The sequence below is a fragment of the Novosphingobium sp. BL-S-19 genome (assembly GCF_055521675.1).
The window spans coordinates 2,945,615-3,058,385 of the sequence record NZ_CM145498.1 but is presented as its reverse complement, the minus strand read 5'-3'; the positions used below and the strand labels follow the sequence as shown (position 1 = coordinate 3,058,385).

104 protein-coding genes, 1 tRNA gene and 1 pseudogene (2 of these 106 cut by a window edge) are annotated in these 112,771 nt (G+C 65.0%); 54 read left to right on the top strand and 52 right to left on the bottom strand.

All coding sequences use genetic code 11. From position 1 onward, the window contains the following. The 3 genes from ACZ1JV_RS22665 to ACZ1JV_RS22655 form a co-directional block, all read left to right on the top strand. On the top strand, positions 1–1,813 hold the 3' portion of the coding sequence (locus tag ACZ1JV_RS22665; protein ID WP_465150626.1) for a prolyl oligopeptidase family serine peptidase. 353 nt of this gene lie to the left of the window's left edge; the window shows 1,813 of its 2,166 coding nt (coding positions 354–2,166); its start codon lies off the left edge, out of view; its stop codon occupies positions 1,811–1,813. Between the two features lie 126 nt (positions 1,814–1,939). Beyond that, positions 1,940–2,359, top strand: coding sequence for a hypothetical protein (locus ACZ1JV_RS22660; RefSeq protein ID WP_465135924.1), 420 nt, complete (start codon positions 1,940–1,942; stop codon positions 2,357–2,359). A gap of 114 nt (positions 2,360–2,473) precedes the next feature. After that, a complete protein-coding gene (locus ACZ1JV_RS22655) occupies positions 2,474–2,869 on the top strand; it encodes a hypothetical protein (protein WP_465135923.1) in 396 nt (131 codons plus the stop codon). Here the strand turns inward: ACZ1JV_RS22655 and ACZ1JV_RS22650 are convergent, their stop codons facing one another. Both ACZ1JV_RS22650 and ACZ1JV_RS22645 read right to left on the bottom strand, forming a co-directional pair. Further along, on the bottom strand, positions 2,870–3,511 hold the full coding sequence (locus tag ACZ1JV_RS22650; RefSeq protein ID WP_465150625.1) for a trimeric intracellular cation channel family protein: 642 nt from the start codon (positions 3,509–3,511) through the stop codon (positions 2,870–2,872). A 7-nt stretch (positions 3,512–3,518) separates the two neighbouring features. Then, a complete protein-coding gene (locus ACZ1JV_RS22645; protein ID WP_465150624.1) occupies positions 3,519–3,968 on the bottom strand; it encodes a hypothetical protein in 450 nt (149 codons plus the stop codon). Between the two features lie 425 nt (positions 3,969–4,393). On the opposite strand from ACZ1JV_RS22645, the gene ACZ1JV_RS22640 reads away from it, so the two are divergent. Both ACZ1JV_RS22640 and ACZ1JV_RS22635 read left to right on the top strand, forming a co-directional pair. Then, entirely contained in the window at positions 4,394–5,719 is a 1,326-nt protein-coding gene (locus ACZ1JV_RS22640; RefSeq protein WP_465150623.1) for a cytochrome P450, read from the top strand. 119 nt (positions 5,720–5,838) lie between these two features. Beyond that, positions 5,839–6,243 (top strand): hypothetical protein, encoded by a 405-nt coding sequence (locus ACZ1JV_RS22635; RefSeq protein WP_465150622.1) that lies wholly within the window; start codon positions 5,839–5,841, stop codon positions 6,241–6,243. Positions 6,244–6,381: 138 nt separating this feature from the next. Here ACZ1JV_RS22635 and ACZ1JV_RS22630 read toward each other — a convergent pair whose 3' ends face one another. Then, positions 6,382–7,248 (bottom strand): DUF3617 domain-containing protein, encoded by an 867-nt coding sequence (locus ACZ1JV_RS22630; RefSeq protein ID WP_465150621.1) that lies wholly within the window; start codon positions 7,246–7,248, stop codon positions 6,382–6,384. Between the two features lie 161 nt (positions 7,249–7,409). On the opposite strand from ACZ1JV_RS22630, the gene ACZ1JV_RS22625 reads away from it, so the two are divergent. After that, complete coding sequence (locus ACZ1JV_RS22625) at positions 7,410–9,077, top strand: dipeptidyl-peptidase 3 family protein (RefSeq protein WP_465150620.1); 1,668 nt, start codon at positions 7,410–7,412, stop codon at positions 9,075–9,077. 12 nt (positions 9,078–9,089) lie between these two features. On the opposite strand, the gene ACZ1JV_RS22620 is transcribed toward ACZ1JV_RS22625, so the two are convergent. From ACZ1JV_RS22620 to ACZ1JV_RS22595, 6 genes are all read right to left on the bottom strand, one after another. After that, on the bottom strand, positions 9,090–10,022 hold the full coding sequence (locus tag ACZ1JV_RS22620; protein ID WP_465150619.1) for a quinone oxidoreductase family protein: 933 nt from the start codon (positions 10,020–10,022) through the stop codon (positions 9,090–9,092). Between the two features lie 118 nt (positions 10,023–10,140). Continuing rightward, entirely contained in the window at positions 10,141–11,643 is a 1,503-nt protein-coding gene (locus ACZ1JV_RS22615) for a DUF4403 family protein (protein ID WP_465150618.1), read from the bottom strand. A 251-nt stretch (positions 11,644–11,894) separates the two neighbouring features. Beyond that, positions 11,895–12,326 (bottom strand): VOC family protein, encoded by a 432-nt coding sequence (locus tag ACZ1JV_RS22610; RefSeq protein WP_465150617.1) that lies wholly within the window; start codon positions 12,324–12,326, stop codon positions 11,895–11,897. Between the two features lie 236 nt (positions 12,327–12,562). Beyond that, positions 12,563–12,931, bottom strand: a complete 369-nt coding sequence (locus ACZ1JV_RS22605) for a hypothetical protein (RefSeq protein ID WP_465150616.1) — start codon at positions 12,929–12,931, stop codon at positions 12,563–12,565. 176 nt (positions 12,932–13,107) lie between these two features. After that, a complete protein-coding gene (locus ACZ1JV_RS22600) occupies positions 13,108–13,542 on the bottom strand; it encodes a UrcA family protein (RefSeq protein ID WP_465150615.1) in 435 nt (144 codons plus the stop codon). A gap of 466 nt (positions 13,543–14,008) precedes the next feature. Beyond that, positions 14,009–14,407 (bottom strand): UrcA family protein, encoded by a 399-nt coding sequence (locus tag ACZ1JV_RS22595; protein WP_465135912.1) that lies wholly within the window; start codon positions 14,405–14,407, stop codon positions 14,009–14,011. Positions 14,408–14,920: 513 nt separating this feature from the next. Here ACZ1JV_RS22595 and uvrA point away from each other — a divergent pair. From uvrA to ACZ1JV_RS22570, 5 genes are all read left to right on the top strand, one after another. Next, entirely contained in the window at positions 14,921–17,818 is a 2,898-nt protein-coding gene (uvrA, locus tag ACZ1JV_RS22590; RefSeq protein WP_465150614.1) for an excinuclease ABC subunit UvrA, read from the top strand. Positions 17,819–17,997: 179 nt separating this feature from the next. Further along, positions 17,998–18,378, top strand: a complete 381-nt coding sequence (locus tag ACZ1JV_RS22585) for a hypothetical protein (RefSeq protein WP_465150613.1) — start codon at positions 17,998–18,000, stop codon at positions 18,376–18,378. A 53-nt stretch (positions 18,379–18,431) separates the two neighbouring features. Further along, complete coding sequence (locus ACZ1JV_RS22580) at positions 18,432–18,557, top strand: hypothetical protein (protein WP_465150612.1); 126 nt, start codon at positions 18,432–18,434, stop codon at positions 18,555–18,557. Between the two features lie 316 nt (positions 18,558–18,873). Beyond that, complete coding sequence (locus ACZ1JV_RS22575; RefSeq protein ID WP_465150611.1) at positions 18,874–19,833, top strand: hypothetical protein; 960 nt, start codon at positions 18,874–18,876, stop codon at positions 19,831–19,833. A gap of 1,169 nt (positions 19,834–21,002) precedes the next feature. Continuing rightward, positions 21,003–21,869, top strand: a complete 867-nt coding sequence (locus tag ACZ1JV_RS22570) for a hypothetical protein (protein ID WP_465150610.1) — start codon at positions 21,003–21,005, stop codon at positions 21,867–21,869. 29 nt (positions 21,870–21,898) lie between these two features. Here ACZ1JV_RS22570 and ACZ1JV_RS22565 read toward each other — a convergent pair whose 3' ends face one another. The 4 genes from ACZ1JV_RS22565 to ACZ1JV_RS22550 form a co-directional block, all read right to left on the bottom strand. After that, positions 21,899–22,453, bottom strand: coding sequence for a septal ring lytic transglycosylase RlpA family protein (locus ACZ1JV_RS22565; protein ID WP_465135906.1), 555 nt, complete (start codon positions 22,451–22,453; stop codon positions 21,899–21,901). A 128-nt stretch (positions 22,454–22,581) separates the two neighbouring features. After that, positions 22,582–23,802, bottom strand: a complete 1,221-nt coding sequence (locus tag ACZ1JV_RS22560) for an argininosuccinate synthase (RefSeq protein WP_465150609.1) — start codon at positions 23,800–23,802, stop codon at positions 22,582–22,584. Positions 23,803–23,891: 89 nt separating this feature from the next. Next, positions 23,892–25,136, bottom strand: coding sequence for a class I SAM-dependent methyltransferase (locus ACZ1JV_RS22555; RefSeq protein ID WP_465152630.1), 1,245 nt, complete (start codon positions 25,134–25,136; stop codon positions 23,892–23,894). 97 nt (positions 25,137–25,233) lie between these two features. Further along, positions 25,234–25,971 (bottom strand): SDR family oxidoreductase, encoded by a 738-nt coding sequence (locus ACZ1JV_RS22550; RefSeq protein WP_465152629.1) that lies wholly within the window; start codon positions 25,969–25,971, stop codon positions 25,234–25,236. Positions 25,972–26,227: 256 nt separating this feature from the next. Between ACZ1JV_RS22550 and ACZ1JV_RS22545 the strand changes: the two genes are divergently transcribed. Then, entirely contained in the window at positions 26,228–26,713 is a 486-nt protein-coding gene (locus ACZ1JV_RS22545; protein ID WP_465150608.1) for a nuclear transport factor 2 family protein, read from the top strand. Positions 26,714–26,744: 31 nt separating this feature from the next. Here the strand turns inward: ACZ1JV_RS22545 and ACZ1JV_RS22540 are convergent, their stop codons facing one another. Beyond that, entirely contained in the window at positions 26,745–27,503 is a 759-nt protein-coding gene (locus ACZ1JV_RS22540; RefSeq protein WP_465150607.1) for a sulfotransferase family 2 domain-containing protein, read from the bottom strand. Positions 27,504–27,682: 179 nt separating this feature from the next. Beyond that, on the bottom strand, positions 27,683–28,021 hold the full coding sequence (locus ACZ1JV_RS22535) for a glycine zipper 2TM domain-containing protein (RefSeq protein WP_465135902.1): 339 nt from the start codon (positions 28,019–28,021) through the stop codon (positions 27,683–27,685). Positions 28,022–28,257: 236 nt separating this feature from the next. Between ACZ1JV_RS22535 and ACZ1JV_RS22530 the strand changes: the two genes are divergently transcribed. Then, complete coding sequence (locus ACZ1JV_RS22530; RefSeq protein ID WP_465150606.1) at positions 28,258–28,638, top strand: VOC family protein; 381 nt, start codon at positions 28,258–28,260, stop codon at positions 28,636–28,638. A gap of 129 nt (positions 28,639–28,767) precedes the next feature. Continuing rightward, positions 28,768–29,235, top strand: coding sequence for a lyase (locus tag ACZ1JV_RS22525; protein ID WP_465150605.1), 468 nt, complete (start codon positions 28,768–28,770; stop codon positions 29,233–29,235). Positions 29,236–29,328: 93 nt separating this feature from the next. Here ACZ1JV_RS22525 and ACZ1JV_RS22520 read toward each other — a convergent pair whose 3' ends face one another. Then, complete coding sequence (locus tag ACZ1JV_RS22520; RefSeq protein ID WP_465150604.1) at positions 29,329–30,816, bottom strand: methyl-accepting chemotaxis protein; 1,488 nt, start codon at positions 30,814–30,816, stop codon at positions 29,329–29,331. Between the two features lie 189 nt (positions 30,817–31,005). Further along, entirely contained in the window at positions 31,006–31,413 is a 408-nt protein-coding gene (locus ACZ1JV_RS22515) for a glycine zipper 2TM domain-containing protein (protein WP_465150603.1), read from the bottom strand. A 159-nt stretch (positions 31,414–31,572) separates the two neighbouring features. Here ACZ1JV_RS22515 and ACZ1JV_RS22510 point away from each other — a divergent pair, with 159 nt between their 5' ends. Beyond that, entirely contained in the window at positions 31,573–32,412 is an 840-nt protein-coding gene (locus ACZ1JV_RS22510; protein WP_465152628.1) for a PhzF family phenazine biosynthesis protein, read from the top strand. Here the strand turns inward: ACZ1JV_RS22510 and ACZ1JV_RS22505 are convergent. Beyond that, positions 32,409–33,587, bottom strand: a complete 1,179-nt coding sequence (locus ACZ1JV_RS22505; RefSeq protein WP_465150602.1) for an FAS1-like dehydratase domain-containing protein — start codon at positions 33,585–33,587, stop codon at positions 32,409–32,411. The genes ACZ1JV_RS22510 and ACZ1JV_RS22505 overlap by 4 nt on opposite strands. 55 nt (positions 33,588–33,642) lie before the next feature. Continuing rightward, positions 33,643–34,158 carry a nitroreductase/quinone reductase family protein gene (locus tag ACZ1JV_RS22500; RefSeq protein ID WP_465150601.1) on the bottom strand — a complete coding sequence of 172 codons (516 nt, stop codon included), beginning with the start codon at positions 34,156–34,158 and terminating at the stop codon, positions 33,643–33,645. A 216-nt stretch (positions 34,159–34,374) separates the two neighbouring features. On the opposite strand from ACZ1JV_RS22500, the gene ACZ1JV_RS22495 reads away from it, so the two are divergent. Continuing rightward, positions 34,375–35,049, top strand: coding sequence for a 2'-5' RNA ligase family protein (locus ACZ1JV_RS22495; RefSeq protein ID WP_465150600.1), 675 nt, complete (start codon positions 34,375–34,377; stop codon positions 35,047–35,049). A gap of 48 nt (positions 35,050–35,097) precedes the next feature. Here the strand turns inward: ACZ1JV_RS22495 and ACZ1JV_RS22490 are convergent, their stop codons facing one another. The 6 genes from ACZ1JV_RS22490 to ACZ1JV_RS22465 form a co-directional block, all read right to left on the bottom strand. Beyond that, on the bottom strand, positions 35,098–36,861 hold the full coding sequence (locus tag ACZ1JV_RS22490; RefSeq protein ID WP_465150599.1) for a putative bifunctional diguanylate cyclase/phosphodiesterase: 1,764 nt from the start codon (positions 36,859–36,861) through the stop codon (positions 35,098–35,100). Positions 36,862–36,950: 89 nt separating this feature from the next. Further along, entirely contained in the window at positions 36,951–37,406 is a 456-nt protein-coding gene (locus ACZ1JV_RS22485; RefSeq protein ID WP_465150598.1) for a response regulator, read from the bottom strand. After that, positions 37,399–38,862 carry a sensor histidine kinase gene (locus ACZ1JV_RS22480; protein WP_465150597.1) on the bottom strand — a complete coding sequence of 488 codons (1,464 nt, stop codon included), beginning with the start codon at positions 38,860–38,862 and terminating at the stop codon, positions 37,399–37,401. Before ACZ1JV_RS22480 ends, ACZ1JV_RS22485 begins: the two co-directional genes overlap by 8 nt. 272 nt (positions 38,863–39,134) lie before the next feature. Continuing rightward, positions 39,135–39,632: an asparaginase domain-containing protein gene (locus ACZ1JV_RS22475; protein WP_465135892.1), complete on the bottom strand. Its 498-nt coding sequence runs from the start codon at positions 39,630–39,632 to the stop codon at positions 39,135–39,137. A gap of 261 nt (positions 39,633–39,893) precedes the next feature. After that, positions 39,894–43,289, bottom strand: a complete 3,396-nt coding sequence (locus ACZ1JV_RS22470; RefSeq protein ID WP_465150596.1) for an acyl-[ACP]--phospholipid O-acyltransferase — start codon at positions 43,287–43,289, stop codon at positions 39,894–39,896. A gap of 184 nt (positions 43,290–43,473) precedes the next feature. Next, on the bottom strand, positions 43,474–44,028 hold the full coding sequence (locus tag ACZ1JV_RS22465) for a TetR/AcrR family transcriptional regulator (protein ID WP_465150595.1): 555 nt from the start codon (positions 44,026–44,028) through the stop codon (positions 43,474–43,476). Between the two features lie 126 nt (positions 44,029–44,154). Between ACZ1JV_RS22465 and ACZ1JV_RS22460 the strand changes: the two genes are divergently transcribed. Genes ACZ1JV_RS22460 through ACZ1JV_RS22450 form a run of 3 tightly spaced genes read left to right on the top strand, consistent with a single transcriptional unit; the run spans position 44,155 to position 48,318 of the window. Then, positions 44,155–45,624 carry an efflux transporter outer membrane subunit gene (locus tag ACZ1JV_RS22460; protein ID WP_465150594.1) on the top strand — a complete coding sequence of 490 codons (1,470 nt, stop codon included), beginning with the start codon at positions 44,155–44,157 and terminating at the stop codon, positions 45,622–45,624. Beyond that, on the top strand, positions 45,617–46,768 hold the full coding sequence (locus ACZ1JV_RS22455; RefSeq protein WP_465135888.1) for an EmrA/EmrK family multidrug efflux transporter periplasmic adaptor subunit: 1,152 nt from the start codon (positions 45,617–45,619) through the stop codon (positions 46,766–46,768). The genes ACZ1JV_RS22460 and ACZ1JV_RS22455 overlap by 8 nt, the downstream gene beginning before the upstream one ends. Continuing rightward, entirely contained in the window at positions 46,768–48,318 is a 1,551-nt protein-coding gene (locus tag ACZ1JV_RS22450) for a DHA2 family efflux MFS transporter permease subunit (protein WP_465150593.1), read from the top strand. Before ACZ1JV_RS22455 ends, ACZ1JV_RS22450 begins: the two co-directional genes overlap by 1 nt. A gap of 304 nt (positions 48,319–48,622) precedes the next feature. Here the strand turns inward: ACZ1JV_RS22450 and ACZ1JV_RS22445 are convergent, their stop codons facing one another. Further along, positions 48,623–49,666 carry a chemotaxis protein CheB gene (locus tag ACZ1JV_RS22445; RefSeq protein WP_465150592.1) on the bottom strand — a complete coding sequence of 348 codons (1,044 nt, stop codon included), beginning with the start codon at positions 49,664–49,666 and terminating at the stop codon, positions 48,623–48,625. Between the two features lie 198 nt (positions 49,667–49,864). Here ACZ1JV_RS22445 and ACZ1JV_RS22440 point away from each other — a divergent pair, with 198 nt between their 5' ends. The 9 genes from ACZ1JV_RS22440 to ACZ1JV_RS22400 are packed head-to-tail and all read left to right on the top strand — an operon-like array spanning position 49,865 to position 56,619. Then, a complete protein-coding gene (locus ACZ1JV_RS22440; RefSeq protein ID WP_465150591.1) occupies positions 49,865–50,125 on the top strand; it encodes an STAS domain-containing protein in 261 nt (86 codons plus the stop codon). Next, complete coding sequence (locus ACZ1JV_RS22435) at positions 50,122–52,287, top strand: chemotaxis protein CheA (RefSeq protein ID WP_465150590.1); 2,166 nt, start codon at positions 50,122–50,124, stop codon at positions 52,285–52,287. The genes ACZ1JV_RS22440 and ACZ1JV_RS22435 overlap by 4 nt, the downstream gene beginning before the upstream one ends. Further along, entirely contained in the window at positions 52,284–53,153 is an 870-nt protein-coding gene (locus ACZ1JV_RS22430) for a CheR family methyltransferase (RefSeq protein ID WP_465150589.1), read from the top strand. The genes ACZ1JV_RS22435 and ACZ1JV_RS22430 overlap by 4 nt, the downstream gene beginning before the upstream one ends. Next, positions 53,150–54,175 carry a chemotaxis-specific protein-glutamate methyltransferase CheB gene (gene cheB / locus ACZ1JV_RS22425; RefSeq protein ID WP_465150588.1) on the top strand — a complete coding sequence of 342 codons (1,026 nt, stop codon included), beginning with the start codon at positions 53,150–53,152 and terminating at the stop codon, positions 54,173–54,175. Before ACZ1JV_RS22430 ends, cheB begins: the two co-directional genes overlap by 4 nt. Positions 54,176–54,179: 4 nt before the next feature. After that, the gene (locus tag ACZ1JV_RS22420; protein WP_465150587.1) at positions 54,180–54,764 is read left to right on the top strand and encodes a chemotaxis protein CheD; all 585 of its coding nucleotides are present in this window, start codon (positions 54,180–54,182) and stop codon (positions 54,762–54,764) included. 17 nt (positions 54,765–54,781) lie between these two features. Next, entirely contained in the window at positions 54,782–55,153 is a 372-nt protein-coding gene (locus tag ACZ1JV_RS22415; RefSeq protein WP_132386747.1) for a response regulator, read from the top strand. 14 nt (positions 55,154–55,167) lie between these two features. Beyond that, positions 55,168–55,623, top strand: coding sequence for a chemotaxis protein CheW (locus ACZ1JV_RS22410; protein WP_465135880.1), 456 nt, complete (start codon positions 55,168–55,170; stop codon positions 55,621–55,623). A gap of 4 nt (positions 55,624–55,627) precedes the next feature. Next, positions 55,628–55,975 (top strand): hypothetical protein, encoded by a 348-nt coding sequence (locus ACZ1JV_RS22405; RefSeq protein WP_465150586.1) that lies wholly within the window; start codon positions 55,628–55,630, stop codon positions 55,973–55,975. Positions 55,976–56,016: 41 nt separating this feature from the next. Then, entirely contained in the window at positions 56,017–56,619 is a 603-nt protein-coding gene (locus ACZ1JV_RS22400) for a DUF938 domain-containing protein (RefSeq protein WP_465150585.1), read from the top strand. Here the strand turns inward: ACZ1JV_RS22400 and ACZ1JV_RS22395 are convergent. Next, the gene (locus ACZ1JV_RS22395; RefSeq protein WP_465150584.1) at positions 56,606–57,943 is read right to left on the bottom strand and encodes an MATE family efflux transporter; all 1,338 of its coding nucleotides are present in this window, start codon (positions 57,941–57,943) and stop codon (positions 56,606–56,608) included. The genes ACZ1JV_RS22400 and ACZ1JV_RS22395 overlap by 14 nt on opposite strands. A 33-nt stretch (positions 57,944–57,976) precedes the next feature. Then, a complete protein-coding gene (locus ACZ1JV_RS22390) occupies positions 57,977–59,617 on the bottom strand; it encodes an FAD-dependent oxidoreductase (RefSeq protein ID WP_465150583.1) in 1,641 nt (546 codons plus the stop codon). On the opposite strand from ACZ1JV_RS22390, the gene ACZ1JV_RS22385 reads away from it, so the two are divergent. Further along, entirely contained in the window at positions 59,616–60,026 is a 411-nt protein-coding gene (locus ACZ1JV_RS22385) for a hypothetical protein (protein WP_465150582.1), read from the top strand. The two genes, ACZ1JV_RS22390 and ACZ1JV_RS22385, sit on opposite strands and share 2 nt — an antisense overlap. Before the next feature lie 584 nt (positions 60,027–60,610). Here the strand turns inward: ACZ1JV_RS22385 and ACZ1JV_RS22380 are convergent. Both ACZ1JV_RS22380 and ACZ1JV_RS22375 read right to left on the bottom strand, forming a co-directional pair. Next, complete coding sequence (locus tag ACZ1JV_RS22380) at positions 60,611–61,870, bottom strand: cytochrome P450 (RefSeq protein WP_465150581.1); 1,260 nt, start codon at positions 61,868–61,870, stop codon at positions 60,611–60,613. Between the two features lie 14 nt (positions 61,871–61,884). Then, on the bottom strand, positions 61,885–62,211 hold the full coding sequence (locus ACZ1JV_RS22375) for a 2Fe-2S iron-sulfur cluster-binding protein (protein WP_465135874.1): 327 nt from the start codon (positions 62,209–62,211) through the stop codon (positions 61,885–61,887). A 152-nt stretch (positions 62,212–62,363) separates the two neighbouring features. Between ACZ1JV_RS22375 and ACZ1JV_RS22370 the strand changes: the two genes are divergently transcribed. Further along, positions 62,364–63,023: a TetR/AcrR family transcriptional regulator gene (locus tag ACZ1JV_RS22370; protein ID WP_465150580.1), complete on the top strand. Its 660-nt coding sequence runs from the start codon at positions 62,364–62,366 to the stop codon at positions 63,021–63,023. Positions 63,024–63,157: 134 nt separating this feature from the next. Here ACZ1JV_RS22370 and ACZ1JV_RS22365 read toward each other — a convergent pair whose 3' ends face one another. The 5 genes from ACZ1JV_RS22365 to ACZ1JV_RS22345 form a co-directional block, all read right to left on the bottom strand. Further along, complete coding sequence (locus ACZ1JV_RS22365; RefSeq protein ID WP_465135872.1) at positions 63,158–63,580, bottom strand: acyl-CoA thioesterase; 423 nt, start codon at positions 63,578–63,580, stop codon at positions 63,158–63,160. Positions 63,581–63,646: 66 nt separating this feature from the next. Beyond that, positions 63,647–64,576: a 1-phosphofructokinase family hexose kinase gene (locus tag ACZ1JV_RS22360; RefSeq protein WP_465150579.1), complete on the bottom strand. Its 930-nt coding sequence runs from the start codon at positions 64,574–64,576 to the stop codon at positions 63,647–63,649. A gap of 155 nt (positions 64,577–64,731) precedes the next feature. Then, positions 64,732–66,855, bottom strand: a complete 2,124-nt coding sequence (locus ACZ1JV_RS22355; protein WP_465150578.1) for a putative bifunctional diguanylate cyclase/phosphodiesterase — start codon at positions 66,853–66,855, stop codon at positions 64,732–64,734. Positions 66,856–67,158: 303 nt separating this feature from the next. Continuing rightward, entirely contained in the window at positions 67,159–67,329 is a 171-nt protein-coding gene (locus tag ACZ1JV_RS22350) for a hypothetical protein (RefSeq protein WP_465150577.1), read from the bottom strand. Between the two features lie 73 nt (positions 67,330–67,402). Continuing rightward, a complete protein-coding gene (locus ACZ1JV_RS22345; RefSeq protein WP_465150576.1) occupies positions 67,403–68,995 on the bottom strand; it encodes an isocitrate lyase in 1,593 nt (530 codons plus the stop codon). A 164-nt stretch (positions 68,996–69,159) separates the two neighbouring features. Between ACZ1JV_RS22345 and ACZ1JV_RS22340 the strand changes: the two genes are divergently transcribed. From ACZ1JV_RS22340 to ACZ1JV_RS22325, 4 genes are all read left to right on the top strand, one after another. Next, a complete protein-coding gene (locus tag ACZ1JV_RS22340; protein WP_465150575.1) occupies positions 69,160–70,548 on the top strand; it encodes a helix-turn-helix domain-containing protein in 1,389 nt (462 codons plus the stop codon). 130 nt (positions 70,549–70,678) lie between these two features. Then, entirely contained in the window at positions 70,679–72,223 is a 1,545-nt protein-coding gene (locus ACZ1JV_RS22335; protein ID WP_465150574.1) for a class I adenylate-forming enzyme family protein, read from the top strand. A gap of 234 nt (positions 72,224–72,457) precedes the next feature. After that, entirely contained in the window at positions 72,458–73,297 is an 840-nt protein-coding gene (locus tag ACZ1JV_RS22330; RefSeq protein ID WP_465150573.1) for an IclR family transcriptional regulator, read from the top strand. A 129-nt stretch (positions 73,298–73,426) separates the two neighbouring features. Then, positions 73,427–74,473 carry a phosphotransferase family protein gene (locus ACZ1JV_RS22325; RefSeq protein WP_465150572.1) on the top strand — a complete coding sequence of 349 codons (1,047 nt, stop codon included), beginning with the start codon at positions 73,427–73,429 and terminating at the stop codon, positions 74,471–74,473. A 214-nt stretch (positions 74,474–74,687) separates the two neighbouring features. On the opposite strand, the gene ACZ1JV_RS22320 is transcribed toward ACZ1JV_RS22325, so the two are convergent. From ACZ1JV_RS22320 to ACZ1JV_RS22305, 4 genes are all read right to left on the bottom strand, one after another. After that, positions 74,688–75,887, bottom strand: coding sequence for an amidohydrolase family protein (locus ACZ1JV_RS22320; protein ID WP_465150571.1), 1,200 nt, complete (start codon positions 75,885–75,887; stop codon positions 74,688–74,690). An 85-nt stretch (positions 75,888–75,972) separates the two neighbouring features. Continuing rightward, entirely contained in the window at positions 75,973–77,157 is a 1,185-nt protein-coding gene (locus ACZ1JV_RS22315) for a thiolase family protein (RefSeq protein ID WP_465150570.1), read from the bottom strand. After that, positions 77,154–77,573 (bottom strand): Zn-ribbon domain-containing OB-fold protein, encoded by a 420-nt coding sequence (locus tag ACZ1JV_RS22310; RefSeq protein ID WP_465150569.1) that lies wholly within the window; start codon positions 77,571–77,573, stop codon positions 77,154–77,156. The genes ACZ1JV_RS22315 and ACZ1JV_RS22310 overlap by 4 nt, the downstream gene beginning before the upstream one ends. Further along, positions 77,573–78,784 carry a CaiB/BaiF CoA transferase family protein gene (locus ACZ1JV_RS22305; protein WP_465150568.1) on the bottom strand — a complete coding sequence of 404 codons (1,212 nt, stop codon included), beginning with the start codon at positions 78,782–78,784 and terminating at the stop codon, positions 77,573–77,575. Before ACZ1JV_RS22305 ends, ACZ1JV_RS22310 begins: the two co-directional genes overlap by 1 nt. Before the next feature lie 120 nt (positions 78,785–78,904). On the opposite strand from ACZ1JV_RS22305, the gene ACZ1JV_RS22300 reads away from it, so the two are divergent. After that, entirely contained in the window at positions 78,905–79,966 is a 1,062-nt protein-coding gene (locus ACZ1JV_RS22300) for a phosphotransferase (protein WP_465150567.1), read from the top strand. A gap of 157 nt (positions 79,967–80,123) precedes the next feature. Here ACZ1JV_RS22300 and ACZ1JV_RS22295 read toward each other — a convergent pair whose 3' ends face one another. Continuing rightward, entirely contained in the window at positions 80,124–82,856 is a 2,733-nt protein-coding gene (locus tag ACZ1JV_RS22295; RefSeq protein WP_465150566.1) for a TonB-dependent receptor, read from the bottom strand. A gap of 436 nt (positions 82,857–83,292) precedes the next feature. Beyond that, on the bottom strand, positions 83,293–84,009 hold the full coding sequence (locus ACZ1JV_RS22290) for a dienelactone hydrolase family protein (protein WP_465150565.1): 717 nt from the start codon (positions 84,007–84,009) through the stop codon (positions 83,293–83,295). A 201-nt stretch (positions 84,010–84,210) separates the two neighbouring features. Between ACZ1JV_RS22290 and ACZ1JV_RS22285 the strand changes: the two genes are divergently transcribed. The 5 genes from ACZ1JV_RS22285 (at position 84,211) to ACZ1JV_RS22265 (ending at position 88,784) form a co-directional block, all read left to right on the top strand. Continuing rightward, a complete protein-coding gene (locus tag ACZ1JV_RS22285; RefSeq protein WP_465150564.1) occupies positions 84,211–84,984 on the top strand; it encodes a TonB family protein in 774 nt (257 codons plus the stop codon). A 91-nt stretch (positions 84,985–85,075) separates the two neighbouring features. Continuing rightward, positions 85,076–86,122, top strand: a complete 1,047-nt coding sequence (locus tag ACZ1JV_RS22280; RefSeq protein WP_465152627.1) for a mannose-1-phosphate guanylyltransferase — start codon at positions 85,076–85,078, stop codon at positions 86,120–86,122. Between the two features lie 25 nt (positions 86,123–86,147). Beyond that, entirely contained in the window at positions 86,148–86,963 is an 816-nt protein-coding gene (locus ACZ1JV_RS22275) for a class I mannose-6-phosphate isomerase (RefSeq protein ID WP_465150563.1), read from the top strand. Positions 86,964–86,966: 3 nt separating this feature from the next. Continuing rightward, a complete protein-coding gene (locus ACZ1JV_RS22270; RefSeq protein WP_465135855.1) occupies positions 86,967–87,428 on the top strand; it encodes a DUF2721 domain-containing protein in 462 nt (153 codons plus the stop codon). A 72-nt stretch (positions 87,429–87,500) separates the two neighbouring features. Further along, positions 87,501–88,784 carry an MFS transporter gene (locus ACZ1JV_RS22265; RefSeq protein WP_465150562.1) on the top strand — a complete coding sequence of 428 codons (1,284 nt, stop codon included), beginning with the start codon at positions 87,501–87,503 and terminating at the stop codon, positions 88,782–88,784. 272 nt (positions 88,785–89,056) lie between these two features. Here the strand turns inward: ACZ1JV_RS22265 and ACZ1JV_RS22260 are convergent, their stop codons facing one another. Then, positions 89,057–90,817 carry a fatty acyl-AMP ligase gene (locus tag ACZ1JV_RS22260; RefSeq protein WP_465150561.1) on the bottom strand — a complete coding sequence of 587 codons (1,761 nt, stop codon included), beginning with the start codon at positions 90,815–90,817 and terminating at the stop codon, positions 89,057–89,059. Positions 90,818–90,980: 163 nt separating this feature from the next. Between ACZ1JV_RS22260 and ACZ1JV_RS22255 the strand changes: the two genes are divergently transcribed. The 4 genes and pseudogenes from ACZ1JV_RS22255 to ACZ1JV_RS22240 all read left to right on the top strand — a co-directional run. Beyond that, the gene (locus tag ACZ1JV_RS22255; RefSeq protein WP_465150560.1) at positions 90,981–91,535 is read left to right on the top strand and encodes a regulatory protein RecX; all 555 of its coding nucleotides are present in this window, start codon (positions 90,981–90,983) and stop codon (positions 91,533–91,535) included. A gap of 3 nt (positions 91,536–91,538) precedes the next feature. Next, positions 91,539–92,039 (top strand): DUF192 domain-containing protein, encoded by a 501-nt coding sequence (locus tag ACZ1JV_RS22250; protein ID WP_465150559.1) that lies wholly within the window; start codon positions 91,539–91,541, stop codon positions 92,037–92,039. A gap of 190 nt (positions 92,040–92,229) precedes the next feature. Then, positions 92,230–92,637 carry an NADH:ubiquinone oxidoreductase subunit NDUFA12 gene (locus tag ACZ1JV_RS22245; RefSeq protein ID WP_465135850.1) on the top strand — a complete coding sequence of 136 codons (408 nt, stop codon included), beginning with the start codon at positions 92,230–92,232 and terminating at the stop codon, positions 92,635–92,637. Positions 92,638–92,774: 137 nt separating this feature from the next. Then, positions 92,775–93,074, top strand: a pseudogene (locus ACZ1JV_RS22240) (DUF2155 domain-containing protein); the annotation flags it as partial. A gap of 35 nt (positions 93,075–93,109) precedes the next feature. Here the strand turns inward: ACZ1JV_RS22240 and aat are convergent. Then, positions 93,110–93,937, bottom strand: coding sequence for a leucyl/phenylalanyl-tRNA--protein transferase (gene aat / locus ACZ1JV_RS22235; RefSeq protein WP_465135849.1), 828 nt, complete (start codon positions 93,935–93,937; stop codon positions 93,110–93,112). 215 nt (positions 93,938–94,152) lie between these two features. On the opposite strand from aat, the gene ACZ1JV_RS22230 reads away from it, so the two are divergent. The 4 genes from ACZ1JV_RS22230 to nusG all read left to right on the top strand — a co-directional run bounded on the left by ACZ1JV_RS22230 (position 94,153) and on the right by nusG (position 97,007). Next, positions 94,153–94,228, top strand: a tRNA-Trp gene (locus ACZ1JV_RS22230). Between the two features lie 313 nt (positions 94,229–94,541). Continuing rightward, positions 94,542–96,104 carry a hypothetical protein gene (locus ACZ1JV_RS22225; RefSeq protein WP_465150558.1) on the top strand — a complete coding sequence of 521 codons (1,563 nt, stop codon included), beginning with the start codon at positions 94,542–94,544 and terminating at the stop codon, positions 96,102–96,104. A gap of 145 nt (positions 96,105–96,249) precedes the next feature. Next, entirely contained in the window at positions 96,250–96,447 is a 198-nt protein-coding gene (gene secE, locus ACZ1JV_RS22220) for a preprotein translocase subunit SecE (protein ID WP_395331480.1), read from the top strand. A gap of 23 nt (positions 96,448–96,470) precedes the next feature. After that, complete coding sequence (gene nusG / locus ACZ1JV_RS22215; RefSeq protein WP_465135847.1) at positions 96,471–97,007, top strand: transcription termination/antitermination protein NusG; 537 nt, start codon at positions 96,471–96,473, stop codon at positions 97,005–97,007. Positions 97,008–97,077: 70 nt separating this feature from the next. Here nusG and ACZ1JV_RS22210 read toward each other — a convergent pair whose 3' ends face one another. Next, complete coding sequence (locus tag ACZ1JV_RS22210; protein WP_465150557.1) at positions 97,078–97,803, bottom strand: GNAT family N-acetyltransferase; 726 nt, start codon at positions 97,801–97,803, stop codon at positions 97,078–97,080. A 113-nt stretch (positions 97,804–97,916) separates the two neighbouring features. On the opposite strand from ACZ1JV_RS22210, the gene ACZ1JV_RS22205 reads away from it, so the two are divergent. The 5 genes from ACZ1JV_RS22205 to ACZ1JV_RS22185 all read left to right on the top strand — a co-directional run bounded on the left by ACZ1JV_RS22205 (position 97,917) and on the right by ACZ1JV_RS22185 (position 102,368). After that, positions 97,917–98,960 (top strand): acyltransferase family protein, encoded by a 1,044-nt coding sequence (locus tag ACZ1JV_RS22205; RefSeq protein WP_465150556.1) that lies wholly within the window; start codon positions 97,917–97,919, stop codon positions 98,958–98,960. A 171-nt stretch (positions 98,961–99,131) separates the two neighbouring features. Beyond that, positions 99,132–99,563: a 50S ribosomal protein L11 gene (rplK, locus tag ACZ1JV_RS22200; RefSeq protein ID WP_395331488.1), complete on the top strand. Its 432-nt coding sequence runs from the start codon at positions 99,132–99,134 to the stop codon at positions 99,561–99,563. 4 nt (positions 99,564–99,567) lie between these two features. Continuing rightward, positions 99,568–100,269: a 50S ribosomal protein L1 gene (rplA, locus tag ACZ1JV_RS22195; protein WP_465150555.1), complete on the top strand. Its 702-nt coding sequence runs from the start codon at positions 99,568–99,570 to the stop codon at positions 100,267–100,269. A gap of 182 nt (positions 100,270–100,451) precedes the next feature. Next, positions 100,452–101,225, top strand: coding sequence for an SDR family NAD(P)-dependent oxidoreductase (locus ACZ1JV_RS22190; RefSeq protein ID WP_465150554.1), 774 nt, complete (start codon positions 100,452–100,454; stop codon positions 101,223–101,225). A 294-nt stretch (positions 101,226–101,519) separates the two neighbouring features. After that, complete coding sequence (locus tag ACZ1JV_RS22185) at positions 101,520–102,368, top strand: TauD/TfdA dioxygenase family protein (protein ID WP_465150553.1); 849 nt, start codon at positions 101,520–101,522, stop codon at positions 102,366–102,368. 1 nt (position 102,369) lies between these two features. Here ACZ1JV_RS22185 and ACZ1JV_RS22180 read toward each other — a convergent pair whose 3' ends face one another. The 4 genes from ACZ1JV_RS22180 to rimO form a co-directional block, all read right to left on the bottom strand. Then, positions 102,370–102,909 carry a chorismate--pyruvate lyase family protein gene (locus tag ACZ1JV_RS22180; protein ID WP_465150552.1) on the bottom strand — a complete coding sequence of 180 codons (540 nt, stop codon included), beginning with the start codon at positions 102,907–102,909 and terminating at the stop codon, positions 102,370–102,372. After that, positions 102,899–103,660 (bottom strand): competence/damage-inducible protein A, encoded by a 762-nt coding sequence (locus tag ACZ1JV_RS22175; protein WP_465150551.1) that lies wholly within the window; start codon positions 103,658–103,660, stop codon positions 102,899–102,901. The genes ACZ1JV_RS22180 and ACZ1JV_RS22175 overlap by 11 nt, the downstream gene beginning before the upstream one ends. A 49-nt stretch (positions 103,661–103,709) precedes the next feature. After that, positions 103,710–105,164 (bottom strand): serine hydrolase domain-containing protein, encoded by a 1,455-nt coding sequence (locus ACZ1JV_RS22170; RefSeq protein WP_465150550.1) that lies wholly within the window; start codon positions 105,162–105,164, stop codon positions 103,710–103,712. A 1,101-nt stretch (positions 105,165–106,265) separates the two neighbouring features. Then, a complete protein-coding gene (gene rimO / locus ACZ1JV_RS22165; RefSeq protein WP_465150549.1) occupies positions 106,266–107,645 on the bottom strand; it encodes a 30S ribosomal protein S12 methylthiotransferase RimO in 1,380 nt (459 codons plus the stop codon). A gap of 346 nt (positions 107,646–107,991) precedes the next feature. Between rimO and ACZ1JV_RS22160 the strand changes: the two genes are divergently transcribed. After that, on the top strand, positions 107,992–108,384 hold the full coding sequence (locus tag ACZ1JV_RS22160; protein WP_465135837.1) for a DUF1761 domain-containing protein: 393 nt from the start codon (positions 107,992–107,994) through the stop codon (positions 108,382–108,384). Between the two features lie 20 nt (positions 108,385–108,404). On the opposite strand, the gene ACZ1JV_RS22155 is transcribed toward ACZ1JV_RS22160, so the two are convergent. The 4 genes from ACZ1JV_RS22155 to serS form a co-directional block, all read right to left on the bottom strand. Continuing rightward, complete coding sequence (locus tag ACZ1JV_RS22155) at positions 108,405–109,457, bottom strand: potassium channel family protein (protein WP_465150548.1); 1,053 nt, start codon at positions 109,455–109,457, stop codon at positions 108,405–108,407. Positions 109,458–109,468: 11 nt separating this feature from the next. Beyond that, positions 109,469–110,542 carry a LysM peptidoglycan-binding domain-containing protein gene (locus ACZ1JV_RS22150; protein WP_465150547.1) on the bottom strand — a complete coding sequence of 358 codons (1,074 nt, stop codon included), beginning with the start codon at positions 110,540–110,542 and terminating at the stop codon, positions 109,469–109,471. After that, positions 110,539–111,303 carry a 5'/3'-nucleotidase SurE gene (gene surE / locus ACZ1JV_RS22145; protein WP_465150546.1) on the bottom strand — a complete coding sequence of 255 codons (765 nt, stop codon included), beginning with the start codon at positions 111,301–111,303 and terminating at the stop codon, positions 110,539–110,541. Before surE ends, ACZ1JV_RS22150 begins: the two co-directional genes overlap by 4 nt. 189 nt (positions 111,304–111,492) lie before the next feature. Further along, positions 111,493–112,771: the 3' portion of a serine--tRNA ligase gene (gene serS / locus ACZ1JV_RS22140; RefSeq protein ID WP_465150545.1), read on the bottom strand. 2 nt of this gene lie beyond the right edge of the window; only the last 1,279 of its 1,281 coding nucleotides appear in the window; only part of the start codon is in view: it crosses the right edge, with 1 base visible at position 112,771; it ends in the stop codon at positions 111,493–111,495.

Here is a 112,771-nt window from a genome sequence, read left to right as displayed (position 1 = left end):
CACGCGCAACTCCGGCCTGCAGAACCAGTCGCAGCTCTTCGTGCGCGACGGCCTTACCGGCACGCCGCGCCTGCTGCTCGATCCCAATGCCTGGGCCAAGGACGGCGCGACTGCGCTGGATAGCTGGGAGCCTTCGGACAAAGGCCGCTACCTGCTCTACAGCGTGCAGGACGGTGGCAGCGATTGGCGCGTGCTGCATGTGCTGGACGTCGATACCGGCAAGGTCATGGCCGACGAACTGCGCTGGGTGAAGTTCTCCGCGCTGTCGTGGATCGGTGAGGACGGCTTCCTCTATTCGCGCTTCCCGGCGCCGAAGGAAGGCGAGACGTTCCAGAGCCGTAACTACAACCAGGGCATCTACTATCACCGCCTGGGCACGCCGCAGTCGGCCGACGAGCTGGTCTATGCCACGCCGGACCATCCGGACTACGGCCATACCGCGCAAGTCACGCAAGACGGCCGCCTGGTGGTAATCGCCTCCACCATCGGCACCGATGCGCGCAACGACATCCATGTGATCGACCTGGCCGCGCGCAAGACGAAGGGCTGGCAGGCCACATCGATCGTCTCCGGCTTTGCCGACGACTGGAGCCTGGTCGAAGGGGCGGGGCAGAAGCTGTGGTTCGTCACCAACCAGAACGCGCCGCGCTATCGCCTTGTCAGCATCGACCTGGCGCAGGCGGCGCCCAGCTTTACCGAGATCGTGCCGCAGCGTGACGATATTCTCGAACGCGCGGGCGTGATCGGCAGCAACCTCGTGCTCAACTACATGCGCGATGCCTCCAGCCATGCGGAGATCCTGTCGCTGGACGGCAAGAGCCCGCGTTCGCTGGCGCTCAGCGGGATCGGCACGGCTTCGGGCTTCCACGGCAAGCCGGGCGATCCGGAGACGTTCTATTCGTTCTCCAGCTTCAACCGGCCGGCCTCGATCTTCCGGCTCGACATGCGTACCGGCAAGTCCGAGATCTTCGCCGAACCGAAGATGCAATTCGATCCCAACCAGATCGTGGTGGAGCAGCGCTTCTACACTTCGAAGGACGGCACCCGCGTGCCGATGTTCCTGGTGCGCCGCAAGGACGTGGCGGCCTCGGGCAAGGCGGTGCCGACGCTGCTTTACGGCTATGGCGGTTTCGATATCGCGCTGACGCCGGGCTATTCGCCGAAGACGATGGCCTGGGTGCAGGCCGGCGGCGCCTATGCCATGGCGAACCTGCGGGGCGGCGGCGAGTACGGGCGTGACTGGCATGACGCGGGCCGCCGCGCCAACAAGCAGAACGTCTTCGACGACTTCATTGCCGCCGGCGAGTACCTGAAGGCGCAGGGCATCGCTGCCAAGGACGGTCTGGCCATTCAGGGCGGCTCCAACGGCGGCTTGCTGATAGGCGCGGTGACCAACCAGCGGCCGGACCTGTTCGCTGCTGCCGTGCCGCAAGTGGGCGTGATGGACATGCTGCGCTTCGACCGGTTCACGGCGGGCCGCTACTGGGTGGACGATTACGGCTATCCGGACCGGGAGGCGGACTTCAAGGTGCTGCGCGCCTATTCGCCCTACCACAACATCCACGACGGCACGCCTTATCCGGCGATCCTCGTCACCACGGCGGATACTGACGACCGTGTGGTGCCGGGCCATTCGTTCAAATACGCCGCCGCGCTCCAGCACGCTTCGTTGGGCGACAAGCCGCATCTGATCCGCATCGATACGCGCGCGGGCCATGGCTCGGGCAAGCCGACCGACAAGCAGATCGAGGAAAATGCCGACGTTCTGGCCTTCATGGCGCAATGGACGGGCCTGAAGCCGGCGGCGCAGTAATCCATTAATGAAATGAGTGATAATCCTGAACCGTGGCTGTCGTCACGGTTCAGGATGTTCACAAGCTCAGGCACTTAGTGTCGATCCCCTGACCGGGCATAGGGCCCGGATTGGGAAGTGCGACACATGGCTATCTTCAACGAAACTTCGACCCGGCTCTGCACGGCGCTGCTGGCATCGGGCCTTGCGGTGGCCGTGGCGGCGCCTGCTTCGGCGCAGGGCTGGTCGCGCGATCCGGCGGGGCAGTGCAGCGCGGCGGCGGAGCGTACGGCCAGTCGCTACAGCTATGGCGGGCGGGCGCGGGTAACCGATATCCGCAGCGTTGACCGCAAGGACTATGGCTTCAAGGTCAAGGGCCGCATCGCCGTTAACGCCATGGGCCGCGACTGGCGCGGCGGCGATCCCGATTACGGCCGGGGTTGGGGCCGCGACTATCGCGGGTGGAATGCGAACATGCGCGGTTGGGATTCGGGCACGTTCGAATGCAAGGTCGACCGGCGCGGGCGCGTCTACAACGTCGATTTCAAGGGCATCCGGGGCCTGTGAGGGGCACGGCGTTCTGACAGCGGGTTGAATTTCGGGAAAATTGCAGGGATCATGGTCGGAGGGCAGGCAAGCGCCTCGCCATGATCGTTGCCCGAACCCGAAGGAGCCCGATCCATGAACGCCAGACTCCTCACCGTAGCCATCCTTGCGATTTCGTTGCCCGGTTCCGCTTATGCGCAAGCCGACAGATTGGCGAGCGATCCCCGTTTGAGCAACCAACGCGATGCTTTCGGCGTCAGTTCAAGGCAGGCTGCCCATATGTGCTTTGCGGCTGCCGAAAAGGCCCTGAAGGGCGCAGGCTACGAAGGCGTGCAGGTGGTCGGGCTGAAGGAAGTGGAGGCCAAGGCCGAAGGCTATGAGCTTGAAGCCTGGGTCAGCGTCTCCGGCGGCGGCCCCGCCTGGCGCGGCACGGATGGCGACAAGGGCGGCCCCTTGCGCGGCACGGTCGATTGCGAAGTCAAGCAAGGCAACATCGTCGATCTCGACTTCGACGATATTCCCGGCGTGTAGTTACTTCTCGTCGTCCGCGCCGATGTGCGCTGGCAGGCCGAGCGACCAATGGATCGCCGCGCCGCGCAGTGCGAAGCCGGCAGCGGCAGCAAGGGCCCAACTGAGCCCCGCAGAAAGTCCCAGCGCGATCCCGGCCGCTGCGAGCGAAGCGGCCAGCGCGGCCGCCGTCACGTAAAGCTCCGGCCGCATCAGGATCGAAGGGCGTCCGGCCAGCACGTCGCGGATGATGCCGCCTACGCAACCTGTCACCACGCCCATCAGGATCGCCGGCACGGCGGGCACGCCCCAGGCCAGCGCCTTGATCGTGCCGAACACCGCATAGACCGCCAGCCCCAACGCATCCGCCCATTCCAGCAGGCGTCCCTCCCACCAGCGCACCGGCGTGAACCACGCCAGCAGCGCGACGGCGAGGCATACCGGGGCAACGGTGTGATCGCGCACCCAGAAAACCGGCGCGCCGATCAGCAGATCGCGCAAGGTGCCGCCGCCCACGCCGGTCATCAGCGCAAAGAATGCCGCCGTCACGAACGTCTGGCGCATCTGCACCGCCGACAGCGCGCCGGACAGCGCGAAGACGGCGATCCCGAACAAGTCGATCGCCGGGGGCAGGGCAGGGGCTAAGGGTGGGACGATCGTCGGCATCTCAGTATCATAGACCCGTTGCGAGGCGTTCGGGAAGCGGGGCGAGATCGGGGGCGATCCAGCCCGCGCGCGCTTCCGGGCTCATCAGCAGGCCCTCGCTCCAATAGGTCAGCAGCCAGCCCGAACCGCCAAGCGGAGAACCCATGATCGCCGCCAATACGCGTGAGAGCGGCGCGTCCGGCCCATGGCGCGCCAGTTCCAGCGCGGCAATGCGCATGGAGGCTTCGGTGATCGTCGCGTGAAAGCCGCGTGTCGGGCTTTCCGGCACGCCCACCGCGCGGTTGTAGCGGCGGATCACGCTCTCGATCCCGCCATGCTCCACCAGCACGGCAGGATGGCGCAGCAGCCAGAGCGCGGCAGCGAAGTGGGCGGCGTGGCTCCACTCGGCATAGGGCCAAGTCGTGTCCAGCACGCCGTGCGCAATGCGTTCGATCGTTTCGTCATTATGGGAAGTCATCGTCGGTATCCTGTGTCTGGAGACCGGCTCCGACGGCAAGCGCGCATGTATCCGGCCGGCCGAAGGGGCCGGGCGTGTCGCGGGTGGAGGGAAGGGAGGCCTTAGAGTTCGTTTGGAAAATGCCCTCTAGGGCATTTTCGTTACGGCACCAGCCCTCTCCCCCACCCGACCACCCATGAGTGTATCCTGCTGGGTGGTCGGGTGGGGGAGAGGGCTGGTGCCGCGAAATTCGCGTACCGCGAATTTCCAAACAGCCGCTTACCTGCCGCGCGCGCACGACCCGACGCTATCGCCTTGTTGGCGATTGCGGGGGGCAGTGAGGGCGGCGGTGCTGGCCATGCCGGGGCGATATCACAGCAGCCGGCCTTTGACCATCTCTGCATATGTGATACACATAGGATCATAAATGCGGGAGATGTCGCGCCGTGCTCAATCCAGTGCCCAAAACCACGCCTTACGAAACCGCCGATTGGTACACTGACGTTTCGCTGGTGGACGATCCCCACGCCTACTTCGATTTCCTGCGCGGGCAGGGGCCGGTCGTGCGCCTGCCCTATCGCAATGCCGTGGCGGTGACGGGGTTTGAGGAGACCATTCAGGTCATGCTCGATACCGAGCACTTCTCCTCGATCAACGGCGTCACCGGCCCGCTGGCCGAACTGCCGTTCACGCCGCAGGGCGATGACATTACCGAAACGCTGGAGGCGCATCGCAAGCAGATCCCGTTTGCCGATCAGGTCGTTACCGAAAGCGGCAGCCGCCATGCCGACTTGCGCTCGATCCTCGCGCGGCTGTTCACGCCAAGCCGGTTGAAGGAACTGCAGCCCAAGCTGCTCGCCACGGCAGAGGGGCTGATCGACGAGTTCCACCGCGACGGCAAGGTCGATCTCGTGCGCCAGTACGGCGGCCCTTACGGCGCGCTTGTGATTTCAGACCTGCTCGGCCTGTCCGAAAATACCCGCGCCAAGTTCCGCGGGCTGCTGGAAGGGGCGATCCCGGTGCCGATGGACGCCAGCGAGGAGGATATGCTCAAGAACCCGCTGGTGGGCGTGGGCAAGGACCTGTTCAAGCTGATCGCCCAGCGCCGCCTTGCGCTACACCCGCTGATGCGCCCCTTGCGCGGCATGCTGGCCCCGCAGGACATTCTCTCCGAACTGGCGGAGGCGCGCTATCCGGACGGTCGCAAGCCGACCTTGGTGGACCTGACCAGTCTGGCCGCCTTCCTGTTCGGCGCCGGGCAGGACACCACCAACCGCCTGCTAGCCAACGCCTTCAAGGTCATCGCCACGCGGCCGGATATCCAGCAGGAACTGCGCGACAATCCGGTGCGGATTCCGAACTTCATCGAGGAAGTGCTGCGCTTCGACGGATCGGTGAAGAGCGGCGGCCGCATGTGCCAGAAGACGACCGTGCTGGGCGGCGTGGAGATCAAGGCGGGCACGGCGGTGCTGATGTCGCACATGGCCGCCAACCGCGATCCTTCGCGCTTTCCTGATCCCGGCGTGTTCGACATGGACCGGCCGAAGCTCAAGGAACACCTCGCCTTCGGACGCGGCGCGCATACTTGCATCGGCGCACCGCTCGCCCGTCGGGAAGTCGTCACCAGCATCGAGCGCCTGCTCGCGCGGATGGGCAATATCCGCCTGTCCGAAGCGCATCACGGGCGCGAAGGGGCGTGGCATTTCGACTACGAACCGACTTACGTGCTGCGCGCGCTGGCGAGCCTGCATCTGGAGTTCGATCCGCTCTAAAGCCTGCGGAGTACGCCTTATTTTTCGAGCGTCAATCAGGCGCGGGAAGGACTGCGGTTGTTGCACCCGGTCCTTCCCGCTGCCATCTGTGATGAATGGCAAGATTCCTGTCAGTAATCATGGCTTTGTTCATCACGGGATGTATCGAGCAACCCTCGAAGGAGGAACAAGCCAGATATATCGCAGATGCCGAACGAAGGGTCGTGTTGCCTAAAGGGGCGGGAAGACTTGCCTGCTATGAACGGAATTATGCCGTAGTCCGAGAAGGCGGCGTGCTGTTCGGGAAGAAAATACTGGTTGGCGTCTATAATCTGGCGGTGCCGTACCAGGGGGCGAAGCCATCTGTGAAGCCGGGCATTTACTGGCGTAACTCCGATCTTCGAATGCGGTGGTATGACCAAGGGTGCGCCACATTCGGTTTTCGCCACGAGATTGGCGCGCCCGCTTCGGCAATAGAGACAAGTTGTGCACCGACATTGGACGGAGCCGCGCCGGTCTCGATGAACCCGGCAGTCGTGTGCTGAGTTGTGGGATGTGAGGATTTTTCCGGGGCGCGGATGGTAGAGGCATCGCACTGCCCGCCAGAGATCGGGCACGTGCTGCGCGTGCTGGCGAGCCTGCTTCTTTAGTGGGGCAAGTCAATCGGAGGCGGCGTGCACCGGCTAGCGGCCTGTGCACGCGCCGATCCGTCGGGCGCTCAGTTCGGATTGGGTCACGGCGAAGAAGGGCCCCGTCGACGTTTTCATGACGAACCGTTCTTGCTTGGTTATCTCGACACGGTCTGCGTCGATGCGGCCGGTGAGTTTGCCCTGATTGATGGCGCCGCCTTGCAGGAAGCAGCTTAAGGATCCGGAGATGTCTTTGCCCTTGATCCGGATCTTCCAGCTTCGGCATCCTGGCGGCGCGCTTAGGCTCACGAAAGTGTCTGGCGCTCGCAGCGCGTTTGCAAAGACATGGAGGTCGTCGTCGGTCATGCACGCCTGCCATTGACGCGCCGATGGCGCCATGACCCGATTTCGACTGGTGGAGTAGGTGCTGTATTCGACGAAGCGCCACAGTCCGGGCGGAATGGGGTGGCGTGATCCGGTAACCGTGATCTCGCCGGGATTGTCCGGAGGGGGTGGGGCATCGCTTTGCGCAGCGGCGAGGGCTTCTTTGATCTCCGCGTCGAATGACGCTTCGGCGGTGGCTATCGGCACGTCCTGCTCTGCGAACTGTCGAATGCGTTCGTCCAGGCAGGCCTTGGCGCGGACCTCTCCCGAGTGGCCTTCCAGCAGACATTGTTGCAGCATCTTGCAAAGGATGCGATCGGCGGCGGGCGATCCCACCGATGGGTTCGGCGCGCAGGCCTGAAGATAGGGGCCACGCACGGTATATTCGATTTTCGTCACGCGCATCTTGCGGGCGGTGACCACGATCGGATCGCCGATGGTTTCATGCGTATCCGCCAGCCCGGCAAAGCCGCCCGCTGTCGCGAGGAGGCAGGCCGAGGCCGCCAAAAATCGGCGCGCAAGGGATGACCGCTCCATTACTTCTCCCGGCATACCGCCATGCTTTTCATTGATATCCTAGCAAAGAAAGCGGCGTCGGTCTTCGGAGAGCCAAACCGTAACGGCTGCGCTCGCGGCTTTTCTCTCGCCATGCTTGGGTCTAGGGTTCGCGCCGAAAACAGACCTGAAAGGCCCCCCAAATGCGCTCCGCCACCCCTCTTGCCCTCGTTCCGCTGTTGCTCGCCGCCAGCGCCTTGCAGGTCGCACCCGCCATGGCGCAGGCCGCGGAGCCGGTTTACGATCTTGCCGCGCAGAAGGCGAAGCTGGCGACGGTGCCGATGCAGGTCGATACCAAGTTCCTCACTGCCGAGGAGCGCGATGTCGTCAATATGCTGATCAAGGTGTCGGACTTGTTCAGCGAAGTCTATCTGCGCCAGCGCTATGTCGAGAACCCGCAGGTCAAGCGTGCGATCTCCATGAACCGCCGCGCGGACCGCGACTTGTTGGTCGAGATGTTCGATCGCAACTTCGGCCCGTGGGACGAACTGGCCGATCTCCACCCGTTCTGGGGCGACAAGCCGATGCCGGAAGGTGCGGGCTTCTATCCCGAAGACCTGACGCGGCAGGAGTTCGAGGCTTACCTGACCGCGCATCCCGACCAGAAGGCCGCGCTCACCAGTGCCTATACCGTGGTGCGCCGCAATGGGGACAAGCTGGTCGCGGTGCCATACTCGCAGGCGTACAAGGAATGGCTGGAGCCTGCGGCCAAGCTGCTCGACCAGGCGGCGGCGCGCACCAGCAATGCCAGCCTGAAGAAGTTCCTCAGCCTGCGCGCCAAGGCGCTGCGCACGGATGATTACTTCGAAAGCGAACTGGCGTGGATGGATATCGAGGGGACGCCGATCGAACCGGCGATCGGGCCTTACGAGGTCTATACCGACCGTCTGATGGGCGCGAAGGCCTCTTTCGAAAGCTTCGTGACGCTGAAGGATCCCGAGGAATCGGCCAAGCTCGCCAAGTACAAGGCGTTCCTGCGCGACATGGAAGCGAACCTGCCGATCCCGGACGAGTACAAGAACTTCCAGCGCGGCTTCGCCAGCCCCATCGCCGTGGCCGAACAGGTGCGCGGCGGCGGCGACAATGTGCCGGGGCCGCAGACCATCGCCTTCAACCTGCCCAACGACGAGCGCGTGCGGGAGGCGAAGGGCGCGAAGAAGGTGATCCTCTCCAACGTGCTGGGCGCCAAGTTCGACCTGATCCTGAAGCCGATGGCCGCGCTGGTGCTGGTGCCCGCGCAGGCCGGGCTGGTCGACCGCAAGTACATGCAGCTGGAAACGCTGTTCCACGAACTGTCGCACAGCCTCGGGCCGGGCTCGATCGTGGTGAATGGTGAGAAGACCACCGTGGACAAGGCGCTGAAGGAGCAGAACTCCGCCATCGAGGAGGCCAAGGCGGACGTCGCCGGCGTGTGGGACTTGCTGCTGATGATGCAGAAGGGCGAATTGCCGGTGGCGGAGAAGCCGCAGCTGTTCGCCACCTATATGGTCGGCGTGTTCCGCGCGGTGCGTTTCGGCGCGGTGGAGGCGCATGGCAAGGGCGCGGCGCTGCAGTACGGCTATCTGCGCGCCAAGGGCGCCTTCACGTACGATCCCGCCACCAAGCGCTTCACCGTGGACGATGCGAAGATGGAAGCGGGCCTGCGCGATCTGCTGCATGACATGCTGATGCTGCAGGCACGCGGCGACTATGCCGGCACGATCGCCTTCATGGACCGCTGGGCCAGGCTCGATCCCGATGCGGAAGGCGTTATCAAGGCGATGGGCACGCTGCCGGTGGACATCCGCCCGATCTATCCGGACAGCGTCTGACCTCGATTGGCTCTACGGCCGCAGCACCACGCGGCCGTAGACGCCCCCGCGCATCATGAAGGCCCAGGCCTCGTCCGCCTCGCATAGCGCGAATTCGTACTCCACCGGGATTGCCAGCGCGCCGTCCGCGACGCGCTGCAGGGCGCTACAGACCAGCGCGTAGATCTCGGGATCGTCCATGGCCCCGGCGGGGGCGATGGGCAGCAGGTCGAACCGCTCGGTGGCGAAGTGATCGGCGTGGAAGCTGGCATAGCGTCCGCCCGATACGACCAGGCGCGATAGCATGGGGTAGTCGGCGCCCATGCCGGTATCGACCACCATATCGAACCCGCGCCCCTGCGTCTCTTCCACACAGGCGGCAAGGATATCCTCATCCCACTTGTCGATCAGGCGGGAGAGGCCGAAATCGCCGAGGTTTGAGCGGTAGGACGTGTCCGCCGCGATGCCGACCACGCGCGCGCCGGCTTGCGCGGCCATCTGCAGGATGACGACGCCGGTGCCGCTGGTGACGCCGTTGATCAGCAGCGTTTGCCCCTTCCGCAGCCATCCGCGCGTGAAAAGCGTGGCATGGGCGGAGGCGACGACATACGGGGCGGCAGCCGCGAAGGCGGGATCGATGCCCTGGGGCATGTGCCAGACCGTCGCTTCCGGCACGGCGAAATATTCGGCAAACGCCCCGCCCAGATGATGGCCGACCACGCGGTCCCCCACCGCGAAACGGGTAACGGCGGGTCCGATCGCCGCGACGGTGCCTGCAGCCTGACAACCCGGGATCAGCTTGGGTACCGGCGCCGGCAGCGTGACCAGCTTGTGGATGTCCACGCATTCCAGCGAAGCGAGCTCCACCTGAATGAGTACGGTGTCGGTGCCAAGCGATGGCTTTGTAGCCGGTGCGTAGCGCAGGTCGATCTGGCCATCGCCGCCATGCTGGAATACCGCGTACAACTTGTGTTCTGCTTTGTGTTCTTATGAAATCATCGAGCGAAATATTGTATACGTAGTTCGACGGGGGTGCAACGGACTCCGCCTTTCGTATGAGAGCGCGGCGATGGCCGGTGAAGGACTATTCGGCAAGTGTGATTGTCGCAACGCCGCTGCCGTGTACCGGAAGGTACAGGCCCTGTCCCGCCGCGCGGATGGTGCCGGTGCGCGCGTCCTTGATCTCGGCGCGGATGACCAACTTGCCAGCACGCTTTTCGGCGATGGCGCGATGGATCTTGCCGAGCAGGTCCTGATAGTCGTGTTCGAAGTTCTGCCCCAGCGCGCCAGACAGCGTGGCCGAAAGCTCCGGCGTGTTGGCGAAGCTGAGCAGCAGCTTGCTGCCCACCATGTCGGTGCCGCCGCTGACATGCAGATCGGTGAACTCCACCATACGGGAATCCGGCGCATTGGCGGGCTTGGCCGTCAGCCACACGGTTCCGCTGGACTTGTGGAGATAACCCTTGTCGCCCCACACGGACAGTTCGATGCCCACCGCGATGCGCCCGCCGGTGGTGCCATAGATGGTCGCCTTGCGGAACTCGGCATGGACGGCACCGATATCGGATACCACGAAAGGCCGCTGCTGCCGCTTGACCAGCGCCTTCAACAGAACCGGCTCCAGTTCGCGGTAGTCGGCGATCACCGGGATGAAGAACGCCACCTTGCCGGTATCGCCTTTCAGCGGACGCAGCGGGGGCAGGGCGGTGGGGGCGGGATCTTCCGGCCGATCACCCACGAACGTCTCGGTCAGCGCCTTCAGGCCGAGCCGCAACTGCAGATGATGCCCGGAAACGGTATAGCCGCCGTACTGCGCTTCCTGCGGGGTGATCCGCATCCACACCGGCGGATTGCGGCGGTTGAGTTCCAGCGAGGTGAAGGCGGAGGTCCAGGCCCGCTCGATCGGTGGCCGCACCGCGACTTTCGCCAGTTCGGCAGCCAGTTGCCGCTCCAACCCGGCGACGATCGGCGCCAGCTTCTTGTCGGCCGCTTCGGAAAGATCGATCCGCCGCCCCAGGAAATCGAGATGCGGGCTGTCGATCCAGCGATAGCTGATCGCCACTTTCCCGCGCAGCCGCCAGTCGGGCGAAATGTCCAGGTTCACGCGCGCCGTGGCTTCGGCACGCGCCGTTGCGGTTTCATGTTTCAGCACGCCGCCGATGTCGCGCGCCTGCGCTTGCGCGGTGATCGGCATGGTGAACACCAGATCGCGCCCCTTGCCGGCGAAGCGCAAGGGGCCGCGCCGCGCGTCGCCGACGATGTCGCACTTGATCTTGGGGGTCTTCAGCTTGACGAAGGCGACCTTGACCTTTTTCGACGGAACGCATTCCAGCCCGACCTTGTCGATCGACCACAGGGTGCGCGGAACCTGCCGCTCCAGGGCAGGGCCCAGCGCGGAAATGTCGGCATCGATCGGCACTGTCAGCACCGAAGCCTGCGGTTCGATGACGATGGCGTCGTTGGCGCGCGGGGGCGGACCTTCCTCGGGCGTGCGATCGCAAGCGGCGAGGCCCAGCAGGAGCGACGAGGTCAGCGGTGCCAGCAAGGCTGCCGGCGGCACGAAGTGGGGGACGCGTCTTGCCTTCATCTCACCTCGGATCCGCCTGCGCCGTCGATGGGCGACACGATCGACAGGTGACAAATACGCGAGAGAGCCCGCCTGTTCCAGCGGCGCGGCATCGGGTGTTTCCGCCGTGAAGGGCGGGAACGCACCGGAATTCGTGCGGGAATCTCCCTTTCCGGGTTCGGGGCCGGTCAGAGACCGTTTGGAAAATGCGCATGGGGGGGATTTTCAGAGCGCCGCGAAATTCGCTCTTCCGCGAATTTCCAAACAGACTCTCAGGTCGCGAAAAGCTGGTCCAGATCGGCGAAAGCCTTCATCTCGATGGCATTGCCAGAGGGGTCGCGAAAGAACATCGTGGCTTGCTCGCCTGCCTGCCCGGCAAAGCGGATGTAAGGTTCTATGCCGAAGGCGACGCCGGCCTCACGCAGGCGCAGCGCCAGGGCCTGCCAGTCTTCCATGGCCAATACGATGCCGAAATGGGGTACCGGCACGCCGTGGCCGTCCACCGGATTGGTTGCGCTATCGCGCTCTTTCCTGGCGAGAAGGTCCGGCACCAGATGGGCGACGATCTGGTGGCCGTAGAAATCGAAATCGACCCAGGCGTCGCTACTGCGCCCTTCGCGGCAACCGATCAGGCCGCCCCAGAACGCGCGCGCGGCGTCAAGATCGTGGACGGGGAAGGCGAGGTGAAAGGGGCGCAGGCTCATCAGGGCTGACTACCGCCTATCGCACGCGCGCGCCACGGGAAACGCCTGGGAAACGGCGGAGGGGCGAACGGCGGAGGGGCGCTGTGGGGCTTCGACAGGCTCAGCCCGAGCGGATGGGGGCGCTTGCATGGGAAGGTAGGGAAGGGGGGGCTATAGCAAGCCGCCCCCTCAACTCCGCTCAGGCTGAGCGTGTCGAAGCCCAGCCTCAGCCCCAGCGATTGCCTCAACTATTGCCTTCAGCGGCAGCGCGAATAGTTACCCGCGCGGCAGGCGGCCACGTCGCGGCGCCATTTGGCAAGGTCGGCTTCGTACTGGCGTCGTGCCTGCGCATAGTCCTGCGCATCGTCGTTCGCGTAGCCTTCATCGCCGCGCTGGCCTTTGTAGGACTTCCAGCCATCCGCATATTGCGCATCACGCTTGCGCACATAGGCCAGCTGGTCCTGATTGAGCTTGCGGATGATCGCGCGATCGCGGGCAATGGCGTCGGGCGTCATCGTCGGATCACGCGGATCGTCGGCCAGGGCCGGGCTGGCAATGGCCACCATTGCCCCACACGCCAGAATCGGCGCGCCAAGCGCCAGAAGGATACGCGACCCCCTCATCATTTTCTCCATCCCTGAGGTATTTGCGCCAAGCTCTGCCGTCACGGGAAACGCCGTGCAAAGCCTATGCGACGAACGGTGGCGGCGGGAGATGGAGTGTGCTGCGCCTGCGGCGAGAAGAGAGGATCGTCGGGAACCGGGATCGCCGCCCACGGGGGCAGGGCGGCGATCCCGTCCCGTCAGCGCGCGGAACGCCCGGCGGTCGAACCGCGGGCAACCGCCAGGACGGCTACCTGCCCGCCGTGATCGCGAGCGGCGAGCACGGTGTCGCGCGCCGCGAAGGCTTGCTGTGTGCTCTGGGTGCGGCAGGCGCGCATGTCGGCATAGGCCGGCAGATCGCGCAGGTCTGCAGTGCCGCAAACATGATCGACGGCCGTTGAAATGCGCGTATCCAGTTGCGCACGGCCCTGCGGCGTACCCAAATCGAGGTCGGCGTAGTGCACTTCCTCAGTCGGAAGGGATCCTTCGGCAGTGGTTGCCGGGGTGGATCCCTCGCGCGCGATGGCAGGCGTGGCTACCGCCAGCGCCGCGCACAGTAGCGAGACGCCTGCGATGGCCCCGGTGTGGGGCGCGCGGATGAAAGCGGGAACTTTGCGAATATTCGATTGCATCATGCTCGTATCTCCGGTCGGTCCGGGGAAATGCCCCGGCGCGGTGGTGGACTGCGAGCGACCCTCATTGCGTTGCCGATATTCGAACGTTCAGTTGTTCTGAATTGCCTTGGAACTGCTGGACATTTCCCAGCGATGGTTGACGCGCCGTTTGGCCGCATTGCCGTCGGACCAATCCGCATGAATGGCGGCCGCGCGGGATCTTGCCGCACCCTGGTGCGACACGATTTGTCGTCCGGATCATGCAATGCAGTCTGCTTGATCCAGTCTATTTCGGGCTATTGAAATATAACTTACCCTCGTGGAAGATCAGTTCCGAAGATGGGAAAGTCATTCCCACAGGAAGTAGTCTCTGGTGTGTGCATGTTTGCGGTCGCTACGGCCGGGTTGCCGAAAGTTTCAGCAATCCGATCCATTCGTGCGACCTTCCGGCCCGGTTGTCGTCCGGGCCGGAGGTGCGCCGCCGTCGTTACCGCATGGCAACAACGGCAAGTGTCGGCGTGCTGGCCGCGGCAAGGTTTTGTCCCTGCGCACGCGCGGCCATGTGCTGAGCGAAGAGTTCGTCGCGGGCTGCATAGGCCCGCGTAGTGGACTCGTCCCTGCAGTCCATCATGTGGCTCAATTCGTCCAGATTGCGCACGTCGGCGGTGCCGCAGACGGTGCGAACGGCGGAATCAAGCCGTGTTGTCAGTCGATCTCGGCCGGCCTCGCTGTCGAGGTTGAGGTCGTTGTAAGTCACGAAAACGTGCGGCACGTTCGGATCGATGACGCGGTTCTTCACGACGACGTCCTCCGCAGCGGCGGGCATGGCAAGGCCAAGCGCGGCCCCGAAAAGGACGGCGGAAGCGATCATGGAATTCCTGGACATTTTGGGTTCTCCTCCTTCAAGGGCACAGTCGCATGTCCCCGGAACATCGGTTCCACGGCGCATGTGCTGCGACGACCCTGTGCGATCTGAAAAAATCCCTCTCACACAGACGCTTGGCGCACCTGTGCTCGATAAACCCCACACTCTCAATTCGATGCAAATTTCTGCTATCGGCCCACCACGATCGCCTTGGCTCTCCCTGATGCCCGACATCTACTTATTTCAAGTAGATCGGCATTTAAGCAAGAAGCGAGTCGTTATTCTTTTCGGGCAGTGTTTTTATTGCGCATATGCATGACGCTTTCAAGTCCGCGGGCCGTCGGATCGGTGAACGGCATCTGACGACCGATGGACGACATTCCGCCGCCGACGAACGGCATCGGGTGCGACATGACCTGCGTACATGGCTCTGTTGCAATCGGGACCGTCGTTCCCACATGGCGTCGCGAACCCGCGGCGTGCCATTAGCCCGTGCCTTGCGTATCGCGAACAAATCTGGAACATACCTCCCCCATGAGTCTCTCCCACATCACCGTCCGCGGCGCCCGTGAGCACAATCTCAAGGGTTTCGACATCGAACTCCCGCGTGAGAAGCTGATCGTCATCACCGGCCTGTCGGGCTCGGGGAAATCCAGCCTTGCGTTCGACACGATCTATGCGGAAGGGCAGCGCCGCTATGTGGAGAGCCTCTCCGCCTATGCGCGCCAGTTCCTGGAGATGATGCAGAAGCCGGACGTCGAGCATATCGACGGCCTCAGCCCCGCGATCTCGATCGAGCAGAAGACTACGAGCCGCAACCCGCGCTCCACGGTGGCAACGGTGACCGAGATCTGGGACTACATGCGCCTGCTCTGGGCGCGCGTGGGCATTCCCTATTCGCCCGCCACCGGCCTGCCGATCGAGGCGCAGACCGTGTCCAACATGGTCGACCGGGTGATGGAACTGCCCGAAGGCACGCGCGCCTATCTGCTCGCGCCGGTCGTGCGCGGCCGCAAGGGCGAATACCGCAAGGAACTGGCCGAGTGGCAGAAGGCGGGCTACACCCGCGTGCGCATCGACGGCGAACTCTACGCCATCGAGGACGCCCCCGCGCTCGACAAGAAGTACAAGCACGACATCGAAGTCGTGGTGGACCGCATCGCGGTGAAGGACGGTATCCAGACCCGCCTTGCCGACAGCTTCGAACAGGCGCTGAAGCTGGCCGAGGGGCTGGCCTATATCGACCTTGCGGATGGCGTCGTGCCGGGGCGCGAGGAAGAGGGTAAGGGCAAGAAGAACCTCAAGGGCGCCGGCCTGCCGCCGAACCGCATCGTCTTCTCCGAAAAGTTCGCCTGCCCGGTCAGCGGCTTTACCATCGAGGAGATCGAGCCACGCCTGTTCTCGTTCAACGCCCCGCAAGGCGCCTGCCCGGCCTGCGACGGCTTGGGTGAGAAGTTGCTGTTCGATCCGCAGCTGGTTGTCCCGAACGAGCATCTCAGCCTCAAGCAGGGCGCCATCGTGCCCTGGGCCAAGTCGAACCCGCCTTCGCCTTATTACATGCAGGTGCTCTCCAGCCTGGCCGAGCATTTCGGTTTCGACCTCACCACGCCGTGGGATGCGCTGCAGACCGAGCTGAAGATCGTCATCCTCTACGGCACCGGCGGCAAGGCCGTGCCGCTGACGTTCAAGGACGGCAAGAAGGAATACACGGTCAACAAGCCGTTCGAGGGCGTGATCGGCAACCTCAACCGCCGCATGATACAGACCGACAGCGCCTGGATGCGCGAGGAACTGTCCAAGTTCCAGACCGCGCAGCCCTGCGAAACGTGCGAGGGCAAGCGCCTCAAGCCCGAAGCGCTTTCGGTGAAGATCGCCGGCAGCGACATTGCCGATGCCGCGCGCCTTTCGGTGGCGGACGGCTTCGCGTGGTTCGGCGCGCTGGAGGAGAAGCTCACCAGCCAGCAGCAGCAGATCGCCAAGGCCATCCTCAAGGAAATCAACGAGCGCCTCGGCTTCCTCAACAACGTCGGGCTCGATTACCTCAATCTCGACCGTACCAGCGGCACGCTGTCAGGCGGCGAAAGCCAGCGCATCCGCCTTGCCAGCCAGATCGGCTCGGGCCTGTCGGGCGTGCTCTACGTGCTCGACGAACCCTCGATCGGCCTCCACCAGCGCGACAACGACATGCTGCTGGAAACGCTCAAGCGCCTGCGCGATCTGGGCAACACCGTGATCGTCGTCGAACATGACGAGGACGCGATCCGCACGGCCGACCATATTGTTGACCTTGGCCCCGGCGCCGGCGTCCACGGCGGCGAAGTCGTGGCCGAAGGCACGCTGAAGCAAGTCCTCAAGAGCAAGAACAGCCTCACCGCCGCCTACCTCAACGGCACGCGCAAGATCGAGGTGCCGACCACGCGCCGCAAGGGCAACGGCAAGAAGATCGTGGTCGAAAACGCCCGCGCCAACAACCTGAAGAACGTGACGGCGGAATTCCCGCTCGGCACCTTCTGCTGCGTCACCGGCGTCTCCGGATCGGGCAAAAGCTCGCTCACTATCGACACTTTGCAGGCCGGCGCCGCGCGCCAGCTCAACGGGGCGCGCGTCGTCGCCGGGGCGCATGACCGGATCACCGGGCTCGAACACTGCGACAAGGTGATCGAGATCGACCAGTCCCCCATCGGCCGCACCCCGCGCTCCAACCCCGCCACCTACACCGGCGCCTTCACCCAGATCCGCGACTGGTTCGCCGGGCTGCCGGAATCGGAAGCCCGCGGCTACAAGGCCGGGCGCTTCAGCTTCAACGTCAAGGGCGGCCGGTGCGAGGCGTGCCAGGGCGACGGCCTGATCAAGATCGAGATGCACTTCCTGCCCGACGTCTACGTCACGTGCGAGGAATGCCACGGCAAGCGCTACAACCGCGAAACGCTGGAAGTGAAGTTCAAGGGCCACTCCATCGCCGACGTGCTCGACATGACGATCGAGGACGCGGAGGAGTTCTTCAAGGCCGTGCCGCCGATCCGCGACAAGATGCACATGCTGAACGAGGTGGGCCTGGGCTACGTCAAGGTTGGCCAGCAGGCGACCACGCTGTCCGGCGGCGAGGCGCAGCGCGTCAAGCTCGCCAAGGAACTGGCCCGCCGCTCCACCGGCCAGACGCTCTATGTGCTGGACGAGCCGACCACCGGCCTCCACTTCGAGGATGTGCGCAAGCTGCTCGAAGTGCTCCACCGCCTTGTCGAGCAGGGCAATTCGGTGGTGGTGATCGAGCACAACCTCGATGTCATCAAGACGGCCGACTGGATCATCGACATGGGCCCGGAAGGCGGCGTGCGCGGCGGCGAAGTGATCGCGGCCGGAACGCCGGAGGATATCGTGAAGGTGAAGAAGTCCTTCACCGGGCACTATCTGAAGCCGCTGCTGGCCAAGTGATCGATCCGCCGCGCCGGGAATACGCCTCGGCGCGGCGGATCGCGGTATAGAGGGACGTGTGAGCGGCATCACGCTCTTTGCCGCTACGGAAGCGTAGGGGCACGCTCAGTCCTTCGCAGGGCCGGCCGCGCCGTTTGGGCGCGAGACCCGCGAAGTGGCGCTTGTTTCGGGAGGGAGACATGCGCGCGAACAGCAGAGCCAATACCGTGACCATTGCCGTCCTGACGACGGCGTTTGCGATCCTGCCGCAAACCCTCGCCGGCGCGAGCACCGCGCCGCGTTCGGCAGTCGGCGCCGTGGCGGACAAAGCCGGATCGCTCGGACTGTTGCCGGTGGCAGCGCCGGCGTCTCCATCGATCGCAGTCTCACGCCGCGCGCAAGCGGCGGCTCCTGTGCGCTGCGACGAAGGGCGCGGCGAGCAGGCTGGCAAGGACTTGCATCGTTCCGGCGTCCACGTCTTGTTGCGGAGCAATGGCCGCACTTGGCGGCTCGATTTCAAGCCGTCCGATGTGCGGCAGGGTTACGCTACCTGGAGCAAGTCACCTTACGCGATGATGTGAAGGCTTGGTGGGGCGTTGTGGGCTGTATCAAGTCCGTCGGCTGGATCATCGGCATGGACCCGGGAGGCTGCGCGCACGGCGGCGAGGTGATCGCGGCCGGTACGCCGGAGGATATCGTGAAGGTGAAGAAGTCCTTCACCGGGCACTATTTGAAGTTGCTGCTTGATGTGAGGAAGTAAGGCTGTGGCCTGTTGGCGACTTCATGGCCCGTCGTCTGCTGTCAACTGGGCGCTGGCGGACCGTTCCAACCTTATGGTTTAACCCTACGCATACCCTCCCAAAATAGAGAGAATCGCCCGCTGGCGTTGCGTATGTGATCAAGAGTGGGCTTTGTGGTGGGGTGGAGAGGCGCAAAAAAGTTACTTGCTTGCGTTCTGTTTTTGTTCTATTTGTTCCAGTTGTGTAACTTGCTGGTGGAAAAGCATGCCTGTTGCACTTTGTCTCTCTATTGGTGCGGACTACCGTGAGCTTCATCATTTAAGCGGGAGATGAAGAGTGGCGGTTTCGTCAAAGTATCGGTGGGTTGCTATTGGAAGCTTGCTTGTTCGGAATCGCTCGAATTCGCCTGAGAATGCCCCTGACTTTAATGCTGCTGATTTGTATCACGCGCTTGCAGATCGATCCGGTTCTGATCGACAATACAGGGAGTATGCGCGTGAATCACGGTTGATGTGGTGCGAGAATTGCGATGACCAAGGTGATTTTTATACATTCTTGATCCAAGTCGGCGATAAAAATGTATCGGGTGTCTCGTTCTTTCATTTCGAACATAAAATGTCGCGAGATGTGGAAAAGGACGATGAAGAAGGTGGGCATTACAGCGCACATGTTCTGATTAAAAAAATTCCTGAAGCAAATGGTCGATATTTGGTGCTGGTGGAGAAGGTTCCAGGCATTCATTTGTCGTCATTAAAGGATCATTTTGCATGGGCGTGCAACGACCCTGCCTACGAGAAGGCGGTGCCCGGGCCGGATGGCTGGCCCAAAGCATATCGCGCGATTTTCGAGCTTGATAATTTTCAATCGCGGACAATTCGTGAGGCGCTAAGGACTGGAGTGCTGAAGGATATAGAGTTCATTTCCTTTGAGGCTGAAGGTGCGGTTGGGCATGACGAAGAGGCGCTCATCGAAGAGGTCGTTCGCGAAGCGCATTGGAAAATCGGCAAACGTGTTACGGATCAGCAGGCTCAGGGCCTGTTCCAGCGCGCTAGAAATTACTTAAACGAGCTCGCTGCAGACGTAGATGATTCGCATCTGCTTGTACGCATTAAAACTGATGGTGGTCAGATTAAGACCACTGAGCTTAATCTTAATGAAGAAGAAGTTTTGGAACAGGCATTCGGGCAGAACGAAGTAATTAGTGGGTTTTCTCACTCTTTGCCATCACGTTATGACGATTTTCACCCAGAAGTGGTTTCTAAAATATTAGAAATAGGTGGCGGTTTGAATGATTAAGGCCATAGTCCGATTTTTGCTGGTTTTCTTGGCAAACCTGAAGGTTTTTATTACGCCATTCAGTTTTTTGCGCCTGCGAAATCGGAATTTGAAGGTCTTTCAATGGATCGTGCCCACTTTGGGGTCCGCAATTGTATTTATTTTTATTATGAATCCTCGAAGATCATACTTTGATTTCTCATATAAAGAATTTTTTCAATCGATTAACGGTCTGCTTGGCGTGTTAATCGGATTCTATATCGCGGCCCTGACTGCGACAGCCACATTTCCTAATCCTATACTTGATAACAATCTGTCGGGAGACCCAACGACCATTAGGGTTAGAAGAGGTAAGAGTGTCTCTGACGAGATTGTTAGCCGTAGAAGATATATGACCATTGTCTTTGGATACTGTTCATTTTTGTCAATATTGATATTTCTATTTGGCCTTGGTCAATCTAGTTTAACCGTGAAGAATTTGAATCATTTTTTTTATCACGTTAATTCGGTGTTGTTTGAAATTTCGTGGTATATTTATATATGGATGCTGCTAAGTTTGCTTAGTGCAACACTCGTTGGCTTGCATTACCTGATTGATAGGATGCATCGCGATTGATTGATGGTCGTTCGCTGATCTTTCCTACACCTCCCCACATGCGATAAATGATCCGGTTCACCCCGGCGCGGCTGCGCCGGGGCTTTGGCTCCAGTCTCGCGGGTGAACCATGTCCGACCATTCAAACTCTTCGTATCCCACCGCTGCCGGGCGGGGGTGGATTCCGGGCTCTCGGGATATCGGGTTGCCGGGGGAGTCCTTTCCGCGTGGGCGGGGTGGTGAGCGAGGTGGGCGCTTGGTTGAGGGCGATCCCAGCTTTCGCTGGGATGACGGGGAGGAGCTGGGGTGCGGTATGGGGCCGGGGGACGGTATGGCGCCGGGGGGCGGCATGGCGCCGGGCTTCGGTGACGGGCTTGATGACGGCGCGGGGCAGGGCGCTTTGGGGGCGTCGGGCGCGAGGGCAAGGGTTGGGGAGCGCGAGGGCGATGGCCCTCGCATTTTGACTTGTTCTTGTACGGCTGGCGGTGGCGCTGTGGCTCTCCCCCTCCACCATCCCTTGGATGGTCCCCCTCCCCCGGTGGGGGAGGATCTTTCACCTCACAATTCTTGGACGGCGGAGCGGAAGGTTCGGTTTTTGCACCGGCTGGCCGACAAGGGGGACGTGCGGGCGGCGAGTGCGGCGGTGGGGTTGTCGCGGCAGTCGGCCTACATGCTGCGGCGGCGGGACGCTCTCTTTGCGCAGGGGTGGGATGCGGCGCTGGTGCTGGCGCGGCGGCATGTAGAGGAAGTGCTGGCGACGCGGGCGCTCGATGGGGTGGAGGAGGCCGTGTTCTACCACGGCGAGCAGGTGGCGGTGCGGCGGCGGTTCGATGCGCGGCTGTTGCTGGCGTATCTGGCGCGGCTCGACCGGGCGGCGGAGGAGACCGAGGCGGGCGCTCATGCTCAGCGGTTCGACGAGGTGCTGGCGCTGGTGGCGGGCGAGGTGCCGGAAGAGGTGGCTCTGCTGGAGGGCGAGGATGACGAGGCCGGGCTACCGGCGGACCGGGCGCGCTATGTGGCGGAGCTGGGTGCGGCGCTGGCCGGGGCCGAGCGGGAGGCGTGGCTCGATGCGGCGGATGCGGGGGAGGAGGTCGGCGATGCGCCGGCGCTCGATCTGGAGGCGTGTCGGGCGCTGGCGGCGGGCGACTGGGATGCGTGGCGGGCCCGTGCCGTCGCGCGCGTGGATGGCCTGTTGGCGGGGGACGAGCCGCCGGTGGAGTTCAAGTCGCTGCGAGGCGGGGCCAGAGGCGGGCTCGATGGCGGGCCAAATGCCGAATTGGCGGCGCTGGAGAAAGGGCTGGGTGGTTTTGCGCTGGACCGTGTCAACTGTGTCAACCGCGCGGCGCGGCGGGCGCGCAAAAAAATCGTCCGGGCCGGGAACTCTATGCCGCTGGCGATGTTTGTATCTGTGAAGGCCGGCGCGGTGCTTCCCCCACCCCCCTCCGATACCGCGTCGGCCTAACCTTCTTCCAGATCAGGCCAAACGAGAAATCAATCGTCGTCGCGGACGGCGATATCGACTTTGCCGGAGCCGGCGCGCGAGATGCCGATCTTGTCGGCGGCGGCCTTGCTCAGGTCGATCAGGCGGTTCGAATGGAACGGGCCGCGGTCGTTGACGGTGACGATCACCGACTGGCCGTTGGCCGGATTGGTGACGCGAACCTGCGAGCCGAGCGGCAGGGTGCGGTGCGCGGCGGTGAGGGCAGTCGGGTCGAAACGGTCGCCGCTGGCGGTGCGATTGCCGGCGAGTTCGCGGCCGTAGAAGCTGGCCATGCCGGAACCGATGGTCTCGAATTCTTGCTCTTCGGGCTGGACGGCCTCGATAAGCGGGGTGGCGGGAAGGGCGGCCGGAGCCGGCGTCAGCGCGGCGGGCGGCACCATGGCTACCGGCGCTTCAGCGGCAACGGGCTCGGAGCCCGGCAGTTTGGCCAGTCGCCCCTCGGCAATCGCCGAAGAGGCAGGAGCTGCGATAAGCGCGGCGGTCGCCAGAACGAAGCCGATGCGCTTTGCGCGAGCTTTAGGCGGTTGGTTTTGCTTCCCCGTCATGGGGATGGACTCCTACAGGCAGTTCATCGCCTTGAGGACCCATGCAAAAGCGGCCCGTCGCACTTTGGCAACGGGCCGCCCGATGTTGTTAACGCATTGAAAGGATTCGGATGGCCGAATCCGGGCCGTTACTTGGCGTCGCGCTGGGCCAGCAGGCGGAGTCGCAGGGCGTTCAGCTTGATGAAACCGGCCGCGTCCTTCTGGTCGTATGCGCCGGCATCGTCCTCGAACGTGACGTGGCGTTCGGAGTAGAGCGAGTCCGCCGACTTGCGGCCGACGACCGAGGCATTGCCCTTGTAGAGCTTCAGGCGGACGGTGCCGTTGACGCGCTGCTGGCTGTGGTCGATGGCGGCCTGCAGCATCTCACGCTCCGGCGCGAACCAGAAGCCGTTGTAGATGAGCTCCGCATACTTCGGCATCAGTTCGTCCTTCAGGTGCGCGGCGCCACGGTCGAGCGTGATCTGCTCGATGCCGCGGTGGGCGCGGGCGTAAATTTCACCGCCCGGCGTCTCGTACATGCCGCGCGACTTCATGCCGACGAAGCGGTTCTCGACCAGATCGAGGCGCCCGATGCCGTGCTTGCGGCCGAGGTCATTGAGCGCGGTGAGCAGCGAGGCGGGGCTCATGGCCACGCCGTTGAGCGCGACGCCGTCACCCTTCTCGAAATCGATGGTGATGTATTCCGGCTCGTTCGGCGCGTCTTCCGGGTTGACGGTGCGCGAATAGACGTAGTCGGGGGTCTCTTCCCACGGATCTTCCAGAACCTTGCCTTCGGACGAGGTGTGGAGGAGGTTCGCGTCGGTCGAGAACGGGCTTTCGCCGCGCTTGTCCTTGGGGACGGGGATCTGGTGCTGCTCTGCCCAGGCGATCAGGGCGGTGCGGCTGGTCAGGTCCCATTCGCGCCAGGGGGCGATGACCTTGATGTTCGGATCGAGCGCGTAGGCCGAGAGTTCGAAGCGAACCTGATCGTTGCCCTTGCCGGTGGCGCCATGGGCGACGGCGTCGGCGCCGGTCTCGTGCGCGATCTCGATCAGGCGCTTGGAGATCAGCGGACGGGCAATCGAGGTGCCGAGGAGGTAGTCGCCTTCGTAGCGGGCATTGGCGCGCATCATCGGGAAGACGAAGTCGCGCACGAATTCCTCGCGCAAGTCGTCGATGTAGATGTTCTCGTCCGGCAGGCCCATCAGCTTGGCCTTGGCGCGGGCGGGTTCGAGTTCTTCACCCTGGCCGAGGTCGGCGGTGAACGTCACCACCTCGCAGTTGTAGGTGACCTGAAGCCACTTGAGGATGACGCTGGTGTCGAGGCCGCCGGAGTAGGCGAGGACGACCTTCTTGATGCTGTCGGACATGGGCGCGGGCTCCGAAGGAATGGGCATGGGATTCGGGACGCGCGCCTATCAGCACGCGCCCCCTTGCGCAATGAAGGAAAGGTGCGGCCCTATTCGCCGAGCAGCGCGGCCTCCGCCACCGCCATGTATCCGCGCGTCAGCGGCAGGGTGCGACGATTGCGCGTGTACTGGATCTGGTAATTGCACATGCCGCCGCTTTCGAAGGCCGCCGTGGCACCTGAAAGGTAGAAGATCCACATGCGGTAGAACCGTTCGTCCATCATCGCGACGATCGCCTGCTTGTTGGCGACGCAGCGCTTATACCATTCGCGCAGGGTATAGGCGTAATGGAGGCGCAGGTTCTCGACATCGGTAGCGATCAGGCGGAACTTTTCGCTCGCCGCCACCGTCTCGCTGAGCGCGGGGATGTAGCCGCCGGGGAAGATGTACTTGCGCGTGAAAGCGTCGGTCGCGCCGGGGCCGCCCATGCGGCCGATGGTGTGGAGCAGCATCACGCCGTCGTCGGGCAGCAGCTGTCCGCAGGCCTTGAAGAACTGCGCGAACTGGGCCTGGCCCACATGTTCGAACATGCCGACCGAGACGATCCGGTCGAACTTCTCGCCCCGCGCGGCAAGGTCGCGGTAATCGACGAGCTGGAACGTGCACTTGTCCGCCACGCCCGCCTGCTCGGCCCGTTCGCGGGCGAGTTCGAGCTGTTCCTCGCTGAGGGTGATGCCCAGCACGGAAACATTGGCATGTTTGGCGAGGTAGATCGCCATGCCGCCCCATCCGCAGCCGATATCCAGCACGCGCTGGCCCGGCTCCAGCGCCAGCTTCGCGGCGATATGCGCGAGCTTGGCGGTCTGCGCCTGTTCCAGCGTCATGCCTTCCGGATCGGCCCAGTAGGCGCAGGAATACTGCATGTGCTCGATATCGAGGAACAGCTTATACAGCTCGTTCCCGATGTCGTAGTGATGGGCGATGTTCTTCTTGGCGCTGGCGGCCTTGTTGATGCCGTCCACCAGCGTGACCAGCTTGCCGGTGACTTTCTTCAGCGCCGACTGTTCGTGCAGTTCGCCGCCCTTGTCCCACTTGGAATTGGCGCGCAGCAGTTCGACGAGGCCCATGATGTCGTCGTTCTCGACGATGAGCTTGCCATCCATGTAGGCTTCCGCCGCACCCAGGCGCGGATCGGTGAGGATCTGCCGTTCGGCCTTGGCATCGGTGAAGCGGATGCGGACATCGGGGAAGCCCGTGGTTGCCGTTCCGAAGTGCTTTGCGCTGCCATCGGGGCGGGTCAGTTCAAGCGTCCCCTGTCGGACGCCGCGTTCGAGGAAGCGATCGAGAATTCCCATTGCCATCAGCCGTTTGTGAAGGGCGCTTCGGCCCGGAACAAGGAGGTTTCACGTGCGAATACCGCAAGCGAAGGCGAGAAATCCGGCAGTCTTTCTCCTACTGCCGGGCAAGGAACAGCACATCGCGCGGCTGCGCGAGCAGGTGCTGTCCGGAATCGACGAAAAGGGTCTCTCCGCTCGCCAGCCAGCCCTGTCCAAGGAACAGCGCGGCATCCGCCACGTCTGCCGGAGTGGTCTTGCGGTGGAGCAGGTTCAGGCGGTGCGATACTTCGGTCTCCGCCTCGGTCTGGTCATGGCTGGCGAGGATCGCGCCGGGCGCGAGTGCGTAGATCCGGTCTTCCTCCCGCGGGCGCGCCATGGATAGCATGGGCACCGTCGCGGCAAGCGCGTGCTTGCTCATCGTGTAGGAGAAGAAATCGGGATTGGGATTGAGCAGCTTCTGATCGGTGACGTGGATCACTCGCCGTCCATGCGGGCTGCGTGCGCGGGCGAGGAAGGCCTGCGCCAGCCTGGCCGGCGTGCCTGCGTTCACGCGCATCGCCTTTTCGAACGTCGCCGGCTCCAGATCCTGTGCGGTGTCGAGGTCGAACATCCCGGCGCAATTCACCAGCACGCGCCAGTCGGACAGGCGGGCGGAGAGCGCCTCCACCATCGCCACGGGCGCGTCCCAGTCGTTCAGCTCGCAACTGACGATCTCCGCGCTGGGCAGTTCGGCGGCGAGCGTTTCGGCCTGTCCGCGTGAGGTTCCGTAGTGGATCACCACATGCCAGCCCGCCGCGCCATAGGCACGGGCGATGGCCGCGCCGATCCGCTTGGCGCCGCCGGTGACGAGCATCGCGGGCCTGTCGCTCACGCTTTCGCTGCTCCGATGCCGGCAGGTTGACACAGTTGACACGGTTCAGGGGAAGTTCCGCCGGCCTTCCCGACCGGGGCCGAAAGGCACCCGTGCGGGGCGCTTTCCGGATGGGATGGGAAGGGGGGATTCCACGCGAACATCGCCAGCATAGGAGCACAGTCCGGCGCCTTAGGAAAGGCCCCTATCCACCGCGCAATTCATTGATTTTCCGGGGGCGCCGGATAGGCTGCGGGGCATGGCCATTTTCGCTTTCCTTGCCGCGGTTACTGCCGCTGCCGTCGTGCCGCCCGCGCCAGTCGATCCGTTGATGGCGGAGATCGCCGCCGTCGATGCCAAAGTCTTCACCGCGTACAACACGTGCGATCTCGACACCTTCGCCCGCTATTTCGATCCGGACGTGGCGTTCTTCCACGACACCGGCGGCGCTACCTTCGATCGCAAGTTCGTGGTCGACAGCACCCGCAAGTATATCTGCGGCAAAGTCCGCCGCGAACTTCTGCCGGGCAGCCTGCATGTCTATCCGATCAAGGATTACGGCGCGATCGAGGAGGGGGAGCACTACTTCTGCGAACGCGCCACCGGGCAGTGCGCGGGGATCGCCAAGTTCGTGATGGTCTGGGCGCGGCGCGAGGATGGATGGCACGCCACGCAAGTGCTCAGCTATGGGCATCGCACCATGACCGAAGCCGAACAGCGGGCGATACCGCAGGCGGATCGATAAACGGGGCGGGCCTATACTGGCCCGCCCGGATTCAGATCGGCAATGAAGTGCAGGTTTTAAACGCCCGCTCGCGCAGTTCGAAGTCACGCGCATAGAAGCGGTGCAGGAAATCCAACTGGGCCCGGCCCGGAAGGTCGCATGGCGTCTCGCACCGGTTGAACTGGGGCAGATTGTCCAGGTCTACGCGACCCAGCAGGCGTCCGATCTCGCCAAGACGCTCGTAGGGGAGGAGGCGGTCGATGGCCGGCCGTCCATGGGCATCGAGCAGGTACCAGGCCTGCGGCCGGAACACGTGATCGATGTCGAACGGGCTGCGCGCGGATGCCAGATGATCGATGGCATCGTCGATAGAGCGAAAGCGTGCGTAACGTTCCGCGAAAGGTTGCGAAATCTTGCGATGCCGCGTCCCGCCGGAACGGGCATAGCGATAGGCGGAAAGGAAGCGGTCGACCGGATTGCGCACGATCGCAAAGCTGGGCAGCGCCAGCAGGTCCGGCGCGGTGCGGGCGTAGTAGATCGCTGAGGCATGCTTGGTCTGCGCGCCGTAGAGCCGGTCGCTGATCGAAGTGCCGGCATTCTTCGGAACGTGGATGAACAGCAGGCCGCTGGCGCGGATGCGGTGCAGCCGCTCGCGCCGTTTGGCACCAAGCCAGGGACGCACGCCAGAGCGGGTCAGCCGCTCGTGCACGTCGCTGACGAGCCGGACGCCGAAAGCGGACGCGACGATGCGGTTCAGGCCGCTCGTTCCGGAAGTCCGGTCAAGGGCGGGATGCGGGAGGACAGTCGCCATGGCGCAAGGCAATGGCGGTTTCATGTGGGGGGCGAATTTCAGGATATTTCAGTTCCCGTCTTCGGCGGTGAATCCGCATTGCGGAAGCGCTGGGCCGGAAAGGAAAAGGGGGCGCACCGGCCTGTGCCGGTACGCCCCCCTGTCATGTAAACAGGCCTTTCGGCCGGATCCGTCGTGGATCAGCGGCAGCGCGGGCTGCTGTTGTTGCGGTCGATCGAGCGACCCAGCAGCGCGCCGGCGCCGGCGCCCAGGATCGTGCCGGTGGCGCGATCGCCGCGCGTGTCGATCGCGCGGCCGACCAGCGCGCCGGCAACGCCGCCGATCAGCAGACCGGTGGTGCCGTTCGACTTCTTGCAGCGGTAACGGCCGTCATTGCCGCGCCAGTAGCGGATGCCGTTGTTGGTGTGGTGGTATTCCGGGCCACGGCCGCGGCCGTGCGCCTCTGCGGTCTCTGCAACGCTCATGCCGACGGGAACGGCAACGGTGGCGATGGCAGCGGCGAACAGGGCTTTACGCAAAATATTTCCTCCTGATTTCATCTCTATTGCGACTTGCCCCCCTCTTTGCTGGCGGCACTTCAACGCACGATGAATGAGGCGCAAGTTTCGGCCCTAAGCGACGGAATGTGCCTCCGCGTCGGTGAATGCCACTTGCTTGTAAGTAAATTTGCGAGTGCGGAGTCGTGTCAGCCAGCAGCGTTCCAATCCCACAGGCGCGCATTACAACCGGTGCCGAGATCGTGGAGGAATCGTCGATGTCCGAAGTACCACCCATCGGCGCATTCCCCATTGTTCCCACCAACGATTTGCCGAATGCCATTCCGTTCTGGGAACGTCTGGGCTTTGCCCGCACCGGCGGCGATGCGCACTATGCGATCATGACCGGCTGGGGCTGCGAGGTTCACCTGACCCAGGCCGGCACCGGCCCCTGGCGCGTTCCGGCCGAGCACAACCCCTTCGGTGTGTTCATCCGCACACCCGATGTGGATGCCGTCGCCGCGCGCGTGGATGACCTGATCATCAGGCCCGGCGGCGTGTTGCGGCACCGGGAATGGGGGCTCTACGAAGTCGGCATCGCGGGGCCTGACGGGTTGCTGGTGCGGATCGGCTGGCCATCGGCACTGATGCCCGAGTGAGTGGATCGGCAAACGGGCGGGGGGCGGCGCCACGCGCCGGGGGCTTCGACAAGCTCAGCCTGAGCGGGATTTGATGGGGAAGTTTAGCGGGAAACCGTACATAAACGGAACCCGGATTAACACGGTCAAATGCAAGCTGCCTACGAACCCTCGTCACCATTTCTCGTTCAAGTATTGAACGGCGAAGTGCCATTGGTTGGAAGTGAATTTGCGGAAGCAAACCTGCGGCGTGTAATAGGCTTCATTGCCGACGACGACGAAACGAACCGAAACTGGGCAGCGCTCATTATTGGGGATCTCGATGTTGATACGCCTGCTATCAGAGCCGCCTTAATTGCTGGGGCCGATGACCCAGTGGAACAAGTTAGCGCAGAGGCGATCCGGGGGCTGGCCCAGAAGGATAAGGTCCTTGCACTTCCTTACGTCCAGCGGGCGCTTGCGCGTTCACGTGCCACGGTCAACATATTCGAGGCAGCGGCGATTATAGCGCATCCATCTCTGGTGGAGTCGTTGAAGAGATTTGCATTACATTCTGAGAATGACTGGACCGATGACGTGCTGGCAGAAGCTATTGCAGCCTGCGAAGCTGGCCGGTGAACGTCCGCAATGGCGGCGAGCGGAATGGCGGTTTTTCAAGGTAAGGCGCAGATAGTCAGTCGCCGCGCGGAATCCCCTTCTATTCCCGCAGCCTCAATAGCCGACCGCGCGCCGCACTTCGCGCTCGCCGCCGCGGCCGTAGCCATGATCGTCATGCGAACCGGGGCGACGCTCGAACTTGAACTTGCCCACGGTCGAACTCATCGCGCCGGCCTGTTCGGTCAGCGCGCGGGCGGCGGCGTTGGACTGTTCGACCATGGCGGCGTTCTGCTGGGTGTTGGTGTCCAGCTGCTGGATCTCGCCGCTGAGGCCGCGCATCGTTTCCGCCTGCGTGGCCGAATAGCGCGAGATGTCCTCCGCGCGGGAGGTGGTGTCGGCCAGCTTGGTGATGATCTCATCCAGCGCGGCGCGGGTCTGGGCGACAAGGTCGACGCCTTCGTGCACGTCTTGCGTGGACTTGGTGATCAGGTCCTTGATGTTGTTGGCCGATTCCGTGGTGCGATGGGCCAGCGCGCGCACTTCGGTGGCGACGACCGCGAAGCCTTTCCCAGCCTCGCCCGCGCGTGCGGCCTCCACGCCGGCGTTGAGCGCCAGCAGGTTGGTCTGGAAGGCGATCGCCTCGATCACGTCGATGATGCTGGCGATCTCGGCCGAGCTGGTCTTGATCTTGTCCATCGCCACTACCGCCGATTCCATCACGGTGCCGCCATGGCGCGCATGGTGCGCCACTTCGGACACGCTGGAGTTGACCTGCCCGGCATTGTCCGCCGTGGTGCCGATGGCGCCCGTCACCTCGCGGATGCCTTCGGCAACGCGGGCGATGGTGGCGGCCTGGCTTTCGGTGCGGAAGGCCAGATCGTTGGCGGCGGCACTGATTTCCTGCGCGCTGACTTTCACGCTTTCCGAGGAATCGGTGATGTCCAGCACCAGTGCGCCGATGCGGCGGCGCATTTCGTGGAAGTCTATCGCCAGCTTCTCGAAGGCGGGAGGCAGGTTGCCCAGTTCGGCCTGGAGGTTGCCGTGGGCCACTTGCTCCATGGCGCCGCTCATCGCGTCCAGCGCCCGGTCGCGGTCCAGCGCCTCGTGCACGAAGTAGGTGTTCAGCGCGATCTGCATGTCCTGCATGGACGCCTTCACCAGCGTGCCGATCGCGTGGCCCATGCTGCGGCTGGTGAGCGGAGTGACGATGCGGCCGGTCATCATCGCGGTGATGACCTCTTCCAGCACCATTGCATAGGAGGAGACGTAGTAGTCCGGAGTGAGCCCGACGCGGGCGTGGATTTCGCCGATCTTCTCGCTGCGGGCGCGCGCTTCGCCGTCGAACCGGTTGGAGAACAGCTTGATCCAGTGCTCGTACTGCGCGCTGGACGCACGTTCGCGAATGGCGGTGGTGGGCAGCAGGCGGGAGAGTTCGGGCGTCGCCTCGATCCGGGTGTAGAGCTTGGCCAGTGCCTTGCGGGCGTGCTTGCGCATGGCGGCGCAGAGCTTCGGGAAATGCCGGTAGTTCGCCTCGTCCAGCGGGGCGATGTTCACGCGGGGTGCGGCGTTGCTGGCGGGTTTGGCGGCGGCAGTGGCGCTCATGTTCGGTCCATCCCATCGGCGGCCCGCCTCTGCGCCGGGCGACGGGGCAGCGGGCCGCAAGTCTCTTGGCGCGGGCAGGATCGCCGCGATGGCAAGCCCCCGATAGCGGCGGGTTTACCGGTGAGAGACTAAGATGATGAGATGGAACGACTAAGGGCGGGCCCTAGGAAAAGGCCCGCCTGTTTCAGATCAATAGCACTTCAGATCGCCGCGATCGACCTCGCGGCCCAGCAGGCCGCCGGCGACGCCGCCGATGATTGCGCCCAGCGTCTGGTCGCCGCTGCCGGCGATCTGGTGGCCGGCCAGCGCGCCGACGCCGGCGCCGATGATGAGGCCGGTGGTGCCGTTGTCGCGCTTGCAATAATAGCGCCCGTCACGGCCGCGCCAGACGTGGTCGTTGCGGCTGATGCGGGGCGGATTGCGATAGCGGCCGCGCGAATCGTAGCGGTAGTCGCGCTGGGGAGGGCGGTGGGAAGAGGCGTTGTAGCCGCCGTGCCGCGGATCGCCGTAACGGCCGTGGGGCGGATCGGCCGCAACGGGGGCGGCCATCGGGAGGATCGCGCTCGCCATGGACAGTGCGAGCAGAAGCTTCTTCATGAATTCTGTCCTTGTTGGAAATCTGTATCTTAGGACGATAACGGCCGTGATGGACTTAGGCTGCGGAACTCTGGATTAATGGGTGCCGCCTGCCGTGCGGTGAGAGGCGAAGCGCCCTGTGTGCGCGACGAAACGAAGGACTTTGCGATCATGACGTCAATGCTGCTCGATCTTGTCGATGTCTTTCCCGGCACGGCGCTGCAGGGCAATCCGTTGGCGGTCGTGCGCGGGGGTGAGGGGCTGGATAGCGGGCAGATGCAGGCGCTGACGCGCTGGCTGGGGTTCTCCGAAACGACGTTTCTGCTGCCGCCCACCGATCCGGATGCCGACTATCGCGTGCGCATCTTCTATCCGGCGGGCGAACTGCCGTTCGCCGGTCATCCGACGCTGGGAAGCGCCCATGCCTGGCTGGCGGCGGGCGGCGTGCCGAAAGTGCCGGGCAAGATCGTGCAGGAATGCGGGATCGGACTGGTGGAGGTGCGCCAGCAGGACGGGATGCTGGCTTTCCGCGCGCCGCCGCTCCTACGTGAGGGGGCGCTGGACGAGGCCGATCTGGCGGAAACGATCCGGCTGACCGGCGCCGATGCGCAGGCGGTGGTCGCCGCCGTCCATGCCGCCAACGGACCGGCGTGGAAGCTGCTCCACCTGTCGAGCGCGGAAGCCGTGTTGGCGGCCGAGCCGGTCGCCAAAGCGCCCAAGGGCACCGATGTCGCGCTGCTGGGGCCTTGTGCGCCGGGCGGCCCGGCGCAGTTCGAAGTGCGCGCTTTCTTCGCCGACCCGCAGGGGCGCATGGTCGAGGATCCTGTCACTGGAAGCTTGAATGCGGCGGTGGCGCAGTATCTATTTGGGATGGGGCTCGCAGAAGGCAGCTATGTCGCCGCGCAGGGCCGCAAGGTGGGTGCGGACGGTCTGGTCCACTGCACCCGAGCGGCCGACGGATCGATCTGGATCGCCGGCCGCGTGGATACGGTGTCTTCGGGCGGAGCCCTCAGCGCTTAACCGGGCTTCTTGGGCAGGGCGATCTCGGCGGTGCCGAGGCACATCTTCACGCCGCGCTGGTTGGTCATCAGATGCTTGACGTGGACGAGGTGGCGCCCTTCGGCATCGACCGATTTTTCGACCACTTCGGCGGTCTGGATCGTCACGTCGCCGGTCAATGCCGGGCCGCGATAGTTCGAGATGGAGTGGACCAGCATGCCATGCTCGCCCGCCCAGCCGGAGAGGTAGTCGGTCACCCACGAACCCATCGACGCGCCATAGCCATAGCCGCGCGGCATGCCGATGCGGCGGGCGTACTTGGGGAACAGGTGTCCGCGTGAGGGGCCGTAATAGGCGCCGTCGGTGAGGAAGGGGTTCTCCTTCATCATGTCCGGATCGTTCTCGTACCCGGCCATCTCGCGCGTGAAGCCGAGCGCCTCCAGATCGTTCTTGCGAAGGTTCATCGTCCCCCAGGTGTTGACGATATAGGCGCGCCATTCGGTGGCGAAGCTGGCCAGCGAGTGCGGGCCGAACACGCGTTCGGGAAGCTGATCGCCCACAGCCACGTCATCCCACCAGCGTTCCTTGTGGCCAAGATCGTGCAGCATCTTCACCCAGGCGAAGACGCGTTCCTCTATGTCGGCCACCGCTTCGTCGGTCCACTCGGGATCGTCGAAATCGGCCGGGTTGACGTTGGCACCGCCGGCATGGGCGTTGTAGCGCAACGCGGTGGAGCGCTGCGTGGCGATCTTCTCACCATGCTGGTTGGTGTAGTTGTTGTCACCGCGCTGGAAGCAGGTGGGGCCGAAGCCGGTTTCCTTCACCGCATAGTCGAAGGGAATGCGGGTGTTGGTGATCACGTCGCCCGCCTTGATGCGGGTGTCGTGGAACCACCACTCGTCGCCCGCGAACAGCAAGTGCGAATTGGGAATGCAGCCCACGCAGGCCGGGGCCGCGCCGTGGCCGTCGTCGGTGGCGATAGGAAAGCTCTGCGGCGCGACAAGGCCGCCCCAGCGGCTGGCCGCCGCAAAGTCCGGATCGAAATGGACGAGGTTGGGGTAATGCATCGCATGGACCCAGCGCCGGATATCGTTGGCGGCGATGGGCTCGCGCAGCGGCGAGAAGTCCATGACTTTGCCGAGGTACTGGTCGATGTCCGAACAGTCGAGCGTGGCGGCGGTAGCGGTGGCGTTCATCGGATAAGTGTCCCTGGGCGGCAAATGCGCCGCCGATGTTGTTTCGGATTAAGGATCAGGCGGTGCGCAGGCCGGTCGCGTCCTCGGGCTTGAAAACCGGGATTTCCTCGTCGGCCTTCAGCAGGATCAGCGGCAGCACGCGGTCGGTCGACTTCTGGTAGTCGGCATAGAAAGGGTGGCAGTCGATGAAGAAGTCCCACACCTTCTGGCGCTCGGCCCCTTCGGGCTCGCGCCAGGTGCCGCGAAAGGCCTGCGTGGCGATCTGGAATTCTACCTGCGGATCGGCGATGAGGTTCAGATACCACTGCGGGTGGTTGTCGGCCCCGCCCTTGGAGCCGCAGATCACCACTTCGCCGCCGATATCGGCGTAGCAGAGCGGGGTGATGAAGACCTTGCCGCTCTTGCGGCCGGTGTATTTCACCAGGCAATGCGTCGCGAACTTGCGCCCGCCGACGGGGGTGATGTCCACGATATGGCCCTGCACGCCGCCCGAGCCCAAGTACATCTCGCGATGCTCGGTCACCCAGTCGCGCCTGACGGCACTGATGGCCGCTGCGGTTTCGTCGCTCATGCCGCGCTCCTCTCCACGGTTTACGCCTGTTCATGCGAATTGGGGCGGAAGATCGCGAAGGTTGCGCGGCGGGTCCAGAAACTATGCGTTCTGGCCGGGAAGTATCACCGGGGCGGGTTTTGCCGATCACCGGGCATGGCGAAGAGATTTGCCTCGCTGCGGGTGCGCCAACTAAGAACCGGGCCTGCCGATTCGATTGTTGGAAATGTGCCCCTCATGCGCCGCTATCTCATCCCGGCCTTCATGACGATCATGACCGTTTCTTTGCCCGCCCGGGCAGAGGACACCGTCAGCATCGATGTCTATGCCATCCCGTCGAAGCCGATCGTCGATGCCGTGGCGCAGGCCAGCGGCAAGCTTGCCGAGCACGGCATGACGTCATTCTACGCGCAGGGCCACGCCGCCCATGTCACGCTGTACCTGACGAAATATCCCGTGAGTGCGGAGCCGCAGCTCAAGGCGGCGATCGCCAGGGCCGTGAAAGGCTGCAAGTCCTTCCCCCTGATCGTCGACGGATCGGAACGGACGGCGTCCAACTGGCTGTTCCTGCGGGTTACGCACAGCGCCGCTCTGCAGCGGCTGGCGGATCAGCTCACCCTGACGGCGGAGCCCTTCCGCTCCCACGACATTGCCCCGCCGGCGTGGATGCGCGAATATCCGGCCAAGATTCCCGCGTTCGAACGCTACGGCTCGCCCAACGTCTTCATGCAGTTCGAACCGCATCTGACGCTGCTTGCGAACGAGGCCAATCCCAACCTCGCGGCGGTGATGGCCGAACTGGAGGCGAACCCGCCCAAGGCCACAGGCACGGTCGAGGGCGTTGGCATTGGGATCGTCGATGCCAATGGGCAGGTGGTGAAGACCTTGGCCGAATATCGCTGCGCTTCTTGAGGGCTCTTGCCCGGCCCATCGGACCTCCGATGCGCCGGGCTAAAACCGTCAGGCGTTGAGCTGGCGGATCGGCGTGTTTTCCTGCCAGCCTTCCATCCAGTCCAGCACGTCTTCGTAGGGCATCGGCCGGCAGATGCCGTAGCCTTGGCCGTTATAGCAGCCGAGCGAGACCAGCAGGTCGCGGATTTCCTCGTTCTCCACGCCCTCGGCCACAAGCGGAATGCCAAGGCTCTCGCAGAGCACCACCAGACTGTTGACCAGCGACTGGTCGAAGCGGTTTTCGGTGAAGCGCTGGATGAACGAACGGTCGATCTTGATCTCGCTGATCGCGAAATCGCGCAGATAGCCGAACGAGGTGAAGCCCGCTCCGAAGTCGTCGATGGAGAGGGCGATGCCGTTCTCTCGCAGGCGTTCCACCACGCGGCGTGCCTGTGAGGGGTTGGTGATCAGCGCCGTCTCGGTCAGTTCCAGCGTCACCCGCTTGGGATCGATGCGATGGCAGTTCACCATGTCGACCAGATCGTCGACGAAGCTGGGGCGTTCCAGCATTCGCGCGGAAAGGTTGATCGAGATCGAGGCGCCGTCGACCTTGTCCTGAATCTGCGCGAACTGTTCCAGCACCTTGTCGATGCACTGGTGGGTGAAGGTCTCCAGCAGCGGGCTGTGCTCCACCGCGCGGATCAGCTGGTCGGCGGGAATATTGCCGATGCGCGGATGGTTCCAGCGCACCAGCGCCTCGAACCCGAGCACGCGGCCGTCGCGCATATCCACTTTGGGCTGCCAGTGCCACTGCAGCGCGTCGTGCGCGATGGCGCCTTCCAGTTCGTCCAGCATGATCTTGGGATCGACCGGCGGGTGAGAGGGCATGCCCTCCTGATAGGTGGCCAGCTTCGCCAGCCCGCGCTTGGCCTCGTACATGGCGTCGTCCGCGGCCGAGAGCAGGCCGGCCGGGGAGAAGCCGCGCTGCGGGCAGAGCGCGATGCCCAGCGAGGCGCCGACATGCATCACGCGGCTTTCGTGGACGATCGGCTGTTCGATCAGGCGCACCAGCTTGGCGGCCAGCGCGGCGGCGTTCTCCTCATCGTCTACGTCCTGCAGCAGCAGGGCGAATTCGTCGCCGCCAAGGCGGGCCACGGTATCCACCTCGCGCAAGTGGCCGCGCAGGCGGCGCGCGACGGTGGTGAGGACGATGTCGCCCACGGCATGGCCGAAGCTGTCGTTGATCTCCTTGAACCGGTCGAGATCGATCATCATCACCGCAAAACCGTCTCCGGTGCGGCGCGCGCGGGCGCAGGACTGGCCGAGCCGGTCGAACAACAGCGTGCGATTGGGCAGGTCGGTCAGCGGATCGTGGAGGCTGCGGTGCGTCAGTTCCTCCTCGGCACGGCGCAGGTCCTGCCGGTACTTGCGCCAGGCGATCCCTTCCTCGACCGAGGCGGCGACGCGTTCGGGCGAAAGCGCGCGTTTGGTGAGGAATTCGGTCATGCCGGACTTGATGGAATCGGCCGCGATCTGCTCGTCCGAATTGCCGGTGACGGCCACGATCGGGCAGTCGGGATCCACTTCCGCGCGGATCGTCGGCACCAGATCGCGCCCGTCGCCATCGCCCAGGCCGAAGTCCAGGAAGACGATATCGAACTGCGGTTCGGCCAGACGGATCAGTTGCAGCGCTTCGGCCTGAGAGGCGGCCTCCATCACATTGATCCGGCGCGGGCAGCGTTCCAGCATCCTGATCAGGCGCTCACGGTCGACATCGTCGTCATCGATCACCAGCGCCTGAATGTCGTTCGTGCCGTTGTGCAGGTATTCCATGCGCAATTGTCCTTCGATCGGCACGTTCTGGGGCGGAATGGGCAGTGAGGATGAGGAAGGTTGGTAAGTCATGACAATAGGGCCTCTCGTCAGGGGAGGTTCTGGGTGCAGGCGTATTGGGAAATGAACTGGGCAAGCTGGGAAAACTGCGGGCCGACCGCGGACTTCACCATGTATCCGGCGACATGTTCGTCGTAGGCGCGCGACCGGTCCTGATCGCGGGCGCTGGTGGTCAGGATGAAGACCACGGTGCGCGCCAGTTCGGGATCCGCACGCACGGCCTGAAGGAATTGGAAACCATCCATGTTAGGCATGTTGAGGTCCAGCAGGACGATCACCGGGGTTTCGACGTGCTTCGACGGGTGCCGTCCGCGCAAGATCAGCAGTGCCTCCGCCCCGTCACCCGCAGTGATTTGCGGGCAGGGCACCTGATGGCGGGCGAAGCTGCGCAGCACGCCTTCCAGCGCGACATCGTCATCATCGACCACCAGTACGGAGCAGTTCATGTCCTGCAGGGCCTGCATGGCTGGTCCGGCATCAATCATCGTCCATCTCCTTCAGAAGGACGCGCGGCCAGTGGATTTCGAAGCAGGCGCCGCCCAGATCGCCGGGGGAGCGCACGGTGATCATGCCGCCATGGGCGTTGATCATGCGGCGGGTGAAGGCGAGGCCGAGGCCTTCGCCGCTGGTGCCGGGAGAGGCGCGGTGGAACAGCTTGAAGATGCGTTCCTCGTTGCCCTTGGCGATGCCCGGCCCGTTATCGTCCACGGTGAACACGGTGTAGCGCCCATTCTCCCGCACGGAGATGCGGATCCGGCCTTCATCGCCGCCATGGTGCTTGATGGCATTGCCGATCAGGTTGCGCAGCGATGTGGCCAGCGGTGCGCGGGGCGCGCGGAACGGGCTGCCGCCTTCCTCTATGTCGATATCGACCGTGAAGGTTTCCGGTACCGAGGCCAGGCCCAGCGCCTCGTCCACCAGATCGCAGGGGTTGACCATCTCGGTCTCGCGATCGCGGTTGCCGGCGCGGGCATAGCTCAGCAGGTCGTCGATCATCTGCTCCGCGCGGCTGATGCGCAGGGCGATGCGATCGAAATTGTGCCGCACCTCAGGCGTCATGTTGTCGTCGCCCAGATCCTCGCGGATCCAGGTGACCAGATCGCCGATGCCGCGCAGGGGGGAGCGCAAGTCGTGGCTGGCGACGTACGTGAATTCTTCCAGTTGCGCGTTGGTCTGCTGCAGCGCTTCCTGCCCGCGCTTGCGCACGGTGATGTCGGTGACGATGGCCATGTAGAGCGGCTGGGCCATCGTCTCCAACCGCGTCAGCGCCACTTCCACTGGAACCTCGCGGCCAAGCCGGTGGAGCCCGGTCAGGTCGCGGCCCAGGCCCATCGAACGGGCGACGGGCGAGTGGGTATAGCCGTCGACATGGTGGTGGTGATCGGTGCGATAACGCGGCGGCAGCAGGACATCGAGCGGGCGGCCGACCAGTTCTTCCCGCGTATAGCCGAACAGATCCGCCAGCGCCTGATTGAGCTGAACGATGCGCTGGCGCGCGTCGATCACGATCAGGCCCAGCGGCAGATTCTCGAATATCTGGGAAAAGCGTTTTTCTGCCGTGGCGAGGCGGACCATGCTGCGCACGTGCAGGATCGCCCAATGGTCGAACGCGCCGGTGCAGGGGGCCAGCGTGATCTCGCCGGGCTGTTCCGCGCCGTCGATCCGCTTGAAGGTGGTGGCGCGCGTCCACGGCAGCCGCGCTTCGGCAGGCGTGGCGAAGTGGGACTCCAGCATTTGGAGCAGCGCCTCGCCGTCTTCCTGCTCCATCCACAGCGTGACCAGCGACAGCCGCAGCGCCGCCGGATCGGCTTCGCCAACGATCGAGGCGAAGGCGGGGTTGGCCCAGGAGATGACGCCGGCACGGTCCACCACGGCAGCGCCGATCGGTGCGTGCTGCAGCGCCGCGTGAACTTCAGCAAGGCCATCGACTACGATCGACACGCAACCTCCCAGTACAGAAGCAGGCCGCTTCCCCGGAATGGGAAAGGGTCCGGCAGGGCGACCGGGAGGGTCGTTCGCGTTCGTTCAGCGACGCGGGCGGCGAACCTCCTGCGTCATGGTTTGGGGCATGGGGCGTTTGCGGCTTACCAAGGGAGCGTTCCGTCGAACCCCCTAATGCAAGCGCTTCGCAACGATTGTTTCGTCAGAGACCGTTTGAAAATTCGCGAAACGCGAATTTTGCGGCACCGGGGGCAGCGCCCCGAGCGTCAATCTCAGATGGCGACGAACTTTCCGGCTTCGCGATCCTTGCGAACTTTCAGGCCGTTGAACACCGATCCGCTCATGGTGATCCACACGCCGGGCTGCGCGGCCTGGCAGCAGGCGAAGGCCATGCCCAGATTGAAGGCGGCATCGCTTTCGGCAAAGCGCGCGGGGGCGAGCGCGCCGGTCAGCACCACGGTCTTGCCGTCCAGACCGTCCAGCGCCTTGGCCGTATCGGTCATCGTGTCGGTGCCGTGGGTGACGACCACGTGGCTCTCGGGCGCGGCGGCGATGGTGGCGCGGATCAAGGCGCGATCCTCGTCGGTGAGTTCGAGGCTGTCCTTGCGGAGCAGTTCCACCACGCGGAACGGATGGGCGACGCGCGAGGTTTTGAGCAGCTTTTCGATCACGCTTTCGGCGATCTGGTATTCGCTGAGCGCGTCGAAATACTGCTTGTCGAACGTGCCGCCGGTGGTGACGACGAGGATGGGGGGAAGGGCCTGGGTCATGCCCGCGCCTTTAAACCGGCGACGGGGGAGGGGCAACTGTTGGCGGATATCCGATACCCTCCCCACACACCGTCATCCCCGCGAAGGCGGGGATCCCGCTTGTTCTTTTTCAGCACGCGGAGACGCGGAGACGCGAAGGGGCGGATTGCTGCACTGTCTCTCCGTGCCTCCGCGCCTCCGCGTGAAATCGAAGAAAAGCGGGGCCCCCGCCTTCGCGGGGGCGACGAAGTTAGGTCAGGGACTTGGCTCCGCTGCCCCCAACTACGCCTTCGCCATCTCGTTCAGCGTCACATAGTCCAGCTTGCCGGTGCCCAGCACGGGCAGGGCGTCCAGCACGCGGATCTCACGCGGGATCGAGAGTTCGGCAATGCCGTTGGCGCGGCCCCATTCCTGCAGCGCCTTGTGATCGGCGCCCTTGGCGGTGGTGTAGAGCACCAGTTGCTCGCCCTTCTTGGCATCGGGCCGGGTGACCACGGCGCTTTCCGCATCGGGCCAGACTTTGGCGGCATAACCCTCGACGGCCGGCAGTGAGACCATCTCGCCCGCGATCTTGGCAAAGCGCTTGGCGCGGCCGCGGATGGTGACGAAGCCGATCTCGTCGATGGTGACGATATCGCCGGTGTCGTGCCAGCCTTCGGCGGGCGGCTGGAGCACGCCGGGCTCGCTGGCCAGCAGGTATCCGGCCATGACGTTTGGCCCGCGCACATAGAGGCGGCCGCCCTCGGTGATGCCGGGCACCTCTTCAAGCCGCGCTTCCATCGCCGGCAGCATCCGCCCGACGGTGCCCGCCTTGAAGTGCATGGGCGTGTTCACGGCGATCACCGGGGCGCACTCGGTGGCGCCATAGCCTTCGAGGATGCGCAGGCCGAACTTGTCGGCATAAGTGCGCCGGGTTTCCTCGCGCACCTTCTCCGCGCCCGCGAAGATGTAGCGCAGCGAGTAGAAGTCATAGCTGTGCGCCATGCGGGCATAGCCGGAGAGGAAGGTGTCGGTGCCGAACATAATCGTGGCGTTGGCGTCGTAGGCGAGCGCGGGCACGATGCGGTAGTGCAGCGGGCTAGGGTAGAACACCGTGCGGATGCCGTTGAGCAGCGGCAGCAGGGTGCCGCCGGTCAGCCCGAACGAGTGGAACACCGGGAGTGCGTTCAGCACCACGTCGGCAGGGTTGAAGTCGATCCGCGCGGCCAGTTGCGCGCAGTTGGAGAGCAGGTTGCGGTGGCTCAGCACCACGCCCTTCGGCGCGCCTTCGGAGCCCGAGGTGAACAAGATCACCGCCGGCGCATCGGGCGAAACCTTGCGGCGGGCATGACGGCTGGCGGCAAGGCGGCCGGTAGCCATGTGCCAGAGCTTGGCAGCGGTGCCGATCTCTGCGGCCAGGTCTTCGAGGTAGAGCACCTTGCGTCCGTCCGCCTCCAGTGCGGCGATCACGGCGTCCAGTTTGCCCTGTTCGACGAAGGCGCGCGCGGTGACGACGGTTTCGATCTTCGCCGTGGCGCAGGCTGAAACGAGGCTGGCCTGACCCACCGTGAAGTTCAGCATCGCAGGCACGCGCCCCTCGGCCTGAAGCGCGAAGAAGGCGAGGGCGACACCGCTGACGTTCGGCAGCAGCAGGCCCACCGTTTCACCGGGGCGGGTGCGATAGGCAAGCCGTTCGCCCAGCAGCTCGGCGCCCAGGATCAGGCGGTTGTAGGCGAGCGGCGTGCGCTTGATATCTTCCACCACCTTGGTCTTGCCGCCGTGGACCGCGCGGGCTTCGCAGAGCGCGGCGAACAGCGTGCGGTCGGTGTGGCTGGTGTCGAAGATCATCCGGCTCATCTCGTCATAGAGACGGCGGCCGGCGATGGCGCGGCGCTGGCGGGCGGTCATCTCGCCTTCAATCGAGAAACGGCGCGCGGGCAGCACTTCGATCGAGACTTTGGGGAACCAGCGCTGGCGCACCTTGCCCTTGAGATGGGAGAAGGGCGTGTACTGCGGCCCGTCGAGGCGGACGGGGATGATCGGAGCGTCGGCCTTGTCGGCCACCATGCCGGGGCCGTCGAACACTTTCATCAGTGCGCCGGTCACGGTGATGCGGCCTTCGGGGAAGATCACAAGCGTGCGGCCTTCCTTGACGGCGCGGACCATGGCCTTGGCCGCCATCGGGTTGGTGGGATCGACCGGGAAGGCGCGGAACAGCTTGAGGAAGGGCTGGATCCACCAGCTTTTGGCGATCGCGGTGTGGACCGCGAATGTCGGCTTGCCGGGCAGGAAGGCGCCCAGCAGCAGGCCGTCGAGATAGGAAAGGTGGTTGACGACGACCACGGCCGGCTCACCGGGCTTGGGCATGTTCTCGATGCCGGTCAGTTCCACGCGGTAGAGCATGCGCAGCACCGCGCGGATCACCGCCTTGAACAGCGTTTCGGGCAGCAGCCAGATCGAGATCACTGCGACCACCAGCGTCGCGAAACCGAGCACGCCGATCACGCCGGGCACGCTGACGCCGCTACTCAGCAGCACTGCGACAATGCCCACGGCCGCCACGGTCATGCCGGCGTTGAGGATGTTGTTGGCGGCGATCACTTGCGAACGTTCCTCGGGCGCCGAGTGGATCTGGAGGATCGCGTAGAGCGGCACGATGAACATCCCGCCGGAGAAGGCGATGATGATCAGGTCTGCGAAAATCTTCCATGACTGCGGGTTGGACACGAACTGGCGCACATCGGCATCGATCACCGTGGGCACGAAAGCGCGGGTGGAGAGCCAGAGATCGATCAGGCCGATGGCCAGCATCAGCGCGCTGACCGGCACGTAGCGGGCGGAAACTTCGCCCTTGAGCAGCCGGTTCACCGTCATGGAGCCGAGCGCGATGACCACCGAGAAGACGACGAGGAACAGCGTCGCCACTTCCTTCTGTGCCTGCAGCGTGTCGGAAACGAGGGGGACGAATTCGGTCAGCAGGATCGCGCCGGCCGTGAAGAACCAGCTGATGCCCAGCACGGCGAGCCAGACGCCGCGGCCACGATGGGCGGCGACCAGCACCTGCCATGTTCCGCGTGCGATGTTCCAGTCGATCGGGTGCCCGTCGCGGCTGGGCGGTGCGGGCGGGATCGCCTGCGCGGCCAGCCAGCCCAGCACGGCAATGCCCATGGCGACGAGGCCCGCTTCCCACGGCAAGACCTGCCCGGCCAGCAGCTGGCCGCCCAGAATGGCAAGGAAAGTGCCCGCCTCGATCAGGCCGGTGCCGCCCATGACTTCACGTTCGCCAAGGTGCTGCGGCAGGATCGAGTACTTCACCGGGCCGAACACGGTGGAGTGCAGGCCCATCAGGAACAGGCTGGCGAGCAGGACCGCGATCGATTCCCACGCGAACCCGACAAGCGCGAGGCCCATTATCCCCACTTCGGCGAGCTTGATCCAGCGGACCAGCTTCGCCTTGTCGATCCGGTCCGCGATCTGGCCGGCGAGGGCGGAGAACAGGAAATAGGGCAGCGTGAACAGCCCCGTCGCCACCACCGACAGCATCCCCGCCTTATCCGGCGCATCGCGCAGAAGGCCATAGTTGGCCAGCAGCAGCATCGCGTACTTCAGCAGGTTGTCGTTGAAGGCGCCCAGGAACTGGACGCAGAACATCGGCGCGAAACGCCGCTTGGTCAGCAATGAAAAGTCTGGTGCCGCCACGCCCGTATCCCCTGTTTGAATGCGCTGTCTGGACTTCAAGGACTTTGCGGAGGGTTAAGCCGCAGGCGATTCGTTATCGCCATGACGGTGATGACATGAAATTGAACGTCGTTCAATTATAAAAAGACAGTGTTCAATTATGGCGCGCGGCTTGATGCTGGGTGGCAGCCGATGGGGTTGGGGATCAGTCCTGTTCGACGGCGTGGTGCGTCGGCCAGTCGATCAGGCCGATCACGGTATCCACGAAAGCCTCACGGTCGCGCAGGGTGGGGCGCTGCGGGCGCATCAGCACGTCGGAACGATAGCCGACCATGGCCGAAACCGTCATCAGCGTCAGGCGCTCCGCCTCTTCGTGCGAGAAGCGCGTTTCGAAGAACTTGGTCACGCAGGCGCGAAACTTGGTGGGCCCGCGTTCGTAGAACATCTCGTTGATTTCGGGGAATCTTTCTCCCTCGCTGACGACGAGCCGGAAAATCTGCACCGAATTCTCGCGCAGCAGGCAATCGAGGAAGCGCAAGCAGGCCCGCCGCAGCGCCGGGTAGGAAAAGGTCTGCCCGGTCAGCACTTCGTCCACGTCCTTGGAAAACGCTTCCACCTTGTCGTCCACCACGGCGGCGAAGAGTTCTTCCTTGGAATTGAAGTGGGCCCAGAGCGTGGCCTTCGATCCGCCCAGTTCGTCGGCAATGGCGGACATGCTGGTGGCGGCATAGCCGCGCTCGAAAAACGAGCGCGTCGCCACCTGGACGATCTCCGCCCGCTTCCTGGCCTTGTTGAGTTCTCTCTTACCCGTACATGCTGTCATAGTACTGCATAGTACGCTTTTCGATTGACAGGGGCAAGGTCGAGGAGGATAAAAACTGTACTGATGAGTACGATCCCGCTCCCCCGAGTCGCGGCAGCATCCATGCTGGCCGTCGGCCTTTCGCTATCCGCCTGCGCGGTGCCCGACCTTGGGCCGAAGCCGCAGTTGCGGACCCCTTCAACGCTGGACAGCACCCAGTCACTATCAGGGTCACTTTCTGCCGGTGAGGCTGCCCAGTGGCCCCAGCAGCAGTGGTGGACCGCCTATGGCGATCCGCAGCTTGACGCGCTGGTGGCCGAAGCCATTGCCGGCTCGCCGGATGTCGCCGCCGCACAGGCACGCATCCTGCAGGCTCGCGGCGCCGCCCAGGTGGCCGGCGCGGCGACCCTGCCGAGCCTCAATGGCCAAGGCTCCGCCGGCATGGCCAAGCAGAGCTATAACAACGGCATTCCGGCCGATTTCGTTCCCAAGGGCTGGAAGAGCACCGGCGATCTGGCGCTTTCGGGCGATTTCGATCTCGACCTCTGGGGCAAGAACCGCAAGGAACTCGCCGCCGCGACGTCCGAACGCATGGCTGCCGAGGCCGATGCCCGGCAGGCCGAGCTGATGCTCTCGTCCAACGTCGTTTCCTCCTACTTCGACCTTGCCCGCCTGATCGCGCGGGGAGAGGCGCTGAAGGATGCGGTGAAGGCGCGCGAGACGCTGGTGGACCTTACCGGCCAGCGCGTGCGCCAGGGGCTGGATCAGGAAGCGCCGCTGCGTCAGTCCGAAGCGCTGGCCGCTTCCGCCCGCGTCGCGCTGTCGCAGAATGACGAGCAGATCCTGCTGCGCCGCCACGCGCTTGCCGCGCTGCTGGGCGCCGGGCCGGACCGCGGACTCTCGATCACGCCGACCGCTATCGGTGCGATCCCGGTTGCTGCGGTTCCCGCCGATGCCGGGATCAACCTGCTCGGGCGCCGTCCCGACATCGTTGCCGCGCGGCTTCGCGCAGAAGCGGCGGACAAGCGGATCGGCGCCGCCAAGGCCGCCTTCATGCCGGACATTTCGATCTCGGGCCTGATCGGCCTGCAATCGCTGGGCCTGTCGAACCTGTTCAAGAGCGGATCGACGTACGGCAACGGCACCGGCGCGATCAGTCTGCCGATCTTCCAGGGCGGCCGCCTGCAGGGCGACTATCGCCAGGCGCGCGGCGGCTATGATCTGGCTGTGGCGGACTACAACTCCGCCCTGATCGGTGCGCTGCAGGAGGTTGCCGACGCATTGGCAAGCCGCAATGCCGCACAGGATCAGGACCGGGCCTCGGCAGACGCTGCCTCCAAGTCCACCCGCGCGCAGGACCTTGCGTTCCAGCGCTATCACGGCGGCATCGGCAATTACCTCGATGCCCTGACCGCCCAGACCACCGCGCTCGATGCGCAGCAGCAGGCGGTGGACGCCCATTTCCGGACCCTGTCCGAAGACGTCGCGCTGAAGCGCGCGCTCGGCGGCGGTTACGAAGACAATTCCAGCAAGAAGGCCCCCGAAAATGACTGACGAAGCGCAGGGTTCGCCTGCTGAAAACGCTGGAGACGGTAGCGTGCTGGGCAAGGACCGCCGCAAACCGTTGCTCGTGGGCCTCGGTGTCGCCGTGGTCGTGGTCGCGGTGCTCTATGGCGCCTATGACTTCTTCATCGGCAGCCGCTCGGTCTCTACCGACAATGCCTATGTCGGAGCCGACAACGCGCAAGTGACGCCGCTGACTTCGGGCCGCGTGGTCGAAGTGCTGGTTACCGATACGCAGCCGGTGAAGAAGGGCCAGCTGCTGTTCCGGATCGAGGATTCGGATCAGCGCATTGCCCTTGAACAGGCCGAGGCGGAACTCGCCTCTGCGCAGCGCACCTATGGTCAGTCGCTGGCCAACAACCGCGCCCTGGGCGCCTCGGCAGACGCCAGCGACGCGCAGATCAACTCTGCCAAGGCCAAGCTGGCTTCGGCGCAGGCGACGCTGTCCAAGGCGCAGGCGGACTATTCCCGCCGTGCCGCTCTGGTCGGTTCGGGTGCGGTTTCCGCCGAAGACCTGACCACTGCCCGCGAAGCGCTGGCCTCCGCCAAGGCAAGCGAGGGTGAGGCCCGCGCCGGGCTGGCCCAGATGCAGGCCAACTCGATCAGCGCCCGCCGCCAGGAAGACGCTGCCGTGGCCATCACCAAGGGCACCACGCTCGATACCGCACCGCAGATCCGCCAGGCCCAGGCCAAGGTCGATCAGGCCAAGCTCGATCTGGAACGCACGATCGTGCGCGCCCCGATCGACGGCGTGATCGCCAAGCGTGCGATCCAGGTCGGCCAGAAGGTCCAGATCGGCGCCGTCGCCATGACGGTGGTTCCGGTCGCGCAGCTCTATGTCGACGCCAACTTCAAGGAAACGCAGCTGGGCAATGTCCGTCCCGGACAGAAGGCCACGCTGACCTCCGACTTCTACGGCTCCGGCGTGACGTTCCACGGCAAGGTCGTGGGCTTCTCCGGCGGTACCGGCGCGGCATTCTCACTGATCCCGGCGCAGAACGCGACCGGCAACTGGATCAAGGTGGTGCAGCGCCTGCCGGTGCGCATCGAACTCGATCCCAAGGAACTGCAGCAGCACCCGCTGCGCGTGGGCCTGTCGATGGACGCCGAAGTCCACCTGACGGACGCTGACTGATGGCTGGCGCTCCCCCAACTGCTGGGGCGGGCGATAGCGGCACCTTTACCGGTGCGAAATTGCTCATCGCCGGCTTCCTGCTGGCGATGGCCAACTTCGTCGTCGTGCTCGACATGACGATCGCCAACGTCTCGATCCCCCATATTTCGGGCGGCCTTGGCGTCTCGGTGTCGAACGGCACCTGGGCGATCACTTCCTACGCCGTGGCAGAGGCGATCTGCGTGCCGCTTACGGGCTGGCTCGCCGGGCGCTTCGGCAGCCTGCGCGTGTTCCTGCTCTCGCTGATCGGGTTCGGCGTGTTTTCCGCGCTCTGCGGTATCGCGCATACGTTCCCGCTGCTGGTGCTGTTCCGTCTGGGGCAGGGCTTCTGCGGCGGCCCGTTGATGCCGCTGACGCAGACGCTGCTGCTGCGCATCTTCCCCAAGCACATGCATCCCCGCGCCATGGCGATGTGGGCGATGACGGTCGTCACCGCGCCGATCGCCGGCCCGATCGTCGGCGGCTACATCTCCGATAACTGGTCGTGGGAGTGGATCTTCTTCATCAACGTGCCGATCGTGGCGCTGGTCTTCTTCGGCCTGTTCACGATGCTGCGCGGGATCGAGACGCCCACCCGCAAGTTGCCGATCGATGTCATCGGTCTGGCCCTGCTGATCGCCTGGGTCGGCGCGTTCCAGATGATGCTGGACCTTGGGCGTGAGCGGGACTGGTTCGGTTCGCCGTTCATCGTCGCGCTGGCGGTGATCGCGGTGCTGTTCTTCATCGCTTTCGTGATCTGGGAACTGACCGAGGATCACCCGGTGGTGGACTTGAAAGTGTTCCGCCATCGCGGCTTTTCCGCAGCCACGTTCTCGCTCACTATCGCCTTCGGCACCTACTTTGCCTCGGTCGTGGTGATCCCGCAATGGTTGCAGACCTCGATGGGCTACACTGCCACGCAGGCGGGTGAGGCCATGGCCTTCTCCGGCGTGCTGGCGGTCTTCGCATCGCCCTTCGTGCCGAAGATGATGCAGCGCTTCGATCCGCGCCTGCTGGTGTTCCTGGGCATCTCGTGGATCGGCATCTGCGCGATCTTCCGCACCAGCTGGTCTACCGAAGTGCCGTTCTGGACGATTGCCTGGCCGCAGCTGGTGCAGGGAATCGGCGTCTCGTTCTTCATGGTGCCGTTGACGACCATCAGCCTCGCCTCGGTCGACCCGGACGAGACGGCGGGCGCGGCGGGCATCGCCAACTTCGGCCGCACGCTGGCCAGCGCCATCGCGACGGCGCTGGTGACAACCACATGGGAGGACATGGGCCGCGCCAACGGGGCGGACATGGCCGCATCGATGAACGGTGCGCAGCAGACGGTCGATCAGCTTCAGGCCGCCGGCTTCTCCATGGAGCAGGCGCGCCAGACGCTGGCCAACCTCGTCAACGCGCAGGGGACGGCGCTGGGCACCGTTCACGTCTTCGCCCTGTGCGCGATCCTGCTGTTCATCGCAGCATGCACTATCTGGATTGCACCGCGTCCCCCGCGTGGTGCGAAGCCGGCCTCCGGCGGGCACTAACCGCCTTAGCCTGCCGACCGGCCAGCCGCCGACGCCTCCCCCCTCTATCCCTGGCGTCGGCGGCTTTTTTTGTGGGTGCGCTCGTCACATCCGTGACGAGCTTGCGGCACCAGCCCGAGTCTTTCGTTGGGTGCGCCTTCGACATCCGTCGAAGGCTTGCGGCACCAGCCCACTCCCCCACCCGACCTCCCAGATTCTACCCCGTAGGGGAGGTCGGGTGGGGGAGTGGGCTGGTACCGCAGGACAGGTGGGCGCTTTTACCCGTCGTCCCCGCGAAGGCGGGGACCCCGCTTTTCTTCCGCCGTCAGCCGTCAGCCGTTCCGCACTGGCCCAGCACATCGCCGGCAAGCTCTTCCAGCTTCAGCTCCGCATCCACCGCGCCGGCCTCCACTGCCGCTGCCGGGGCCTGCGGAACCGTCGCCGTGCCGCGATCCTGCGCCAGCGTGCGGCATCCCGCCGCCTGCAACAGCTTCAGGCCTTTGGCACCGTCCTCGCCCATGCCGGTCAGCACCGCGCCGATCGCGGGCAGCCCGCCACGCGCGATCGTTCCGAACAACAGCGTGGCGGAAGGGCGGAACCCTTCCACTGGATCGCGCTCCACCATGCGTAGCTTGGCCGGACTGCCGGGCTCGACGATCACGTGCTTGCCCGGATTGAACGCGATATGCACCGTGCCCGGCGCCAGTTCGGCGCCGTCCACCGCAGCCTTCACCGCGCAGGCGCAGTCCTTGTCGGCGCGGGCGATGAACATCTCGGCCAAGGCCGGCTCGGTCTGGAGGATGATGACGGTGGGCGGGCAGTTCTTCGGATAGTGCGCCAAGACTTCGGTCAGCGCATCCACGCCGCCCATCGATGTGCTGAACGCGGCGATCTTGCCGTTGGGCGCATAGCCGCCCGCGCTCGCCCCTTCCGCTTTCGGTCCGCGATGGCGCGGCCGATCGCGCACGTTCGAATTGGCGGCGGCTATCACGATCTTGCCCAGCTTGCCCACCGTCTTGGCGAACTGTTCGGGCGTGGCCTTCAGCGGCTTGGGAAAGCATTCCACCGCGCCCAGTTCGAAGGCCTTCAGCGATGTTTCCGTGCCGCTTTGGGTAAGCGCCGAAAGCATCACCACCGGCATCGGGTTTGTGGTCATGATCTCTTCCAGAAACTCGATCCCGCTCATCCCCGGCATCTCCACATCCAGCGTGACGACATTGGGGCGCAGTTCGGCGATCTGGTCGCGGGCCTCCGCCGCGCTGGCAGCGGTGCCGACGACGACGACGTTCTTGGATTGCTCCAGCACGTCGCAGAACAGCGCGCGCATCGCGGCTGAATCGTCGACCACCAGGACGCGGGCGTCATGCATGAGGGGTTCGCCTTTCGGATTGAGACCGAAAGTTCCGATAGCCCCCAGCCTGAGACCAATTCCCTTAGCCGCCATAAGGGCATCGCCTGAGTTTGCGGCAAACGCCGTGTTGGCATCGTCGTGGATAGGACAGGGCGTTCAGCGCGCCCTTCGCATCCAGTGCGGGGCGGCCGGGGCCACTTAAAAACGGGGATTTGCATGACCAGCATCACTTTGCCGGCTCGCTGCGACCGGGCCGCCGCCGAAGCGCTCTGGCCCGAACTGGTGGCTGCCGTGGGCGATGCGCCGATGCAGATCGACGGCACCGGCGTCGCGCATGTCGGGCAGGCGGTGCTGCAATTGCTGGTTTCCGCCCGGCGCAGCGGCGCAGGCGCGCGCATCACCGCATCGCCGGCGCTGGAGGAAGCCGCGCGGTTGACCGGTTTGAACGCCGAAATGTTCGAGGAGCCCGCACTGTGAGCCCCGAGGAAATCCAGCAGATCTTCTTTGCCGAGTGCGAGGAATCGCTTTCGGCTGCCGAAGCGGGCCTCGCCGCCTGCCGCGAAGGCACGCAGGATGCGGACACCGTCAACGCCGTGTTCCGCGCGGTCCATTCGATCAAGGGCGGGGCAGGGGCCTTCGGCTACACCGCGCTGCAGGCCTACACGCATACGTTCGAGACGCTGCTGTCCGACGTGCGCGAGGGGTTGGTGGCAATCGAGCCCAAGCTGGTGGACCTGCTGCTGCGCGCGCTCGATACGCTGTCCGACCATGTCGAGGCGGCGCGTGAGGGCGGGGCACCGCCGCCCGATGCTGCGCTGATTGCGGAGATGGAAGCGTCGATGGCGGCAAACGGGGCCGGAGCGGCGCACAAGGCTGCATCGGAGCCCGAGCCCGAACCGGAGCCCGCCTCTGACAGCGATGACGATTTCGGCCTCGATCTCGATGCTTTGCTCGATGATCTCACCAGCGGCTTCGATGCGCCGAAGGCCACGGAAGCCGACCGCTGGAATGTCCATCTCCGCCCCCGCGCCGCCGCCATGCGCAATGGCAGCGAGCCGCTGTTGATGTTGCGGGAGGTGGTGGCGCTGGGCGGGCAGGTCGAGCGGTGCGACGCCCTACCGGTGCCCCCGCTGGATAGCCTGAATGTTTCCGAGGGCTATCTGGGCTGGACCTTCTCCATGCCGCAGGACGTGGCCGAGGATGCCGTGCGCGATATCTTCGATTTCATCGGAGACGATTGCGCGCTCGCCTTCGGCATGGATGAGGACATTCCGCCGGTCGAACTCTCGCTGCCCATTGCCGAACCCGCCGCGCCGGAACCGGCATCTCCGTCGGCTTCCGGCCCTCAGTCTGCAACACAGAGCGCGCCCCAGCCTGCATCCCAGTCCACCACTCAATCTTCGGCGGCATCGACGCCACCGCCGGTCGCCACCGGCCAGTCGATCCGCATCGATCTGTTCAAGCTGGACCGGCTGATCGATCTGGTGGGCGAACTGGTGATTGCACAGGCCATGCTGGACCAGCGGCTGGAAGGCGCCGGCGTTACCGCCACCGAGGAGCTATCGCTGCTGGAAAGCCTGACGCGCGACATTCAGGAAAGCGCGATGTCGATCCGCGCACAGCCCATCGGCAGCGTGTTCAGCCGCGTGCCGCGCATCCTGCGCGATCTCGCCTCGACCACCGGCAAGCACGTGAAGCTGGAAGTGTTCGGGGAGACTACCGAACTCGACAAGACCGTGATCGAACGGCTGGGCGAGCCGTTGACGCACCTGATCCGCAACGCGGTAGACCACGGCATCGAAACGGCGGAAGAACGCATCGCCGCCGGCAAATCGCCCGAAGGCACGCTGACGCTTTCGGCCGAGCATCGTTCGGGCCGTATTCTCATCTCGATCGGGGACGACGGCGCCGGGATCAACCGCGAACGCGTGCTGGCCAAGGCAATCGAGAAAGGCATTGTTAGCGCCGAGGCGCAGCTTTCCGCCGAGGAGATCGACAACCTGATCTTCGCCCCCGGCTTCTCGACCGCGCAAGTGGTGTCCAACATCTCCGGCCGGGGTGTGGGCATGGACGTGGTGCGCCAGAACGTGAAGGATCTGGGCGGGCGCATCACCATCGAAAGTACGCCCGGCAAGGGCACGACCTTCATCCTCACCCTGCCGCTGACGCTGGCGATTTCGGACGGGATGATCGTCAACGTGGGCGATCAGACGCTGGTCGTGCCGCTGGCGCATGTGGTGGAAAGCCTGCGCCCCGAAGAGGGTGCGGTGCAGGGTCTTGGTTCCAGTCAGGCCATGCTCAATGTGCGCGGGCGGTTCATTCCGGTGATCGCGCTGAAAGATGCGCTGGGATCGCCGCTGGGCGCGACTTCGCCCGAAGAAGGCGTGCTGGTGGTCGTCGATACCGAAAGCGCCGGGCAGGCCGCGCTGCTGGTGGACGATATCCAGGACCAGCGGCAGTTCGTGATCAAGAGCCTGGCCACCAATTTCCGCGTGGTGGAAGGCGTCGCCGGGGCGACGATCCTGGGCGACGGGCGCGTGGCGCTGATCGTCGATGTCGACAGTCTGGTGGCCTGCGCGCTGCCGCCGCAAGATCGGCCCCCATTCGACAAGCCCGGCCATGAAAGACACGCCGCGTGACCGCACCGGCGCTCACCATGGACCCGATCCCCGGCATCAGCCCGGATATCTACAGCGCGCGCGATTTCGCGGCGGTATCCAAGATCGTCTATGACGAGGTCGGCATCGTGCTGCCGCAGGGCAAGGCGATGCTGGTCTATTCGCGGCTGGCCCCACTGGTGCGCTCCACCGGTTCGGTCAGCTTCGGGCGCTACATCGAACTGATGCGGATAGACGAGGCGGAACTGGCCCGCGCCGTGGCCGCGCTGACCACCAATCACACGTTCTTCTACCGCGAGGCGCATCATTTCGAGCACCTCGCCAGCGAAGTGCGCCCGCATCTCATCCGCAAGCTGAAGGCCGGCGAACCGGCGCGCCTGTGGTCGGCCGGGTGCTCCAGCGGGGAGGAAACGTGGTCGATGGTCATGACCCTGCTGGGTCCGGACCGCGCGCAAGGGCTGGATCTGGCACGGCGCGATCTGGCGGTGCTGGCCAGCGACATCGCGCCCCATGCACTCGCCAAGGCGCGGGCGGCGACTTACGCGGCCAAGGACGTAGAGCCGGTGCCCGCCGACTTGCGCACGGTGTGGAGCAGCACGCGGGGGGAGGAGACCACGATCGCCGATCCGGCACGCGCGATCGTGCGTTTCCGCCAACTCAACCTGCATGGCAATTGGCCGATGAAGGGCCGGTTCGATGCGATCTTCTGCCGCAATGTGATGATCTATTTCGATGGCCCCACCAACGAGCGGCTGGTCGCCCGCTATGCGCAGGCGCTCAACCCCGGCGGCTATCTCTACATCGGCCATTCCGAACGCGTGACCGGGCCCGCCGCCGCCATGCTGCGGCTGGTCGGCCCCACCATCTACAAGAGGAACGAGGCGTGAGCATCCGGGTCCTGATCGTCGACGATTCCGCCACCATGCGCGCGATCCTGATGTCGCGGCTGAGCGAGCAGCGCGATATCGAAGTCGTCGGCACCGCGTCCGACGCGGCGGAGGGGCGGGCGCTGATCAAGCGGCTCGATCCCGACGTGGTCACGCTGGATATCGAGATGCCGGGGATGAACGGGCTCGATTTCCTGGAAAAGATCATGACCCTGCGGCCGACGCCGGTGATCATCGTTTCCGGCGCCACGCAAGAGGGCAACGATGTCACTGCCCGCGCGCTGGGGCTGGGCGCGGTGGGCTGCTATTCGAAGTACGATCCCACCGGCAAATTGGCCCTGCAGGACGGCGGCGAGCTGGCCGAACTGATCCGCGATGCCGCGCAAGTGAAGTTCCACAAGCCGGGCAAGACCGCGCCGGTGGTGGCAGAGGAAAGCCGGCGCTCGATCCGCCGCGACAATCGCCTGATCGCCATCGGCGCGTCCACCGGAGGGGTGGAGGCGCTGCAGGTGCTGCTGCGCGAGTTTCCCGTCGATTGCCCGCCGACGATGATCGTCCAGCACGTGAACCCGCGTTTCGCCCCGGCCATTGCCCGCACGCTGGATCAGGCCGGCCCGGCGCAGGTGCAGGTGGCGGAGCCCGACATGCCCTTGCTGCCCGGCCACGTCTATCTGGCGGCCACGGCCGATCATCACCTGACTGTGCGCGGCGGTTCTACGCTGACGACGCGGCTGCGGCGCGGGCAGGCGATCAGTGGCCATGTGCCCAGCGTCGATGCACTGTTCGCTTCCGTGGCGAAGGAGGTGGGGCCGGGCGCGGTCGGCATCCTGCTTACCGGCATGGGGCAGGACGGCGCGCGCGGGCTGCTGGCGATGAGCGAGGCGGGCGCGCACACCATCGCGCAGGATGAGCAGACCTGCACCGTGTTCGGGATGCCGCGCGCGGCGATCTCGCTGGGCGCGGCGCGGGTCGTCGCCCCGATCGGGCGCATCGCCCGCCACGCGTTCAACAAGGCGGCCTGAGGCGATGAATTTCCAGCCTACCCAGACCGGCCCGACAACCGCTGGAGAGCCTTTGCGCCTCACCGTGCTGCAAGGCCAGTTCAAGGTCAGCGCCGGGCCGCGCGTGGAACTGAGCACTGTGCTCGGCTCCTGCGTTGCCAGTTGCCTTTACGATCCGGTGGCGGAGCTGGGGGGGATGAACCATTTCCTACTGTCCGAACCGCCCGCCAGACACGCGCGGGGCGAGGTGGACGTGCACTACGGCGTCTATCTGATGGAGATGCTGATCAATGAGATGCTGTCTTACGGCGCGCGCAAGGACCGGTTGCGCGCGCATCTTTACGGCGGCGCCAATATCCGCGCCGGAATGCAGCGGATCGGCACCGCCAACGCCGAATTCGCGCGCGGCTTTCTGGAGCGCGAGCGGATCGAGCTGGTGAAGCAGGATCTGGGCGGCGCCAGTGCCCGCCGCGTCGATTTCCGCCCCGCTTCGGGACTGGTGCGCTGCCGCACTGTCGCCGCGTCCGATGCGCCCGAGCCCATCACCCAACCTGCCGCCCCGCTCGCCGCCGCCCAACTGGCCCAGCGCGGCGAAGTCGAACTGTTCTGAAGGAATCGAGGCCCCTGATGTCCAAGACCACCCGTGTCCTCACCGTCGACGACAGCGCATCGATGCGCGCGCTGCTCAATCATGCGCTGTCCACCAACGGCTTCGATGTCGCGCAGGCGGACGATGGCATGTCCGCGCTGGAATGGCTTGCTGCCAACGAGGTGGATGTCGTCATTACCGACATCAACATGCCCCGGCTCGACGGGTTCGGCCTGATCGAGCAGGTGCGCGGTGGAACCCGCCATCGCGACCGGCCGATCCTTGTCCTCACCACCGAAAGTTCGGACGAGAAGAAGGCCCGCGCCCGCGCCGCCGGTGCCACCGGCTGGATCGTCAAGCCGTTCGATACCGACAAGCTGGTCGCGGCCGTGCGCCGCGTCGCCCACTGAAGGAACCCGGGACCATGCACCGCGAACTCATCACTTTCGAAGTCGCCGGCCAGATCTTCGCGCTGGATATCATGTCGATCCGCGAGATCCGGGCATGGACCCCGGTAACCCCGATGCCGCGCGTGCCGCATTACGTGGCGGGCGTGGTCAACTTGCGCGGCACCGTGCTGCCGGTGATCGACCTTGCGGCGCGGCTGGGCTGGACGCCGACCGAGGCGACGCCGCGCCACGCGATCATCGTCTGTCAGGTGGACGGTCATGCGGCGCACACGCAATCGCAGGGGCTGATCGTCGATTCGGTGTCGGACATCGTGGCGTTCAACTCAGAGGCCCTGCAGGCCCCGCCCAGCGCGGGCCGGGACGAAGTGATCCCGTTCCTGGAAGGGCTGGTGGCGATAGAGGATCGCATGGTCATGGTGCTGGATCTGCAATCGCTCAGCGCGTCGGACGCGCCGGTTCTGGCAGCGTGATCGGATGATCCACGATTCCAAATTCATGGCCCCGAAGTTCGTGGCGATGGCCGATGTGCTGGTGGAACTGGGCGCGGAGATAGAGGCGCTGGGCGAAGTGCTCTGCCGTGACGAGGACTTTGCCGCGCGCCATCTGCGGGAACTTCAGGCGATAGACCTGATCGCCCAGAAGCAGCGCGCGCTGGCGGCCATCGTCGCCGCAGGGTTCAGCGCGGCGGAGATGCGCCGGATCAATCTGGAAACGCTGCACCAGCGGTTCTGCGGCTTTCTGGACGATAGCGAAATGCCGTGCGAAGTGCCGCTGGACCCGCAGGAGCCTGACGACATGGACACGCTCGGCCTGTGGGAGTGAGCGTCTTGCGGGCGTGATCGGCCGGGGCTAACCCCCGCGCCATGTCCGATCTTCGCCGCACCGCACCCGCCGTCGCCCGCAACCGTGATCCCATCCTAGACGTGCTGCGCGATGTCCTGCCGGCATCGGGCAGGGTGCTGGAAGTCGCCAGCGGCACCGGCGAACACGCCGTCCACTTCGCGCGCGGGTTGCCGCATCTCGACTGGCAGCCCAGCGATCCGGATGCAGAGGCGCGCGCTTCGATCGAGGCGTGGCGGCAGGCGGAGAGCGTGCCGAACCTGCTCGCTCCGCTGGAGATCGATGCCGCCGCAGCGGAATGGCCGGTTTCGCACGCCGATGCCGTGGTCTGCATCAACATGATCCACATCAGCCCTTGGGCGGCGACCGAAGGGCTGATGGCGGCGGCGGGGCGGCTGTTGCCCGCCGGCGCACCACTGGTTCTCTACGGCCCTTATCACCGCGAAGGCCATGCAATCGAGCCGAGCAATGCCGCCTTCGACGAGGATCTGAAGCGTCGCAATCCGGCGTGGGGCCTGCGCCTGCTGGAAGACGTTGCGCGGGAGGCCGATGCGCGCGGGTTTGCTCTCGAACGCGTGATCGAGATGCCGGCGAACAACCTTACGGTCGTTTTCAGGAAGCGCTGAAGCTTCCCCGCACCTTGCGCGGCAGCACGGCCAGCTGGCTGGCTGCGCGGGCGACGAAGAACAGGGTGAAGGCGGTCCACAATCCGGCATTGCCAAGCGGGTGCAGCAGCCAGATCAGCGCGCCGTAGATCGCCATGGAGACGGCCATCGTCCCCAGCATCGCCCGCGTCCATCCCGCGCCGACGAAGACGCCGTCCAGCACGTAGGACGCATAGCCGGCGATGGGCAGCACCATGACCCACGGCACGAACTGCGCGGCGCGGGCGATCACGGCCGGGTCGGTGCTGAAGCGGGCGGCCAGAGCTTCCCCGCCGATAACGTAGCCCAGCGTCAGCACCAGCGCCGTCACCCCGCCCCAGAACAGCGCGGCGCGCACGGCGGCGTTGAAGCGCGATCGCTCGCCGGCGCCGAGGGCTTCTCCGCAGAGCACTTGCGCGGCGCTTTCGAACCCGTCGAGGATCAGCGTCGCCAGCATGAACAGCTGGAACAGGATGCCGTTGGCCGCCAGCGTCACCGGTCCGCCCTGCGCGCCGGTGCGGGCGAACAGCAGCAGCACTGCAGTCAGCAGCAGCGTGCGCAAAAACAAGTCGCGGTTCAGCGCGAACAGCGCGGCCAGATCGGCACGGCGCCACGTTACCCGGCGGCGCATCGCGGCAAAGGCGGCGCGCGCCGAAGGGCGGTTGAGCACGATGGCGGCAAGGACGAGGAACTTGAATGCCTCGCTCGTCAAAGTCGCCGTCGCCACGCCGGCAACGCCCCAGTGCACCACCAGCACCAGGAACAGGTCCAGCGCGATGTGGACGGCATTGGCGGCCACTTCCACCACCAGCACATGGCGCACCAGTCGCTGGCCGATCAGCCAGCCCACCAGCACGCAGTTGCCCAGCCACAGCGGCGCCGCCCAATAGCGGATGGCGATGTAATGCTGCGCGCTCTCCCGCACCGCCGCCTTGGCATCCAGCAGGTCGAGACCGAGCGGAATCGCCAGCGGCATCGCGGCGATCAGCAATGTGCCGATCCCCAGCGCCACCGCCATGGCGCGTGCCAGCGTGGCCGCCTGCGCCTGCGTGTCGCCGCGTCCGGCCCCTTGCGCGGTCAGCGCCACGGTGCTGGTGCGCAGGAAGTTGAAGACGTTGAGCAGCGCCATCATGAACTTGGCGCCCAGTTCCACTGCGCCTTGCGCCGGCGCGTCGCCCAGCCTGCCGATCGCCCACATGTCCGCCAGCCCGAACAGCGCGGTCGCCAGATTGGTCAGCATCGCGGGCAGGGCGATGGACCAGAGCAGGCGGGCCTGTGCGGTGTCGGGGCGGGAGAAGCGGAGCAAGTGGAACCTGTCGGGCGGAGTGGTCTCGTGCGCCTATCCGACCATGTGGCGCACGGCAATCATCCCGAACACCGCGCCGACGCCCGCCGCGAAACCGGGGGCAATGTCATTGGGGCCGGAAAGCGGCGCAGTGCAGCCGCCGATGGCGTAGAGGCCGGGGATCGGCCGAAGATCGCCGCGCAGCACTTGCGCATGGGCATCGACCAACACGCCGCCGCAAGAGCCCAGGCTGTCGGCACGTAGCGGAATCGCGAAGAATGGCGGCTGCGAAATGCGCCCCACGCAGGGATTGGGATAGTGGCGCGGATCGCCGTGATAGCGGTCGTAAGCCGAAGCGCCCTTGGCAAAGTCCGCGTCCTCTCCGTGGGTCGCCATGGCGTTCCAGTGCGTCACGGTGGCGTGGAGGCCGGCGGGATCGATCCCGCAAGCGCGGGCGAGGGCGTCCAGGGTGCCGGCCTTGTGGACGGTGCCGTCGTGCAACCGTTCACGCGGCAGGGAGCCGGCTCGAAACGGACCGAACCGGTAGAGCGCGCGGTGGCGGGCGTCGCAGATCGCCCAGACGGCGGGCGTGTCGCCGGCCGCTTCCTGCCGGGCGAGGCAGGCGCGCCCCACTTCCATCGGCGGAGCAGCCTCGTTGACGAAGCGATTGCCGCGCGCGTCCACCATCACCAGATGCGGCTTGGCCAGTGCCGGCAGCACGATCAGCGCTGGCGGGGTCCGGTCCGAGGCGAGGCGCACGAAGCGCCAGGCCTCATTCATCCAGGCAGTGCCGGCGCCAAGCCCGGTCATCGCCGAAACCGCGTCGCGCACGCCGTCGCCATCACAGCCCTGCGATGCGTTGGGTGCCACGCGGCCGCTGGCGACGATCACACCGTGGCGCGTCCGAACGCGGCGGTGCCAGCTTTCGCAATCGATCATCGCGCCGCTCACGCGGCCGCGCTCGCTTTCCAGACCCAACAGCGCGGTGCGGGTGCGGATTTCGGCGCCCAGTTCCAGCGCGGCCAGCAGCAAGCGCGCCTGCAGCGCCGCACCCGCCGTGAACAGTTCCTGCGCGCGCACTTTGCCCGCAAGCCGACGCCAGCGCAGCCGTGCCGCACCCAGTCGGCCTTCCCATGTCGTGCCGGTGCGGCCAAGGCGCGCCAGTTCGGATGCACGCGCCGGGATCGGTAGGCTCTGCGGCCGGATGCGCCGCCGCCAGGAGCCAAGCCTGTCCGAGTCGATCACCGAAGTTTCTACCGCGCGCCCATCCGCATGTCCGCCGGGCAGGGTGTCGTAATGGTCCGAATAGCCCTGGCAGCGGCGCAGCGGCACGCCGCGCGCATCGTAGAGCGCCACCAGCGGCGCCACGCCGTCGAGGAAGGCGGCGCGGCGTTCGGGGGTGGATGCGGGATCCCCCTCGGCTACGAAGTTGCCCAGGTAGTTGAGCGCCTCACCGCGCGAATCATGTACGCGATCGCGGCGCATCAGCGGGCTGTTGGGCAACCAGAGCATTCCGCTGGACAAGGAAGAGGGGCCGCCGATCGGCAGGTCCTGCTCGATCACCAGCGTTTCGAGACCGGCCATGCGCGCGGCAATTGCCGCGGTAAGTCCGCCGACTCCGCTGCCGACGATAAGGACGTCGCACTCGATATCCGGCATCTTGGCCAGTCCATCATCCCGGCGATTCGAACCCATGAATTCGGACGAATCACCTTGGGTCTTTTGCTTAAGCTTCAAGTTGATACGACTAATGCTGCAACTGCGCAAAAATCGCCGGGAAGATGGCCGAACGAATTGCGCCCCTGTCCTCATTTTCCGAGGGACAGGGGCGCGAATTCAAGATAATCAAATCATGCTGCACTTGCGAAGGTATCGGCGCGCCGGAGAGGTTTTTACTCTCCCCGACGCGCTCTCTCCCAACGCCGGCAAGGCCGAGAACGGCCCTTCGCCTTGCACCTTGAAACATTTTTCCGCTTTCGCAAAGTCCGAATTTGCATCGGTGAATAACAGTGGGGCGGACAAGGCCATGACTGTGGCATTGCTGCAGCATCCTGCGCGGGCGTGTGGACCGGCATTACGCAGCCTGTTCGCGCCGGAGGAATGAACGGGCGCTGCGTAGTCACCCAATTGGCTCCGTTTTCGGTCGGTTAACCAATGCGCCGGCACAGGCACCTCAAGGGTTCTTCTTGAGAGGACTGCGCATGGCGGGGCGCCGTGATCGCTCGGATTTGGATCGATCCCGTCTTTCCTGCGAATTGCGCCGATGCGATCCTGCCCATCCGCTTCAGACAGCTTCGCGCTCCAGACCAGGAAAGGCCGCTGATCGAAGACAGATGTTCCCATCAAAATGGATCGTGGAGAGGATCGCTTGAGCACTGCCGGTCAAGAACCGGCATCACCGCGCGCATCGCGGTCGAGAGCTGAAGCATCGATCATCCCGTTATTTCCGCCGGAGAGTCCTTCGTGGTCGCGTGGGTCTCGGTGGACCGCAGGGGGGAGGGCGTGCGCGTGAGGGGCAGCGCGGACTCGCCCCGGCGGCGCAAGTCGGCAAACGACTTGCGCCGCCGCCCCTCCTTTTCGCTCCAGTCGGAATTTGCGCGCCGAAATTTGGGCGCAACTCAGCACAAAAAAAGGGGGCGTGCTGAACGCTGCCCCCTTTCGTTTCAGACACTACGGCGGGCTGGCGCTTTACCAGACCAGCGGCACTTCTTCCGGCCCGATCACGCCGCCCGGGCGGTACTCGATCCGGGTGCCGGGCTTCAGTTCAAAGTTCGGAATGCGCTTCAACCATTCCTGCAGCGCGATCTTCACTTCCAGTCGGGCGAGGTGACCGCCCATGCAGCTGTGCACGCCCACGGTGAAGGCCAGGATGGTCTTGCGCGGACGGTCGAAGTCCACCGTCAGAGGATCGGGGAAGACGTCCGGATCGAAGTTGCAGGCGGGCAGGATGAAGGTGACGCGGTCGCCCTTCTTCATCTGCACGCCGCGCATTTCGTGGTCCTTGTCCAGCACCCGGCCGGAGAAAGTGACCGACCAGCGGCGCAGCAGTTCCTCGACGATCTTGTCGATGTCCTGCGGGCGATCGATGATCTCCTGCCGCTTTTCGGGGTTCTCCGCCAGCCAGGCCCAGATGTTGTTGAGTGTGGCGAACACGGTGTCCAACCCGGCGATGAACAGGAAGCAGACGAAGCCGAAGATCTCCTTTTCGGACATCGGCACGCCGCCCGGTTCGGCATGGGCGATCCGGCTAACGACGCCGTCGTCCGGATTGACCTGCTTTTCGGCGATGGCTTCCTTCAGGTAGGCAGTGATGTTGCGCATCGCCCCGCCCATGATCGCGCGGTCGTTCGAATGCAGCAGGTCCATCGCCCATGACACGAAGGTGTCGCGCATGTCCTGCGGCAGGCCCATGATGTCCAGGAACACGGCCACGGGCAGCGGACGGCCGAAATCCTCGGTAAATTCGCAAGTGCCGCCGGCGGCGACCTTGGCTTCGATCTCGTCGATCAGGGCGTTGGCGCGTTCGCGGATCAGCCCTTCCAGCTTGAGAACGCCTTGCGGGCTGAACACCGGATCGACGATGTTGCGATACTTGCGGTGGTGCGGCGGATCGATCTCAATCGGGATGAAGTAGAAATAGTCGTCCGGATCGCGGGGGAAGGGCGTGGCGCCTTCGTTCGAGAAGACTTCCGGATGGCGCAGGCCGAACAGGGCATCCTCATGCTTGGTGAGATGCCACATGTTGCCCATCGGGCTGACGTCGTAATAGATCGGCGGCTCTTTTTCGTGCAGCGCGGCCATGAAATCGTGGGGCGAGGCCAGGAATTCCGGCCCGAAAGTCAGGCCCACCTGGCGCACCAGATCGGCCGGCACGTGATCGGGAACCTGATCCATCCCGACATGGCGGGGGAAGCTGGGCGGAACGGGGTTGGCGGCGTCGATCGGCATCGTTTCTCTCCCGCTTAGAACTGGTGTTCGGGAAGGTGGACGACCAGCCCGTCGAGCGCGTCGGTCATCACCATCTGGCAGGACAGGCGGCTGGAAGGCTTCACTTCGTCCGCCGCGGATTCCAGCAGTTCTTCCTCGGCCTGCGACGCGGGGCCGCCCACCGTGTCGGTCCATTCCTCATCGACGTAGCAATGGCAGGTGGCGCAGGAGAGGCCGCCGCCGCATTCGCCGGTGATCCCGTCGATCCCGTTGTAGAGCGCGCCGCGCATGACGTTTTCGCCGGCTTCGACCTCCACCGTCGTCGCGTGGCCGGAATGGTCGACGTAAGTGACCTTGGGCATCTTGCTCTCCTGAAATCCTGTCTGCCGCGTTGCTTTGAGAACGCTGTTCTCGTTTTTCTAGCGCGAAGGGAGGTGGGGAGTCAATTGGGCGTCGATCTGCTCGCGCGGGGCGGGGCTGGACCATGCGGCGCGGAGGCGATAACCCTTTGGCGATGGCCACCTTGAACCCGAGCCTCGACCCGTCCGTGGTCTTCGACGATGTCGATGAGGATCGCACGCGCAGGCTGATCGCCGCCGCGCACGATCTGCTGGACGAGGCGGGGCTGGAAGGGCTGACCATCCGCGCCGTGCTGGCGCGCACGGGCCTTGCGCGGCGCGCGTTCTACGAACGATTTCAGGGCAAGGACGATCTGGTGCTGGCGGTGTTCGACGCCACCTTGCGCACGGCCGCGCATCAGTTCCGGGCGATGACCGCCGATGCCGTGGGCCCGGCCGAGGCGCTGGAGGGTGTGGTGCGCGGCATCGTGGTGGGGCAGGCGCAACTGGGGCAGATGCCCGTTGCCGGTGCACACTTGCGTAGCGCCGCGCTCAGCCGCGAACACTTGCGGCTGGCCCAGCAGCGTCCGGCCGAACTCAAGGCGGCGCTGGAGCCGCTGCTGGATCTGATTGCCGGCTATATCGCCAAGGGGATGGCGGCAGGCGTGTTCCGTCAGGCCGATCCGTCGCTGCAGGCGCGGCTGATCTACAACCTGGTTTCGACCACGGTGCACACGCTCTTGCTGGAAGAGGAAGGCCGCGCGCCCGACCGCGCCGAGCGAGAGGCATTGGCAGAGGCGATCTGGTCGTTCTGCCTGCGGGCGATCAGGGTCTAGAGGAGTTTTCGACCCGACTGCGTCGGATCGACTGCTCTAAGTTTTTGGTTTGTCGCATTTTCCGAGTCATCAGGTGATTCCACCTGATTAGAAAACGCTCTAGGCCAGCGCTGCATGCACGCTGAGCGGCGGGTTCAGACCGCCGCCGGTTCGCCGTCTTCGGTGGAGAAGAAGCGCTGGATCACGTCGCGTGCCAGTCGCGCCGGGCGCATGGTATCGGCATCGAGGCAGCACCAGCTGGACTTGACCTCTGCCAGGACTTCCTCGCCGCGACGGATCACGGTTTCATAGAACGCGCGCGCGCCCTGCACCTTTTCCAGAAGGACGGTGGCGATCACGTCATCCTCCAGAAAAGCGGGCTTGCGATAGGTGATCTCATGCTTGATCGCGACCCAGAGGTGCTGCGTGATCGCTTCCGAAGGCGCAATCGCTCGCCAGTGATCGAGCACGGCGGCCTGCACCCACTTCAGATAGCTGGCATTGTTGACATGACCCATAAAGTCGATGTCCTCGGGATCGATGCCGATCGGGAAGCGGTGGGGAATCGCGTAGTTCACGTATACGTCAATATCACTTGCGCGGATCGGTAGATAGCGCCTTTGATGGACCCTCCTGCGGATTTCTTACACCGGCTCGACCTGCTCCAGCAGTCGCTCGATATCCGCAGGCCGCGCAAGGTCGGTGCCGGCGCGCAGCACGGCGGCGGAGCCGGCGGCAAGGCCGATGCGGAACGCGGTGAGATCATCGTCCCCCCGGCACAAGGCGTGGACCATGGCCGCGACGAAGCTGTCGCCCGCGCCCACTGCGCTGGCGGCGTCGATCTTCAATGCGGGCAGGAATTTGGTGCCATCGGCGTGGGCCAGCAATGCGCCTTCGTGACCCATGGTGACGGCGACGAGGCGCGCCTTGCCGGCGTCCACGATCTCCATCGCCGCCTTGCCGAGTGCCTCATGTGTGTCGAGCGGACGGCCGGCATATTGCGCCAATTCGCCATGACTGGGCTTCACCAGCGTGAGCCCGCCCTCGGCGATGCCGGCCGCCAGCGCTTCGCCAGAGGTGTCCAGCACGATCTCGATCCCCTTGGGCCGCAGCAGGCGGATGACGCGGGCGTAGAAGTCGGTCGGGACGCCCGGCGGCAGCGATCCGCTCATCACCATCACGTCGCAATCGGCCTCGTCCAGAACCTCCAGCGCGTGGGTCCATTCCGCCTCGCTGACATGCGGGCCGGCGGGGGTAAAGCGGTATTCCTTACCGGTTTCGTGCTCCAGAATGTCGGCGGCGATGCGGGTGGGGCCCTCGATCTCGATCCGGGTGCGGACAAGCTGGTGCAGGTCTATCAACCCGTCCAGCGCCGGGCCGGTGGCACCGCCCGAGAGGTAGTAGCTGCGCGCATTGCCGCCCAGGCGCACGAAGACGCGCGCCACATTGATACCGCCGCCGCCGGGCGCATAGTGCTCGTTATCGGTGCGCATCTTGTGCGTGTGGCGGACCTTTCCGACATCGTACGACACGTCGATCGTCGGGTTCATGGTCAGCGTGGCGATGCTTTTCATCGAGGCGGGCTCCGTGGCGGGGGGAAGGGAGTGCCGGTGCTGGCGATGGCGCGCTTATCTATCGGAAATCATGCCCGTCATCGCAAAGATGCGTCAAGCGGCGTCAGGCGCGGGCCGGGCCGGGGCCAGAACGTGCGGCCGGGCTTCGTAGCGTGTCAGGCCGCGTCGCGGCTGCCGGTCTCGCGCGCTTCGAAGGTGATCGTGCCGGCCGGGCCGGGGCGGCCGAACAGGAAGCCTTGGCCCTGCGTGCAGCCTTCGGTGCGCAAGTATTCGCGCTCCATCTCGCGCTCGATCCCTTCGGCCACCACCGCCACGCCCAGACTGCGGCCCAGGCCGATCACGGCGCGGATCACCGCGCGCGAATTCGCCTCGCGCTGCAGGTTCAGGATGAACGACTTGTCGATCTTGATCTTGGTGAAGGGGTAATTGAGCAGATAGCTGAGCGAGGAATAGCCGGTGCCGAAATCGTCCAGCGAAATGCCGATGCCGAAGGCGCGCAAGTTGCGGATGATCGCGGCGGGGCGGGGCCCGCGTTCCATCAGTACCGCCTCGGTAATTTCCAGTTCCAGCCGTTCCGCCTGAAGGCCCGAGGCTGAAAGCGCGTTGATCACCGTGCTGAGCAGGTTGCCATTGCGGAACTGCAAGGGCGAGACGTTGACCGACAGGCGCACGTGCTGCGGCCATGTCATGGCTTCCCGGCAGGCGGAATTGAGCACGAAGCGGCCGACTTGGTCGATCAGCCCCAGTTCCTCCGCCAGCGGAATGAACACTTCGGGGGAGACCGGTCCGCGCTCACGATGATCCCAGCGCAGCAGCGCCTCGCAGCATTCGATCTCGCCGGTCTCCAGGTTGACCAGCGGCTGGTAGTGAACTTCCAGCCCGCCTTCCTGCACGGCCTTGCGCAAGTCCTTTTCCAGCCGGCTCTTGGCCTGTGCAGCCTCGTCCATGCGGGCTTCGAAGCCGCGGCACGAACCGCGACGCTCGCCCTTGGCGGCATATAGCGCCAGATCGGCGTAGCGCAGCAAGGTCTGCGGATCGGTGGTATCGTAAGGGGCGCTGGCAAAGCCGATGGTGGCGCCGATGTGCAGCATGTTGCCGTGGACGAAGAACGGCTCGCTCAGCGCGGTGATGATCGACTTGGACACCAGTTCCGCCTGCGTCTGACTGGAACGGCGGAAGATGATCGCGAATTCGTCCCCGCCGATGCGGCAGAGCAGGGCGCCGGGCGGGATCAGCTCGCGCATCCGCCGCGCCGCATCGGTCAGCAGCATGTCGCCGAAGTGGTGGCCGTAGGTGTCGTTCACCGCCTTGAAGTGGTCGAGGTCCACAAAGGCCAGCGTCACCGTGTCCGAGGGGGAGGCATGCTCCAGCACCTGGCTCAGGTATTCGCGGCAATGTGCGCGGTTGGCGAGGCCGGTCAACTCGTCATGCCGGGCCATGTGGGCCATGCGCTGCTCAATGCGGCGGCGCTCGGTCACGTCGACGATCGAGACGATCGTCACGGTCTCGTTCTCAAGCTGCGACAGCCGGGTGGAGACCATGGCCTCCACCGTGCCGCCATCGCGGCGGACGAGGCGCCAGCACGAATCGCCTTCGGGGCAATCGGTGGCCAGCATCCGCGCGGCAGTTTCCCGCTCGGGCGCGGAGAACAGGCGCACCGCTTCAATGCCGGCGATCTGGTCCCCGGCATAGCCGAACAGCCGGCAGGCGGCCTCGTTGGCGGAGCGGACGCGGCCTGTGGCATCGTCGTAGACCAGCATGGCCAGCGGGTTCTGTTCGAACAGCAGGCGGAAGGCTTCCTCGCGCTGCTTGATGTCGGTGATGTCCACGCGCACGCCGATGGTGCCGCCGCTGTCGGTCTTGCGTTCCTCGATCAGGATGCAGCGGCCGTCGGAAAGGCGCTGTTCGTGGCGGCAATCGGGCTGGCGTAGCTTGGCCACGCGTTCGGCCAGCCATTCCTCCTCGCGGCCGATCGCTTCGGGATAGTCGCCCCGCGCCACGCCGATGCGCAGGGTGTCGCCCAGCTTCGCGCCCCGCTTCAGCAGGTCGGCGGAGCGGCAGTAGATTTCCTCGTAGCGGCGATTCCACAGGATGTAGCGGTCATCTTCGTCGAGAATCACGATTCCCTGCGGCAACGCCTCTATCGCGTCGCGCAGCAGACGTTCGGCGCGGGAGGCGGCGGCAAGGGCAGCCTCCAGCGATTCGTGCGCGTCTGCGATCGCCGGTTCACCCGCCGTTTCGCTTACATCGCCTTTGAATTCGTCCCCAGGAATCAACATGGTGCCCCCAAGCTGGCAGCCGGGGATATAGGCAAGCCGTTAATTTTCTTGTCAATGCGGATGCGACGGGACGAGTGGCAGCGCCAGAGTATGATCCATTCTGGTTGCTGACCGGCTATCGCGGCGATCGGTGTTTTTCCGGTGGCCAATGAAAAAGCCCGCCGCACGCAAGGTGCGACGGGCGGCTTTCCTCCCCAGGAAAGGTCTTGAGTGGCCCCGCCTTGCCGGTTGGCAAAGGCGGGGTTTCGGTGCCGGTTGATCGTCCGGCACCATCATTCTTCGTGTTTCGTGTCGAGTTACCGCTCAACGCCGTCCGGCGCTACCGAGGCGGTGATAAAGGTTCGAGTACTGCGACGAGATCGGATCGTCCTCATGCGCACGCATGTAGAAGAGCACCGCTTCCTGCAGCAGCCTGAAGTCCTGATTCGAAAGTACCGCGCGGGCGCGGGCCGGTTCGGTGGTCATGGTGGTCATAGTACCTTCCTTTCCTTGCTTGGCGGTCCCGGACGATTCCCGGAGACCTTCGAAGTTCGTTTTCGTCGCCGCCTCAGGCAGCGAACTGATTCATCGTGTTGTGCGTGCCGCCCGCCTTCAGGGCCGCCTCGCCGGCGAAGTATTCCTTATGGTCGTCGCCGATGTCCGATCCGGCCATGTTCTGGTGCTTCACGCAGGCGATGCCTTGGCGGATTTCCTGACGCTGTACGCCCTTGACGTAGCCGAGCATGCCCGCCTCGCCGAAGTACTCCTTCGCCAGATTGTCGGTCGACAAGGCGGCGGTGTGATACGTCGGCAGGGTGATGAGGTGGTGGAAGATCCCCGCCTCGCGCGCCGCGTCCTTCTGGAAGGTGCGGATGCGTTCGTCGGCCTCATTGCCCAGCTCGGTGCCATCATAGTCCACGCTCATCAGCTTCGCCCGGTCATAGGCGCCGGTGTCGCGGCCTTCCGCTTCCCATGCATCGAAGACCTGCTGGCGGAAGTTCAGCGTCCAGTTGAAGCTGGGCGAGTTGTTGTAGACCAGCTTGGCATTCGGGATCACGTCGCGGATGCGGCTGACCATTCCGCCGATCTGGCCGATGTGCGGCTTTTCGGTTTCGATCCACAGCAGGTCCGCGCCGTTCTCCAGCGCATGGATGCAATCGAGCACGCAGCGATCCTCGCCGGTTCCACTGCGGAACTGGTAGAGGTTCGAGGGCAGCCGCTTCGGCCGCATCAGCTTGCCGTCGCGAGTGATGAGCACTTCACCATGCCCGACCTGACTTGACGCGATCTCGTCGCAATCGAGGAAGCTGTTGTACTGGTCGCCGATATCGCCCGGTTCGCGGGTGAAGGCGATCTGCTTGGTCAGTCCCGCGCCCAGCGAGTCGGTGCGCGCCACGATCAGGCCCTCGTCCACGCCCAGTTCCATGAAAGCGTAGCGGACCGCGCGGATCTTCGCGATGAAGTCCTCATGCGGAACGGTGACCTTGCCGTCCTGATGGCCGCACTGCTTCTCGTCAGAGACCTGATTCTCGATCTGGATGCAGCAGGCACCAGCCTCGATGAACTTCTTGGCGAGCAGGTAGGTCGCCTCGGCATTGCCGAAGCCCGCGTCGATATCGGCGACGATCGGCACGACGTGCGTCTCGTGGTTGTCGATTGCGTGTTCAAGGCGCTTGGCCTCGACTTCGTCACCGGCTTCGCGTGCCTTGTCCAGATCGCGGAACAGCATGCCCAGTTCGCGGGCATCGGCCTGGCGCAGGAAGGTGTAGAGTTCCTCCACCAGCGCGGGAACCGAGGTCTTCTCGTGCATCGACTGGTCGGGCAGGGGGCCGAACTCGCTGCGCAGCGCCGCGACCATCCAGCCCGAAAGGTAGAGGTAGCGGCCCTTGGTCGTGCCGAAATGCTTCTTGATGGAGATCATCTTCTGCTGGCCGATGAAGCCGTGCCAGCAGCCCAGCGACTGGGTGTAGTTGGCAGGGTCGCGATCATAAGCCGCCATATCCTCACGCATGATGCGCGCGGTGTAGCGGGCGATGTCGAGGCCGGTGCGGAAGCGGTTCTGCAGGCGCATGCGCGCGACCGATTCCGGTTCGATGCCGTTCCAGTTGGGCTCGGTGCCGATGGTCTGGCCGGCTTCGGTGATCTTGCTCTGGTAGGTCACTGCCAAAAGTCCCCGTCTTGAAAAATGGGCGCCGAAAAATGTGTTTGGGCGATGACCTTGAGCTAGGCCCCATTTTTGCGGCGCGGAACGGCCTGCGAAGTCCGGTTGTCAAACTTTACAGATATTCCTTGTAAAGATGTACAGGCATGACAAAGTGCTGAGCCATGGCGGAATCGAGACCTCTCTACCTTGGCCCCAGGCTGCGCCGCCTGCGCCGCGAACTGGGCCTGACGCAGCAGGCGATGGCGGACGATCTGGAGATCTCGCCCAGCTATGTCGCGCTGCTGGAACGCAACCAGCGCCCGGTCACGGCGGACATGCTGCTGCGCCTTGCACGGACCTATCGGCTGGACATTGCCGATATCGCCGGGGACGATGGCGAGGACTATGCCCGCCGCGTGGGGGATGTGCTGCGCGATCCGTTGTTCGCCGATATCGATTTGCCCTCGCTGGAAGTGGCCGATCTGGCGATGAGCTTTCCGGGCATTTCGGAAGCGCTGCTGCGGCTTCACGGCGCTTACACCCGCGAGAGTCAGGCTCTGGCCGAGCAGCGCGCTTCCGGGCCGGGCGCGGAAGAGAACGAGCCGGTGCGTGAGGCGCAGCGGTTCCTCGGCCAATCGCGCAACTACTTCCACGCCATCGACGTGCGGGCGGAGGAACTCGCCGGCGAAATCGAGCAGGCCGGCGGCGCCACCGCATGGTTGGCCGCCAAGGGCGTGCGGGTGCGCTTCCTGCCGCCCGACGTCATGGTCGACTCACTGCGGCGGTTCGACCGGCACAACCAGCAACTGCTGATCGACGATACGCTCGGCCCCTCAAGCCGGGCTTTCCAGATCGCCACCCACATCGCCCATACCGCGATGCGCAGTGATATCGTGGCGGTCGTGCGCGCCGCCGCCTTTGTGCAAACCACCACGGCGACGCTCGTGCGCCGGGCGCTGGCGGGCTACGCGGCGGCGGCGATCCTGATGCCCTATGCCAGGTTCGCGCGCGCGGCCGAGGCGCGGCGCTACGATATCGAGGCGCTCTGCGGGCTGTTCGGCACCAGTTTCGAGCAAGTCGCGCACCGGCTCACCACGCTGCACCGTCCGGGGGAGGAGCGGGTGCCGTTCTTCTTCCTGCGCGTGGATGAGGCGGGGAATGTGTCCAAGCGGTTGGACGGCGCGGGCTTCCCCTTTGCGGCACATGGTGGCGGCTGCCCCTTATGGTCGGTGCATCAGGTGTTCCGCTGGCCGGGCGTAGTGCGCACCCAGTGGCTGGAACTGCCGGACGGGCAGCGCTTCTTCTCGATCGCCCGCACCGTCACCTCGGGCGAGGGGCGGCATGGGCGGATGAAAGTCACCCGCGCCGTGGCGCTCGCCTGCGCCGCGGAAGAGGCGGGAAAGCTGGTCTATGGCGGTGAAGCTGAGGCCAGAGCGACGCCTATCGGCGTGACCTGCCGCCTCTGCCAGCGCGCGGATTGCGCGGCCCGATCGGTGCCGCCGATCGGGCGTGACGTGCTGGCCGACGACTATCGCCGTGCGGCGCAGCCTTATACCTTCTCTGAAAGCTAATATTCTCCATTGCGAATATAAATTCTCTAATGTGACGATTCCGCCGTGGCGATGGCGCGGTGCAAATGCTTGCGATGGCAGCCGTCGCGACGCAGGATCGCGTCCTGGAGCGGGCGAGAGGATGAGTGCATTGAGCAGCGAAAGCACGCCTGGCGCGGCCCGGACCTTTCCCGAACTGATCCGCTCCGCCGCCGCTGCTTATGGCGATGCCGTGGCGATCACGCTGGAGACCGAAACCGGCAGCGAAAGCGCCAGTTTCTCCGATCTTGACCGCCAATCCGCAGACCTCGCGCGCGGACTGCTGGCGCGTGGTGTGGGGAAGGGCGCGCGCGTCGGGTTCATCTTCGGCAACGGTCCGGGCTTTGCCTTGGCGCTGGCCGCGATCGCCCGCATCGGCGCGGTCGCGGTGCCGATCAGCACGATGATCCGCGCCAACGAACTGGTCCGCGTGCTGCGCCAGAGCGACGTGCAGGGGCTGATCGTCCAGCGGACCATGCTGGGCAAGGACCTCGTGGCCCGCCTTACCGAGGCGCTGCCGGAACTCGCCGGGCAGACTTGCGGTGCGCTGCGCCTGCCGCGTGTGCCGTACTTGCGCTGGATTGTCTCCAGCGGCGCGGACTTGCCCGCCGCCGTGGCGCCGATGGCGTGGCTTACCAATGTCGATGTGGGCGAAGAGGTGCTGCGAGAGGTCGAGTCCGAAGTTCATCCGACCGACCAGATGATCGAGATCTACACCTCCGGCTCGATGGCGCTGCCCAAGGGCGTGCGCCATCTCCACGGCGCGGTTCTGGCGCGCAGCCATTGGTTGGTCGAGATGCTCGGCGTGAAACAGGGCGAAGAGCGTCCCGCGCAATTGCCGATGTTTTGGGTGGGCGGGCTGATGCTCTCGCTGCTGCCGGATTGGGAGCAGGGCGCGGTTACCGTCTGCTCCGAACGGACGCTCAGCAACAGCCGCTTCGCCATGGGCTCGGTACTGGCCGAGGAAGACCTTGAACGCATCAAGGGCCCGCAACCCTGGTGGGGGCTAGGCATGAGCGAGACGCTGGGCCCTTACGGTTGGGGCGACGAGTTCCGCGTCCCCGGCCGCCCGGTCTGTGCGCCGATGGACCACTTTGCCCCAGGTTATGAGGTGCGTATCGCGGACGAGGACGGCCGCCCGGTCGCCAACGGCGAAGTGGGTGAAATGCAGGTGCGCGGCCCCGCCGTCGCGCCGGCGCTCCACAAGATCGACCGGGCGGAGCATTACACGCCGGACGGCTACTTGCGCACTGGCGACCTCTGCCTTGTCGAGGATCGCGCCGATGGCCGCCGCATCCATTTCGTCGGCCGGGGCGGGGACATGATCAAGGTGTCTGGATCGAACGTCTCGCCCGCCGAGGTGGAGATGGAATTGCAGGCGCTGGACGGCGTGCACAGCGCTTATGTCGTCGGCCTGCCGGATCGCGAGCGGGGTGCGCTGCTGGTGGCGGCGCTGGTTCCGCGCGACGGGGCGGTGCTCGATCTGCCTGGCATCGAGGCGCGGATGAAGGCCAGCCTATCGTCCTACAAAGTGCCGCGCGCGTGGGTGGAGCTTACCCGCGATGAGGTGCCGCTGTTGCATTCCAACAAGGTCGCCCGCCGCGAAATCGCGCGGATCGTGGCGGAGCGCCTAAAGGAAACCGCGGTCGGCGGCTAGAGCGTCCGACGATTGAACCCGAACGTCGCACACCAAACCTCGTCGTCCCCGCGAAGGCGGGGACCCCGCTTTTCTTGGCGGGCGCGGCGAGAAGGAAGGGGGGCCCCCGCCTTCGCGGGGGCGACGAAGGGGTTTTGCGAGCCGTGCATGTGGGGCCGCCACCTCTGTGCCCCCATTGACGAACCTCTCCACGCCCCATAACCCGACAGGTAATTCGAAATAGCGAAAGCACCCATGTCGCGTTCTTCCCCCGGCGTCGCCCGCATGGCCGCCATTCTCAATTTCATCGCCGATCATCCGGGGCAGTCCTTCGCGCTTACCGATCTGGTGCGCGCGCTGAAGCTCAGCCGGGCAACGTGCCATGCGCTGCTGACCGGGCTGGTCGACGTGGGCTATCTCTACCGCACCAGCGACAAGACTTATGTGCTGGGCCCGGTGCTGGCGGCGATCGGGCGTACGGCGGCGGAGCACTTCTCACCCTTGCAGGTCGCGCAGCCGGAAATGCGCAAGCTGGCGGACGATTTCGACGTGGTCTGCGGTGCCTATTTCCTGGAAGGCGACATGATCCACCTGCGCGAGCGTGCTGCGTCGGCCAGCCACGTCGGCTATCCGGTGCCGCTGGGCACGCGCATGCCGCTGCGCTGGGTGCAGGCAACCTCGTTCTTCGCGCGCACGCCGCGAGAGGCCGATGCGGTGCAGGCCCGCACCAATCCCGCGCCCACGGCCGAGCAACTGGAACAGCTTCACGGCGGCATGGCTTTCGTGCGTGAACATGGCTTCATCGCCCTGTCGCGCCGTGCCGGAACCGTGCCCGATGACGGTATCACCACGATCAACGGCATGCAGGACCCGCCGGTCGTGCCCGAAATCAGGCTGGACGACGCGCGGACTTATTCGCTGATGGGAATCATGGCGCCGATCTACGACGCGCGTGACCGCGTCTCCATCTCGTTGGTGCTGGGCGGCTTCAACGATGCCATGACCGGCGCCGAAGTGCGCAGGGCGGGCGAGGCGCTGGCCGAAGCTTGCGCCCGCATCTCCCGCTTTCTGATCGGCCAGCCCGAAGACTTCTGACCGCCGCCGCCCCGGCGGTTCCCGCACCCTCAAAGCCGGCTTCGCTTGACCATCCTCGCTTGTCGACTTATCAAATAGTCGAAAATAAATTCGCGATTTAGAATTGCGAGGCAAGCGGGAGAGTGCTGGATGTCGGACGTGATCGTCGCGCCGGAAACCCGGGACCTTGACGAACTGGCGGGCGCGCTGGCGCAGTGGCTGGCGGCGCGGATGCCGCAGGCAAGCGCGGTGCGGATTACCGATCTCGCCTATCCGCGCGGCGCCGGGCAAAGCCATGAGACGGTGCTGTTCGAAGCGCACTGGCGCGAGCAGGGCGAAGAACGCCAACGGGGCTGCGTGGTGCGGATCAAACCGGGCGGCTTCACGGTCTTCCCCGACGATCTGTTCGTGCAGCAATACCGGGTGATGAAGGCGCTGGCCGAAAGCGGAGAGGTGCGTGTCGCCCGCCCGCTGTGGTTCGAGGAAGATCCGGCGCTGCTGGGCAATCCCTTCTTCGTGATGGAGCGCAAGACCGGCCGCGTGCCGGTGTCGATCCCGCCCTATGCGCGCGAAGGCTGGCTGAGGGACGCCGCGCCCGCGCAGCGCCGCGTGCTCTGGCGCCATGCGGTGGAGCAACTGGCGGCGGTGCAGCGCGTGCCGCTGGACGGGTTCGATTTCCTTGCTGGGCCGAACGGAGAGCGGGGGCTGGCGCAGGAATGGGACAAGTACACGCGCTTCGCCCGCTGGCTTCAGCAGGTCGAGCCGCTTCCGATACTCGACGCGGCGCTGGAACGGCTGCGCGGACTTTGGCCGGAGAACCAGCCTGAGGGGCTGGTCTGGGGTGATGCGCGGATCGGCAACATGATGTTCGATGCGAACTTCGATGTCGTCGCGGTGATGGACTGGGAGCAGCCCTCGCTCGGCGGCGCGCTGCACGATCTGGCGTGGTTTTGCGTGATTGCGGATACCATGCACGGGCCGGGCTCGACCTATGGCGCGCCGCTGGAAGGCATGGGCAGCCGCGAAGAAACGGTGGGCTTGTGGGAAGACCTGACCGGCAAATCCGCCGCCGTCCTTGAATGGTACGAGGATTTTGCGAAGTTCAAGATGACCTGCACCGGCATCCGCCTTGGCCACTTGCGCGGTGCACCGATGATGGATGAGGCGTCGATGGCGAGACGGTTGAAGGTGGGGTGAGGGCTAGGGGGCGCGGGATCCTTCGACAAGCTCAGGATGAGCGGGGTTGGGTTTTGCGGGCCGTACCTTCCCTCCGCACCGTCATCCCCGCGTAGGCGGGGATCCCGCTTTTCTTGCGCGCGGGGGAAGAAGGCAGCGGGGCCCCCGCCTTCGCGGGGGCGACGAAGTGTATTGGGCTATCGTTTATCCGCCTCGTTGACCGTATTTACGCCGCCTACGACAACCCCAGCAGTCGCCGGCAATTGTCGTGAATGATCGCCCGCACATCGGCTTCCGGCACGCCCGCGAAATCGCGCAGGATCACATCGCGCGAATGCGGGAAGGTCGTTTCCGAATGCGGATAGTCCGATGACCACATGATGTTGCGGCCGCCCGGTTGGTCGCGGTTCAAAATGCCTGCGCGGTCCTGGATGAAGGAGCCGTAGACGTTGCGGTCCATGTAGTAGCTGGGCGGGTTCTTCAGCGGCGATTCCGTCCAGTAGCGCTGCTTTTCCCAGGTGCGGTCGTTGTATTCGGCGAACCACGTGAACCAGCCCACGCCCGATTCCATCGATCCGATCTTCAGGTCAGGAAAACGGTCGAACACGCCGTTGTAGATGAGGATGCCGATCGGCTCCGCCATCGCTAGCTTGCTCATCGGCATGTCGGCCAGGAAGTATTCCTTCTGCCCGAAGCGCGGCACGCGGGCGCCGAGGTGGAAGGTCACCACGATCCCGGCGTCCACCACCGTCTTCCAGAGCGCATCGAAGGCGGGGTTCGAATATTGCAGCGCGCCCTTGGGATCGCCGGTCAGCGCGGAGACTTGCCCGTCCTTCAGGGCTTGCACGCCCGAAGTGGTCTTCCACGCCTCCGGATTCTGGGGGAAGGCGGGCAGGTTGATCGCGCGAAAGCCCTTGGAAGCGAGGCGGCGGACATGGGCGCACGTCTCCTCGATATCGCGCATCGGCACGTAGCCGACCGGGAAGAGCCGATCCGGCGCCGCCGCGCAGAAGTCCAGCACCCAGTTTTGATAGGCTTCGTAGCTGGCGACGTAGAGTTCGTTGTCGAACGATCCCAGCGGCCCGCCGCCGAACAGCAGCGCGGCGTCCATGCCGTCCGCATCCATGTCGGCCAGGCGCGTCGCGGGTTCCCACACCTTGCGCTGGTCGGCAAGGCGGCCCTTCATCTTGAAGTTCTTTCCCTCTCGCCCCGCCTGATTGTTGATCATCATGAAGGGGCGGCGATTGCCTTCGAAGCAGATGTAATCGCCGTCTTCCGCATGCTCGATATAGGGCGCGCGGTCTTTCAGGTGCGCGGGCAGGTAGTCCTTCCACATGTCATGCGGCGGATCGATGTGCGCGTCCGCATCGAAGATCGGACCGTAGGCCCATTCGGTTGCGGCGCCTGCGCGGATGGCCGGATCAGCCTCGCTCATCTCCCATTCCTCTCGATCTATTATTCGCTATTGTGAATATATTATCGGCATAACGAACAAGAAAAGTCAAGACGACGACTCAGGATCAATCACGCCGCAAGAGCATCGCGCCGTATCCAAAGCCGCCGTTGGAAATCAGGCAGGTGCGCGCATCCGGCACCTGCCGCCCGCCGCCGCGATGCCAGAGTTGCACGCAGGCCTCGTGGATATGGCCATAGCCGTGCAGGCGCCCGGCCGAGAGTTGCCCGCCGCCAGTGTTGAGCGGAAGGTCCCCGTCGAGCCCGATCCGCGTGCCGCCCTCCACGAAGCGGCAGGCCTCGCCCTGCGGCACCAGCCCTAGCGCCTCCATCCAGAGCCAGGTGTGGATCGAGAACCCGTCGTACAATTGCGCGCAGTCGAGGTCCGTCGGCCGCAAGCTGGTGCGGGACCACAGCATCTCTCCCGCGCGGCGGGCGGCGGGCAGGCTGGTGAAGTCCCCCTCGTGCCGGCCGGCCCAGAGACCGCCGACGGCCATGCCCATCGCCTCCATGTGCAGCGGCGGATTGCGCAGGTCCTTCGCGGCATCCCGGTGCGAGAGGACGATGGCGGTAGCGCCGTCGACGTGGGCGTCGCAGTCGTAGAGTCGGAGGGGGGAAGAGATAACGCGCGATCGCAGGTAATCGTCCAGCGTCAGCGGCGCTTTGTAGATCGCGGCGGGGTTGTGCGCGGCATGGCTGCGGGCATTCACCGCTAAGGCGCCCAGTTGTGCCTCGGTGGCGCCGTACTTGTCGAAATAGGCCTGCGCGTAGAGCGCGAACATGTTGATCGGGGAAAGCGCGTTGAACGGCACTGTCCAGGCGCTGTTTCCGTCAACCCGCGCGCCGCGGCCGCCCATCAGTGTGGAGGCCCGGGCCTGTGCGCGGGCGCTGGCCTGCGCGACGGTGCGAAACACCACGACATGGCGGACAAGGCCGCAGGCGATGGCGGTCACCGCGTTGAAGATCGGGGCCATGTGGCTGAACCCTTCGCCGGAGGCGAGAATCCAGCGCGGATTGATGCCCAGCAAGGCGGCGGCTTCCGATGTGCTGACCGGGGCGATGCCGCCGCCTTCGGCCGACTTGGGCGGATAGGTGGCGATGCCGTCGATCTCCCGCACGGTCAGGCCGGCATCGGCAATGGCGGCAAGGCAGGCGTCGGCAGTGAGTTGCAGCGCGCTGCGGGCGGACGGCCGCGCCACTTCCGATTGCGCGGCGCCGGTCACGCAGACGGACTTCTCTGGAAGGGTGGTCATAGACCTTCCTCCGGCGTGAAGAAGGGCAGCCAGACGTCCTCATGCTGTTCGAACCGTACGGTCACGGGCAGACCCACGCGCGCGGCCTGCGGCGCATCGTCGAGATTGGCAAGGACGTAGAGGCCGGCCTGTTCGGCCAGTTCCACCGCCGCCAGCACGAACGGCACGGGCAGGCCCGGCAGCCATGCCTCGTGATTGATGGTGTAGCTGGCGAGGCGGCCCTTGCCGGAAGTCGGCTCGGCTTCCAGCGCCTCGCTGCCGCAAGCGGCGCAGCGGGGAAGCGGCGGGTGCTGCCATGTGCGGCATTCGGTGCAGCGCTGGATGCGCAATTGGCCGTCCGCGCCCGAAGTCCAGAAGAACGCGGTTTCGCCTTCGAGCGCGGGCAGTTTGCGTGCCGGAACGCTTTCGGGTGCCATCAGAACACCACTCCCTGCACCTTGAGGTCGATCACGGCATCCTCGTCATAGCCGAGTTCGGCCAGCACGGCGTCGCTATCCGCCCCAAGCTCCGGCGCGCGGGTGGAGGGCAGGGCCTGGCCTTCGAACAGCATGGGGCTGGCCACCATCGGGATCGTTGCGCCGTTTCCGGCATCGATCTGGCGCAAGTACTGGTTGGCCTGCACTTGCGGGTCGTCCTTCAGCTCGCCCACGTCCTGCACCACGTCCCACTGGCCGTCCTGCCGGGCAAGGATCTGCTTCCATTCGGCCAGCGGTTTGGAGGCGAACAGGGCGGTCACTTCCGCATGGCATTCGGCACCGTTCGCTCGCCGCGCGGCATCATCCGCAAAGCGCGGATCGGCGGCGAGGTCGGGCCGTCCGGCCGCCTCGCAGAAGCGCGCCCAATAACGGTCCGCCTGCAACATGCAGAGCGCGACGAAGCGGTGGTCCGCCGTGCGATAATTCGCCACCAGCACATTGTGCGGCGGGCCGGACGGGCGCGGAAAGCGCTGCACGCCGTCCGCCGTGCCCTGACAGATCAGCCGCTGCTGGGACCACATGGCGGTGCCCAGCAGCGATACGTCCACTTCGCCGGCCTCTCCGGTCATGGCCCGTCGCGCGATCGCGGCGGAGATCGCGCCGGCCAGCATCGCGCCCGAAAGCGTGTCACCGAAGGCAGGGCCGGGCGGGCCGACCGGCGCGGGCGCGTCGTTCTCGGTGAGCGAGGAAGCAATGCCGCCGCGCGCCCAGAAAGTGATCGCGTCGTAGCCGCCTTTCTCGCCATCAGGGCCGTTGGGGCCGGTGCCGCTACCGCTGGCATAGATCAGGCCCGGGAAGCGGGCGCGCAGGGTTGCGGCATCGATGCCCATCGACCGGCGCGCGGGCGGAAGCAGGCTGGTGAGGAACACATCTGCCCCTTCCAGCAAGCGCTCCAGCACCGCACGCCCGGCCTCCTGCCGCAAGTCCAGCGTGATCGATCGCTTGCCCCGGTTATAGCTTTCCCACGACCAGTCGTAGGCGGCTTCAGCCACACCAAGGCTGCCGATCTTCAGCCCGCGCAGCGGATCGCCGCTGGGCGGTTCCACCTTGATCACTTCGGCGCCCAGATCGGCCAGCATGCCGCCGCAGGCGGGAACGAAAGCCCACATCGCCACTTCGACCACGCGGATGCCTTCAAGTGGCTTTCCCATCGTTTGCCTCTCCCGTTTCGGCCTTTTCGACGACCATCGCGTGACCGTTAAAATTCTCTATTGCGAATGATGTACCGAAATGGAGAATTGGGCAAGCCGATGCACCCGTGGGAGATGACGATGACGATCACAGCCGCCCCGCCCCGGAACGGGCCTGTGGAACATGCCGGGCCGGTGCCCGCGACGCTGGCCGAAGCGCTGGATCCCTATTGGCTGGAAGGCGTGTTCGGCCGCAGGATCGCCTCTGTCGAGACATTGGAAGTGATCCGCACGGTCGCCACCAAAGTGCGCTTTGCTGTTCGCTTCGAAGGGGAGCAGGCCACGCACCAGTTCTGCATCAAGGGCCTGCTCGACGTGGACGAGGCGACGGCGCGCGGCGGGCCGACTTGCGTGCTGGAGGCGGACTTCTACAACCGGCTTGCCCCGGTGCTGGATCTGCGGGTGCCGCCCTGCGTCGCCACCGTGGTCGATCGGCAGCAGCAGCAGGCGGTGACGGTGATGCGTGACCTGATCGCGCAAGGGGCGGCATTCTGTTCGGCGCTCGATCCCTTCACGGCGGACGATGCGGTACGGAGCCTTTCCTTGCTTGCCCGGCTTCATTCGCGGGCGGACCTGCTTGCGGGCAAGGACTGGATCGCCCCGCGCGCGGCGCAGCTTGCGGCGATGACGTATGTGACGCCGGAGATGTTGCAGGACCTTCTCGACGGGCCGCGCGGGGAGGGGCTGGATTCCGATGTGCGCCATGCCGGCAATCTCGTCACCGCAATGCAGGCGCTGGCCGCGCGCGACGGGGGGCGGCCGCAGTTCCTTCTTCATGGCGATGCTCATGCCGGCAATCTCTACCGGACGAGCGAGGGCATGGGCCTGATCGACTGGCAGCTTCTCCAGCGCGGCGGCTGGGCACTTGATGTCGCCTATCACATCAACGCCGTGCTGCCGGTGGAAGTGGCGGAAGCGGAGGAGCGGCGGCTGCTTGGCGAGTATCTCGCCGCGATGCGCGGGTACGGCTGCGCCATGCCCGATCAGGACGAGGCCTGGGCGCAGTACCGGGAGGCGGTGGTCTACGGGTACTATCTCTGGGCGATCACCCGCCGCGTCGATCCGCCGATCATCGAGGCGTTCGTCGGCCGCCTTGGCCGCGCGGTCATGCGGCACGGCAGCTTCGGCCTTTTGGCCACCTGAACGGAAAAGGGCCGCCCGCAGTGCGGACGGCCCCTCCGACGAAGCGATTAGAGCATTTTCCAATCAGGTAGAATCACCCGATGACTCGGAAAATGCGACAAACCAAAAACTTAGAGCAGTCGATCCGACGCAGTCGGGTCGACTGCTCTAAACCGGATCAGCCGCCGAAGTGATACTTCAGGCTGAAGCCGTACATGCGCGGCGCGCCGACCGAGGCGGTTTCGAAACCGGTGCCGGTCGAAAGGCCCGGATAGAAGGTATAGTACTTTTCCTTGGTCACATTGGTGGCGAAGAACGCCGCATCCACGGGCAGGCCGCCGATATTGTCCCAATTGACGTTCAGGTTCAGCAGGTCCGTTGCCGGCAGGAACGTCAGGCTCTGGATGTAGGCGACCGTGGCCGGATCGGAAACCGCTCCTGCCTGGCAGTTCGGCAGGTAGGTGTTCGCCGTACCGTTGCAGCCAAAGTAGAAACGGTTGCCGGTGTTCGCCAGCATCTTGTCGGTATGCGTGAAGGTGGCCCCGAACGAGACCTTGCCCACGCTGTCGGGCAGCGGAAGCGTGTAGGTGCCGCTGACGGTGACCTTGTTCTTCGGGCTGAGCGCCAGCGGATCACCCACCAGGTAGGTGCCCGAAAGCACATAGGGTGACCCGGGTTCGAGCGAGAAGGTCTCCGCCGAAGTCAGCTTGGTGTTCAGATAGGTATAGCCGACCTGCAGCAGCAGGCCTTCGAACGGGCTGGCCGATGCGTCCACCTCGATACCCCAGATCCGCGACCTGCCGGCGTTGACCGGCGCGGCCGTGGGCGAGACCGGAGCCGCGATGCAGGCGCCGGTATCGGGATCGGTGAACTGGCAGGGGTTGGCGTTAAAGCCCAGCTGCAGCTGCTGGTTGCTGAACTTGTTGTAGAAGCCGGCGATGTTGAAGTTGCCGGGCACCGACCCGCGCCAGCTGGTCTTGGCGCCCAGTTCGAAGGCATCCACCTTTTCCGGGCCGAAGACCGCGAAGGCAGAGGTCACGTTGGGCGCGATGCCGCCGGCGCGATAGCCGCGTGCGTATTTGCCGTAGATCAGCACGTCCTGAACCGGCGTATAGTCCAGATCGATCAGCCAGGTCGGCTTCTGCGACTTCTGCTTGATGTCGCGGCGGCAGCCGTTGGCGGCGGTGGGATCCTGCACCGGGGCGTCCGGATAGGTGCAATACGTGAACAACGGGCCGGCCGGCACCGGCTGGAAGAATGGGAAGCTGAGCGGATAGCCGGTGATCGTCGTCGTCTGGACGCTGGTGTTGTTCTCCCGGTCCCAGGTGTAGCGGAAGCCGCCGGTCAGCTTGAGCTGGTCGGTGAACTTGTAGGTTGCCTGGGCATAGAGGCCGACGTTGCGGAACGAAGTACGGCCCGCCGTGGTGTTGATGGCGCCGGCGTGCTGGGTGGGATCGTAAAGCGCCGGATTCCGGGAGAGCAATACCGGGGTGACGGCGGCCAGATAGCCCAGGATGTCATAGCACTGGTTTGCCGCAAGCGCGGCGGAATCGGCGCAGGACTGGATCACCGGAGATTTCGATCCGACGAGGCCAAGCGGTTGCACCGATTCGAAGTAGGCGCCGGTCTGCCAGGTCAGCTTGTCGTTGCTGCTGCGGCCCTGGATCTGGAATTCCTCGGTAAAGGTCGATTCCGCCGCCGTGTCGCGACCGGGCAACGGCCGGCTGCTGGCAAAGCCGAAGCGATAGCTGGACAGGCCGATCTGCGGAATCGCCGGCGTTTCGAAGGCGGTGCCGAAGATCGGGTTGTTGAAGCTGTCCTTCAACTCGCCATAGCTGGCGATGTTCTTGAAGGTCAGCGTGTCGCTGGCGTGCCAGGTGGTGGTGTTGATCACCTGCCAGACGGTCAGCAACGAGCGCGCATCGGGCACGTCCTGCGCGAAGTCGTAGAAGCCCGAACCCTGATAGTTGGCACTGCCCGGAGTCAGTTGCTCTTCCGCAAAATGGCCCAGGCTGTAGGCCGGATCGGCCGCGATCAGTTTCTGCGCGTCACCATGCGTGTCCGAGCGCGAATAGGTGGCGATCGTGTAGTTTTCGAGGTCCGGCGTCAGTTCCGCGACCACGCTGAGGCGGACCGAAGTATAGTCCACATCGTTGAAATCCTTGGGGCCGATGCCGCTGGTGTTGTGCAGATACCCGTCGCGCTTCATGCGGTCCACGCCCAGGCGGACCTTGAAGGTATCGGCCAGCGGCACGTTCAACACGGCCTGGACGCGGCGCATGTCGTAATTGCCGATCGATCCCTGCACATAGCCTTCGAACAGGTCAGTCGGCCGCTGCGGAACCAGCAGCACCGCGCCGCCCGTCGTGTTGCGGCCGAACAGCGTGCCCTGCGGGCCTTTCAGCACCTGCACGTTCTGTAGATCGAAGAACGCACCCGGACCGGCGCCGTCACCCGATGGCAGGCCGTTCGATGCGCCGCGCGGGGCCACCACGTCGGCGAAGTAGACGCCCACCGAAGGCGCGGTGCCCAGATCCTGCACGAACCCGCGGATCGCGAAGGACGAGTTCTGCGAACCGAAGTTGGTGTTGGCGGAAAGCGAAGGCGTGCTGGTGGCAAGGTCGGACGCGCTGACGACGTTGCGGTTGGTCAGCTGCTCCTGGTTGAACACGGTGATGGAGATCGGCACGTCCTGCAGGCGTTCCTCGGTACGCCGGGCGGTGACGATGATGTCGCCGGGATTGACCGCGGGACTTTCGCGCCGGCCAGACTGGGCCTGCTGCGGCGCCGTCGAAGCGGCCTGATCCTGCGTTCCATCCTGGGCGAATGCGGGTGACGCGACCAGCCCCGCGCCGGTCCCCACCGCCGCGACACCGATCATCAGCGAAGTCCTGAAATTCCTTGCAAGCATGTTCTTCCTCTCCTCACGGAAACCATGTTCTCACGGCAGACCGCCTCGATTCCGGGGCGATGCGCGACGCCGGTTCTGACCGATCGACACGCACACGGGCCTGCATTGAAATTCTTGGGATTCGGCGTTCCGGGTAAAATGCGCCGCGCCGGCAGATGGCCGGACGACAATAGGCGCATGTCCCGTTGCAGTATGTTTGGGCCCGGTTTCCCGGATCTGTCCTCCCCACGTTCTCCCCGTGCCGATGAGCGGCATCTTCTGGGCGGTGCTGTTTTTGTATGGACCGTATTTATTGGCGGTTTTTTTCCGCGTGCGCGCTTGAGTCTGCGTCTTCGCGAAAACTAACCCTCCTGTCGTTCCGGTGCAATTCGTCTGATGAACCTCCCTCATTTCTTTGTGGGGGAACAATTGCCTGTAGAAGACTCTTTGGAGCCGTTCAGGCGTCTACAGTCTCTTCCAGCAGGATAATCGTTCCGTTCCAGGCAATACGATGTGCCGTCCGGTCGTAGGCGATCCCCGGGGCGATGCCGTCGTGATCGGGGTCGGTGAAGGCGTGGGCCGCCTTGGCGAAAACCGTCAGCTGGTAATCTGCGCCGGCGGCATCCAATTCCGCGCGCAAGGCATCGACATCGGCGGCGGGGGCGTATGGATCCTCACCCCCGGTCCAAACCGCGATCCGCGCACCGATATCGCCGGCACCGGCCGGCGCATGGGTGCCCAGCAGGCCATGGAAACTGGTGACCGATCGCAACGCCGCGCCGCTGCGCGCCAGTTCCAGCACGCATTTTCCGCCGAAGCAGTAACCGATCGCGGCAATCCGATCGGGATCGACGCCGGGCAGTGCGCGGACGGTCTCGAACCAGACCAGTACGCGTTCCCGCAAGCGGTGCGGCGCGGCCATCAGCGCGGCGAAATGCGTGCCTGCCGCCTGGTTGGAAGAGATGTCGGCATCGGCGCCGTACATGTCGGGCGCGATCACCAGCCTGCCGCCTGCAGCCACTTCGCGCATGGCCGCGTAAAAGCATTCCGAAGGCCCGGTGGCGCCAGGAAACATCATGACCGCAGCGCCGGACGGCGCCTTTTCGGGGCGCGCAACAAGGCCCCGAAGGACGGTGCCCTCATGCTCGCACTCCAGGGATTCGAAACCCGCCATGCGCCTCCCCTCTCCAAAACCCTGTTCTCTGTCTTCGGCGATGCTGACGCTGGATATCCGGCGAATCGTTGTCGCACTGGGGAACATGGGTTCGCATATGAGAATGACGGCGGCCGGGCCGGCTGTCAAAGGGGCAACAGTCACTTCGGTCCGGCGCGGCATGGCTTGCCATTCGCGCGGAGGGCGTGGCATCGAAGAGCCATGCGACCGGTGACTACAGGAGCCGATCTGCGGCCGCCGAGGTCCATCCGGTGGGGCATGGCCGCGCTTGTGCTGGTGTTGCATCTGTTGGTGCTGGCGCTGCTGGTGCGGGCTTTCGCGCCCCATTTTGCGGAAGACGTGGTGCGTTCGACCACGCGCGCGTTCGACATTCCGCTTTCGCCGCCGCCAAGCCCGCAGCCTGAAGTCCGCGCCTCCGCGCAGCTGACTGCGCCGCCGCGCGCACCGGGAGCCGAAGGCGCGCCGGGCAAGCGCGCCACTCCGCGCGACGTGGCAGTGCCCACGGCGCCGATAGCCATCGCGCCGACGCAGGCGCCACCGGTGGCCGGCGCCGGGCACAACGATGCTGCGGGCGCCAGTCTCGCGGGCACGGGGACGGGGGCGGGCGGGCAGGGCACCGGGCTCGGTTCCGGCACATCGGGATCGGGCCAGGGCGGCGGGGGCGGTCTGGCCAGCAAGCCGGAAAAGATCGCCGGAGACATCAACTCGGCCCGCGATTACCCAGCGGCCAGTCGCGACCTTAGGCTTGGCCATCAGGTCGTGGTGGTCTTGCGCGTGGGCGTCGACGGCAAGGCGAAAGCCTGCCGGGTCGCGCAGCCCAGCCCCGATGCCGAGGCGGATCGCATCACGTGCCGCCTGGCCATGGAGCGGTTCCGCTTCCGCCCTGCGCGGGATGCGGCGGGCGAAGAGATTGAGGCTAACTATGGCTGGCGTCAGCGCTGGTTCCTGAAGGGGCAGGATGGCGACACCCGGTAATCGGGCATCCCTCATCACCCCCGTTGCATTGCCCCGAAGGCGCGGTATGGCGATGGGCATGTCTTCCGATTCCCGCGATGCTTCGCGCCCAATCCTCACGATAGTCCCGGTCATCCTGTGCGGCGGCAGCGGCACCCGGCTGTGGCCGCGCAGCCGCGCTGCCAAGCCCAAACCGTTCCTGCCGCTGGTGGGGGACAGCACGCTGTTCGAGGCGAGCCTTGCCCGCTGCCCGGCGCATCTCGGCTTCGCCGCGCCCGTGGTGGTGACTGGCACCAAGCATCTCGACCATGTCGAGGCGCAGCTTGTCGGTGCTCCCGGTGCCAGCGTCATCGTCGAGCCCGCCGCGCGCAACACCGCCGCCGCCATCGCGCTCGCGGCTTGCCGCCTGCCCGAGGATGCGGTGATGCTGGTCTGCCCCAGCGATCATCACATCGGCCGCCCCGAGGTCTTCGCCGAAGCCGCCTGCGCCGCTGCCGCACTGGCGAGCGATGGCTGGCTGGTCTCCTTCGGGATCGAGGCGACCGCGCCGGAAACCGGTTTCGGCTATCTGAAGCGCGGCGAGGCGATCGAGGGCACGCCCGGCTATCGCACTGCGCAGTTCGTCGAGAAGCCGGATCTCGAACGCGCAAAGGCGTTTCTTGAAGACGGCGGCTATGCCTGGAACGGCGGCATCTTCGCCTTCCGCGTCGGGGACTTCATGGCCGAACTCGCCGCCCACCGTCCCGAGATCGCCGCCAAAGTGCGTGAGGCGGTGGTGAAGGGCGCCGAGGACGGCCAGCGCTTCCATCCCGACGCGGCGACGTTTGCCGCAGTGCCCAGCGATTCGGTGGACTATGCGGTGATGGAGAACACGGCCCGCGCGGCCATGGTGCCGGCGGACATGGACTGGTCCGACATCGGCAACTGGCAGGCGCTGCACGACGCGCTGGAACGCGACGAAACCGGCAATTCGGTACGCGGACCGGGTGAGGCCGAACTCGTCGATTGCAGCAATGTTCTGGTCGATAGCGACGGGCCGCGCGTCTCGGTGATCGGGCTTTCCAACGTCATAGTTGTGGTGGACGGGAACGAGGTGCTGGTCACTACGGTTGAAGGCGTGCAAAAGGTCGGAAAGCTTCACGGCGCCGCAAACCAGTAGACGCACCAGTAATAGAGGACCTGCCATGACTGCCGCACTCGCGATCCGCGAAGTCGAGAAGCCCTGGGGCAAGGACGTCCTGCCCGCGCCTTTCGTCGCCCCGGAAGGTGAGCGCATCGGCGAAGTCTGGTTCGAACCGCCCGCCGCACTGCCGGACCTGCTGGTGAAGTACATTTTCACCAGCGAAAAGCTGTCCGTGCAGGTCCATCCCAGCGATGCGCAGACGATCGCCAAGGGCCTTGGCAAGCAGGGCAAGGAAGAGTGCTGGCTGATCCTCGCCGCCGAGCCGGGTGCCACGCTGGGCATCGGTTTCGATGCGCCGATTTCCGAGGAAGCCATGCGCGCCGCCTCGCTGGATGGCAGCATCGAAGGGCTGATGACCTGGCACGAAGTGCAGCCGGGCGACTTCTTCTATATTCCGGCCAACACCGTGCACGCCATCGGTGAAGGCGTCAGCCTGATCGAAGTGCAACAGAACAGCGACATCACCTATCGCCTCTATGACTACGGTCGCCCGCGCGAGCTGCATCTGGACGAGGGCATGGCGGTGTCGAAGGGCGAGGTCTACGATCTGGCGCGCTGGCACAAGCGCATTGGCTCGAACGACACGCAGGTCCTGGTGGATGGCCCGCTGTTCCTGCTCGATCAGGTGGCGGGTACCCCCACGCCGGAAATCGCGGCCCGCTATCCCGGCGCGCTGCTGGTGATCCCGCGCGAGGAATCGGTGAAGGTGGGCGACGATCTGATCGCGCCCGGCGGTTGCGGTCTTGCCAGTTCGCTGGCTGAAGTCGCTTTCGCGGAAAACGGAGTGTGCCTGCTGGCACGGGCCTGCGAAAGCTGACTTGTGTTCACCATCAGCGATTCAACGATCGTCCAGACCATCCAACTGGCGCTAACGCCGGTGTTCGTGCTGGTCGCCATCGGCAATATCCTGAACATCCTCTCCACCCGGCTGGGCCGGGTGGTGGACCGTGCCCGCACGCTTCAGGAACGCCATAACGAGACCGAAGGCCCGGCCCACGACATGGTGGTTCTGGAAATCCGGCTGGTCGACAAGCGCATCAACATCATCACCAACGCCATCCGCTTCATGGTGCTTTCGGCGCTGTGCATTGGTACGACCGTGGCGGTGCTGTTCCTTCAGGGGCTGGCCGGTTTCGACATGCACGGCATTGCGGCGATCATCTTCCTCGCCTCGATCGTCCTGCTGCTGGTGGCGCTGGTGCTGTTCCTGCGCGAGACGCAAGTGGCCAAGCAAGCCCTCAGCATACCACGCGATTATCTGGAGCTGCACCGGACCATCTGATCGTGCGGGTATCGCCGGGGCGTTTGGCGATCTGGCCGCATGCCCTAGGCTCTCTCCCAAGGGAGAGAACAGATGCACGCACCGGGTAGAGCCGCGCCGGAACCGACCGGCCAGCGGGAGGAATGGCGACGGGGCTGGAAGCTCGTGCTGGCCTCGGCCGTCGGCTTCTCGTTCTTCTCCGTGCTGCTGGCCGGCACTGGGCTGTTCTTCGAGCCGCTGGGCAAGGAATTCGGCTGGAGTCGCTCACTGCTTTCGGCAGGGCCCGGCATCGCCACATTCGTCACCGCGATCCTCTCACCCTTCTATGGTGCACTGATCGATCGCATGGGGTCGCGGCGCCTGGCGCTGCCGGGGATCGTGCTGGTCATGGTCTCGATGAGTTCCTTTGCGCTCGCCAACGGGTCGGAAGTGCAGTGGATTGCGCTCTGGGTGATTTTCGGGGTGCTGCTCACCACGATCAAGTCCACCGTCTGGACCACCGCTGTCGCCGGCATGTTCGACAAGGGCAGGGGGCTTGCCCTCGGCATGACGGTGGCGGGAACGGCGGTGGCGCAGGCGGTCGTGCCGCCGCTTGGCAATTACCTGATCGAACATGCCGGATGGCGCGGTGCTTTCGTCTGGTTCGGGATCGGCTGGGGCGGGCTGACGCTGCTGCTCTGCGCGCTGTTCCTCTACGACGTTCACGACCGCGCGCGGCGCGATGCGCAAAAGGCCGGCGAGGCCGCCGCCGCGCGCAGCACATTGCACCTGCCGGGGCTTACTCCGCGAGAGGCGCTGCGCAGCCGGGCGATCTGGCAACTGGCGGCATCGACCTTCCTTGTGATGGTGCTGACCGTCGGCCTTGGCATCCACCTCTTCCCGATCCTGACCGAAGCGGGCGTTACCCGAGCCAACGCTGCGTGGCTGACGGCGCTGACCGGCGTTGCGGGCATCATCGGCAAGCTCGTTACCGGCGTGCTGATGGACCGCTACAAGCCGAACTGGATCGGCGGCGTGACCATGGCCGTTACCGCCGTGACTTTCATCGTGCTGATCTGGTGGATCGATTCGACGGCGGCGGTGATCTTCGGCCTGTTGGTGAACGGCTATGCGGCCGGGACCAAGACGCAGATCTGCGCTTTCCTCACGGCCGGTTACGCCGGAATGCGGCACTTCGGCGCGATCTACGGCGTGATGGCGGCAATGGTCGCCTTCGCCTCGGGACTGGGGCCGTGGCTGGCGGGCGTGGTCTACGACAAGTTCGGCGGATATGGGCCGTTCCTGTGGGCCGGCGTGGTGGGCTGCGTGATCAGCGGTGTACTGCTGGTGACCCTGCCGCGCTATCCCGATTGGACGGTGCGCGAGGTGGCGGGCTGACAACGGCGCCCGGCAAACAACATTCCCGTCATCCCCGCGAAGGCGGGGATCCCGCTTCTTCTTTTTTGGCGCGCGGAGGGGCGGGTGGATTGCTGCGCGACCGCTCTGGGCCTCCTCGTCTCTGCGTGAAACCAAGAAAAGCGGGGCCCCCGCCTTCGCGGGGGCGACGGAGTGACTGAACGAGGGAGTGTCGCCACGCACGGACCGACGAATCGAAACGGGCCGGAAAGCGCAAAGCTTTCCGGCCCGTTCCTGAAATCAGAACTCGATAATCAGGCGGCGAGCTTGAACGGCTCGATCTCGCCCGAAAGGTACAGCTTCTTCGCCTTGGCGCGGCTGAGCTTGCCCGAGCTGGTGCGCGGCAGGCTCTTGGGCGGCACCAGTTCGACCACGCAGTTCATGCCGGTGATCGAGCGGACCTTGTCGCGGATCAGGTCGCGCAGTTCGATGCGCTTGGCCGGATCGGAGACGCGGCAGTGGACCAGCACGGCGGGGGCTTCCTCGCCATTGTCCATTTCCACCGAGAAGGCGGCGATGTCGCCATGGTTGAAGCCCGGCAGCTGTTCCACGGCCCATTCGATGTCCTGGGGCCAGTGGTTCTTGCCGTTGATGATGATCATGTCCTTCGCGCGGCCGACGATGAACAGGTAGCCATCGGCCATGTAGCCCATGTCGCCCGTGTCCAGCCACCCGTCGACGAGGCAGGCCTCGGTCGCTTCGGGATCGCGGAAGTAGGAGTGCATGACGCTGGTGCCGCGGCACCAGACCTTGCCGATCTTGTGGTCGGTAAGGCTGTCGCCGTTCTCGCCGCGGATCACCACTTCCATGTCGAGCACGGGCTTGCCGCAGTTGACGATGGCGCGGTAGCGAGCCGGGCGGCTGAGGTCGCGCGGGGAACCGGAGAGGCGCTCTTCCTCGACCAGTTCGACGCGGATGCCTTCGCCGGGCGGCATGATGGTCACGGCCAGCGTCGCTTCGGCAAGGCCATAGCTGGGCAGGAAGGCAGTCGCCTTGAAGCCGGCCTGCGCGAAGGCGTTGACGAAGTTCTGCATCACGTCCGGACGGATCATGTCGGCGCCGTTGCCGGCAAGCCGCCAGCGCGACAGGTCGAAGCGGTCATCGACATGGCTCTGGCTGGAGATGCGGCGGGCGCAGATGTCGTAGCCGAAAGTCGGCGAGTACGAGATCGAGGTGCCTTCGTTGCGCGTGATCATGTCCAGCCACGCCAGCGGGCGGCGGGCGAAGTCCTCGGTCTTCAGGTAGTCGCCCGAGACCTGGTTGGCGATCAGCGAGAGGAAGCAGCCGACCAGACCCATGTCATGGTACCAGGGCAGCCACGAGATGCAGCGGTCGGTTTCGCAAACCTGCATGCCGTGGCTGTGCGCGGCCAGGTTCGACATCAGCGAACGGTGCGTAACGGCAACGCCATGTGGGAAGCGAGTGGAGCCGCTGGAATACTGCAGATAGCAGATATCGTCCGGGCTGGCCTTGGGCAGCGCGACTTCGGGCGCGTCTTTCGCAGTGAAATCGGCCCAGGTCGCATGGCCGCAGCCCTGACGCTCGGCCGCGGCGGCGGTCATCTCGGCAATCTCGTCCGGGCCGACCAGCAGCATCGGGTCCGAGCTGGAAAGCTGGACGGCCAGCTGCTCGATATAGTTGTCCTTGCCGCCGAAGCTGGTGGGCAGGGGCAGCGGCACCGGCCAGGCACCGGCGTAAACGACGCCGCAGAACAGCGCCGCGAAATCGGTGCCGGTTTCAGCGATCAGCGCGATGCGATCGTTCGGCTTCACGCCGCGCGCGATCAGCGCGTGGGCGACCTTGATCGAATCTTCGCGCAGCTGCGAAAACGGATAGACGCGTTTCAGCACGCCACGCGGATCGTGGAAATTGAAGCCGCGCTGGCCCTTCGCCGCATAGTCGAGGGCATCGCAGAAAGTGTCGAAATCGGCAAAACGGCGGGCAAGCGCGTCCCCGTTGGGGGTTGCGACAAGTGCTTCACTCGCTTGCGGCACCATGTTGATGGTGTCGTTCATCTCGTTATAACCCGTTGTTGTTATACCGTTTAATTCTCTACGGAACCTGGGACTTCTATCCGGCCCAACCTGAACCGGACATAGCAATTTTCACAGCTATCCCACCTGCATGGTTCCGTGCGCTCTCCCCATTCCGAGCCGACTGTGGCACGAATAGGGCAAGATGTCGGACAAGCGTCGTAATCCACAACCGCTTAACCAGACCCGCCTGGAGGAATTGGCGCTCGCCTATGTCGCGCGTTTCGCGACGACGCAAGGGAAGCTGCGCGATTATCTGCAACGTAAACTGCGTGAGCGGGGATGGGATGATGGGGATTTCCCCGATCTGGATGCCTTGATCGCTCGTTATTGCGAGCTGGGTTACGTCAATGACGCGGCCTGGGCGCGGATGAAGGCGGGCAGCCTGCTGCGGCGCGGCTATGGCGCCCGGCGCGTGGGCGAGGCGCTGGGTCAGGCCGGCGTGGACGAGGACTTGCGCCATGAGGCAAGCCCGGATGAGGGCGCGGCCCGGCGCGCGGCGTTTATATTGGCGCGGCGCCGTCGGTTCGGCCCGTTTGCCGTTCAGCCGGCCGACAGGCCACTGCGCGAAAAGCACATCGCGGCCATGCTGCGGGCGGGGCACCGCCTCGACATGGCGCGCGCGATCATGAACGCGGAAAGCCAGGAGGCGGCAGAGGCCTGGGTGCAGGAAGCAGAATCGGAATCCGGAGAAGCCTGAACCATGCCCCTCAATCGCCCCATCGCCGCGTGCCTGCTGGCTTCCGTACTGTTGTTGCCGGCCGGCTGTTCGAAAAGCGGTGCGGAGGCCGCGATCAGCGCTGCGACGCAGACCGGCGCGGTCCATCCCGAATCGGGCCTGTCGGTCGTACCGCTGACGGTGGCGTCCGCCGGCAAATCGCACGTCTTCCAGGTCGAAGTTGCCGCGAGCGAGGCGGAGCAGGCCACGGGCCTGATGTTCCGCACCGCGATGGGCGCGGACGAGGGCATGGTCTTCCCCGAAAAAGCCCCGCGCAAGGCGGCGTTCTGGATGAAGAACACGGTGATCCCGCTGGACATCCTGTTCATCGGCCCGGACCACCGCGTGCTCAACATCGCCGCCAATGCGGTGCCCTATGATGAAAAGCCGCTGCCTTCGGCGGGGCCCGTGATCGGGGTGCTGGAACTCAACGGTGGCCGGGCCGCCGAACTCGGCATCGCGCCGGGCGACAAGGTGAGCTGGTAGCGAGACCTGCTAGGTCGGGGGCGGTTGAAAAAACGCGCAAGGCGCAAGCGCCGCGCGCAAGCCTTGCGGGCGCCTGCCCCGCCAAGTGGGCGGGAAAGGCGTGCGATCCGCCTTACATGCTCGGCATAACTGTCGTTTTCGCGCGGGAACATGCTTGGCATCGGCGTGGAACGGCGCTAACGCGCAGCCCATGGGAATCCTGTCCAAGATCTTCACCTGGTGGGACGGCGCCACCATCGGCACCTCGCTCTGGAGCTCGCGCAATGGCGAGCACGTCGGCACCGACGCGCAGGGCAACAAGTACTATCGCTCGAAGTCCGCCAAAGTGCGGACGACCGAGGGGTACGAACGTCGCTGGGTGATCTATGCGGCCGCCAACGATGCCAGCAACGTTCCTGCCGAATGGCATGGCTGGTTGCACCACAGCTATGACGGCGTTCCCGAAAGCCACCTGCCGCCGCCGCGCATCTGGGAAGTGGACTACACCCCCAATGCCACCGGCACCGGCTCCGCCTATCGCCCGCAGGGTGCGCTCGAACGCGGTGGCGTGCGAGCGCCGGCCACCGGCGATTACGAGGCCTGGTCTCCCGAAGCCTGAAGGGCGCGCCTGTGAAGCGGGTCTTCGCCTACGCGCCGGTCGTTGCGCTGGCCTTGCCGCTGGCGCTGGCCGCCTGCGGCAAGGGTGAACCCGCGCCGGAAGCGCAGGACACTTCGATCCCCGATGCCATTGCCGGCATGCAGGCTGGCCCCGCGCAGGCAGCGCAGGGCCAGCAGTTGGGCACGCCGAACAAGGATCGCGTGGTCACGCTGGGCGTGCTCAACAAGCGCAACAACCTGACGCAGGACCTGGTGATGAAGCCGGGTGAGGCGAAGCGCATCGGCAATCTGGTGGTCAAAGTCGCCACCTGCGAGAAGTCGCTGCCGTGGGAACGTCCTCAGGAAGAGGGCGCTTTCGTCCAGGTCTTCGTCGAAGAACGCGCCAACGCCAACGAGAAGCTTGCCTGGCACAAAGTGTTCTCTGGCTGGCTGTTCAAGAATTCGCCCGCGCTGAACACGGTGCAGCACCCGGTCTATGACGTCTGGGTCAAGAGCTGCGCGATGACTTTCCCGGGTGAGGAAGCGCTGCCCGCCTCGGCAACCAGTTCCAGCAGCGCTGCGAAGGCATCGGGCAAGCCCAGCACCGCGCCTTCTTCGGATGCCACCGATTCGGCCGCGCCTGCTCCGGCAGCCACTGCCACGCCTTCCGCATCGCCGTCACCTTCGGACGATACTGCCGACTGAGCCTGCTGCAGCAGCGCCAGATAGCGCTTCTGCGGCATTTCCACCGCGCCAAGCGAGGCGAGGTGCGGCGTCATGAACTGGCAGTCCAGCAGCGTCGCGCCGCCAAGGCGCAGCGCCGCCACCAGCCAGGCCAGCGCCACTTTCGACGCGTCGGTCTCGCGTGAGAACATGCTTTCGCCGCAGAACACCCGGTCGAACCCCACGCCATAGAGGCCGCCGACCAGCCTGCGCGCGCCGTCATGCTCCTGCCAGACCTCGATCGAGTGGGCCTGCCCCAAGTGGTTCAGCGTTTCGTAGCTCGCCTGAATGCGATGGCTGATCCAGCTGCCCGATTCGTCTTCGTCGTCATCCTCGCGCACCCGGCGCGGTGCGGCGCAGGCTTCCATCACCTCGGAAAAGGCGGTGTTGCAGGTAACCGTGAAACGCCCGCGCCGCAGCGTGCGCGCCAGCGAGTGCGAAAGGTGGAAGCCATCCAGCGGCAGAATCGCGCGCAGCCGCGGCTCGATCCAGAAGATTTCCGGATCGTCGCGGCTGTCCGCCATCGGGAAGATCCCGCTGCGATAGGCCAGCATCAGAAGGTCTGGCTCGATCGCTCGGGTGGAATTGGGTGCGTGCACGTCTCTCGCCTGGTTGGAATGGCGGCTTGAAGGTGGTCGGCCTCAGGGTGAACGCAGGGGCCAGTGGATTGCAAGTCGCATTGTAGGCCGAAAAGGGGCGGGAAATGCATCCGGGATATCGGGCGTGTTGCCGGACCTGTGGATTAAGTTCGGCACTATCTGCCGTAATCCCCTTGTCATCCTGCGGAACAGTGTCTAGAGGCCAGCCCGCCCGCAGGAGTGTAGCTCAGTTGGTAGAGCATCGGTCTCCAAAACCGAGGGCCGTGGGTTCGAGTCCCTCCACTCCTGCCAGCATTTTCCTTCGCTGGAACGCGCTGAAATACAAAGGCTCCGGACATCTCCGGGGCCTTTGTGCGTTCACGACGAAGTGATTCGTATTCGGATCGCGTTTGGCGGGTCGGTTGTGGCCGTTGCGTGCCGCTTGGGGTGCCGTTCCCGTCTTCGCATTTGCGATAAGCCGCAAGCCGCGATACCGTGATTCGCTTTGCCGATACCGCGATTGCGGTTAGGCGCGCTCTAGGAGGGGCCGCGTCTGGCGATTCGGGCACCCGTGGAGAAGCCGGCAAGCTTGCCGATCTCCCGCCCCGTTGGGCACCAGACTGGCTTGAAGTCGGGAAAGATTACGCCGCAGATGCACGGTACCGCGCAACCGCAGACCCAGGACCTGTTCAAGGCTGCGGCCAGTCGCTTCGGCGGCCGCTTCCGCTTGCCGACGATGGATCGCGGACTGATGTTCGCGCTTGCCATGGCGGTGCTGGCGGCATTGCCGGTGCTGGTCGCCTGGGCGCCGCAGATGACCGACTATCCCTCGCACCTGGCGGGATACAAGGTCGCGCTCGATCACGGGCAGGACCCGTATCTGACGCGCTATTTCCGCTTCAACTGGGAATGGACGGGCAATCTCGGCGTCGAACTGCTGATGGTGCCGATGACGCCGATCTTCGGGCTGGAGCAGGCCGGGCGCATCATCGTCGCGCTGATTCCGTTCCTTTCGGTGCTTTCCGTCCACGCCCTGTGCCGTTCGCTGAACCGCAAGATGGGCGTGGGGCCGATTCTGTCGCTGGCGATGATCTGGTCGCCCTCGCTGCTGATGGGCTTCGTCAACTGGTCGCTCTCGGTGGCGCTGGCGCTGTTCGTCTTTGCGGCCTGGGTGAAGCTGGAGGGCAAGCCGTGGCGCTGGGCGGCGATGGTGCCGGCCAGCTTCGTGGTCTGGCTCAGCCACGTGTCCGGCTGGGGCGTGATGGGCGTGCTGATCTTCGGCTATGAATGGAGCCACCGGAAAAGCTGGCGCGACTGGCGCCCGTTCCTGAAGCCCTGGCCGCTGATCTTCCCCATGCTGCCGATGCTGATGGGCATGGGCAGCAACTCCAAGGTTTCCTACGGACGGTGGGTGCTCGATTACAAGTGGAGCATCCTCTACAAGTCGATGCGCAGCTTCGACTATACGTTCGATATCGCCAGCCTGTGGATCGTGCTGGGCGTGCTGGGCGGGGCGCTGGCGCTGCGCAAGATCGACGGGCGCTTCGGCTGGGCCGCGTTGATCCTGTTCGTGCTGACGCTGATCGTGCCGCGCCAGATCTTCGGCGGTGACTATGCCGACTATCGCCTGTCCACCATGGCGCTGATGGTGGCTTGCCTTGCGATCGACTGGAACCTGCCGCGCTGGGCGGTACGCGGGGCGACCGCGCTGTTCGTGGCGCGCACGCTGGTGACGACGGTGGTCTGGTACCAGGATGCGCAGACCGCGCGCGAACTGATCGCCGCGCTGGACAAAGTGCCCGAAGGCGCCCGTGTCGCCACCGCCGTGGCGATCCCGCGCAGCCAGTGGCGCTTCGGCCCGTTCGAGCATTTCGGCTCCTACGCCGTGGTCCGCCGCAGCGCGATGGAGAATTCGAACTTCGCGCTGCCCGATGTTCACATGCTGTCGATGCGCGATCTTTCCTACCGCTTCGCAGATCCCACGCAGCGGATTCTCTATTCGCCGCAGCAGCACATCGATCTGCGCACATTCCCGCCCGCGCGCCATGCCGATTACCTGTGGTATATCGGCACGATCAAGCCGGTGGCGCTGCCCGATGGCGCGCGCGTGCTCTATTCCAGCTCCAACTCGTTCCTTGCGCGTCTTGCCGATCCGGCAGACCTTGCAAATCAGGGCGACGGGCGCTAAGTCGCGCTTTCCTTCCGACATGCGGATCCCATCTGCCCCTCCCGGCCTAGGCCGGGGCGGCGATGAGCCCTAGGCGGAAGACAAGAGACTTTTTCCCGCCCGGATTGCCTTTCGGGCACCAGGCAGAGACGCGAGTACGACTGACATGGCCAAGACCACTCCCGGCGAATTCTTCCGCCAGGTGCGCACCGAAGCCTCCAAGATTCACTGGCCCTCGCGCCAGGAGACGGTGACGACCGCGATCTTCGTCGGCCTGATGACGCTGCTGCTGGCAGTGTTCTTCCTGGGCATCGACGCACTGTTCGGCTGGATCGTCAGCTCGCTCCTGTCGCTGATCGGCTGAAACCAGACAACGAAGAGAGAACCATGGCCCGCTGGTACATCATCCACGCCTATTCCGGCTTCGAGAACAAGGTGAAGGAATCGATCCTCGCCGAAGCCGAGCGTATCGGCCTCTCGCAGCTCGTCGAGGACGTGCAGGTCCCGCATGAGACCATCACCGAGGTCAAGCGCGGCAAGAAGGTCCAGGTCGAGCGCAAGACCATGCCCGGTTACGTGCTCGCCAAGCTGACCCTGAACGACGACGTCTACCACCTCGTCAAGAACACACCGAAGGTCACCGGCTTCCTGGGCAACAACAGCAAGCCGCAGGCGATCAGCGAGAGCGAGGCCGCACGCTACTTCGGCGCCGCCGAAGCCGCCGCCGCCGCCCCGCGCAAGCAGGTCAGCGTCGATTACGAGATCGGCGATTCGGTCAAGGTGCTGGACGGCCCGTTCGCCAGCTTCAACGGCATCGTCGAGGAACTCGATTTCGACAAGAACCGTGTCAAGGTTTCGGTGTCGATCTTCGGCCGGGCCACGCCGGTCGATCTCGATTTCGAGCACGTCGAACTCAGCAAGTAATCTGCTGGGCCTTTGTGGCCTGTGGATGCGAAAAAGGGCGCCTTCCCAGCGGAAGGCGCCCTTTTTCATGTCAGTCATAAGGGCCGTAGATCGTCAGCCCCACTCGCGCGCGCTCCACGAAGCCCAGCTTGCGGTAAAGCGAAAGCGCCGCCTCATTATCGGCATAAGAATGCAGGATCGGCGTGCGTCCCATGTCGAGGATCGCGGCGGCGACGCGGCGTGAGAGCAGGCCGGCCAGCCCGCGACCGCGCGCGTCGGGATGGGCGCAGACGGCGCTGATCTCGACGTAGTTGCCCGTCCGCGTGCGCTGCCCGGCCATGGCGAGGATGCGGCCGTCTTCCTTCACCCCCCAGAAATCGCCCAGTTCGCCGGTGCGCGTGCCGAACGGGCCGGGCTGGGTGAGCGTGGCGAGTTCCAGCATCTCCGGATAATCGTCCTCCCCCAGAGGAACGATGCGCGGATCCTGCGCGGCCACGGCGATTGCTTCCAGCGCGGCGGCATCGCCGGCGAAGATCATCTGCACGCCTTGGGCCGACTTCACGAGTTCGATGCCGGGGATCGCCACCGGTTCGCCCGGCTGCATCAGTGCCAGTGGCCCATGCTCGCGGGCGAGGGCGGCAAAGTCCGCCATGCTTTCGTCCGAAAAGTCGCGAATGGCGGCCAGCGGGCCGATCTCGGGATGGAAGCGGCGGGCGTTTTCCGTGCCCAGGGCGAAGTGGGCCTGTTCGCCGGAAAGCGCGGTCCAGATCAGGCGGTCGAGCTGCGAATTATCCATGCCGGGGGCTATGGCGGGCACGGCTCTCCGCGTGAAGACGTAATTATCAGCCTTTTAACCCTGTCTCTGTAATAGTCCCGGCGATGGGGATTTTCGCGACCTTGAAAGGAGAGGCGACAGGGCCGGGCGGACGCTTGACGCGTCTCGATGGGCTGCGCGGTCTCGCCGCTTGCGGCGTGGCGCTGCTCTACCACCCGCAGTCGCTGTTCGAGCCCGCTGTCAACGAGGCGTTGCCGGGTCTGTTGCGCTGGTTCCAGCACTGGGGCTGGACGCTGGTGGACCTGTTTTTCCTGATCTCCGGCTACATCTTCGCGCATGTCTACCTGATCGAGCGTGGTCCGGGGCAGGGCTATGTTCTGAGACGCGGTGCACTCGGCGGTTTCACGGCGGCGCGGGTGGCGCGGCTCTATCCGCTGCACCTCGTCACGCTGCTGGTCTGCGCGGTGACCTTCCTGGGCGATCCGAACAATACGCCCCTGACCTTCATGGCCAACCTGTTCATGCTGCAGGGCTTCGTCGGCACGGTGGGGCACAGTTTCAACGGGCCGAGCTGGTCGATCTCCGTCGAGTGTCTGTGTTACGTGCTCTTCGCGCTGGGTGCCGTGGGCGGCAAGCGGATCTTGCAGCGGGTGACGGTGCTGGCGATCGCCGGCGCGCTGCTGCACTTCGCCGTGCAGGGCAGGGCGGGCGGCCCGTGGGTGGGCGACGGACTTCCGCGCGGGCTTCTGGGCTTCTTTCTGGGGCAGGTACTCTGGCACGCACGGGCGCGGCTGCGCCATGCGCCGACCGGGCTGCTGGTCTGCCTGATGGCCATCGGCATCGCGCTCGACATGGGCCGGATGAGTTCGTTGCTGCCGCTGAGCCTGCTGGCATGGCCGGCGCTGCTGCTGGTGGCGCTGCGGCTGAAGTTCATGGGTTCCGCGCCCATGCGCTGGGTGGGGGACCGGTCTTACGCGATATACCTTGTCCACTGGCCGCTGCTGCGTGTCCTTGAGGGGCACTACGGGCCCATCTCGGGCGGGATCGTCACCTGGTTCGCAGTGACGCTGGGCTTCGGCGCACTGGTCCTGCTGGTGTCGGACCTTTCGTTCCGCTATCTGGAATGCCCGGCCCGCCGCATGATCCGCGCGGCTTGGCAGCGGCAGGTGGACGCGCGCAGGGCAGTAACCGCTGCCTGAGCGGGAATCACTTTCCGCCCTTTTCTTTTCTCCCGATTTCGTTTAGGGGCGCGCCCTTCGGAGCGGCCCTGTGCCGACCGATTCCCTGCGGGAGGATGCCCCCGGCGTCCGTAAGACCGCTAAACATGAGCATCTGCCCGGCAGGTGCGAAAGTGTGAAAGGAGTGGCCACATGGCCAAGAAGATCGAAGGTTACATCAAGCTGCAGGTCAAGGCCGGCAGTGCCACGCCGTCCCCGCCGATCGGCCCTGCGCTGGGTCAGCGCGGCGTGAACATCATGGAATTCTGCAAGGCGTTCAATGCCGCCACGCAGGAGCTCGAAAAGGGCATGCCGATCCCGACCATCATCACGGTCTATGCGGATCGCAGCTTCACGTTCGTCACCAAGACGCCCCCGGCGACCTTCCTCATCAAGAAGGCCGTGAACCTGAAGTCGGGCTCGAAGGAGCCGGGCAAGATCAGCGCCGGTACCGTCAAGCGCTCGCAGCTTGCCGAAATCGCCCAGGTCAAGATGGCCGACCTCAATGCCAACGACATTGATGCCGCCACCAAGATCATCGAAGGTTCGGCCCGCGCGATGGGCCTGCAAGTGGTGGAGGGCTGATTCCATGGCCAAGGTGACCAAGAAGCAGAAGTCGCTGACCGAAAAGCTCGGCGAAAACCTCAAGCACTACCCCGTCGCTGACGCGCTGCAGACCCTGCGCGACCTGAAGACGACCAAGTTCGACGAAACCGTCGAAGTCGCGATGAACCTGGGCGTTGACCCGCGTCACGCCGACCAGATGGTTCGCGGCATGGTTTCGCTTCCGGCCGGCACCGGCAAGACCGTTCGCGTCGCCGTGTTCGCCAAGGGCGACAAGGCTGCCGAAGCTCTCGCCGCCGGCGCCGACAAGGTTGGTGCGGAAGACCTCATGGAAGACATGCAGGCCGGCAACCTGAACTACGACCGCGTCATTGCCACCCCGGACATGATGGGCGTCGTCGGCCGTCTCGGTAAGCTGCTGGGTCCGAAGGGCCTGATGCCGAACCCGAAGCTCGGCACCGTGACCCCGAACGTGACGCAGGCCGTGAAGGACGCCAAGGGCGGCCAGATCGAGTTCCGCGTTGAGAAGCAGGGCATCATCCACGCCGGTATCGGCAAGATGTCGTTCTCGGACGCCGACCTGCTGACCAACTTCAGCGCGTTCGTCGATGCGATCGTCAAGGCCAAGCCCTCGGGCTCGAAGGGCAAGTACGTTCGCAAGATCTCGCTGTCGTCGTCGATGGGCCCGGGCCTGAAGATCGACACGACCGACATCGCCGGCGCCTGATTTAGGCGCCCGGTCCTTCGGGATCGGCGAAACGGATAGAAGGGCCGGGGGGAAACCTCCGGCCCTTTTTCTTTATGGCGTTGAAGGTGCTCGACGCCAGACAGGCATCGCGCCCGCGCTTGGCGTTCCTAGGCACCCGCTCGTAACCTCTCCGGCGTAACAGCGCGATGGAGAGCGATGGGATGAACGGATCGATTGCATCCGCAGGAGAGAGGGCGGGCACCGTCGCCGTCGTCACTGGCGGGGGCCGGGGCTTCGGCAAGTCTTTCGGAGAGGCCCTTGCGGCGCAGGGCGCCCATGCGGTGCTGATCGACCGCGACGGGCCCGAAGCCGAAGCGGCCGCGGCGGCGATCCGGGCGTCGGGTGGTAGCGCCATCGGCTATGCCGGCGACGTCACCGACGAGGCGCGGATGAATGCGCTGATGGCCGAAGTCGCCGCCGCGCATGGCGGGATCGACCTGTTGATCAACAATGCCGGCCTGCACAGCGACGAATATAGCCAACCGATTGCCGCGATGGGCGCAGCCAAGGTGCGCCGCCTGTTCGATGTCAATGTGATGGGCACCGTGATCGCGACGCTTGCGGCGAAGCCGTTCATGGCCGGCCGCGCCAACGCCAGCATCGTCAACATCTCGTCCTCCGCCGCGCATATGGGCGGAACGGCCTATGGCACGTCGAAGCTGGCGGTTGCCGGATTGACGATCACTTTCGCCCGCGAACTGGCGCCTGAAGGCATCCGCGTGAACGCAATCTCGCCCGGCCTGATCCTGACCGACACGATCCGCAACGAGCTGCCCGAAGCGACCAAGGCGCGCGTGAAGGCGATGCAATACCTCGAAGCTTTCGGGGAAGAGGCGGATATCGTCGAGGCCATGCTGTTTCTCTCTTCCCCCCGCGCGCGCTTCATAACCGGAGAGACCCTGCGCGTTACCGGAGGCATGGCGGCGGGCATCTGATCTGCCGGAGTATCGGTTCAGGAGGGGGCGATTTTCCTACGCGGCCTCGTTCTGCCATCCTGCGCGGCGGCAAGGCTCTTTGAAATCGTCGGGATTATGCGCCTGAACGCCGTTTGGCGGGGGCCATTCTGGCGGCCGATGCAGGGGCGGGGCTTTCCGTTTCAGGACCGTGTCAACTGTGTCAACCGAAGTGTCACCTTGCGACGCGCGGGCGCGATCCATCGGTCCAAGGTTGCACGGGGTTTGCGAGTGCTGTACACATGTTCAGCATAACGAAACGGGAGAGGCGGCCAGATGGCTATCCGCTTTGAAGACATCAAGGAACACATCGGCTCGCGCGTGGTCTGGGACGACCGCGCCGACGTATTCACGCCCGAGGCTGCCAAGGCGATCCGCGCCAAGGTGGAGGAACGGACCGTGGTGGTGTTCCCGGAACTGAACCTGACCGATGCCGAACAGCTCGAAATCACCAACCTGATGGGCGAAAAGGTGCGCCTGACCGCGCGGAACAATGTCCAGTCGAATGACGAGGACGTCTATCAGGTCACCTTGGACGAGAAGATCAACCCGCAGCCCGAATATGTGCTGGGCACGTTCTTCTGGCACATGGACGGCATCACCGTGGACATGCCGCCGCCCTTCGCGACGCTGCTGTCCTGCCGCATCGCTCCCGACAAGGGCGGCGAGACCGAGTTCGCCAGCACTTACGCGGCCTATGAAGGTCTGTCGGATGAGGAAAAGGGCGAGCTTGAAGGGATGAAGGCGGTCCACTCGGTGCGCGCCAGCCTCTCACCGATTGCCGACGCCATTCCGGAGAAGCACCGCGAAAAGGTGCTGGGCATCGGCTTGGTCAAGGAGCATCCGCTGGTCTGGACGCACGAATCGGGCCGCAAGTCGCTGGTGATCGGCACCACGGCCGATCACGTGGTCGGCATGGAGATCCCGGCGGGCCGCGCGATGCTGATCCGCCTGCAGGAATGGGCGGCGCAGCCGGCATTCTCGCTGCGGCACAAGTGGACCAAGGGCGATTTCGTGATCTGGGACAACACCGGCGCGATGCACCGCGCGATCCCCTACGACAAGTCGACCGGCCGCATGATGCACCGCACCTCGATCGCCGGGACCGAGACGGTAGCAGCCTAAACTACTTGTCCAGCGCCTCGCGCTGGTAGCATTCGACGACGAGGCTGATCGGCTTTCCGTCGGGCAGACGCAGCAGCGCCCGGTGCGTGAGGAACGTGCCGGGCGGGCAGCCCTCAAGGCGACCATGGCGCGATTCGAGCCGCTCGCGGGTGAAGTGCAGCGGCTCGACGACTTTGCCGAACGGGGTATCGGTATCGGCCAGCGTTGCGTTCATCGTATCGGTCAGCCGCGCGGGCACGAACCAGTTGTGCGCTTCGGACAAGGTCACGCCGTCGCAGGTCAGGCGGACATGGCGGTAGCCAAGCGCTTGATCGCCGGAGACTTCCAGCAGGGCGCGGGCATCGGAGGGCAGGACAGCGTCCTCGCCCTTCACGGGCTTGGCGGTGACCACCGGCGCGTCGGCACTGCGGTGCGTGGCGCACCATTCGCCCAGCGCTGCCGTGGCGCTGTCGTTGCGGGCGAGCAGGCGTTCGAATTCGGCCTCTTGCGGCGCGGAGCCGGCAAGGAAGATCGGGGCGAGGGAGATAAGGCTAAATCCCACCCGGCACGGCCGCCTTGCCCAGCGCGGCCAGCCCTTCGACCAGCGTGCGCGTGCAGGCGGCAAGCTGTTCGGCATCAACAGAGCGGATTACGAAGTTGGCACCGGTGCGGCCTTCGCCCCAGAACGGGTAGGAACCGATCTGGCAGCCTTCGAAAGCCTTCTCCGTCTCGCGCAGCAGGTCCGCCACTTCGCTTTCACCGACCCAGCAGCCGATGGTTTCGGAAAGCAGCGGGGCACCGCCGTCCAGCGTGCCGGTCAGTGCGTCGAGCATGCCGGCGGTGATGCTGGGCACGCCCGCCATGATGAACACGTTGTCATAACGGATGCCCGGCGCGCCGGTGTAGCGGTTGGGGATCAGGCTGGCGCCTTCGGGCGTGCGCGCCATGCGCAGGCGCGCTTCGGTCAGGCCGCCGCGCGTCTCGTAATACGTCTCCAGGATCGCCCGTGCTTCGGGGTGGACGATCACGGTGACGCCCAGCGCCTCGGCAATGGCGTCCACGGTGATGTCGTCGTGTGTCGGGCCGATGCCGCCGGTGGTGAACAGATAGTCGTTGCGCGCGCGCAGCAGGTTCACCGCTTCGACGATGGCGGGCGTATCGTCCGCCACCACGCGCACTTCCTTGAGGCGGATGCCCTGCACCTGCAACCAGGTAGCGACCTGGGCAATGTTCTTGTCGTGGGTTCGGCCCGAGAGAATCTCGTCACCGATGACGACGAGGGCGGCGGTGTAGATACGCGACGAATCGACCATGCCGCATTGGCTAGCCGACCCGAAGAGACACCGCCACCCGTCGGCGTGCTCAATCGTCGGAAGGCATTACGATGAACTGCTCCCACGCGCCCTTCGCGCCGGGATCGGCGTAAGTCGAGACGGCCAGCTTGCGGTTGCCGAAGGTGGCGGTGAAAGCGCGGTTGACGAAACCGCCGCGCAGCTTCGGCTTCCCCGCCGGTTCGAACGCGGTGAGTGGGCCGAGCGGCGTCAGGCTCTCGCGATAATCCTTGCGCACGGCGGCCGAGAAATAGTCCTGCGCGTGGGCGGTGAAGTGCGCGGCGTCGAATTTGCCGGCCACCAGCGCTTCCAGTTCAGCGCGGGCATCGGCGGTGCGCGGGGCCTCGCCGCTGTCGAGCGGCAGGTCGCGCGGCATGACGATATCGGCAATTGCAGAGGTGACGGTGCCCGTCACCGCGCCGAAATCGGCGTTGGTGAGGACGACGATGGCCACATCGCTGTCGGGATACATCGTCGCCTGCGAGAGGAAGCCGGTCGATTCGCCGCCGTGGTTGATGATGCGGCGTCCATCGGCCGTGCGGGTGAAGACGCCCAGACCGTAAGCGCTGTTGGTGCCGTCCGCGAGGATCACCGGGGCTTCCTGCTCTTCCCAGTCGGCGGCGGGCAACAGGGTGCGGTGGAGGCGGGCGATATCCCAACGCGCCAGATCGGATGCGGTCATCGAGATTTCACCGGCCGCCCAGAGCCAGCCCGAGGCGGGCGGCGTGGCCGCAACCACTGGGCCGAGCGCATAGCGGTGATAGCCCTGCGGGAAACCGGGCTTGTTGGTATCGTCCAGCTTCAGCGGATGCAGGCCGAGGGGCTGGAACAGCTCACGCTCGAACTGCTGCCACAGCGGGGCGCCGCCGGCCTTTTCCGCGATCACGCCGGCCACGACATAGCCGGTGTTCGAATATTGCCAGCGCGTGCCGGGCTTGTAGTCCAGCGGGGCGGTGCCCCAGCGCTTGACGATCTCCTCCGGCTTCACCGGGGTGCGCATATCGACGAAATCGTAGTCCTGCGGCCAGAAGTCGCGCAGGCCCGACGTGTGCGAGAGCAACTGGCGGATGGTGATCTCATCGCCGCCGGATACGCCGGTCAGGTACTTGGAAACCTTGTCGTCCAGCGAAAGCTTGCCCTGATCGCGCAGCTTCAGGATCAGCGCGCCGAGGAACTGCTTGGAGTTGGAGGCGATCTGGTAGGGCTGATCGGGCCGCGCAGGCATGCCGTCCGCCGCCTTGCCCCAAGCCCTGGCCAGCACGATCTGGCCGCCGCGCGCGATGGCGACTTGCGCCGAAGGCACGCCGCTATGGGCGAGAGCTTTGGTCACGGCCTCGTCGATGGCCTTTTCCTGCGCGGGCGTAAGCGCGGCGCTCGTCGAAGCGGCGGCGGGCGCTGGCTGCGACGCGGGGGCGGCGGCGAGAGTGGTCGGGGCGAGGATGAGGGCGCCGGCAGTCAGCAGGCGGGTAAGAGCGGTGCGATTCATGGCGCGACGCTACAGGCAAGCCCGGCAAACTCAATGCCGGGACCGCGCGGAACCGGGGCAAAAAGAAAGGGCCGATCCGAAGACCAGCCCGTGAAAGTTTTGGGAGAGGATGCCTGAAAGGCCTGATCCTTATGCTGCCAGACAGGTTTTGCTGCAAATGCGAAAAAATGGAGCATAGTTGCGTGTCGCGCAACCCATCACAGGGGCGAAGTGGCGGATTTGCGTGAGTGCGGCTTGATGCATTTGCATTTCCCACCGTTTTCCGCGGTTTTCCCGCGGTTCGGGCGTGCGGAAGGGGGCGCTGCCGTTTGGTGCGGAAGTGGTGACGCTATCAATGAGCGCTCAGGCACGATCCTGATGCCGCTGTTGCGATCGACATGTCTTCGGTAGAGGGCTGTTAAGAGCCTTGCCGAGAGCCGGACGGGCTGAGGGCAAAAAAGAAGGGCCGGTCCGAAGACCAGCCCCTTGGAAAGTTTTTGGGAGAGGATGCCTGAAAGGCCTGCTCCATATGCTCGCTGGACCGATTCTCCGCAAACGCGAAAAACTGGAGCATGGTTGCAAGACGTGCAACTAGGCGGGTCGGTGAACTCGCGGAAATGCGTTGTTCAGATTTGTGAGTATTGCATTTGAACGATGTTCGGTTGGGTTTGAGGGCGGGCCGAACCGTCTAATTCGCCGCAGTTTCCCTCGGAACGCCTGCCCAACTCGTCATCCCCGCGAAGGCGGGGATCCCGCTTTTTCTTTGCCCGCATTTCGCAGGAAGGAAGCGGGACCCCGCCCGCGCGGGGGCGACGAATTTGGAGGGGTGCGTGGGCCCGCTAGCTGGTCAGGTCCTGATGCTGAGCGGTTCACCCGGCGATGAGGACCATGTCGCAGCTGCCATTGTCATGCGCTACCATCCGCACTCCGATCGAACGAGCCTCCCGCGCAAAGCAGGCAAAAAAGAAGGGCCGGTCCGAAGACCAGCCCCTTTGGAAAGTTTTTGGGAGAGGATGCCTGAAAGGCCCGCTCTATATGCTTGCCGGGGCGATTCTTCGCAAACGCGAAAAAATCGCCGATGATTGCAAGACTTGCAACTATAAGGCGCAGAACCGATCGGGATCAGCCATGGGTCAATGCCCCGTAAAGGTCGTGTTCGTCCGCGTCTTCGACAAGAACGTCAATGATATCACCGACTTGCACGTCGCCCACGTTGCGCAGGAAGACATTGCCGTCGATCTCGGGCGCGTCCGCTTGCGAGCGGGCGGTTGCACCGATTTCGCCGTCCTCGTCCGGCTCGCCCACTTCGTCGATGATCACCGGGATCACGCGGCCGACCTTGGCCTGAAGCTTGGCGGCGCTGATCGCGGCGGTCTTTTCCATGATCCGCGCGTACCGTTCTTCCTTCACCTCTTCCGGAACCGGATTCGGCAGGTTGTTGGCGGAAGCACCCTCTACGGGTTCGAAACGGAACGCGCCGACGCGGTCGAGCTGCGCTTCGTCGAGCCAATCCAGCAGGTACTGGAAGTCTTCCTCGGTTTCGCCGGGGAAGCCGACCACGAAGCTGGAGCGGATGGCGATATCCGGGCAGATTTCGCGCCACTTGTGCAGGCGGTCGAGCACCTTGGCCTCGTTGGCCGGACGCTTCATCGACTTCAGCACCGACGGCGCGGCATGCTGGAACGGAATGTCCAGGTACGGCGTCAGTAGGCCTTCCGCCATCAACGGGATCACCGCGTCGACATGCGGATAGGGATAGACGTAGTGCAGGCGCACCCACGGCGCGCGGCCTTGCGCATCCTTCAACTGACCCAGCTCGCGGGCGAGATCGGTCATGTGGGTGCGAACTTCATGGTCCTTCCACGTGCGCGTCTCATGCCGCACGTCCACGCCATAGGCAGACGTGTCCTGGCTGATGACGAGCAGTTCGCGGGTGCCGGCCTGCACCAGCTTTTCCGCTTCGCGCAGCACGGCGTCGATGCGGCGGCTCGCCAGCTTGCCGCGCAGGCTGGGGATGATGCAGAACGAGCACGCGTGGTTGCAGCCTTCCGAGATCTTCAGATAGCTGTAGTGGCGCGGCGTCAGCTTCACGCCCGCTTCGTCGTAGATCTGTGGGATCAAGTCGACGTAGGGCGAAAGCTCGGGTGGGGCGGCGTCATGCACGGCCTCGACCACGGCTTCGTACTGATGCGCGCCGGTAACGGCCAGCACATCCGGGAAGCGGGCGCGGATCACGTCGGCCTCATTGCCCATGCAGCCGGTGACGATCACGCGGCCGTTTTCGGCAATGGCTTCACCGATTGCGGCCAGGCTCTCTTCCTTCGCGGAATCGAGGAAACCGCAAGTGTTGACGAGCACGACATCGGCGCCGGCATAGTCCGGGCTCATCGTGTAGCCATCGGCGCGCAGGCGGGTGAGGATGCGTTCGGAGTCGACAAGCGCCTTGGGACAGCCGAGGCTGACCATGCCGACCTTGGGCGGGGAGGGGATTTCAATAGCCATAGGAATGGCGGGCCCGATACTCCGATTGCGCCCCGGAGTCACGAATTGAATGGAATCCGGGCGAGTCGGCCTGCCGCGGCGGTGCCGAGGCAGGGCGCAAGTCATGGAAATTGCGCCTCGCAGGCGGCCCCTCTGCGAACGAGCGTGGGTTGCGGAAAATCGTGAACGCGGCCGTCGCGACGCGGGGCGGCGGGTGTTTTCGTCTAAAAGCCGTCAGGGAGATTCGCGCGCGGGCGGCCCCGCTGTGCGGATCACTTGCGAGAGTTCCGCTGTACCACTAGGCCGGTAGCTTCAGGGTGCGGCGGGTGCGGGTTGTGCTCGTGCTCTATGGACGAAAGGGTTTGCAATGGGTCCGGTGAACTGGCTGGCGGTGTTCCTTGCTGCGGCATTGGCGATCGCCGTGGGGATCGTGTGGCACGGGCCGATGTTCCGCACCGGTCGGCAGCTGTTTCCGGGCAATTCCAAGCGCACGGCGAATTACGGCGTTGTCGGGCTGGTGATGCTGATTTCCTCGATCATGCTCGGCCACAACTTCGCGCGCATCGGTGAAGCGACGCTGGCAGTGAAGCCGTGGCTCTATTTCATGCAGACGGGCGGCGTCGCCATTGCCTTCGTGATCCCCTCTGTCTGGCTTACGCATTTGCGCCAGGGCACCGAGCCGCTGAAGCGCGTGGTCGACTGCGCGTTCTGGCTGGTGGCCTATCTGGCGATGGGGCTGGTGTTCTGGGTGCTCGCTTGATCGATTCGGGCCTGACCGAGTCAGCCTGAGGGCTCTTCGTCGGACGCCTTGGTGGGCGCGATCTCGACCACGATGTCGCCGGCCTGCAGGACCTTGGCGTCGTCTTCCCAGAAGCCGATGCAGCGATCCCCGCGATAGACCCTGAGGCCGCGGCCGCCGGTGGCAAGGCGGTCCAGCGACTGGCCGATTTCGGACGGATCGACCGGCCGCTCCACCAGTTGCACCCGCCCTGCGACCGAGGCGAGGTCCGACAGATATTCGGCCACATGCTGCCCCTCCGCCGATCCCGCCAGCAGCAGGCCGGTGAAGCGCACCGGGTTGATCACGTTGTTGGCCCCGGCCTGCCGGGCGAGCAACTCGTTGTCGTCGGCCCGGATCACGACGGTGATCGGCACCTCCGGCGCAAGATGGCGCGTGGTCAGCACGATCAGCACCGAAGTATCGTCCCGCCCGGCGGACACCAGCACGGTGCTGGCGGTGCTGACGCGTACGGCGTTCTGGATTTCGTCCCGCGTGGCGTCACCCTGCAGGACATTGCAGCCCATGCTCTCTGCAAACGAAAGCCGGGCTTGTGCGGGATCGACGACCACGATCCGCGCGGGATCGGTGCCGCGCTCGACCAATTCCTTGACCGCTTCCGAACCGCTGACCCCGAAGCCGAGAACGACGATATGGCCCTCCAGCCTTTCCTGGATGTGCTTCATGCGCCAGGTCTCCCAGCTTCGCTTGATGATGAAGTTATAGGCGGTGCCCACGAAGATGGTGATCACCGCCAGCCGGATCGGCGTGACCAGCACGGCCTCGATCAGCCGCGCCCGGTCGCTGACCGGGGCGATGTCGCCAAAGCCGGTGGTGGTGATGGAGATCATCGTGAAGTAGACGACGTCCAGAAAGCTGACCTGCCCATCGTGCGTGTCGTTCAGACCCGCACGGTCGGTCCAGTGGACCATGATGACGATGAAGATCAGCAGGAACGCGCCGCCGAGGCGCATGGCGACATCGGCCCAGACGGGAACCGCCAGCGAGCGGCGCAGCGGCCTGAACACCGCACGGGCAGGGCGCTTTTTCGACATGCCCCCGTAACTTACGGGGCCTTGGGCAACTCGTCCAGCGGGTCTACGGGCTTGCCGTCGCGGCGCACTTCGAAGTGGAGCTCGTCACCCTTGGCAAGGCCGGTGTCGCCCACCAGCCCCACGCGTTCGCCGGCGGCCACTTTCGCGCCCTGCTTCACGGTGACGCGGCTGAGAAAGCCATAGGCCGTGAACCACCCGTTGCCGTGATCGAGCACGACCAGATTGCCGAACTGCTGTTTTTCCGGTCCGGCGAATTTGACGGTGCCAGCGGCAGCGGCGCGGACCATCGTGCCTTCGGGTGCCTTGATGTCGATGCCGTCATGCGGATCCGTCCCGGCGGCGAACTTGCGGCGGAGCGGCCCGGACACGGGCCAGAGGAAGCGGGCGGCGGTGGTTTTTGCACTAGATGCAGGCACCGGCGCGGAGGCTGCGACCGGCGCGGCTTTCGCATCGACCAGTGTCGGGATCAGCAGCGATTGGCCCGATTTGACCGGCGCTGCGGGATCGAGCCCGTTGGCAAGCGCGATCTGATCCCACGGCACGGCATATTTCAGCGAAAGCGAGAAGCCGGTGTCGCCTGCTTTCACCGTGTGGCGCCGGGTGCGCGGGATCTTGAGCTGCTGGCCGGTACGTACCACATAGGGTGGCTGCAGCCCGTTCGCTTCAATGAGCAGAACGCGGGCGACGCCGGCGCGCTGGGCGATGCCGCCCAGTGTTTCGCCGGGTTCGACCTCATGGATTTCCTCGGTCTCGGCAGAGGCGGCCGCAGCCCTGCGCGCCACAGTCTGTGCGCGCGCGGCGGTGCGCGCTTCGGGCGTGGGCGTCGCGGTGGGCGTGAGTGTGGCGGCAGGTTTGGCCGAAGCGCTGCGGGGGATCGTCAGCTTCTGCCCGGCCTTGACCACGTAAGGCTGTTTCAGCCCGTTGGCCCTGGCGATTGCGGTGGCCGCTACGCCGGCGCGATTGGCGATACCGTTCAACGTTTCCCCCTGGCCGACGACGTGGACCTTTTCGGCCCCCGGGGCGGCAAGCGCGGGCGCGCCGGCCAGCGCGAGCGCCGCAATCGGGAGAAACGCGTGGCGGATCATGCCGAGTAGCGGCTCGCGATCTGCGCCAGCGAGGCGTCGTGCGTCAGGTCCAGTTGCAGCGGCGTTACCGAAATATAGCCCTCGGCAATTGCTTCCAGATCGGTGTTGTGGCCGGGCGTGTGCTCGATGCCGTGCAGGCCGAACCAGAAGTACGGGAACCCGCGCGGGTCCATGCCTTCGACGACCGAACCGCGCGCATAATCGTGGAAGCCCTGACGGACGACGCGGATGCCCTTCACGTCGGCGGCGGCCACCGGCGGGAAGTTCACATTGATCAGCGTGCGCGGCGCGAAGGGAACGTTCAGCAGCGGGCGCAGCACTTTGGCGCCCCATTCCTCTGCGGCGGAGAAACTGACGTTGTTGCCATGGCCTTCGCCGGCATAGACCTGGCTCAGCGCGATCGAGGGGATGCCGGCCATCGCCCCTTCCATCGCTGCCGAAACGGTGCCCGAATAGGTCACGTCATCGCCCAGATTGGCGCCGCGATTGACGCCGGACAGGATCAGGTCGGGTGGGCCGGGCAGGGCCTTCTTGAGGCCAAGCGTCACCGAATCGGTCGGTGTACCCGTGACCGAGAAGCGCTTGGGCGCATGTTCGCGCATCCGCACCGGGCGGCCCAGCGTCAACGAGTGGCCGGCGCCCGACTGTTCTTCGCTCGGCGCGCAGATCCAGATGTCGTCCGAAAGCTGGGCGGCGATCTTTTCGAGGACGTAGAGGCCGGGGGCGTTGATGCCGTCGTCGTTGGTGAGGAGGATGCGCATGATGTCTCTCTAACTTGGCCGGGCGTTGGCCCATTCATCCTTCGACAGGCTCAGGATGAGCGGAGGGGGCCCATCCATCCTTCGACAAGTTCAGGATGAGCGGAAGGGGGGCTCAGACGGAGTGGGATTGGATGAATATCTTCCCAAACCCGCTCAGGCTGAGCTTGTCGAAGCCCCCTCGGAACTCAATCAGAAGCAGGGCTCCAGCTTCTCGATCCCACCCATCCACGGCTTCAGCGCTTCGGGCACCAGAACCGAGCCGTCTTCCTGCTGGTAGTTCTCCAACACGGCGACGAGCGTGCGGCCGACCGCGAGGCCGGAGCCGTTGAGGGTGTGCAGGAACTCGGTCTTCTTCGACCCTTCCGGCTTGAAGCGCGCGTTCATGCGGCGGGCCTGGAAATCGCCGCAGTTCGAAACCGAGCTGATCTCGCGGTAGGCGCCCTGGCCGGGCAGCCAGACTTCCAGATCGAAGGTCTTGTTCGCGGTGAAGCCCATGTCGCCGGAGCAGAGCAGCACCTTGCGATAGGGCAGTTCCAGCGCCTGCAGGATACCTTCGGCAGCGGCGACCATCTTCTCGTGCTCGGCTTCCGACTGGTCGGGCTGGCACACGGTGACGAGTTCCACTTTCTCGAATTGGTGCTGGCGGATGAATCCGCGCGTGTCGCGCCCCGCCGAACCCGCTTCGGAGCGGAAGCAGGGCGTGAGCGCGGTCATGCGCAAGGGCAGGGCTTCAAGATCGACAATCTCATCCTGAACCGCGTTGGTCAGCGAGACTTCGGCGGTGGGGATCAGCCAGCGGCCGTCTGTAGTCTTGAACAGGTCTTCCGCGAACTTGGGAAGCTGGCCGGTGCCGTAGACAGCCTCGTCCTTCACCAGCAGCGGAACGATGCATTCCATGTAGCCGTTGGTGGCGGTCTGCGTATCCAGCATGAACTGCGCGAGCGCGCGGTGCAGGCGGGCCATGTGGCCCTTCAGGAAGGTGAAGCGCGCGCCGGAGAGCTTGGCACCCGTCTCGAAATCGAGGCCGAGCGCGGGGCCGAGATCGGCATGTTCCTTCGGCTCGAACGCGAAAGTGCCGGGGGTGCCCCACTTGGCGACTTCAAGGTTCTCAGTCTCGTCCGCGCCGTCGGGCACTTCGGCCACCGGGATGTTGGGCAGACCGGCCAGCACGCTCTGAAGCTGCGCAGAAAGCTCCTTCTCCTCGGCTTCCAGCGCGGGGAGGGTGTCCTTCAACTGGGCGACTTCGGCCTTCAGCGCTTCGGCCGTGGCGGTATCGCCCTGGCCCATGGCCTTGCCGATCGCCTTTGACGCCTCGTTGCGGCGATTCTGCCCCTCCTGCATGCGCGTCGCGACCGAGCGGCGCTGCTCGTCAAGCGCGAGGATGTCAGCGGCCACGGGGGCAACCCCACGGCGGGCGAGGCCGGCGTCGAATCCTTCGGGATTCTCGCGGATCAGGCGGATATCGTGC

Excerpts from the sequence above, each read along its gene's own strand:
- ACZ1JV_RS22660 (WP_465135924.1), top strand. The coding sequence starts at position 1,940 with ATGGCTATCTTCAACGAAACTTCGACCCGGCTCTGCACGGCGCTGCTG.
- ACZ1JV_RS22655 (WP_465135923.1), top strand. The coding sequence starts at position 2,474 with ATGAACGCCAGACTCCTCACCGTAGCCATCCTTGCGATTTCGTTGCCC.
- ACZ1JV_RS22650 (WP_465150625.1), bottom strand. The coding sequence starts at position 3,511 with ATGCCGACGATCGTCCCACCCTTAGCCCCTGCCCTGCCCCCGGCGATC.
- ACZ1JV_RS22645 (WP_465150624.1), bottom strand. The coding sequence starts at position 3,968 with ATGACTTCCCATAATGACGAAACGATCGAACGCATTGCGCACGGCGTG.
- ACZ1JV_RS22635 (WP_465150622.1), top strand. The coding sequence starts at position 5,839 with ATGGCTTTGTTCATCACGGGATGTATCGAGCAACCCTCGAAGGAGGAA.
- ACZ1JV_RS22630 (WP_465150621.1), bottom strand. The coding sequence starts at position 7,248 with ATGGAGCGGTCATCCCTTGCGCGCCGATTTTTGGCGGCCTCGGCCTGC.
- ACZ1JV_RS22625 (WP_465150620.1), top strand. The coding sequence starts at position 7,410 with ATGCGCTCCGCCACCCCTCTTGCCCTCGTTCCGCTGTTGCTCGCCGCC.
- ACZ1JV_RS22615 (WP_465150618.1), bottom strand. The coding sequence starts at position 11,643 with ATGAAGGCAAGACGCGTCCCCCACTTCGTGCCGCCGGCAGCCTTGCTG.
- ACZ1JV_RS22610 (WP_465150617.1), bottom strand. The coding sequence starts at position 12,326 with ATGAGCCTGCGCCCCTTTCACCTCGCCTTCCCCGTCCACGATCTTGAC.
- ACZ1JV_RS22605 (WP_465150616.1), bottom strand. The coding sequence starts at position 12,931 with ATGATGAGGGGGTCGCGTATCCTTCTGGCGCTTGGCGCGCCGATTCTG.
- ACZ1JV_RS22600 (WP_465150615.1), bottom strand. The coding sequence starts at position 13,542 with ATGATGCAATCGAATATTCGCAAAGTTCCCGCTTTCATCCGCGCGCCC.
- ACZ1JV_RS22595 (WP_465135912.1), bottom strand. The coding sequence starts at position 14,407 with ATGTCCAGGAATTCCATGATCGCTTCCGCCGTCCTTTTCGGGGCCGCG.
- uvrA (WP_465150614.1), top strand. The coding sequence starts at position 14,921 with ATGAGTCTCTCCCACATCACCGTCCGCGGCGCCCGTGAGCACAATCTC.
- ACZ1JV_RS22585 (WP_465150613.1), top strand. The coding sequence starts at position 17,998 with ATGCGCGCGAACAGCAGAGCCAATACCGTGACCATTGCCGTCCTGACG.
- ACZ1JV_RS22580 (WP_465150612.1), top strand. The coding sequence starts at position 18,432 with ATGGACCCGGGAGGCTGCGCGCACGGCGGCGAGGTGATCGCGGCCGGT.
- ACZ1JV_RS22565 (WP_465135906.1), bottom strand. The coding sequence starts at position 22,453 with ATGACGGGGAAGCAAAACCAACCGCCTAAAGCTCGCGCAAAGCGCATC.
- ACZ1JV_RS22560 (WP_465150609.1), bottom strand. The coding sequence starts at position 23,802 with ATGTCCGACAGCATCAAGAAGGTCGTCCTCGCCTACTCCGGCGGCCTC.
- ACZ1JV_RS22555 (WP_465152630.1), bottom strand. The coding sequence starts at position 25,136 with ATGGGAATTCTCGATCGCTTCCTCGAACGCGGCGTCCGACAGGGGACG.
- ACZ1JV_RS22550 (WP_465152629.1), bottom strand. The coding sequence starts at position 25,971 with ATGCTCGTCACCGGCGGCGCCAAGCGGATCGGCGCGGCCATCGCCCGT.
- ACZ1JV_RS22545 (WP_465150608.1), top strand. The coding sequence starts at position 26,228 with ATGGCCATTTTCGCTTTCCTTGCCGCGGTTACTGCCGCTGCCGTCGTG.
- ACZ1JV_RS22540 (WP_465150607.1), bottom strand. The coding sequence starts at position 27,503 with ATGGCGACTGTCCTCCCGCATCCCGCCCTTGACCGGACTTCCGGAACG.
- ACZ1JV_RS22530 (WP_465150606.1), top strand. The coding sequence starts at position 28,258 with ATGTCCGAAGTACCACCCATCGGCGCATTCCCCATTGTTCCCACCAAC.
- ACZ1JV_RS22525 (WP_465150605.1), top strand. The coding sequence starts at position 28,768 with ATGCAAGCTGCCTACGAACCCTCGTCACCATTTCTCGTTCAAGTATTG.
- ACZ1JV_RS22520 (WP_465150604.1), bottom strand. The coding sequence starts at position 30,816 with ATGAGCGCCACTGCCGCCGCCAAACCCGCCAGCAACGCCGCACCCCGC.
- ACZ1JV_RS22515 (WP_465150603.1), bottom strand. The coding sequence starts at position 31,413 with ATGAAGAAGCTTCTGCTCGCACTGTCCATGGCGAGCGCGATCCTCCCG.
- ACZ1JV_RS22510 (WP_465152628.1), top strand. The coding sequence starts at position 31,573 with ATGCTGCTCGATCTTGTCGATGTCTTTCCCGGCACGGCGCTGCAGGGC.
- ACZ1JV_RS22505 (WP_465150602.1), bottom strand. The coding sequence starts at position 33,587 with ATGAACGCCACCGCTACCGCCGCCACGCTCGACTGTTCGGACATCGAC.
- ACZ1JV_RS22500 (WP_465150601.1), bottom strand. The coding sequence starts at position 34,158 with ATGAGCGACGAAACCGCAGCGGCCATCAGTGCCGTCAGGCGCGACTGG.
- ACZ1JV_RS22495 (WP_465150600.1), top strand. The coding sequence starts at position 34,375 with ATGCGCCGCTATCTCATCCCGGCCTTCATGACGATCATGACCGTTTCT.
- ACZ1JV_RS22490 (WP_465150599.1), bottom strand. The coding sequence starts at position 36,861 with ATGGAATACCTGCACAACGGCACGAACGACATTCAGGCGCTGGTGATC.
- ACZ1JV_RS22485 (WP_465150598.1), bottom strand. The coding sequence starts at position 37,406 with ATGATTGATGCCGGACCAGCCATGCAGGCCCTGCAGGACATGAACTGC.
- ACZ1JV_RS22475 (WP_465135892.1), bottom strand. The coding sequence starts at position 39,632 with ATGACCCAGGCCCTTCCCCCCATCCTCGTCGTCACCACCGGCGGCACG.
- ACZ1JV_RS22460 (WP_465150594.1), top strand. The coding sequence starts at position 44,155 with ATGAGTACGATCCCGCTCCCCCGAGTCGCGGCAGCATCCATGCTGGCC.
- ACZ1JV_RS22455 (WP_465135888.1), top strand. The coding sequence starts at position 45,617 with ATGACTGACGAAGCGCAGGGTTCGCCTGCTGAAAACGCTGGAGACGGT.
- ACZ1JV_RS22450 (WP_465150593.1), top strand. The coding sequence starts at position 46,768 with ATGGCTGGCGCTCCCCCAACTGCTGGGGCGGGCGATAGCGGCACCTTT.
- ACZ1JV_RS22445 (WP_465150592.1), bottom strand. The coding sequence starts at position 49,666 with ATGCATGACGCCCGCGTCCTGGTGGTCGACGATTCAGCCGCGATGCGC.
- ACZ1JV_RS22440 (WP_465150591.1), top strand. The coding sequence starts at position 49,865 with ATGACCAGCATCACTTTGCCGGCTCGCTGCGACCGGGCCGCCGCCGAA.
- ACZ1JV_RS22420 (WP_465150587.1), top strand. The coding sequence starts at position 54,180 with ATGAATTTCCAGCCTACCCAGACCGGCCCGACAACCGCTGGAGAGCCT.
- ACZ1JV_RS22415 (WP_132386747.1), top strand. The coding sequence starts at position 54,782 with ATGTCCAAGACCACCCGTGTCCTCACCGTCGACGACAGCGCATCGATG.
- ACZ1JV_RS22410 (WP_465135880.1), top strand. The coding sequence starts at position 55,168 with ATGCACCGCGAACTCATCACTTTCGAAGTCGCCGGCCAGATCTTCGCG.
- ACZ1JV_RS22405 (WP_465150586.1), top strand. The coding sequence starts at position 55,628 with ATGATCCACGATTCCAAATTCATGGCCCCGAAGTTCGTGGCGATGGCC.
- ACZ1JV_RS22400 (WP_465150585.1), top strand. The coding sequence starts at position 56,017 with ATGTCCGATCTTCGCCGCACCGCACCCGCCGTCGCCCGCAACCGTGAT.
- ACZ1JV_RS22385 (WP_465150582.1), top strand. The coding sequence starts at position 59,616 with ATGAATTCGGACGAATCACCTTGGGTCTTTTGCTTAAGCTTCAAGTTG.
- ACZ1JV_RS22390 (WP_465150583.1), bottom strand. The coding sequence starts at position 59,617 with ATGGGTTCGAATCGCCGGGATGATGGACTGGCCAAGATGCCGGATATC.
- ACZ1JV_RS22380 (WP_465150581.1), bottom strand. The coding sequence starts at position 61,870 with ATGCCGATCGACGCCGCCAACCCCGTTCCGCCCAGCTTCCCCCGCCAT.
- ACZ1JV_RS22375 (WP_465135874.1), bottom strand. The coding sequence starts at position 62,211 with ATGCCCAAGGTCACTTACGTCGACCATTCCGGCCACGCGACGACGGTG.
- ACZ1JV_RS22370 (WP_465150580.1), top strand. The coding sequence starts at position 62,364 with ATGGCCACCTTGAACCCGAGCCTCGACCCGTCCGTGGTCTTCGACGAT.
- ACZ1JV_RS22360 (WP_465150579.1), bottom strand. The coding sequence starts at position 64,576 with ATGAAAAGCATCGCCACGCTGACCATGAACCCGACGATCGACGTGTCG.
- ACZ1JV_RS22355 (WP_465150578.1), bottom strand. The coding sequence starts at position 66,855 with ATGTTGATTCCTGGGGACGAATTCAAAGGCGATGTAAGCGAAACGGCG.
- ACZ1JV_RS22350 (WP_465150577.1), bottom strand. The coding sequence starts at position 67,329 with ATGACCACCATGACCACCGAACCGGCCCGCGCCCGCGCGGTACTTTCG.
- ACZ1JV_RS22340 (WP_465150575.1), top strand. The coding sequence starts at position 69,160 with ATGGCGGAATCGAGACCTCTCTACCTTGGCCCCAGGCTGCGCCGCCTG.
- ACZ1JV_RS22330 (WP_465150573.1), top strand. The coding sequence starts at position 72,458 with ATGTCGCGTTCTTCCCCCGGCGTCGCCCGCATGGCCGCCATTCTCAAT.
- ACZ1JV_RS22325 (WP_465150572.1), top strand. The coding sequence starts at position 73,427 with ATGTCGGACGTGATCGTCGCGCCGGAAACCCGGGACCTTGACGAACTG.
- ACZ1JV_RS22320 (WP_465150571.1), bottom strand. The coding sequence starts at position 75,887 with ATGAGCGAGGCTGATCCGGCCATCCGCGCAGGCGCCGCAACCGAATGG.
- ACZ1JV_RS22315 (WP_465150570.1), bottom strand. The coding sequence starts at position 77,157 with ATGACCACCCTTCCAGAGAAGTCCGTCTGCGTGACCGGCGCCGCGCAA.
- ACZ1JV_RS22310 (WP_465150569.1), bottom strand. The coding sequence starts at position 77,573 with ATGGCACCCGAAAGCGTTCCGGCACGCAAACTGCCCGCGCTCGAAGGC.
- ACZ1JV_RS22305 (WP_465150568.1), bottom strand. The coding sequence starts at position 78,784 with ATGGGAAAGCCACTTGAAGGCATCCGCGTGGTCGAAGTGGCGATGTGG.
- ACZ1JV_RS22300 (WP_465150567.1), top strand. The coding sequence starts at position 78,905 with ATGACGATCACAGCCGCCCCGCCCCGGAACGGGCCTGTGGAACATGCC.
- ACZ1JV_RS22295 (WP_465150566.1), bottom strand. The coding sequence starts at position 82,856 with ATGCTTGCAAGGAATTTCAGGACTTCGCTGATGATCGGTGTCGCGGCG.
- ACZ1JV_RS22290 (WP_465150565.1), bottom strand. The coding sequence starts at position 84,009 with ATGGCGGGTTTCGAATCCCTGGAGTGCGAGCATGAGGGCACCGTCCTT.
- ACZ1JV_RS22285 (WP_465150564.1), top strand. The coding sequence starts at position 84,211 with ATGCGACCGGTGACTACAGGAGCCGATCTGCGGCCGCCGAGGTCCATC.
- ACZ1JV_RS22275 (WP_465150563.1), top strand. The coding sequence starts at position 86,148 with ATGACTGCCGCACTCGCGATCCGCGAAGTCGAGAAGCCCTGGGGCAAG.
- ACZ1JV_RS22265 (WP_465150562.1), top strand. The coding sequence starts at position 87,501 with ATGCACGCACCGGGTAGAGCCGCGCCGGAACCGACCGGCCAGCGGGAG.
- ACZ1JV_RS22260 (WP_465150561.1), bottom strand. The coding sequence starts at position 90,817 with ATGAACGACACCATCAACATGGTGCCGCAAGCGAGTGAAGCACTTGTC.
- ACZ1JV_RS22255 (WP_465150560.1), top strand. The coding sequence starts at position 90,981 with ATGTCGGACAAGCGTCGTAATCCACAACCGCTTAACCAGACCCGCCTG.
- ACZ1JV_RS22250 (WP_465150559.1), top strand. The coding sequence starts at position 91,539 with ATGCCCCTCAATCGCCCCATCGCCGCGTGCCTGCTGGCTTCCGTACTG.
- ACZ1JV_RS22245 (WP_465135850.1), top strand. The coding sequence starts at position 92,230 with ATGGGAATCCTGTCCAAGATCTTCACCTGGTGGGACGGCGCCACCATC.
- secE (WP_395331480.1), top strand. The coding sequence starts at position 96,250 with ATGGCCAAGACCACTCCCGGCGAATTCTTCCGCCAGGTGCGCACCGAA.
- nusG (WP_465135847.1), top strand. The coding sequence starts at position 96,471 with ATGGCCCGCTGGTACATCATCCACGCCTATTCCGGCTTCGAGAACAAG.
- rplK (WP_395331488.1), top strand. The coding sequence starts at position 99,132 with ATGGCCAAGAAGATCGAAGGTTACATCAAGCTGCAGGTCAAGGCCGGC.
- rplA (WP_465150555.1), top strand. The coding sequence starts at position 99,568 with ATGGCCAAGGTGACCAAGAAGCAGAAGTCGCTGACCGAAAAGCTCGGC.
- ACZ1JV_RS22190 (WP_465150554.1), top strand. The coding sequence starts at position 100,452 with ATGAACGGATCGATTGCATCCGCAGGAGAGAGGGCGGGCACCGTCGCC.
- ACZ1JV_RS22185 (WP_465150553.1), top strand. The coding sequence starts at position 101,520 with ATGGCTATCCGCTTTGAAGACATCAAGGAACACATCGGCTCGCGCGTG.
- ACZ1JV_RS22175 (WP_465150551.1), bottom strand. The coding sequence starts at position 103,660 with ATGGTCGATTCGTCGCGTATCTACACCGCCGCCCTCGTCGTCATCGGT.
- ACZ1JV_RS22170 (WP_465150550.1), bottom strand. The coding sequence starts at position 105,164 with ATGAATCGCACCGCTCTTACCCGCCTGCTGACTGCCGGCGCCCTCATC.
- rimO (WP_465150549.1), bottom strand. The coding sequence starts at position 107,645 with ATGGCTATTGAAATCCCCTCCCCGCCCAAGGTCGGCATGGTCAGCCTC.
- ACZ1JV_RS22160 (WP_465135837.1), top strand. The coding sequence starts at position 107,992 with ATGGGTCCGGTGAACTGGCTGGCGGTGTTCCTTGCTGCGGCATTGGCG.
- ACZ1JV_RS22155 (WP_465150548.1), bottom strand. The coding sequence starts at position 109,457 with ATGTCGAAAAAGCGCCCTGCCCGTGCGGTGTTCAGGCCGCTGCGCCGC.
- ACZ1JV_RS22150 (WP_465150547.1), bottom strand. The coding sequence starts at position 110,542 with ATGATCCGCCACGCGTTTCTCCCGATTGCGGCGCTCGCGCTGGCCGGC.
- surE (WP_465150546.1), bottom strand. The coding sequence starts at position 111,303 with ATGCGCATCCTCCTCACCAACGACGACGGCATCAACGCCCCCGGCCTC.